At 67.2% G+C, this 115,343-nt stretch carries 100 protein-coding genes (2 of these 100 cut by a window edge); 77 read left to right on the top strand and 23 right to left on the bottom strand.

Annotated features, from left to right (window positions below; all coding sequences use genetic code 11):
• Positions 1–804, top strand: the end of a protein-coding gene (locus tag ACZK08_RS09365) for an EAL domain-containing protein (RefSeq protein ID WP_065182186.1). 972 nt of this gene lie to the left of the window's left edge; 804 of the gene's 1,776 nt are visible here — the last part of the coding sequence; its start codon lies off the left edge, out of view; its stop codon occupies positions 802–804.
• Between the two features lie 54 nt (positions 805–858).
• Here ACZK08_RS09365 and ACZK08_RS09360 read toward each other — a convergent pair whose 3' ends face one another.
• From ACZK08_RS09360 to flgA, 4 genes are all read right to left on the bottom strand, one after another.
• On the bottom strand, positions 859–2,076 hold the full coding sequence (locus ACZK08_RS09360) for an ATP-binding protein (protein ID WP_065182185.1): 1,218 nt from the start codon (positions 2,074–2,076) through the stop codon (positions 859–861).
• Positions 2,077–2,167: 91 nt separating this feature from the next.
• Entirely contained in the window at positions 2,168–2,506 is a 339-nt protein-coding gene (locus ACZK08_RS09355; RefSeq protein WP_053517922.1) for a flagella protein, read from the bottom strand.
• Complete coding sequence (flgM, locus tag ACZK08_RS09350) at positions 2,503–2,808, bottom strand: flagellar biosynthesis anti-sigma factor FlgM (protein ID WP_065182184.1); 306 nt, start codon at positions 2,806–2,808, stop codon at positions 2,503–2,505. Before flgM ends, ACZK08_RS09355 begins: the two co-directional genes overlap by 4 nt.
• A gap of 75 nt (positions 2,809–2,883) precedes the next feature.
• On the bottom strand, positions 2,884–3,540 hold the full coding sequence (flgA, locus tag ACZK08_RS09345) for a flagellar basal body P-ring formation chaperone FlgA (protein ID WP_065182183.1): 657 nt from the start codon (positions 3,538–3,540) through the stop codon (positions 2,884–2,886).
• A gap of 129 nt (positions 3,541–3,669) precedes the next feature.
• On the opposite strand from flgA, the gene ACZK08_RS09340 reads away from it, so the two are divergent.
• The 65 genes from ACZK08_RS09340 (at position 3,670) to ACZK08_RS09020 (ending at position 74,528) form a co-directional block, all read left to right on the top strand.
• Positions 3,670–4,614, top strand: a complete 945-nt coding sequence (locus ACZK08_RS09340) for a chemotaxis protein (RefSeq protein ID WP_065182182.1) — start codon at positions 3,670–3,672, stop codon at positions 4,612–4,614.
• 118 nt (positions 4,615–4,732) lie between these two features.
• Positions 4,733–5,128, top strand: coding sequence for a flagellar basal body rod protein FlgB (flgB, locus tag ACZK08_RS09335; protein WP_065182181.1), 396 nt, complete (start codon positions 4,733–4,735; stop codon positions 5,126–5,128).
• 3 nt (positions 5,129–5,131) lie between these two features.
• Positions 5,132–5,539: a flagellar basal body rod protein FlgC gene (gene flgC, locus ACZK08_RS09330; RefSeq protein ID WP_053517916.1), complete on the top strand. Its 408-nt coding sequence runs from the start codon at positions 5,132–5,134 to the stop codon at positions 5,537–5,539.
• 23 nt (positions 5,540–5,562) lie between these two features.
• A complete protein-coding gene (locus tag ACZK08_RS09325; protein ID WP_053517914.1) occupies positions 5,563–6,246 on the top strand; it encodes a flagellar hook assembly protein FlgD in 684 nt (227 codons plus the stop codon).
• 31 nt (positions 6,247–6,277) lie between these two features.
• Positions 6,278–7,501: a flagellar hook protein FlgE gene (flgE, locus tag ACZK08_RS09320; RefSeq protein ID WP_065182180.1), complete on the top strand. Its 1,224-nt coding sequence runs from the start codon at positions 6,278–6,280 to the stop codon at positions 7,499–7,501.
• Between the two features lie 32 nt (positions 7,502–7,533).
• Complete coding sequence (locus ACZK08_RS09315; RefSeq protein WP_065182179.1) at positions 7,534–8,283, top strand: flagellar basal body rod protein FlgF; 750 nt, start codon at positions 7,534–7,536, stop codon at positions 8,281–8,283.
• A gap of 102 nt (positions 8,284–8,385) precedes the next feature.
• A complete protein-coding gene (flgG, locus tag ACZK08_RS09310) occupies positions 8,386–9,171 on the top strand; it encodes a flagellar basal-body rod protein FlgG (protein WP_053517910.1) in 786 nt (261 codons plus the stop codon).
• A gap of 22 nt (positions 9,172–9,193) precedes the next feature.
• A complete protein-coding gene (gene flgH, locus ACZK08_RS09305; RefSeq protein WP_065182178.1) occupies positions 9,194–9,886 on the top strand; it encodes a flagellar basal body L-ring protein FlgH in 693 nt (230 codons plus the stop codon).
• A 7-nt stretch (positions 9,887–9,893) separates the two neighbouring features.
• The gene (locus tag ACZK08_RS09300; RefSeq protein ID WP_065182177.1) at positions 9,894–11,021 is read left to right on the top strand and encodes a flagellar basal body P-ring protein FlgI; all 1,128 of its coding nucleotides are present in this window, start codon (positions 9,894–9,896) and stop codon (positions 11,019–11,021) included.
• A gap of 1 nt (position 11,022) precedes the next feature.
• On the top strand, positions 11,023–12,219 hold the full coding sequence (flgJ, locus tag ACZK08_RS09295; protein ID WP_065182176.1) for a flagellar assembly peptidoglycan hydrolase FlgJ: 1,197 nt from the start codon (positions 11,023–11,025) through the stop codon (positions 12,217–12,219).
• Positions 12,220–12,227: 8 nt separating this feature from the next.
• Positions 12,228–14,108, top strand: coding sequence for a flagellar hook-associated protein FlgK (gene flgK / locus ACZK08_RS09290; protein WP_053517907.1), 1,881 nt, complete (start codon positions 12,228–12,230; stop codon positions 14,106–14,108).
• Positions 14,105–15,307 (top strand): flagellar hook-associated protein FlgL, encoded by a 1,203-nt coding sequence (flgL, locus tag ACZK08_RS09285; protein ID WP_460256542.1) that lies wholly within the window; start codon positions 14,105–14,107, stop codon positions 15,305–15,307. The genes flgK and flgL overlap by 4 nt, the downstream gene beginning before the upstream one ends.
• Positions 15,308–15,677: 370 nt before the next feature.
• Positions 15,678–16,895, top strand: coding sequence for a flagellin (locus tag ACZK08_RS09280; protein WP_053517904.1), 1,218 nt, complete (start codon positions 15,678–15,680; stop codon positions 16,893–16,895).
• Between the two features lie 72 nt (positions 16,896–16,967).
• On the top strand, positions 16,968–18,200 hold the full coding sequence (locus ACZK08_RS09275; protein WP_065183025.1) for a flagellin: 1,233 nt from the start codon (positions 16,968–16,970) through the stop codon (positions 18,198–18,200).
• Positions 18,201–18,286: 86 nt separating this feature from the next.
• Positions 18,287–19,465: a flagellin gene (locus ACZK08_RS09270; RefSeq protein WP_065183026.1), complete on the top strand. Its 1,179-nt coding sequence runs from the start codon at positions 18,287–18,289 to the stop codon at positions 19,463–19,465.
• 436 nt (positions 19,466–19,901) lie between these two features.
• On the top strand, positions 19,902–21,317 hold the full coding sequence (gene fliD / locus ACZK08_RS09265) for a flagellar filament capping protein FliD (protein ID WP_053519585.1): 1,416 nt from the start codon (positions 19,902–19,904) through the stop codon (positions 21,315–21,317).
• Positions 21,318–21,444: 127 nt separating this feature from the next.
• Positions 21,445–21,861 (top strand): flagellar export chaperone FliS, encoded by a 417-nt coding sequence (gene fliS, locus ACZK08_RS09260; protein WP_053519586.1) that lies wholly within the window; start codon positions 21,445–21,447, stop codon positions 21,859–21,861.
• Entirely contained in the window at positions 21,858–22,151 is a 294-nt protein-coding gene (locus tag ACZK08_RS09255) for a hypothetical protein (RefSeq protein WP_065183027.1), read from the top strand. Before fliS ends, ACZK08_RS09255 begins: the two co-directional genes overlap by 4 nt.
• On the top strand, positions 22,148–22,726 hold the full coding sequence (locus tag ACZK08_RS09250; protein WP_053519588.1) for a PilZ domain-containing protein: 579 nt from the start codon (positions 22,148–22,150) through the stop codon (positions 22,724–22,726). The genes ACZK08_RS09255 and ACZK08_RS09250 overlap by 4 nt, the downstream gene beginning before the upstream one ends.
• A gap of 91 nt (positions 22,727–22,817) precedes the next feature.
• Positions 22,818–23,450, top strand: a complete 633-nt coding sequence (locus ACZK08_RS09245) for a response regulator (protein ID WP_053519589.1) — start codon at positions 22,818–22,820, stop codon at positions 23,448–23,450.
• A gap of 269 nt (positions 23,451–23,719) precedes the next feature.
• Positions 23,720–25,129 (top strand): RNA polymerase factor sigma-54, encoded by a 1,410-nt coding sequence (gene rpoN, locus ACZK08_RS09240; protein WP_065183028.1) that lies wholly within the window; start codon positions 23,720–23,722, stop codon positions 25,127–25,129.
• 14 nt (positions 25,130–25,143) lie between these two features.
• Complete coding sequence (locus ACZK08_RS09235) at positions 25,144–25,521, top strand: response regulator (protein WP_053519591.1); 378 nt, start codon at positions 25,144–25,146, stop codon at positions 25,519–25,521.
• The gene (locus ACZK08_RS09230) at positions 25,518–27,023 is read left to right on the top strand and encodes a sigma-54 dependent transcriptional regulator (protein ID WP_065176167.1); all 1,506 of its coding nucleotides are present in this window, start codon (positions 25,518–25,520) and stop codon (positions 27,021–27,023) included. The genes ACZK08_RS09235 and ACZK08_RS09230 overlap by 4 nt, the downstream gene beginning before the upstream one ends.
• Positions 27,024–27,282: 259 nt before the next feature.
• Entirely contained in the window at positions 27,283–27,648 is a 366-nt protein-coding gene (fliE, locus tag ACZK08_RS09225) for a flagellar hook-basal body complex protein FliE (RefSeq protein WP_053519593.1), read from the top strand.
• A 12-nt stretch (positions 27,649–27,660) separates the two neighbouring features.
• Complete coding sequence (fliF, locus tag ACZK08_RS09220; RefSeq protein ID WP_065183029.1) at positions 27,661–29,307, top strand: flagellar basal-body MS-ring/collar protein FliF; 1,647 nt, start codon at positions 27,661–27,663, stop codon at positions 29,305–29,307.
• A gap of 7 nt (positions 29,308–29,314) precedes the next feature.
• Positions 29,315–30,301 carry a flagellar motor switch protein FliG gene (gene fliG, locus ACZK08_RS09215; protein ID WP_053519595.1) on the top strand — a complete coding sequence of 329 codons (987 nt, stop codon included), beginning with the start codon at positions 29,315–29,317 and terminating at the stop codon, positions 30,299–30,301.
• A complete protein-coding gene (locus ACZK08_RS09210; RefSeq protein ID WP_053519596.1) occupies positions 30,298–30,939 on the top strand; it encodes a FliH/SctL family protein in 642 nt (213 codons plus the stop codon). Before fliG ends, ACZK08_RS09210 begins: the two co-directional genes overlap by 4 nt.
• Positions 30,936–32,321: a FliI/YscN family ATPase gene (locus tag ACZK08_RS09205; RefSeq protein ID WP_053519597.1), complete on the top strand. Its 1,386-nt coding sequence runs from the start codon at positions 30,936–30,938 to the stop codon at positions 32,319–32,321. The genes ACZK08_RS09210 and ACZK08_RS09205 overlap by 4 nt, the downstream gene beginning before the upstream one ends.
• 3 nt (positions 32,322–32,324) lie before the next feature.
• Positions 32,325–32,792: a flagellar export protein FliJ gene (fliJ, locus tag ACZK08_RS09200; protein WP_065183030.1), complete on the top strand. Its 468-nt coding sequence runs from the start codon at positions 32,325–32,327 to the stop codon at positions 32,790–32,792.
• The gene (locus ACZK08_RS09195; protein ID WP_065183031.1) at positions 32,789–33,880 is read left to right on the top strand and encodes a flagellar hook-length control protein FliK; all 1,092 of its coding nucleotides are present in this window, start codon (positions 32,789–32,791) and stop codon (positions 33,878–33,880) included. The genes fliJ and ACZK08_RS09195 overlap by 4 nt, the downstream gene beginning before the upstream one ends.
• 111 nt (positions 33,881–33,991) lie before the next feature.
• The gene (locus ACZK08_RS09190; RefSeq protein WP_053519600.1) at positions 33,992–34,510 is read left to right on the top strand and encodes a flagellar basal body-associated FliL family protein; all 519 of its coding nucleotides are present in this window, start codon (positions 33,992–33,994) and stop codon (positions 34,508–34,510) included.
• A 10-nt stretch (positions 34,511–34,520) separates the two neighbouring features.
• A complete protein-coding gene (gene fliM / locus ACZK08_RS09185) occupies positions 34,521–35,525 on the top strand; it encodes a flagellar motor switch protein FliM (protein WP_065176161.1) in 1,005 nt (334 codons plus the stop codon).
• Positions 35,522–35,857, top strand: coding sequence for a flagellar motor switch protein FliN (fliN, locus tag ACZK08_RS09180; RefSeq protein WP_053519602.1), 336 nt, complete (start codon positions 35,522–35,524; stop codon positions 35,855–35,857). The genes fliM and fliN overlap by 4 nt, the downstream gene beginning before the upstream one ends.
• Entirely contained in the window at positions 35,854–36,261 is a 408-nt protein-coding gene (gene fliO, locus ACZK08_RS09175) for a flagellar biosynthetic protein FliO (RefSeq protein WP_053519603.1), read from the top strand. The genes fliN and fliO overlap by 4 nt, the downstream gene beginning before the upstream one ends.
• A 1-nt stretch (position 36,262) precedes the next feature.
• Positions 36,263–37,045 (top strand): flagellar type III secretion system pore protein FliP, encoded by a 783-nt coding sequence (gene fliP, locus ACZK08_RS09170; protein ID WP_053519604.1) that lies wholly within the window; start codon positions 36,263–36,265, stop codon positions 37,043–37,045.
• 93 nt (positions 37,046–37,138) lie between these two features.
• Positions 37,139–37,408 carry a flagellar biosynthetic protein FliQ gene (locus ACZK08_RS09165; RefSeq protein ID WP_053519605.1) on the top strand — a complete coding sequence of 90 codons (270 nt, stop codon included), beginning with the start codon at positions 37,139–37,141 and terminating at the stop codon, positions 37,406–37,408.
• Positions 37,409–37,421: 13 nt separating this feature from the next.
• A complete protein-coding gene (gene fliR / locus ACZK08_RS09160) occupies positions 37,422–38,213 on the top strand; it encodes a flagellar biosynthetic protein FliR (protein WP_065183032.1) in 792 nt (263 codons plus the stop codon).
• Between the two features lie 163 nt (positions 38,214–38,376).
• Positions 38,377–40,509: a putative bifunctional diguanylate cyclase/phosphodiesterase gene (locus tag ACZK08_RS09155; RefSeq protein ID WP_065176159.1), complete on the top strand. Its 2,133-nt coding sequence runs from the start codon at positions 38,377–38,379 to the stop codon at positions 40,507–40,509.
• A gap of 72 nt (positions 40,510–40,581) precedes the next feature.
• On the top strand, positions 40,582–42,816 hold the full coding sequence (locus ACZK08_RS09150) for a CocE/NonD family hydrolase (RefSeq protein ID WP_065183033.1): 2,235 nt from the start codon (positions 40,582–40,584) through the stop codon (positions 42,814–42,816).
• 84 nt (positions 42,817–42,900) lie between these two features.
• The gene (gene flhB, locus ACZK08_RS09145) at positions 42,901–44,031 is read left to right on the top strand and encodes a flagellar biosynthesis protein FlhB (protein WP_053520068.1); all 1,131 of its coding nucleotides are present in this window, start codon (positions 42,901–42,903) and stop codon (positions 44,029–44,031) included.
• Positions 44,028–46,133: a flagellar biosynthesis protein FlhA gene (gene flhA, locus ACZK08_RS09140; protein WP_065176156.1), complete on the top strand. Its 2,106-nt coding sequence runs from the start codon at positions 44,028–44,030 to the stop codon at positions 46,131–46,133. Before flhB ends, flhA begins: the two co-directional genes overlap by 4 nt.
• A 145-nt stretch (positions 46,134–46,278) precedes the next feature.
• Positions 46,279–47,931 (top strand): flagellar biosynthesis GTPase FlhF, encoded by a 1,653-nt coding sequence (gene flhF, locus ACZK08_RS09135; protein WP_065183039.1) that lies wholly within the window; start codon positions 46,279–46,281, stop codon positions 47,929–47,931.
• On the top strand, positions 47,918–48,805 hold the full coding sequence (locus ACZK08_RS09130; protein WP_053520065.1) for a MinD/ParA family ATP-binding protein: 888 nt from the start codon (positions 47,918–47,920) through the stop codon (positions 48,803–48,805). Before flhF ends, ACZK08_RS09130 begins: the two co-directional genes overlap by 14 nt.
• Complete coding sequence (locus ACZK08_RS09125; protein WP_053520064.1) at positions 48,802–49,545, top strand: RNA polymerase sigma factor FliA; 744 nt, start codon at positions 48,802–48,804, stop codon at positions 49,543–49,545. The genes ACZK08_RS09130 and ACZK08_RS09125 overlap by 4 nt, the downstream gene beginning before the upstream one ends.
• 57 nt (positions 49,546–49,602) lie before the next feature.
• Positions 49,603–49,995, top strand: a complete 393-nt coding sequence (cheY, locus tag ACZK08_RS09120; RefSeq protein ID WP_053520063.1) for a chemotaxis response regulator CheY — start codon at positions 49,603–49,605, stop codon at positions 49,993–49,995.
• A complete protein-coding gene (locus ACZK08_RS09115) occupies positions 49,995–50,600 on the top strand; it encodes a protein phosphatase CheZ (protein ID WP_053520062.1) in 606 nt (201 codons plus the stop codon). The genes cheY and ACZK08_RS09115 overlap by 1 nt, the downstream gene beginning before the upstream one ends.
• Before the next feature lie 2 nt (positions 50,601–50,602).
• Positions 50,603–52,435 carry a chemotaxis protein CheA gene (locus tag ACZK08_RS09110; protein WP_065183038.1) on the top strand — a complete coding sequence of 611 codons (1,833 nt, stop codon included), beginning with the start codon at positions 50,603–50,605 and terminating at the stop codon, positions 52,433–52,435.
• Positions 52,436–52,581: 146 nt separating this feature from the next.
• The gene (locus tag ACZK08_RS09105; RefSeq protein ID WP_053520060.1) at positions 52,582–53,322 is read left to right on the top strand and encodes a flagellar motor protein; all 741 of its coding nucleotides are present in this window, start codon (positions 52,582–52,584) and stop codon (positions 53,320–53,322) included.
• A 1-nt stretch (position 53,323) separates the two neighbouring features.
• Entirely contained in the window at positions 53,324–54,337 is a 1,014-nt protein-coding gene (gene motD / locus ACZK08_RS09100; protein ID WP_065183037.1) for a flagellar motor protein MotD, read from the top strand.
• Between the two features lie 4 nt (positions 54,338–54,341).
• A complete protein-coding gene (locus ACZK08_RS09095) occupies positions 54,342–55,124 on the top strand; it encodes a ParA family protein (RefSeq protein ID WP_065176153.1) in 783 nt (260 codons plus the stop codon).
• Positions 55,121–56,116, top strand: coding sequence for a chemotaxis protein CheW (locus ACZK08_RS09090; RefSeq protein ID WP_065176152.1), 996 nt, complete (start codon positions 55,121–55,123; stop codon positions 56,114–56,116). Before ACZK08_RS09095 ends, ACZK08_RS09090 begins: the two co-directional genes overlap by 4 nt.
• A gap of 117 nt (positions 56,117–56,233) precedes the next feature.
• Positions 56,234–56,542, top strand: a complete 309-nt coding sequence (locus ACZK08_RS09085) for an STAS domain-containing protein (protein WP_053520056.1) — start codon at positions 56,234–56,236, stop codon at positions 56,540–56,542.
• Positions 56,539–56,904, top strand: coding sequence for a response regulator (locus ACZK08_RS09080; RefSeq protein ID WP_005409521.1), 366 nt, complete (start codon positions 56,539–56,541; stop codon positions 56,902–56,904). The genes ACZK08_RS09085 and ACZK08_RS09080 overlap by 4 nt, the downstream gene beginning before the upstream one ends.
• 44 nt (positions 56,905–56,948) lie before the next feature.
• Complete coding sequence (locus ACZK08_RS09075) at positions 56,949–58,958, top strand: chemotaxis protein CheA (RefSeq protein ID WP_053520424.1); 2,010 nt, start codon at positions 56,949–56,951, stop codon at positions 58,956–58,958.
• Positions 58,959–59,303: 345 nt separating this feature from the next.
• On the top strand, positions 59,304–61,547 hold the full coding sequence (locus ACZK08_RS09070) for a methyl-accepting chemotaxis protein (protein WP_065183036.1): 2,244 nt from the start codon (positions 59,304–59,306) through the stop codon (positions 61,545–61,547).
• Positions 61,548–61,749: 202 nt separating this feature from the next.
• A complete protein-coding gene (locus ACZK08_RS09065) occupies positions 61,750–62,223 on the top strand; it encodes a hypothetical protein (RefSeq protein WP_128990761.1) in 474 nt (157 codons plus the stop codon).
• Between the two features lie 3 nt (positions 62,224–62,226).
• The gene (locus ACZK08_RS09060) at positions 62,227–64,419 is read left to right on the top strand and encodes a methyl-accepting chemotaxis protein (RefSeq protein ID WP_065183035.1); all 2,193 of its coding nucleotides are present in this window, start codon (positions 62,227–62,229) and stop codon (positions 64,417–64,419) included.
• A gap of 141 nt (positions 64,420–64,560) precedes the next feature.
• Entirely contained in the window at positions 64,561–65,334 is a 774-nt protein-coding gene (locus ACZK08_RS09055) for a flagellar brake protein (protein WP_053520423.1), read from the top strand.
• Between the two features lie 137 nt (positions 65,335–65,471).
• A complete protein-coding gene (locus ACZK08_RS09050) occupies positions 65,472–65,963 on the top strand; it encodes a chemotaxis protein CheW (protein WP_053520422.1) in 492 nt (163 codons plus the stop codon).
• Positions 65,964–66,099: 136 nt separating this feature from the next.
• On the top strand, positions 66,100–66,483 hold the full coding sequence (locus ACZK08_RS09045; RefSeq protein WP_053520421.1) for a hypothetical protein: 384 nt from the start codon (positions 66,100–66,102) through the stop codon (positions 66,481–66,483).
• 102 nt (positions 66,484–66,585) lie between these two features.
• Positions 66,586–68,961 carry a methyl-accepting chemotaxis protein gene (locus ACZK08_RS09040; RefSeq protein WP_164153061.1) on the top strand — a complete coding sequence of 792 codons (2,376 nt, stop codon included), beginning with the start codon at positions 66,586–66,588 and terminating at the stop codon, positions 68,959–68,961.
• Between the two features lie 741 nt (positions 68,962–69,702).
• Entirely contained in the window at positions 69,703–71,958 is a 2,256-nt protein-coding gene (locus ACZK08_RS09035; protein WP_478452698.1) for a methyl-accepting chemotaxis protein, read from the top strand.
• Between the two features lie 34 nt (positions 71,959–71,992).
• A complete protein-coding gene (locus tag ACZK08_RS09030) occupies positions 71,993–72,862 on the top strand; it encodes a CheR family methyltransferase (protein WP_065182661.1) in 870 nt (289 codons plus the stop codon).
• Positions 72,859–73,455, top strand: coding sequence for a chemoreceptor glutamine deamidase CheD (gene cheD, locus ACZK08_RS09025; RefSeq protein WP_053519995.1), 597 nt, complete (start codon positions 72,859–72,861; stop codon positions 73,453–73,455). Before ACZK08_RS09030 ends, cheD begins: the two co-directional genes overlap by 4 nt.
• A complete protein-coding gene (locus tag ACZK08_RS09020) occupies positions 73,452–74,528 on the top strand; it encodes a protein-glutamate methylesterase/protein-glutamine glutaminase (RefSeq protein WP_111186102.1) in 1,077 nt (358 codons plus the stop codon). Before cheD ends, ACZK08_RS09020 begins: the two co-directional genes overlap by 4 nt.
• Positions 74,529–74,597: 69 nt before the next feature.
• Here ACZK08_RS09020 and acnB read toward each other — a convergent pair whose 3' ends face one another.
• The 8 genes from acnB to ACZK08_RS08980 all read right to left on the bottom strand — a co-directional run bounded on the left by acnB (position 74,598) and on the right by ACZK08_RS08980 (position 83,405).
• A complete protein-coding gene (acnB, locus tag ACZK08_RS09015) occupies positions 74,598–77,189 on the bottom strand; it encodes a bifunctional aconitate hydratase 2/2-methylisocitrate dehydratase (protein WP_053519994.1) in 2,592 nt (863 codons plus the stop codon).
• Positions 77,190–77,240: 51 nt separating this feature from the next.
• Complete coding sequence (locus ACZK08_RS09010) at positions 77,241–77,639, bottom strand: type II toxin-antitoxin system VapC family toxin (protein WP_065182662.1); 399 nt, start codon at positions 77,637–77,639, stop codon at positions 77,241–77,243.
• 6 nt (positions 77,640–77,645) lie between these two features.
• On the bottom strand, positions 77,646–77,870 hold the full coding sequence (locus tag ACZK08_RS09005; RefSeq protein ID WP_053519992.1) for an AbrB/MazE/SpoVT family DNA-binding domain-containing protein: 225 nt from the start codon (positions 77,868–77,870) through the stop codon (positions 77,646–77,648).
• A 123-nt stretch (positions 77,871–77,993) separates the two neighbouring features.
• Entirely contained in the window at positions 77,994–79,430 is a 1,437-nt protein-coding gene (locus ACZK08_RS09000; RefSeq protein WP_065182663.1) for an OprO/OprP family phosphate-selective porin, read from the bottom strand.
• Positions 79,431–79,543: 113 nt separating this feature from the next.
• Positions 79,544–80,320 carry an ABC transporter permease gene (locus tag ACZK08_RS08995; protein ID WP_053519990.1) on the bottom strand — a complete coding sequence of 259 codons (777 nt, stop codon included), beginning with the start codon at positions 80,318–80,320 and terminating at the stop codon, positions 79,544–79,546.
• A complete protein-coding gene (locus ACZK08_RS08990) occupies positions 80,304–81,137 on the bottom strand; it encodes an ABC transporter ATP-binding protein (protein WP_053519989.1) in 834 nt (277 codons plus the stop codon). Before ACZK08_RS08990 ends, ACZK08_RS08995 begins: the two co-directional genes overlap by 17 nt.
• A gap of 13 nt (positions 81,138–81,150) precedes the next feature.
• Positions 81,151–82,206 carry an ABC transporter substrate-binding protein gene (locus ACZK08_RS08985; RefSeq protein WP_065182716.1) on the bottom strand — a complete coding sequence of 352 codons (1,056 nt, stop codon included), beginning with the start codon at positions 82,204–82,206 and terminating at the stop codon, positions 81,151–81,153.
• A 77-nt stretch (positions 82,207–82,283) separates the two neighbouring features.
• Positions 82,284–83,405: a 4-oxalomesaconate tautomerase gene (locus ACZK08_RS08980; RefSeq protein WP_065182664.1), complete on the bottom strand. Its 1,122-nt coding sequence runs from the start codon at positions 83,403–83,405 to the stop codon at positions 82,284–82,286.
• Positions 83,406–83,514: 109 nt separating this feature from the next.
• Here ACZK08_RS08980 and ACZK08_RS08975 point away from each other — a divergent pair, with 109 nt between their 5' ends.
• The 4 genes from ACZK08_RS08975 to ACZK08_RS08960 all read left to right on the top strand — a co-directional run bounded on the left by ACZK08_RS08975 (position 83,515) and on the right by ACZK08_RS08960 (position 88,657).
• Complete coding sequence (locus ACZK08_RS08975) at positions 83,515–84,417, top strand: LysR family transcriptional regulator (RefSeq protein ID WP_053519987.1); 903 nt, start codon at positions 83,515–83,517, stop codon at positions 84,415–84,417.
• A gap of 172 nt (positions 84,418–84,589) precedes the next feature.
• Complete coding sequence (gene acnA, locus ACZK08_RS08970; RefSeq protein WP_053519986.1) at positions 84,590–87,343, top strand: aconitate hydratase AcnA; 2,754 nt, start codon at positions 84,590–84,592, stop codon at positions 87,341–87,343.
• Positions 87,344–87,650: 307 nt separating this feature from the next.
• Entirely contained in the window at positions 87,651–88,025 is a 375-nt protein-coding gene (locus ACZK08_RS08965; RefSeq protein WP_053520391.1) for a type II toxin-antitoxin system Phd/YefM family antitoxin, read from the top strand.
• The gene (locus ACZK08_RS08960) at positions 88,025–88,657 is read left to right on the top strand and encodes an ATPase (protein WP_053520390.1); all 633 of its coding nucleotides are present in this window, start codon (positions 88,025–88,027) and stop codon (positions 88,655–88,657) included. The genes ACZK08_RS08965 and ACZK08_RS08960 overlap by 1 nt, the downstream gene beginning before the upstream one ends.
• 21 nt (positions 88,658–88,678) lie before the next feature.
• Here the strand turns inward: ACZK08_RS08960 and ACZK08_RS08955 are convergent, their stop codons facing one another.
• Positions 88,679–90,229: a BCCT family transporter gene (locus ACZK08_RS08955; RefSeq protein ID WP_065182665.1), complete on the bottom strand. Its 1,551-nt coding sequence runs from the start codon at positions 90,227–90,229 to the stop codon at positions 88,679–88,681.
• Between the two features lie 169 nt (positions 90,230–90,398).
• On the opposite strand from ACZK08_RS08955, the gene betI reads away from it, so the two are divergent.
• The 5 genes from betI to rpfF all read left to right on the top strand — a co-directional run bounded on the left by betI (position 90,399) and on the right by rpfF (position 97,238).
• Positions 90,399–90,989, top strand: a complete 591-nt coding sequence (gene betI / locus ACZK08_RS08950) for a transcriptional regulator BetI (RefSeq protein WP_053520388.1) — start codon at positions 90,399–90,401, stop codon at positions 90,987–90,989.
• Between the two features lie 40 nt (positions 90,990–91,029).
• On the top strand, positions 91,030–92,502 hold the full coding sequence (betB, locus tag ACZK08_RS08945) for a betaine-aldehyde dehydrogenase (RefSeq protein ID WP_478452695.1): 1,473 nt from the start codon (positions 91,030–91,032) through the stop codon (positions 92,500–92,502).
• A gap of 88 nt (positions 92,503–92,590) precedes the next feature.
• The gene (gene betA, locus ACZK08_RS08940) at positions 92,591–94,273 is read left to right on the top strand and encodes a choline dehydrogenase (RefSeq protein ID WP_053520386.1); all 1,683 of its coding nucleotides are present in this window, start codon (positions 92,591–92,593) and stop codon (positions 94,271–94,273) included.
• A 213-nt stretch (positions 94,274–94,486) separates the two neighbouring features.
• On the top strand, positions 94,487–96,163 hold the full coding sequence (locus ACZK08_RS08935; RefSeq protein ID WP_478452693.1) for a long-chain fatty acid--CoA ligase: 1,677 nt from the start codon (positions 94,487–94,489) through the stop codon (positions 96,161–96,163).
• A gap of 205 nt (positions 96,164–96,368) precedes the next feature.
• Positions 96,369–97,238, top strand: a complete 870-nt coding sequence (gene rpfF / locus ACZK08_RS08930; RefSeq protein ID WP_053520223.1) for a diffusible signal factor synthase RpfF — start codon at positions 96,369–96,371, stop codon at positions 97,236–97,238.
• A gap of 12 nt (positions 97,239–97,250) precedes the next feature.
• On the opposite strand, the gene ACZK08_RS08925 is transcribed toward rpfF, so the two are convergent.
• The 7 genes from ACZK08_RS08925 to prfB form a co-directional block, all read right to left on the bottom strand.
• Positions 97,251–99,965: a response regulator gene (locus tag ACZK08_RS08925; RefSeq protein ID WP_080375356.1), complete on the bottom strand. Its 2,715-nt coding sequence runs from the start codon at positions 99,963–99,965 to the stop codon at positions 97,251–97,253.
• A 1-nt stretch (position 99,966) separates the two neighbouring features.
• Complete coding sequence (gene rpfG, locus ACZK08_RS08920) at positions 99,967–101,106, bottom strand: cyclic di-GMP phosphodiesterase response regulator RpfG (RefSeq protein ID WP_053520222.1); 1,140 nt, start codon at positions 101,104–101,106, stop codon at positions 99,967–99,969.
• Between the two features lie 206 nt (positions 101,107–101,312).
• On the bottom strand, positions 101,313–102,824 hold the full coding sequence (gene lysS / locus ACZK08_RS08915; RefSeq protein WP_053520221.1) for a lysine--tRNA ligase: 1,512 nt from the start codon (positions 102,822–102,824) through the stop codon (positions 101,313–101,315).
• A gap of 201 nt (positions 102,825–103,025) precedes the next feature.
• A complete protein-coding gene (locus ACZK08_RS08910; protein ID WP_065182667.1) occupies positions 103,026–104,666 on the bottom strand; it encodes an acetolactate synthase large subunit in 1,641 nt (546 codons plus the stop codon).
• Between the two features lie 64 nt (positions 104,667–104,730).
• Positions 104,731–106,116 carry an NAD-dependent succinate-semialdehyde dehydrogenase gene (locus ACZK08_RS08905; protein ID WP_065182668.1) on the bottom strand — a complete coding sequence of 462 codons (1,386 nt, stop codon included), beginning with the start codon at positions 106,114–106,116 and terminating at the stop codon, positions 104,731–104,733.
• A gap of 569 nt (positions 106,117–106,685) precedes the next feature.
• Positions 106,686–107,468 carry a helix-turn-helix transcriptional regulator gene (locus ACZK08_RS08900; RefSeq protein WP_053519318.1) on the bottom strand — a complete coding sequence of 261 codons (783 nt, stop codon included), beginning with the start codon at positions 107,466–107,468 and terminating at the stop codon, positions 106,686–106,688.
• 45 nt (positions 107,469–107,513) lie between these two features.
• A protein-coding gene (gene prfB, locus ACZK08_RS08895; protein WP_111186457.1) for a peptide chain release factor 2 occupies positions 107,514–108,639 on the bottom strand; the annotation gives its coding sequence in 2 pieces (ribosomal slippage) (positions 107,514–108,563 and positions 108,565–108,639; 1,125 coding nt in all).
• A gap of 183 nt (positions 108,640–108,822) precedes the next feature.
• Between prfB and ACZK08_RS08890 the strand changes: the two genes are divergently transcribed.
• Positions 108,823–109,563 carry a M48 family metallopeptidase gene (locus ACZK08_RS08890; protein ID WP_053519322.1) on the top strand — a complete coding sequence of 247 codons (741 nt, stop codon included), beginning with the start codon at positions 108,823–108,825 and terminating at the stop codon, positions 109,561–109,563.
• 38 nt (positions 109,564–109,601) lie between these two features.
• Here the strand turns inward: ACZK08_RS08890 and ACZK08_RS08885 are convergent, their stop codons facing one another.
• Positions 109,602–110,462: a LytTR family DNA-binding domain-containing protein gene (locus tag ACZK08_RS08885; RefSeq protein WP_065182669.1), complete on the bottom strand. Its 861-nt coding sequence runs from the start codon at positions 110,460–110,462 to the stop codon at positions 109,602–109,604.
• A 175-nt stretch (positions 110,463–110,637) separates the two neighbouring features.
• On the opposite strand from ACZK08_RS08885, the gene ACZK08_RS08880 reads away from it, so the two are divergent.
• A complete protein-coding gene (locus ACZK08_RS08880) occupies positions 110,638–111,846 on the top strand; it encodes an acyltransferase family protein (protein WP_065182670.1) in 1,209 nt (402 codons plus the stop codon).
• A gap of 64 nt (positions 111,847–111,910) precedes the next feature.
• Here the strand turns inward: ACZK08_RS08880 and ACZK08_RS08875 are convergent, their stop codons facing one another.
• Positions 111,911–114,817, bottom strand: coding sequence for a VIT domain-containing protein (locus tag ACZK08_RS08875; RefSeq protein WP_065182671.1), 2,907 nt, complete (start codon positions 114,815–114,817; stop codon positions 111,911–111,913).
• Positions 114,818–114,979: 162 nt separating this feature from the next.
• Positions 114,980–115,343, bottom strand: the 3' portion of a protein-coding gene (locus ACZK08_RS08870; protein ID WP_196768760.1) for an SUKH-4 family immunity protein. 176 nt of this gene lie beyond the right edge of the window; only the last 364 of its 540 coding nucleotides appear in the window; the start codon falls outside the window, past its right edge — the gene reads right to left on this strand; its stop codon occupies positions 114,980–114,982.

The following is a 115,343-nucleotide window of genomic DNA, read 5'->3' as shown; positions in this document are numbered from 1 at the left end:
CTGCGCAACGAAGGCATCAGCCTGAGCCTGGACAACTTCGGCACCGGCGACTCCAGCCTGAGCGCGCTGGTGCGCTATCCGGTGGACAAGCTGAAGATCGACCGCAGCTTCATCAAAAGCGCACCCGCCGGCAACCGCGAGGCCGCCATCGCCCGTGCGATCATCGCCATGGGCCACCAGCTGGGCATGACGGTGATCGCCAACGGTGTGGAATCGCAGGCACAGCTGGGCTTCCTGCGCCGCAACGACTGCGATGTGTTCCAGGGCTATCTGTTCGGCGAACCGATGTCGGCCGATGCCGCGGGCATGACCCTGCGCCGGCGCTACCTGCGCCCGGAAGCATTCGCCGAGACCCGCCCGGACCGCACCCTGCTGCTGCTGGACGATGAAGAGAACGTGCTGCGCTCGCTGGTGCGGCTGTTCCGTCGCGACGGCTACCGCATCCTCGCCGCCGGCAACGTGCGCGACGCCTTCGATCTGCTGGCGATCAACGATGTGCAGGTGATCCTGTCCGACCAGCGCATGAGCGACATGAGCGGCACCGAGTTCCTGGGCCGGGTGAAAATGCTGTACCCCGACACCATCCGCCTCGTGCTGTCCGGCTACACCGATCTGAACACGGTGACCGACGCGATCAACCGCGGCGCGATCTACCGCTTCCTGACCAAGCCATGGAACGACGACGAGCTGCGCAAGCACATCCACCAGGCCTTCCGTACCTACGAGGAACAGCGCCGCAGCAACGCCGGCCCGGTGACGATGGACGCAGGTGACGGTGGCGAGGATCGCCCGCCGTTGCGGTGATGGAGGCCGCCGGGCATGGCCCGGCGCTACCGTGCACCTGTGCCGTGCGGCGGCTCAGCGCGGCTGCTTCACCGGCAGCACCACGCGGAAGCGCGAGCCGACGCCGGGGGTGCTGTCCAGATCGATGCGACCGTGATGCTTGTTGATGATGCTGTAGGAGATCGACAGGCCCAGGCCGGTTCCGCTGCCCACCGGCTTGGTGGTGAAGAACGGGTCGAAGATGCGCTGGCGCAGTTCGGGCGAGATGCCGCCACCGGTATCCTCGAACTCGACCCAGACATGGTCGCCATCCACGCCGGTACGCACGGTGATGGTGCCGCGCTCGGCGATGGCATGGCCGGCGTTGAGCAGCAGGTTCATGTAGACCTGGTTGAGCTCGGACGGCAGGCACTCGACCAGCGGCAGCTGGCCGAACTCACGCACCAGGGTGACCTTGTACTTGAGCTCGTTCCAGATGATGTTGATGGTGGACTCGAGGCCGGCGTGCAGGTCGACCAGCTTCCACGACTCATCGCGGCCGGAGTACGAGAAGTCCTTGAGGTCGCGCACGATGCGCGTCACCCGCTCAATGCCCTCGCGTGACTCGGCCATCAGCTGTGGCAGATCGCGGCTGATGAAGTCGATGTCCAGCCGGTCACGGATGTCGTCGATCTCCGGGATGAGCGCCTTCGGGTCGGGCGCACGCAGGGCGCGCTCGTAGGCCTCGATCACGGTGAACAGGCTGCGCAGGTACTCCTGCAGGCTGCCGAGATTGGAGTGCACGTAGCCGATCGGGTTGTTGATCTCGTGCGCGACGCCGGCGGCAAGCTGGCCGATGGACGCCATCTTCTCCGACTGCAGCAGCTTTTCCTGCGTGCCGTTCAATCGAAGGTAGGCCTGGCGCAGTTCGGCATGGCGCTGCTGCAGCTCGCGCTCGTAGTCTTCCTGGCCCTCGATGTGGCGGAACAGTGCCAGGTAGTGGCCCTGCCCGGGCGGACCGTGATGGTACAGATGCGCGATCACCACGCCCTCGCCCAGCGGCAGACTGCCGTTCCAGTGACCGTTCTGGCGGGCGTGCTCCAGCGCGTCCGGCGGCAGCAGCTGACGCAGGCGCTGTGGCGCCGGCAGAAGGCCTTCGTCGCTGGCCAGCAGGTTCTGCGCGGCCGGATTGGCCAAGGCGACCTGACCGTCTTCGGTGAACAGCAGCAGGCCCTCGCGCAGGCGTTCAAGCAACGCCTGCAGCACCGGCTGTGGTGGAAGGGGGGCGGTAACCAGGACGTTGGCAGCGGACACGGCGGCTCAGGGGCATTCGAACAGGCGCCCAATATACGCGGTCGTGCCGCAGGCGACAGCCTGCGAGCCGGGAGGTCCGCGCGAACTTGCGTCAGGCCACCGCCAGAGGACGGCCAGCGGTGACTGCGTGGGCCTGCCCCTTGGCATCGTAGGCCGAGGCCTCTTCGCTGCGGCCCAGCTGGCGCAGCGCCCAGTTCACTTCGCGGCGCCTGCGCGACAGCAGCACGCCGTTGGCGCGATTGCGCTCGGCCAGCTCCTGCAGCTGTTCGCCCTCGCCCACCGGCGGTGCGCCTTCCAGCGCACGCAGCGCCTCCAGCTTGGCGCCGGTGGCGCGGATCAATGCGTGCACGTCATGCTCGACCAGGGCCTGGCGTTCGACGTCCAGGGCCAGCGCCAGGCGCTGCAACGGCTCGCTCATCGCCGCGGTCATCCGTGCAGCTGCTGGTCCAGCTCAAGCATGCGCGAAGCGATCGCGTCCGGATTGATCGTATAGGTGCCGTTCTGCAGCGATTCGCGCACGGCGGCCACGCGCTGGGCGTCGATCGCCGGCGCCGTGGTCAGTTCGCGTTCGATGGCCTGCAGATTGGTGGCCTCGCCGGTCAGGCGCAGGCTGTCGGCCGCCTCCACAGGACGCGCCGGCGAGTCGCTGCTGACGCCGGGCTTGCTGGCCGGGTTCGTCACGCTGCGCAGTGCCTGGGGGGACTGCAGGTTGCCGTCGATTTTCTGGCTCATGGGGTGTCCTGGAGTTGCCGTTCACAAGGGATAACGGCCGCAGGGCCGTGATCTTTAGGGAAATCTTGCGGGAATTCAACGCGCCACGATTACGTCACCACGGGCATCCACCGTGCCCTGCACGATGCGCCGCGAGGACAGGTTCTCCACCGAGATGCGTTCGTTCTCGCCGGCATCGCCCATCGCCCGGCCCGCGATGCGCACCTCGACCGAGCCGCGCCGCGACACCAGCGCCACACTGTCTCCGCGCTTGATGAGACGCTGGGTGACCAGGTCGTTGCTCGACAGCAGCGTTCCAGCCTGCAGCGGACGCCGGGCAATGCGGCCGATCGCTGCATTGGGATCGGCCAGCACGGCCCCGGCAATGCGTGCAGCATCGCGTTGGGCGGTACTGATATCGGCAGCCGTCAGCGTTTCTCCAGCAGCGATGCCGCGTGCAAGCACCAGCACCGTCTGGTTGCGCCGCACCTTCACCGGTACGAACAGGCGCCAGCCGCCCGCATCGGGGCAGCTGACCTCGACCGTGGTGTTCGCTGTCGGCTGCACCTGCAGCGCTCCCCCGCACCGGGGAAGACGCAGCGCGTCAGCCACCTGGGCCTCGCCTTCGCTGCCGGCAGGCAGGCTCGACAACGCCGCCGCACGGATGCTGGCCACCGGCTGCCAGTCGGCGGCCACTGCCCAGGGCGAGGCAATGGCCAGTGCGACTGCCAGGATGGAGGAGATCGGGCGCATGGCGCCTCCTGTCGATGGGACCTGGCCCGGACGCGTGCAAGCGGCGTGCCAGTGCGACGCGCGGCACCACACTCGGCGCCGCTGGATCGGACCCTCAAGTTCCCGCCGCTGCACGCCGATACAGCAGCCATGTCCCATGACCTGCTCAACCGGATCGACCAGCGGACCCGCCTGGCCGGCCACAACCGACTGGCGCTGCTGCTGTTCCGCCTCGGCGGACGTCAGCTTTTTGGCGTCAATGTATTCAAGGTGCAGGAAGTGCTGCGGCGCCCGGAGCTGTTCCAGGTGCCCGGCCTGCCCGGGCAGTTCGCCGGCGTGGCCGATGTGCGCGGACGCTCGGTGCCGGTCCTGGACCTGGGCCTGGCGATCGGCCATCCCGAGCGCGAGCCGGATGCCGATACCTCGCCCGGCTACCTTGTCGTCACTGAATTCAACCGCTCGATCCAGGGCTTCCTGGTCAGCGGCGTGGAGCGCATCGTCAACATCGCGGTGGAGGACATCCATCCGCCACCGGAACTGGGCGCTGAATCGAGCTATCTGACGGCGGTCACCCGCTTCCAGGGCGAGCTGATCCAGGTGATCGACGTGGAAAGCGTACTGGCCGACATCGCGCAGATCCGGGGCGAGGCCGTGCTCGATCCAGAGATGGCCATGCCTGCCGACGGCCCGCAGCTGCAGGTGCTGGTGGTGGACGACTCGCGGGTGGCACGCCAGCAGATCCGCAGCGTACTGGACCAGCTGGGGGTCGGCGCCACCCTGCTCTCCGATGGCCGGCAGGCGCTGGACCACCTGCTGCAGATCCACGCCTCGGGCGAGAATCCCGCCGACCGCTACGCCATGGTCATCTCCGATATCGAGATGCCGGCGATGGACGGCTACACGCTGACGACGGAAATCCGGCGCCATCCGGGGCTGGCGGGGCTGTACGTGCTGCTGCACACCTCGCTGTCGGGCGTATTCAACAACGCGATGGTCGAGCGCGTGGGCGCCAATGCCTTCGTCGCCAAGTACTCCCCGCACGAGCTGGCCGATTTCGTGCTGGACCGCCTGCGCAAGGTGGCGATGGCGGCCTGAGGCCGCCGGGGTTCCCCGCCGGGCATGGCCCGGCGAGCGTAGCGGCGCCCCGCCCCGCCCACGACCTTTTGGCACACCGCTTGCAGCTTCCCGGGCAACGTTCCCGTGGGAGTGCATCGTGCGCAACCTGATTACCGACTACCTGGGCGTACATGCCCAGGCCATGCCGTTGCGCGAACAGCGGATGAAGCTGATCGCCAGCAATCTCGGCAATGCCGATACCCCCGGCTACAAGGCCCAGGACCTGGACTTCGACGCCGCCCTGCGCAGCGCACAGGGACAGGATGGCAACGGCCTGATGGCCATCACCCACGAGCAGCACTATGCGATCAACAACGGCCTGAATCCGTTCCAGATCGCGCGCGAGGGTGTCCAACCCAGCCTTGACGGCAATACCGTCGATCCGGATGCAGAGCGCGCCGCCTACGGTCGCGCCGCGCTGGAGTACCGCGCATCGCTCAGCTTCGTCGAGAGCAAGGTCCGTTCCATGCTGACCGCGATCACGGGGCAATAAGCCATGAGCAACCTGCCGATCTTCGACATCGCCGGCTCCGCGCTGCAGGCGCAGTCGGTGCGCATGAGCACCATCGCCTCCAACCTGTCCAACGCCGACACCGTTGCCGGCTCGGCCGAGGCCGTCTACAAGCCGCTGGAGCCGATCTTCCAGGCGGTCACGAGCAAGGACGACCCGAACATCACCTCGGTGCAGGTGAAGGAAATCACCCGCAGCGAGGCGGCGCCGATCAAGCGCTACGAGCCCGGCCACCCGCTTGCCGACGCCGACGGCTACATCTACCAGCCCGACGTCGATCCTGTCGCGCAGATGGTCAATCTGATCTCGACCTCGCGCAACTACCAGGCCGGCGTGGAGATGCTGACCACCGCCAAGGAACTGGCCCTGGCCACCCTGACCATGGGCCGCTGAGGCCCGCAGTACCGGATACCGCCATGACCACTGCCGTCAACAACCAGACCAGCCAGGACGTCTACTCCGCACTGGGCCTGAATGCTCCCAACAGCAACGCCACCAAGAAGAAGAACACCCTGGACCAGGCCGACTTCCTGCGCCTGATGACCGAGCAGCTGCAGCACCAGGACCCGCTCAAGCCCATGGACAACACGCAGATGGTCGCGCAGATGGCGCAGATGTCGACCGTGCAGGGCATCACCGATCTGAACACCACGGTGCAGGGCTTCCAGCAGTCGATGGCCAGCGACCAGGTGCTGCGTGGCGCCGCGCTGGTGGGACACCAGGTGCTGGTGCCGTCCGAGAAGCTGGTGCTGGAGAACGAAGGCAGCGTCGAGGGCACGGTGGCCGCGCCCGGCGCCGGCATCATCACCGTGGACATCACCGATGCCAACGGCGCCAAGGTCACCTCGATCAGCGTCGAGGCCAAGGCCGCGGGCGAAACCGCATTCCAGTGGGATGGCAAGGATGCCGCCGGCAACCGCATGGAGCCGGGCAAGTACAGCGTGGTCGCCAACCATGTCGATACCGCTGGCAAGAGCACCAAGCTGTCCACCTATGTGCAGGCACCGGTGGAAAGCGTGACCGTCGGTTCCGATGGCCTGTACCTGAACCTCAAGGGCCTGGGCACGGCCCCGATCGACTACGTGCTCCGCGTCAGCTGAGCCGCCTACCCGCATCTACCAGGAGCATCCCATGGGCTTCAATGTCTCGCTGTCCGGCATCAATGCCGCCAACTCCGACCTGAGCGTCACCGCCAACAACGTCGCCAACGTCAACACCACCGGCTTCAAGCAGTCGCGCGCCGAGTTCGCCGACCTGTTCGCCGCCACCAGCTACGGCCTGTCGAAGAACGCGGTCGGCTCGGGCGTGCGCGTCTCCAACGTGGCCCAGCAGTTCATCCAGGGCAACAACGAGCAGACCGGCCGCAGCCTGGACATGGCGATTTCCGGTGAGGGCTTCTTCACCATGAACATGAACGGCCAGCGGGTGTACTCGCGTGCCGGCAACTTCCAGACCGATGCCGCAGGCTACGTGACCAACCCGCAGGGCGCGCGCCTGCAGGTGTTCGCGCCCAACGCCGACGGCACCAACTTCGACGCCGGTCGCATGATCGACCTGCAGCTGCTGACCACCGACAGCCCGCCCCGGCAGACCAACGATGTAAAGGTTGGTTTCACCCTGCCGGCCAACGCCAAGGAACCGACGGTGCAGCCGTTCGATGCCACCAATTCCAACAGCTACAACCACTCCAGCGGCGGCATTACCGTGTATGACTCGCTGGGCGTGAGCCACATCCAGGTGTCGTACTTCGTCAAGGAAGCCGGCGTCAACCAGTGGACCGTGCACAACTTCGTGGACGGCGAACCCGCAGGTACCCCGACGCCGGTCACCTTCGACAACAGCGGCAAGCTGACCGCACCGGCCAACGGCAGGATCAGCCTCGGCACGTTCACCCCGACCACCGGGGCGGGCGAGTTGAACATGACCCTGGACGTGAGCGGCTCGACCCAGTACGGCGAGAAGTTCGCCCTGCGCAACACCCAGCAGGACGGTTACGCCGCGGGCAAGCTCAACGAAATCACGGTGTCGGACACCGGCGTGGTCTACGCACGCTACTCCAATGGCGACGACAAGCCGCTCGGCCAGGTTGCGCTGACCACCTTCAACAACCCGCAGGGCCTGGAGCAGAAGGGCAACAACGTGTGGGCGGAGACGTTCGATTCGGGTACGGCCCGTACCGGAATGCCCGATACCTCCAACCTCGGCAAGATCCAGGCCGGCTCGCTGGAGGCGTCCACTGTCGACCTGACCGAGCAGCTGGTCAACATGATCACCGCGCAGCGCAACTTCCAGGCCAACGCACAGATGATCACCACCCAGGACCAGATCACCCAGACCGTCATCAACATCCGTTGATGAGCCGCTGACCCTGTCACGGAACTCCCCGCATGGATAAAGCCCTCTACGTGGCGATGACCGGTGCCCGCGCCTCCCTGCAGGCGCAGGGAACGCTCAGCCACAACCTCGCCAACTCCGATACCCCCGGCTTCAAGGAAGCGCTGGCCAACACCGAGGCCTTCCCGATCCAGGGCCGGGGCTTTGCCTCGCGGGTCGATGCGCTGCACGTCGACGCCGGCTTCAACCGCCGGCCCGGTGCGCAGCACATCACCGGCAAGCCGCTGGACCTGGCGCTGCAGACCGGCACCTGGCTGGCCGTGCAGTCCACCGACGGCAGCGAAGCGTACACGCGCGGCGCGGCACTGTCGGTGACACCGAACGGTCAGCTGGTGACTTCCGGTGGGCGCCCGGTACTGGATGACAACAACAACCCGATCGCCATTCCGCCGCACCAGGCGATGGAGATCGGCAACGACGGCACGATCTCGATCATTCCGCAGGGTGAAGGCCCGCAGACCATGGCCATGATCGGCCGGATCAAGGTGGTGCAGGCACCGGACGAACGGCTCGAGCGCGGTCTTGATGGCCTGTTCCGCAACACCGATCCGCTGCGGCCGTTCGCCCAGGCCCTCGGGCCCACCGTGCACAGCGGCCAGCTGGAGGGCAGCAACGTCGATGCCGCCGGTGCACTGGTGCAGATGATCCAGCTGCAACGCCAGTACGAAATGCAGGTGCAGGTGATCAAGCACGGTGATGACAACGCACGCAGCGCCAACAGCCTGCTGCGACTGGGCAGCTGACGGAATTCCGCCGGCGCCGCGTAACGGCACTGGCACACCGCTTGCACGCCGTACCCCATGGGCCGCAGCACGCGGCCGGTTTCAGCAGACAGGACTCCGAAGATGAACCAGGCATTGTGGATCGCGAAAACCGGACTGGATGCGCAGCAGATGCGCATGTCGGTGGTTTCCAACAACCTCGCCAACACCAACACCACCGGCTTCAAGCAGGACCGCGCCAGCTTCGAGGATCTGTTGTACCAGCAGGTCCGCCAGCCGGGCGGCGCATCGTCGGCGCAGACCCAGCTGCCGACCGGCCTGCAGCTGGGCACGGGCGTGCGCGTGGTGGCCACCGCCAAGAACTTCGAGCAGGGCAGCCAGCAGCAGACCGGCCGCGCGCTGGACGTGATGGTCAATGGCCGGGGCTTCTTCGAGGTGCAGCTGCCCGATGGCAGCTCCGCCTACACCCGCGACGGCTCGTTCAAGATCAACCAGGACAGCGAACTGGTCACCAACAGCGGTTACCCGGTGCAGCCCGGCATCCAGATTCCCGAAGGCGCGCAGTCGGTAACCATCGGCAGCGACGGCACCATCAGCGTGAAGATGGCCGACGACGCCGCATCGGTGGAAATCGGTGCGCTGACCCTGACCGACTTCGTCAATCCCGCAGGCCTGCAGGCGCGCGGCGAGAACCTGTTCCTGGAAACCACCGCCTCGGGGCCGGCGCAGAACGGCAATCCGGGCCTGAACGGGCTCGGCAACGTGGTCCAGGGTGCGCTCGAGGGCAGCAACGTGAACGTGGTGGAGGAGCTGGTGTCGATGATCGAAACCCAGCGCGCCTACGAGATGAACGCCAAGGCGATCTCGACCACCGACTCAATGCTGGCCTACCTCAACAACAAGATCTGACCGGCCCAACCGGGATAACGCCATGTCGCCCATTTCCACCCTCGCCCGCACTGTCCTCGCCAGCACGATGGCCGCCCTGCTCGGCGGCTGCGTGATTGCCGGCGACGTGCGCCCCTACCCCGCGATGGCGCCGCTGCAGCCGATCATGCCGCCCCAGGCGGAGCCGACGGCCGGTGCGATCTATGCGGCAGGGCCAACCCTGCAGCTGTACTCGGACCGCCGCGCGCGTGATGTCGGCGACCTGCTGACCATCACGCTGCTGGAAAACACCACCGCGCAGACCAGCGCCAACACCGCCACCAACAAGGAATCGAATCTGAGCCTGGGGACGCCCTCGATCTTCGGTGCGCCGGTCACCCTGGGCGGCAAGGACATCCTCAGCGCCAGCGCCAAGGGCGCGCGCGACTTCACCGGCAAGGGCAACAGCGCACAGAGCAACCGCCTGCAGGGCAGCGTCACGGTCACCGTGATCCAGCGCCTGCCCAATGGCAACCTGGTCGTGCAGGGACAGAAGAATCTGCGCCTGAACCAGGGCGACGAGCTGGTGCAGGTGCAGGGCGTCGTGCGCCCGGGTGACATCAGTCCGGACAACACCCTTCCCTCCAGCCGTGTAGCCGAGGCCCGCATCGTCTACGGCGGCCGCGGTCCGGTCGCGCAATCCAACGCGATGGGCTGGCTGAGCCGCTTCTTCAACTCCGGCCTGACGCCGTTCTGAGCATGCCATGACGCTTACCTTCTTCTCTTCCTGGCACCGCCTGTCAGCGCTGTGCTGCCTGGTGCTGCTGGCAGTGGCTGCGCCCGCCAATGCCGAGCGCATCAAGGATCTGGCCCAGGTCGGCGGCGTGCGCGGCAACGCGCTGGTCGGCTACGGCCTGGTGGTCGGCCTGGATGGCAGTGGCGACCGCACCAGCCAGGCCCCCTTCACCGTGCAGAGCCTGAAGAACCTGCTGGGCGAGCTGGGCGTGAATGTGCCGGCCAACGTCAATCCGCAGCTGAAGAACGTCGCCGCCGTGGCGATCCACGCCGAACTGCCACCGTTCGCCAAGCCAGGGCAGCCCATCGACGTCACCGTGTCCTCGATCGGCAACGCGGTGTCGCTGCGTGGCGGCTCGCTGCTGATGGCGCCGCTGCGCGGTGCTGATGGCCAGGTCTACGCCATCGCACAGGGCAACCTGATCGTGGGCGGCTTCGGTGCCCAGGGCAAGGATGGCTCGCGGGTGTCGGTGAACGTGCCCAGCGTCGGCCGCATTCCCAACGGTGCCACGGTCGAACGCGCGTTGCCGGATGTGTTCGGTGCCAACGGCGAAATCACCCTGAACCTGCACAACAACGACTTCACCACCGTCTCGCGGATGGTCGCCGCGCTCAACAACGCCTTCGGCGAAGGCGCGGCACGCGCCGTCGACGGCGTGACTGTGGCGGTGGCCGCGCCGACCGACCCCGGTGCACGCATCGGCCTGCTTGCCCGCATCGAGAACCTGGAGCTGACCCCGGGCAGCGCCCCGGCCAAGGTCGTGGTCAACTCGCGTACGGGCACGGTGGTCATCGGCCAGCAGGTCCGCGTCGGCCCTGCGGCGATCTCGCACGGTTCGTTGACGGTGACCATCCAGGAGAACACCAACGTCAGCCAGCCCAACGCACTGGCCGGCGGCAGCACGGTGGTCAGCCCGCAGTCGACCATCACCGCCACCAACGATGGCAGCCGCATGTTCAAGTTCAATGGCGGGACCACACTGGATGAGATCGTGCACGCGGTGAACGCCGTCGGCGCCGCGCCGGGCGACCTCATCGCGATCCTGGAAGCACTGAAGCAGGCCGGCGCGCTGAGCGCCGAACTCGAGGTGATCTGACATGCGCATCGCCCCCGCCTTCGAGCTGAATCCGGCGCAGCAGAACGACCCGGCCAGGATCGACAAGGTCGCGCGGCAGCTGGAAGGCCAGTTCGCGCAGATGCTGGTCAAGAGCATGCGCGATGCCAGTTTCGGCGACTCGCTCTTTCCCGGTGAGAACAAGATGTTCCGGGAGATGTACGACCAGAAGATCGCCGAGGCGATGACCCGTGGCAAGGGACTCGGGCTGTCGGCCATGATCACCCGCCAGCTGTCCGGAGCGACCGCCGAAGGACCGGCGCTGGATACCGGCATCGGCGCTGCGAAGGCCAGCCGGGCCTATCAGCTCAACGCGCCCGCCAAGGCGGCGCCGTCGCTGCCGCTGGAGGACGCCGGCCAGGCCGTACGCATGCTGCAGCAGATGGCCGCAGGTGCACAGCAGGATGCATCGGCCGCCATCGCGCCGATGGAACAGGCCCTGGACCTGATCGCCGGCCGCGAAAGCAGCAGCGTCCACCGGTCGCTGGGCACCGATGATCCCTACATCGCCGGGCTTGACGGCCCCGACTGGGCAGCCCGCAACGACCAGTGGGCCGCCACTGCCAGCAACCGTGGCAGCGGCACTACGACCGATGCGCTGGCGACCCGCACCGCGGTTGCCCAGCTGGGTGCGCATACCCCGGAAGGCTTCGTCGCCAGCATCTGGCAGCACGCGCAGAGCGCAGCCCGGGAGCTGGGCGTGGACGCACGCGCGCTGGTTGCGCAGGCCGCACTGGAAACCGGCTGGGGCAAGCGCCAGATCAAGCACGCCGATGGCAGCACCTCGCACAACCTGTTCGGCATCAAGGCCAATGGCTGGAACGGGCAGCGTGCGGTGGCCGGCACCCATGAGTACGTCGATGGCGTGCGCCGTAATGAAACCGCAAGCTTCCGCGCCTACACCTCGCCGGCCGAGAGCTTCGCCGATTACGTGCGCCTGCTGAAGACCAGCCCGCGCTACCAGCAGGCCCTGCAGGCCGGCACCGATGTGCAGGGCTTCGCCCGGGGCCTGCAGCGGGCCGGCTATGCCACCGATCCGCGCTACGCGGCCAAGATCGCCGCGATCGCCGGCGGCCCGACCATCGAGCGTGCCGTCGCCGCCGTGACCGATGCCGGCAGTCGCCTTGGCCAGACCTTCGCCAGCACCGCAACAGCGGCGCTGGGTATCACCCGTCGTTGAGGAACCCCATGTCCAGCGTACTTTCCACCGGTACCGGTGCCCTGCTCGCCTTCCAGCGCGCCCTGGCAACCACCAGCCACAACGTGGCCAACCTCAACACGCCGGGTTACAGCCGGCAAAAGGTCAATTTCGCCACGGCCGATCCGCAGAACTTCGGCTACGGCACGGTGGGCAACGGCACGCGCATCACCGACATCCGGCGCACTGCCGACCAGCTGGCGATCTCGCGCCTGCTCGACAGCAGCGGTGAGCTGGCACGCCTGAAGCAGTTGTCCGGCATGGCCGACCGAGTCAACGCGCTGTTCTCCGACGCCGCCACCAACGTCGCAGGCGTCTGGTCCAGCTTCTTCGATTCGGTCAGCGGCCTGTCTTCCAATGCCTCCGGCACGGCCGACCGGCAGAGCATGCTGGACGGTGGCAAGGCCCTGGCCAACCGTTTCGTGCAGCTCAATACCCATCTGAACAACCTCAACAGCGAGGTCAACAACGGCCTGCTCGCCGGAGCGACCGAGGTCAACCGGCTGGCGCAGGAAATCGCCCAGATCAACGGCGCCATCGGCACCAACATCGCCAGCGCGGCCCCGGACCTGCTCGATCGCCGCGACCAGCTGATCTCGCAGCTGATCGGCTATACCGGTGGCACCGCGGTGATCCAGGACGGCGGCGTGATGAACGTCTACACCGCCGGCGGCAACGCACTGGTGGTCGGCACCACCGCCACCCGGGTCACCACCGTGGCCGATCCGTACCAGCCCGAGCGCCTGCAGCTGGCACTGGAAACGCAGGGCAACACCATCACCCTGGATCCCAAGGCCGTCGGCGGCCAGATCGGTGGGCTGATGGAGTTCCGCGACACCGTGCTGACCCCGGCGCAGGCGGAACTGGGCAAGCTGGCGATCGGCCTGGCCGACAGCTTCAACCAGGTCCACCACCAGGGCGTGGATCTCTACGGCCAGCTCGGCGGTGACTTCTTCAACATCGGCACGCCGCGGGTGACGGCCAACAGTGGCAACAGCGGGACGGCCAGCATCAGTGCCAGCTTCGGCGATCTCGGCAAGCTGGACGCGCAGAACGTCGTCCTGCAGTTCGATGGCACGCAGTGGAAGGCGAGCCGCGCCGACACCGGCGCCAGCATTCCGTTGACCGGCACCGGCACCGCCGCCGATCCGCTGGTGATCAACGGCGTCGAGCTGGTGGTCGGCGGCACGCCGGCAATCAACGACCGCTTCCTGCTGCAGCCCACTGCCGGCGTGGCCGGCAGCCTGGAGATCGCCATCACCGATCCCTCGCGCATCGCAGCCGCGGCTGCCGTGAAGGGCGCCGCCGCCACCGCCAATACCGGTACGGGCAAGCTCAGCGGCGTCTCCGTGACCGATGCCGGCCATGCTGACCTGCGCAATCCTGCGGCGATCGTCTTCACCTCCGCCACCACCTACACCATCGATGGTGGCCCACCGCAGACCTACACCCCGGGCCAGACCATCAGCGCCAACGGTTGGAGTTTCGTTCTCGACGGTGCACCGCGCACCGGCGACACCTTCAACATCACCCCGACCCCGGCCGGCTCTTCGGACAACAGCAACGCGGCAAGGCTGGCCAAGGTGGAGAGCGCCAAGGCGTTCAGCAGCGGCACCGTCACCCTGAACGGCGCACTGGGCGGGCTGACCACCCAGGTCGGCGCGGCAGCGCGCTCGGCCGAGTACTCGCTTGAAGCGCAGCTGGTGATCAACGAGAAGGCCCAGGACGCGCGCGACGAAATCTCCGGCGTCAACCTGGATGAGGAGGCGGCGAACATGCTCCGCCTGCAGCAGGCCTACCAGGCCGCCTCGCAGTTGATTTCCACAGCCGACAACATGTTCCAGACCATCCTGGGAGCCGTCCGCCGATGAGCAGCCGCATCTCCACCGGAATGATGTTCAACCAGTCGGTGACGCTGATGCTGGCCAAGCAGGCCAAGCTCAATCACCTGGAGCAGCAGATCGCCACCGGCAGCAAGATCGTCAGCGCCAAGGACGATCCCGTGGCCGCGGGCACCGCCGTGGGCCTGGACCGCAGCCTGGCGGCACTCGAGCGCATGGGCCTCAACGCCGGCAACGTGCAGAACCGGCTCGGCGTGCAGGAGAACACACTGGCCCAGGTCAACGATCTGATGGGCCGCGTCAGCGATCTGACGCTGCAGGCCAGCAATCCGGCGCTGAGCGCCGCGGACAAGAAGACCCTGATCACCGAGCTGAACCAGATCCGCGACGGCCTGCTGTCGCTGGCCAACAGCAGCGACGGTACCGGCCGCTATGTATTCGGCGGCACCCATGACGGCGATCCGCCGTTCGCCAAGATCGACGGCAAGGTGGTCTATCGTGGCGACCAGACCCAGCGCCAGGTGGAAGTGGGGCCGGACACCTACGTGCTCGACGCCCTGCCCGGCAGCGAGATCTTCATGCGCATTCCGACCGGCGATGGCTTCGTCGACGGCAGCGCCGCCACAGGCAACACCGGCAAGGGCGTGCTGACCAACATCACCCGCGACGGCAGCGACAGCTGGAACGGCCAAGCCTTCAGCGTGCGCTTCACCGCCAGCGACCAGTACGAGGTGCTGGACGCAACGGGCAACGTGACCAGTACCGGCTCCCTGAAGCCCGGCGACGAACTGGAAGTGAACGGCGTGCGCCTGCAGATCACCGGCGCTGCCGAGCCCGGCGATACCTTCAACGTGCAGCCGGCCGGAAGCCGCGACATCTTCGCGACGATGGACAAGCTGATCGCCGCACTCGACGCCGATACCGGCAGCACCGCGCAGCTGGCGGCGCAGCAGAACCAGCTGCAGAGTGCATTGCGCGACGTCGGCCGCGCGTCCGAGCGGATGATCGATTCGCGTGCTGCCGGCGGATCGCAGCTCAAGGCGCTGGACAATGCAGCGGACATGCGCGAAGCCAACAGCGTGACGTTGAAGACCACCCTGTCACAGATGCGCGACCTGGACTACGCCGATGCCCTGAGCCAGTACCAGTTGCAGAGCACCGCGCTGCAGGCTGCACAGACGATCTTCTCGCAGATGCAGTCGATGTCGCTGTTCAACAAGATCGGCTGATCCGTTTCCCGCACACGCCCATGAAGGCCGCGATGCCCTGCATCGCGGCCTTTTTCGTTTCCGCAGCGCGTTGCTGCTGCCTCGCCCGCGGGTGCGCCGCGCGCGTTCATTGACGACCCGCGCGCCCAGGTCCGCCCCACCCGGCGCCGCCAGCGGCGCCCGCCACCCCTGCCCGCCCCCCTTCCAGGCCGGTGAAACCCCGGAAAAACAGCGTCCCGCGGGCTTTTTCCGGTTCATCGGAATTCACGCCTAAAGGTTGTTGACAAAGCGCCGTTATTCATTTGGCAACGGCGAAGCACACAGCCAAACAAAAAACAGGCGGCGCTTCGTTCCATTCACCTACGGGTTCCAAATAAGAGGAGACGACCCCATGGCACAGGTAATCAACACCAATACGATGTCGCTCAACGCTCAGCGCAACCTGAGCACCAGCGGCAACTCGCTGGCCACCACCATCCAGCGCCTCTCGTCCGGCCTGCGCATCAACAGCGCGAAGGACGACGCCGCCGGCCTGGCGATCTCGGAGCGTTTCAGCACCCAGATCCGCGGCCTGGACGTGGCCATCCGCAACGCCAACGACGGCATCTCGCTGGCCCAGGTCGCCGAAGGTTCGCTGAGCGAAGTCGGCAACAACCTGCAGCGCATCCGCGAACTGGCCGTGCAGGCCTCCAATGCCACCAACTCCAGCAGCGACCGCAAGGCCCTGCAGGCTGAAGTGACCCAGCTGGTCAGCGAAATCGACCGCGTCGCCAAGCAGAGCGACTTCAACGGCACCAAGCTGCTCGACGGCAGCTTCACCAGCCAGCTGTTCCAGGTGGGTGCCAACGCCGGCCAGGCCATCGCCATCAACAGCGTGGTCGACGCCAAGGCCAACTCGCTGGGCGCGACGACCTTCGTCAACGCTGGCAGCGCCACCCTGGATGACGCAGCCGTCGATGCCGCCGCCGGCACGCTGGCCAACATCACGGTGGGCGACGTCAGCATCGGCGACGTCACGTTCGACTACACCACCCCGCCAGGCGCGCCGGCCACCGCGGCCGAGATCGCTGCGGTGCGCAAGGTCAACCAGGACAACGCGACCAAGGCGCTGGCTGCTGCCCTGAACGGCAAGATCGGCGAAACCGGCCTGCATGCCGCGCAGTCCACCACCGCGGGCGAAGTCACCCTGACCTCGGTCAAGGCCGACAACACCGTGGCCGGTGTGACCGTGAAGATGGGGCCGACCGCCACCGCAACCGACCTGAACGCTCCCGCCGCCGGCACTGCTGCTGCCCACGTCGCCGACATCCAGATCGATACCGTCGCCGGCGCCCAGCAGGCCCTGGAGATCGTCGACAAGGCCCTGGAATCGGTCAACAGCGTCCGCGCCGACCTGGGCGCGATCCAGAACCGCTTCACCTCGGTGGTCGCCAACCTGCAGACCTCTTCCGAAAACCTGTCGGCCTCGCGCAGCCGCATCCGCGATACCGACTTCGCCAAGGAAACCGCCGAACTGACCCGCACCCAGATCCTGCAGCAGGCCGGCACGGCCATGCTGGCCCAGGCCAACCAGGTGCCGCAGAACGTGCTCAGCCTGTTGCAGCGCTGACATGAGCCGCTCCCGGGGCACGTCGGGGGCGTCTGACCCAACTCACGTGCAACCGCTCAAGGACCTCTCCTCATGGCACAAGTCATCAACACCAACACGATGTCGTTGAATGCTCAGCGTAACCTGAGCACCAGCGGCAGCTCGCTGGCCACCACCATCCAGCGCCTGTCCTCCGGTTCGCGCATCAACAGCGCCAAGGACGACGCCGCTGGCCTGGCGATCTCCGAGCGCTTCGGCACCCAGATCCGCGGCACCGATGTGGCCATCCGCAATGCCAACGACGGCATCTCGCTGGCCCAGGTCGCCGAAGGCTCGTTGACCGAGATCGGCAACAACCTGCAGCGCGTCCGCGAGCTGTCGGTGCAGGCCGCCAATGCCACCAACTCGGCCAGTGACCGCAAGGCGCTGCAGGCCGAAGTGACCCAGCTGGTCAGCGAAATCGACCGCGTTGCCAAGCAGTCCGAGTTCAACGGCACCAAGCTGCTGGATGGTTCGTTCTCCAGCCAGCTGTTCCAGGTCGGCGCCAACGCCGGCCAGGCTATTGCCATCGACAAGGTGGTCGATGCCAAGGCCGACGCACTGGGCAATGCCGTCTTCGACTCCAACTCGATCACGATCGAAGAAGGTGGCTCATTGGCAGCCGATGCCGGCAAGGAAATCACCTATTCCGGCCTGACCATCGGTGGCGGCAGCCTGACCTCGGCGATCAAGATCGCCGACGTCAAGATCACCTCCACCGGCGACGCCGCCAAGGACCAGGCTGCCCTGGCCGCGGCGACCGTGACCGCGATCAACGCCAAGATCGGTGAAACCGGTGTCTATGCCGAACTCGACGGCACCACCGCCGGCCAGATCAACCTGACCTCGGTGAAGGAAAGCGTCGACAAGGACGGCAAGTTCGTCGCCATGTCGGCCACCGCAGGCACCAGCGCCGGCGTCACCGGCTTCGACAGCGCTGCCGCCACCGCCAGCACCGGTGCATCACCGGGCAAGCTGCTGAAGGACGTCGACATCAGCACCGTGAAGGGTGCCCAGCAGGCGCTGGAAGTGGTCGACAAGGCACTGGGTTCGATCAACAACACCCGCGCCGACCTGGGTGCGATCCAGAACCGCTTCACCTCGGTGGTCGCCAACCTGCAGACCTCGACGGAGAACCTGTCCGCCTCGCGCAGCCGCATCAAGGACACCGACTTCGCCAAGGAAACCGCTGAACTGACCCGTACCCAGATCCTGCAGCAGGCCGGTACGGCCATGCTGGCCCAGGCCAATCAGGTACCGCAGGGCGTGCTCAGCCTGCTGCGCTGATCCGCACCGCGATCGACTCCCGGGCGCCGGTCAGGCCGGCGCCCGGACCCTGAACCACGCACCACCTCCGCCAAAGGAAATGCACCATGGCACAAGTCATCAACACCAATACGATGTCGCTGAATGCTCAGCGCAATCTGAGCACCAGCGGCGCATCGCTGGCCACCACCATCCAGCGCCTGTCCTCGGGCTCGCGCATCAACAGCGCCAAGGACGACGCCGCCGGTCTGGCGATCTCCGAGCGCTTCGGCACCCAGATCCGCGGCACCGACGTGGCCATCCGCAATGCCAACGACGGCATCTCGCTGGCCCAGGTCGCCGAAGGCTCGTTGACCGAGATCGGCAACAACCTGCAGCGCATCCGTGAGCTGTCGGTGCAGTCGTCCAACGCCACCAACTCGGCCAGCGACCGCAAGGCGCTGCAGGCTGAAGTGACCCAGCTGGTCAGCGAAATCGACCGCGTCGCCAAGCAGTCCGAGTTCAACGGCACCAAGCTGCTGGACGGCTCGTTCTCCAGCCAGCTGTTCCAGGTCGGTGCCAATGCCGGGCAGGCCATCGCCATCGACAAGGTGGTGGACGCCAAGACCGAATCGCTGGGCACCGCGACCTTCGCCACCGGCACTACGGCTGCCCTGGCAGCGGGCGGCGACGGCGCACGCATCACCGGTACCGTGATGGACGTGGATATCGGCACCGTCGAGATCAAGGCCGGCGCGACCGCCGAAGAGGCCGCCAAGGCCGTGGCAACCGCCATCAATGCCAAGATCGGTGAAGCCGGCATCTATGCCGAAGCCAACAGCAACGGCACCCTGAAGCTGAGCTCGGTGAAGGAAGGCAAGGATGTCGTTGCCGCTGACATCGCGCTGGAGCGCAGCGACTTCGACGCCACGGCGGGCACATGGGACGCCAAGGCCGCCACGGCCACCTACACGGCTGGCACCGCCACCGATGCCAGCGTGCAGAAGCTGGACGTGAGCACCGTGCTCGGTGCCCAGCAGGCGCTGGAAGTGGTCGACAAGGCACTGGGTTCGATCAACAACACCCGCGCCGACCTGGGTGCGATCCAGAACCGCTTCACCTCGGTGGTTGCCAACCTGCAGACCTCGACGGAGAACCTGTCCGCCTCGCGCAGCCGCATCAAGGACACCGACTTCGCCAAGGAAACCGCTGAACTGACCCGTACCCAGATCCTGCAGCAGGCCGGTACGGCCATGCTGGCCCAGGCCAACCAGGTACCGCAGGGCGTGCTCAGCCTGCTGCGCTGATCCACGGCAAGAAGGTACCGCTGCCGCCGGTCGAACCGGCGGCAGCGGCAACCCGACAGCCACGGCGCACGCAGGCGCGGGCCATGCCCGGCCCGGGACGCTTCCCGAACCGGCTTGGCATCGCCCGCCCCTGCGGACCTCTGTTTCAGCGCTGTACCTTTGACTGTACGCACCGGGCGGCTTCGTCTCCCCCCGATTGTCAGTAGCCTGATCCCTCCCCTGCTTTGGGGGAGGGTTTTTTGCAGACTCCCGGCAGCCTGCGTCGTCCCGACCGCACCCTGCCCCGTCACTCCTGCAACCTGCATGCCAAACCTGCCGTCCGGCACTGGCACGGCGCATGCATCAACGAAGTCCTCAAGACCCAGCGGCGCAGGCCGCTATTTTCGTTGACGACGGGCGGCCGCAGCGCGGCGCCCGGATTACCAGGAGAAACGACGTGGCAGACTTTGGATACGGTGGCATCGGCTCGGGCCTGGACATCTCCAGCATCGTCAGCCAGCTGGTCGCGGCCGACCGCAAGCCCGCCGACAATGCGCTGAACCTGCAGCAGTCCAAGACCAAGATGCAGCTGTCGTCGATCGGCACCGTCACCGCGGCCTTCGACAAGCTGAAGACCGCACTCACTGCACTGAAGGCCACTACGGCCTTTGACACCCGCACGGTCACCGCCAGCAAGGGCGGCAGCGGCGGTACCGACGAGATCCTGACGGCCAGCGTGGCGCTGTATGACGTCGGCACCACCAAGGCGGCAGCGTCCAATGGCACGCACATCATCGACGTCAAGTCGCTGGCGACCGCACACAAGCTGATCGCCGACACCTCCGTGCCCAAGACCGATACGTTCGCCGCCGGAACCTTGACGTTGACCGTCGGCGTCGGCGACAAGGCCAAGACCATGAACGTGGAGGTCGAGGAAGGCGACACGCTGACCACGATCCGCAACAAGATCGACGCCGCCGGCCGCAAGGAAGGCGTGCAGGCCACCCTGATCAGCTCCGGCGACAACCAGTACCTGTCGATCGCACAGGAAAAGACCGGCGCGGCAAACGCGATCAAGCTCGAATACGCCGGCAGCGACCCGAAGTTGGGAGCGCTGGTCGGCAGCCTGAAGCAGAACACCGCGGCCGCCGATGCCAAACTGACCATCGATGGCGTTGAAGTGGTGAGCGCCAGCAACACCGTGGCCGACGCCGTGCCGGGCCTGACCCTGAACCTGAAGAAGGAAGGACAGAGCACGGTCACGATCAGCACCGACACGGCCGCGGCGACCAAGGTGATGCAGGATTTCGTGACCGCGTACAACGCGGCCATCGCCGCCATCAACACCGAAACCAAGTACGACGCCAAGACCAAGGAAGCGGCAGCCCTCACCGGCGACGCACAGATGCGCGGCGCCGCCAGCCAGCTGCGCTCGGTGATGTCGGGCGTGCTCAAGTCGTTGTCCGGCGATGGCCTGGACGCCAAGGCTATCGGCCTGCAGACCCGTGGCTACCCCAATGCCGATGGCAGCCTGGTGCTTGATACCACCAAGTTCGCTGCCGCGCTTGCCAGCCAGCCGGAGAAGATCCGCCAGGCAATCACCGGCGATGCCGGCGGTGCGGGCCAGCTGTACTCGCTGGTCGACGGCTACGTGAGCACGACGGTCGGCAAGGAGGGTGCGTTCGTTGCCCGCACCAAGGGCCTGAACAACACCCTGGACAGCATCGACAAGCGCCGCAAGGACCTGGATACACGCATGGTCGGCGTGGAGGCACGGTACAAGAAGCAGTTCCTCGCACTGGACAGCCTGATGGGCAAGCTGCAGCAGAGCAGTTCGGCGCTGCAGCAGCAGCTGGCGCAGTTGAACGGTTGACGGACGCGCGCGGCACTCAAGTTTGGTGCCGAACGCACCGATAACGGACGCAACAGCAATCATCGCGGTACTGCCGGCAGCGATCGTCACGATCCTGCTGCAGCACCCAGCGCAAGGAGAATCACGAATGTACGGTTCCAGCCGTCAGTACGCCGAGCAGTACCGCCAGGTGGGTGTGACCAGTGCGGTCACCGATGCCGATCCGCACAAGCTGGTGGCCCTGTTGCTGGCGGGCGCGCTGGAGCGCGTGCGGCGCGCACTGGCCAGCCTCGAGCGCGGCGACCATGCCGGCAAGGGCAAGGCGATCGGCGAGGTCTGCGCCATCGTCGGCCACCTCAACGGCTCGCTGGACCATGAGGCCGGCGGCGAAATTGCCGGCAATCTTTCGTCCCTCTACGACTACGTGCTGCAGCGCCTGACCGAGGCCAACCTGCACAACGACCGCGCCGCCCTGGACGAATCGCTGCAGCTGCTGGGCGAGATCGACAGCGCCTGGAACGCAATTCCGCACGAGCAGCGCCGTACGGCAGCGGTGGCACCATGAGCCTGCAGGCACTGCATGCGCAGCTGGATGCTTTCGAGAAGGCGCTGGGTGAAGATGCCTTCGACACCGCCGACAGCCTGCTCGAAGGCCATGACAGCAAGCTGCACACGCTGTTGAGCCAACCGCTGGCGGCCGCCGACCATGCGCCCCTGACCGCGCTGTTCGAACGCCAGCAGAGCCTGCTCACCCTGCTGCGCCATCGCCGCGACGCTGTGGCCGTGCAGCTGCACGATGGACGGCGCTCCCTTCGCGCCGCGCACGCGTACCTGCAGGCAGAATCGCTGGCATGACCCTCCTGCCGACCACGTCGCTGCATCACCCGGCCGAAAGCGAGCTGTTCGACGAGACGCTCAGCTGCGAACTGGCGCTGCCGGTCGAGTTCCAGGCCGGCAATGCGGCGGGACGTACCAGCAGCGCCGAAGGCCTGCTGCGCAGCCTGGCGCTGGTCGAGGACAGCCGTGTCGATGAACACGACGAACGCAGCGAGGCCAGCCTTCCGCTGCAGCGGCTGGAAGCCAAGCTGGATCTGGCCATGGTGCTGCTGGGCCGACTCGTGCGCCAGCAGGGCCCGGCATTGACCCTGCGCCCGGTGCGCTGGTCGCGGCGCGGCATCCGCCTGCAGCTTGGGCCCCGCAGTGGCGCGGCGCCGGGCCAGGCCGGCGTGGTCCGTGTGCAGCCCAGCGACTGGCTGCCCGACCATATCGATCTGCCGGTGGAAGTGGTTGCCGAGGCCGCCGACGGCAGCGGAGGCCACTATCTCTGGCTGCGTTTCCATCGCCTCGGCGACGGGCTGGAAATGGCCATGGAGCGGCATCTGTTCCGCCTGCACAGACGTCAGGTGGCCGAAGCAAGGCGGGCGCGCTGAACCCTGGCACGCCCGCCCGCAACGGACGACGCTTGGCTCGCCCGTTCAGCTAAGTTAAGGTGGACTCCCCTCCCGGACCTCCAGCGTGCCTGTGCGAGTTCTCATCGTCGACGATCACACCCTGGTCCGCGCCGGCCTGGCGCGGCTGCTGCAGGGGTTTGCCGACGTGCAGCTCGTGGCCGAGGCCAGCAACGCCGAGCAGGCGCTGCAACTGGCCCTGCAGCACGCGCCGGACGTGGTGCTGATGGATCTGTCCCTGCCCGGACGCACCGGCCTGGAAGCACTCAGCGACATCCGCATGCGCGCACCCGGCACCCGGGTGGTGATGATGACCATGCACGATGATGCCGCCCACGTGCGCGACGCACTGGATCGCGGTGCCGTCGGCTTCGTGGTCAAGGATGCCGCTCCGCAGGAACTGGAACTGGCGCTGCGCGCTGCACACGCAGGCCAGGTGTTCCTGAGCCCGCAGATCTCGGCGAAGATGCTGGCGCCCATGCTGGGCCGCGAGAAGCCCACCGGTATCGCCGCGCTGTCACCCCGCCAGCGCGAGATCCTGCGCCGCATCGGCAAAGGCGAAAGCAACAAGGAAATCGCCGCCGATCTCGGCATCAGCGTCAAGACCGTGGAAACCCACCGCGCGCGCATGATGGAGTCGCTGGGGTGCCGCCGCGCCAACGACCTGCTGCTGCTCGCCGCCCGCCACCAGCACGAGCTGGAGTGACCGCGCCATCCGGATGACGGGTTCCCGTCACCCCCACAGGCACTGACGGAATCCCGTACACGCCGGCACGACGCCCCGACCGCGTGCGCAACAGGAAATCAATGGCTTGCGACCGGGAAACGTCAACATCCCGCGCCGATGTCGGGAAAACCCCTACACGCTGTCGGGTAATTCACCAACCATCTCAGGAACCCCCTGATTCCGCACCTGCCGGATCAGAAGCAAGATGCGTTCCACAAGGCGTCGGGGAGCGGCGCCGGGGAACCACGATGAAGGCTGCACTCTCGGCCCAGCTGGGCCAACAACTTCACCTCACCCCGCAGTTGCTGCAGTCGATCCGGCTGCTGCAGCTGGACGGGCTGCATCTGGAACAGGAAATACAGCGCCTGCTCGACTCCAACCCGATGCTGGACATCGAGGATGCCGAAGCGCCTGCGCCCGAACCCGTCGACGCCGGCGCCACCACGCTGGAAACCGCGGCGTTCGACGAGCTGCCCGAATCCTCGATGTGGGACGTTGCCGGCGCCAGCTGGCAGGACGGCGACGACGACCGGATGGCACGCATCGCGGCGGGCGAATCGAGCGATCCGCAGCTGCGCGTGCTGCAGCGGCTGGCACTGGACCTGGACGACCGCGAGCTGGCGGTCGCCGCCTTCTGGCTCGAGCATTGCGATGACGCCGGCTATCTGCAGGCACCGCTGGCACAGCTGCAACTGCTGGCCAGCGCCCAGTTCGACATCGCCGCCGATGGTGTCGAAGCGGTCCGCCAGCGCCTGCTGCATGGCGAGCCCGCCGGCATGGCCGCGCGGGACCTTCGCGAAAGCCTGCAGGCCCAGCTGCGCAGCCTGGACGGCGTGGTTCCCGCGCGGCACCTGGCCACCCGCATCCTTGCGGGCGCGCTCGAGCCGCTGGCCGCGCACGACTACCCCGCCCTCGCCCGCCTGCATGACGCCGAGATCGGTGACGTGCGCGAAGCAGTGCGACTGATCCTCTCGCTGCAGCCCCGCCCGGGTGACAACCTGCTGCCGGAACGCAATGCCGTGGTGGTACCGGACGTGGTCGCCTGGCACGCCGACGGCCAGTGGAAAGTGGCCCTCAATCCGGCGACCAGCCGCCGCGTATCGATCAACACGCAGTACGAACAGGCGCTGGCCGACAGCAACGAGGCTGCACCGGCGCTGCGCGAGATGCTGCAGGAAGCGCGCTGGTTCAGCCGTGGCCTGTCGATGCGCTATGACACCCTGCTGCGTACCGCGCGGGTGATCGTCGAGCGCCAGGCCGCGTTCCTGGTCCGGGGCGAGGAAGCGATGGCGCCGCTGACGCTTAAGGAAGTGGCGGAGGAGATCGGCATGCACGAGTCCACCGTCTCGCGCATCACCACCGGCAAGTACCTGCAGACCCCGCGTGGCACCTTCGAGCTGAAGCACTTCTTCGCGGTGCGCCTGGAAGGCGCCAGCGTCTCCGGCCAGGCGGTGAAGGCCATGGTGCGCCGCCTGATCGATGCCGAGCCGGCCGGTCGGCCGCTGGCCGATGAGGCCATCGCCGCCCTGCTTTCGCGCCAGGGGGTGAACATTGCCCGCCGAACCGTCGCAAAATACCGAGAACAACTGGATATCGCCCCGGCCCGCGAACGGCGCCGGCTCAGCGCCAGGCAACCGCAGCTGGCCCGGGTGGGCTGAAAGGGATGTTGGACATGAACACGCTCACGGTCCTGCTGGTCGACGACCACGAAGGTTTCATCAACGCAGCGATGCGCCATTTCCGCAAGATCGACTGGCTGCAGATCGTCGGCAGTGCCGGCAACGGCCTGGAAGCGATCGAGCGCTCGGAGACCCTGCGCCCGCAGGTGGTGCTGATGGACCTGGCGATGCCGGAAATGGGTGGCCTGCAGGCGACCCGCCTGATCAAGTCGCAGGATGACGCCCCGTACATCGTCATCGCCAGCCACTTCGATGACGCCGAGCACCGCGAGCATGCACTGCGCGCCGGCGCCGACAATTTCGTCAGCAAGCTGTCCTACATCCAGGAAGTGATGCCGATCCTGGAAGGCCTCAGGGAGGATCGATCGTGAGCGAGTCGCGCATCCTGGTGCTGGACAACGACGCCGTGCGTGCCGAACGCACCGTTGCCCTGCTGGAATTCATGGACTTCAATCCGCGCTGGGTTTCCGACGCGGCAGACTTCGACCTGGGGCGGCAGCGTCAGAGCGACTGGATGGCGGTGATCGTCGGCAGCCTCGACGACAGCGCCGCCAGCACCGCCCTCTACGCATGGCTGGGCGGCAGCAGCCTGCCGCCGCCGGTGCTGCTGGCCGATGGCGAGGCCAGTGCCTTCGCCCACCGCCACGGCCTGCATGAAGCCAACATCTGGCCGCTGGAGACGCCGCTGCGCCATGCGCAGATGGAAGCCCTGCTGCGCCGTGCCAGCCTCAAGCGCCTGGATGCCGAGCACCAGGCAGGCGCCGTGCAGGAGCAGGGACCCACCGGCAATGGTGCCGCTGTGAGCGCGCTGCGCACGATGATCGACCAGGTCGCGGCATTTGATACCACCGTCCTGGTGCTGGGCGAGTCGGGCACCGGCAAGGAAGTGGTCTCGCGCGCCATCCACCAGCGCTCGCCGCGCCGCGACGGGCCATTCGTGGCGATCAACTGTGGCGCCATTCCAGCCGACCTGCTCGAGAGCGAACTGTTCGGCCACGAGAAGGGTGCCTTCACCGGCGCGCTGACCGCGCGCAAGGGCCGCTTCGAAATGGCGGAGGGCGGCACCCTGCTGCTGGATGAGATCGGCGACATGAGCCTGCCGATGCAGGTCAAGCTGCTGCGCGTGCTGCAGGAGCGCAGCTTCGAGCGTGTCGGCGGCAACCAGACCATCCGCTGCAACGTGCGGGTGATCGCAGCGACCCACCGCGATCTGGAGAGCCGGATCGCCGACGGCAAGTTCCGCGAAGACCTGTTCTACCGCCTCAATGTGTTCCCGATCGACGTGCCGGCCCTGCGCGAACGGCGCGAGGATCTGCCAGCACTGGTGGAAACCATTGCCGCGCAGCTGGCGCGCACCGGCCGCGGCGAAGTCCGTTTCACTGCCGAAGCCCTGCAGGCGCTGGCGGGCTACGAATGGCCAGGCAACGTACGCGAGCTGACCAATCTGGTCGAACGCCTGGCGGTGCTGCATCCGGGTGGTTCGGTCCGCGTGCAGGACCTTCCCGCGCGCTACCGGGGCGACGCCATGCTGGCCCCCGTCAGCACCCCGGCTGCGGTACCGGCAGCACCCAGCGAAGAGCGATTGGACCTGCGCAGCTTCTCCTTCCACACCCCCGGCAGCGGCGGCCAGCCGTCGCTGGAGCACGGCATCGCGGTCAACCGCGCTGCGGCTGCCACGGCCCTGCCCGACGACGGCCTGGACCTGCGCAACCACATGGCCAGCATCGAGCTGGGCCTGATCAATGAAGCGCTGGAGCGGACGCAGGGGGTGGTCGCCCACGCCGCGCAGCTGCTGGGCCTGCGCCGCACCACTTTGGTGGAAAAACTGCGCAAATACGGCATCGAACGCGAGCAGGCCGAACTGGCCAGCTGAGCGTGATCGCCAGCATGAAGGGGGCACGGACGCCTGGGCTTGCCCGGGCGTTCGTGTATCCGGCGGCCGCCGGCAAGGCCAAAAAACCGACGCCGGTTCACTGACACCGGCAGATGGCGACAGCGTATCGGCACGCCAGCTCGCCCGTCCTCCACCGAACGCAAACTTCCGTCACGTTTCTGAACCACTCAGGCGTTCCGGCACGGCACTTGCAGTGATCCCTGCAGATTCCCCATCCCTGTTCCTGGAACCGTTGCAGATGTCCCACTCCGTCACTTCGATCCTTTCGCAGATCCGCACCTACCAGTCCCAGATGGGACAGCCGGTGCTCAATCCGCTGGCTGAAGCGCCGCGCAGCAATGCCCTTCCTGGTGCGGTGCTGGATGCGCCGCAGGTGCAGCCGGCCAGCTTCACCGAGACCCTGCGCGGTGCGATTGCCGGCGTCAACAATGCGCAGCAGACGTCCGGCGCGCTGGCCAAGGCATTCGAGATGGGCGAACCCGGCGCCGACCTGGCCAAGGTGATGGTCGCCTCTCAGCAATCCCAGATCGCCTTCCGCGCCACCGTGGAAGTCCGCAACCGTCTCGTCCAGGCCTACCAGGACGTGATGAACATGCCGCTGTAAGGAACTTGACGCATGGCACTGACGCTTTCCAAGGACAGCCTGAACGCCGAGAAGGCGGGGCAATGGTTCGACCGCCTGCAGAGCCTGCAGATCACCCGTCGGCTGGGGCTGATGGCGATGATCACAGTGGCGGTGGCGGCGGGCCTGTTCGTGTTCTTCTGGTCGCAGAAGCCCGGCATGGTTCCGCTGTACACCGGCCTGGACCAGAAGGCCACCGCTGAAGCGACCGACCTGCTGCGTGCGGCGCAGATCCCGTTTGCCCTGGACCCGGCAACCGGTGGCATCACCGTGCCGGAGAAAAACCTGCATGACGCCCGCCTGAAGCTGGCCGGCTCCGGCCTGACCGACAGCGGCAAGCTGGGTTTCGAGCTGATGGAGCGCGACCCGGGCTTTGGTGTCAGCCAGTTCGTGGAGAGCGCGCGCTACCAGCACGCGCTGGAGACCGAACTGTCGCGCACCATCAACACGCTGCGACCGGTGCGTGATTCACGCGTACACCTGGCCATCCCCAAGCCCAGCGCCTTCACCCGCCAGCGCGACGTCGCCAGTGCTTCGGTAACCCTGGAACTGCGCGGTGGCCAGCAGCTGGAACGCAGCCAGGTGGATGCGATCGTGCACATGGTCGCCGCCAGCATTCCGGACCTGTCGCCGGAACGGGTGACCGTAGTCGACCAGAGCGGGCGCATGCTCAGCATCAGCGACCCGAACAGCGAAGCGGCGGTCAACGCCGCCCAGTTCGAGCAGGTCCGCCGCCAGGAGACCTCCTTCAACCAGCGCATCCGCGAGCTGCTGGAACCGATGACCGGCCCGGGCCGCGTCAATCCGGAAGTCAGCGTGGACATGGACTTCTCGGTCACCGAGGAAGCGCGTGAGCTGTACAACGGCGAGCCGGCCAAGCTGCGCAGCGAACAGATGAGCGAGAACACCACCAGCACGCCCGGACCGCAGGGCGTGCCTGGCGCAACCAGCAACACGCCGCCGGGCCAGGCTGCGCCGCCACAGACCGCGCAGACGCCGAGCGAAAGCAGCAAGAACGCCACGCGCAACTACGAGCTGGACCGCACGCTACAGCACACCCGCCAGCCGGCCGGCCGCATCAAGCGCGTGTCGGTGGCGGTGCTGGTGGACAACGTGCCGCGCCCCGGCGCCAATGGTGCACTTACCCCGCAGCCGCTGTCGGCTGCCGAACTGACCCGCGTGGAGGCACTGGTCAAGCAGGCCGTCGGCTTCAGCGCCGAACGCGGCGATACGGTCTCGGTGATGAATGCCCCGTTCGTACGCGAGACCACACCAGTGGAAGGCCCGGCCTGGTGGGAACTGCCGTGGGTGCACGATGCCGGCCGCATGCTGCTGGGGGCCATTGTGGTGCTGGCGCTGCTGTTCGGCGTACTGCGTCCGGCGCTGCGTGCCATCACCGGCCAGGCGAAGAAGCACGACCCGCTGGCACTGGAACCGCATACCGCTGACGTACAGCTGGTCGATGACGATGGCAGCCCGCTGCCGGCCCTGGGTGCCGAGCGCGCTGGCCTGGGTGGACCGGAGGCGCTGGCCCTGCCGGTGGACTCCTACGAGGAACGACTGCGGATGGCCCGTGAAGCCGTGAAGACCGACTCCAAGCGCGTGGCCCAGGTGGTCAAGGGTTGGGTGGCCAATGACTGAGGTACCGCTGACCGGAGTGCAGCGCGCCGCCGTGCTGCTGCTGTCGCTGGGTGAACTGGACGCGGCCGAAGTGCTGCGTCACATGGAACCCAAGGAAGTCCAGAAGATCGGCATCGCGATGGCCACCATGTCCGACATCACCCGCGAACAGGTGGAACGGGTGATGGACCAGTTCGGCCAGGAGCTGGGCTCCAAGACCTCGCTGGGCGTGGGGTCGGACGACTACATCCGCAACATGCTGGTGCAGGCACTGGGCAGCGAAAAGGCCGGCAACCTGATCGATCGCATCCTGCTGGGCCGCAACACCACCGGCCTGGATGCGCTGAAGTGGATGGATCCGCGTGCGGTCGCCGACCTGGTCCGCAACGAGCACCCGCAGATCATCGCCATCGTCATGGCCCACCTGGAAACCGACCAGGCCGCCGATGCGCTGAAACTGCTGCCCGACCGCACCCGCGTGGACGTGCTGCTGCGCATCGCCACCCTCGATGGCATTCCGCCGAACGCACTCAATGAACTCAACGAGATCATGGAGCGCCAGTTCGCCGGCAACCAGAACCTGAAGTCATCCAACATCGGCGGCGTGCAGTGCGCGGCCAACATCCTCAACTTCATGGACAGCGGCCAGGACCAGGCGATCCTGGGCGAGATCGCACGCATCGACGCGCCCTTGAGTGGCCGCATCCAGGACCTGATGTTCGTGTTCGACGACCTGGTGGATCTGGACGACCGCGAGATGCAGCTGGTGCTGCGCGAAGTCAGCGGCGAGCGGCTGGGACTGGCCCTGCGCGGCGCCGACATCAAGGTCCGCGACAAGATCACCCGCAACATGTCCCAGCGTGCCGCCGAGATCCTGCTGGAGGACATGGAGGCCCGTGGGCCGGTGCGTCTGTCCGACGTGGAAGGCGCGCAGCGCGAGATCCTGGCCATCGTCAAGCGCATGGCCGATGAAGGCACCATCACCATCGGCGGCAGCGCGGAGGCCATGCTGTGAGCACGGTCGTGCGCTGGCTCGCCCCTGACCTGCTGGCCCAGCCGGAACCCGTGCTGGAACAGGAGGACGCGTCCGGGCACGCCGGGCCGGATCCGGAGCACGAGCCGGAACCGCCGCTGCAGTTGCCGACGCTGGAAGAGATACAGGCCATCCAGGACAGTGCCGAGAAGGAAGGCTTCCAGCACGGCCATGCGGAGGGCTATGGCCAGGGCCAAGCCGAGGTGCGCCGGCTTGCCGCGCAGATCGAGGGCATCCTGGACAACTTCAGCCGCCCGCTGGTCCGCCTGGAGAACGAGGTGGTCGGTGCGCTGGGAGAGCTGGCGGTCCGCATCGCCGGTGCCCTGGTCGGTCGCGCCTACGAGGCCGAACCGGCGCTGCTGGCACAGCTGGTCGGCGAAGCCATCGATGCGGTCGGCGGCAGCACGCGCGAAGTGGAAGTGCGCCTGCACCCGGACGACATCGCTGCCCTCGCCCCCTTGCTCACCCTGCCACCGCAGCAGCGGCTGGTGGCCGACACCAGCCTCAGCCGCGGCGACCTGCGCGTGCATGCCGAGGCCGTGCGCATCGACGGCACTCTCGAAGCCCGCCTGCGTGGCGCGCTGGACGCAGTGATCCGCCAGACCGGAGCGAACGCATGACGGCCGAAACGCCACTGCCGCCGCCTGCGGCCGACTGGGCCCTGGCCCGCAATCTACGGTTGGCCCGTCGCCTGGACGGGCTGCGCGTGGACACCGCACACGGCCGTGGCCTGATCCGCGAAGGCGTGCTGCGCCGTGCGGTCGGGCTGACCCTGGAAGCGGTCGGCTGCGAAGCACCGCTGGGGGCCAGCTGCAAGGTCGAAGTGGTCGACGGTGGCTGGGTGGATGCCGAAGTGGTCGGCTTCGCCGGTGAGCGCACCTACCTGATGCCCAGCGCCGAACTGCATGGCCTGTTGCCCAACGCGCGGGTCGTGCCATCGGCACGGCGCGGCGGCGTGGAAGTGGGCGAAGGCCTGCTCGGCCGGGTGATCGACAGCGATGGCGTACCGCTGGACGGCAAGGGCCCGATCCGTGCCGAAGGCCACGTCGGCATGGCCGGTGTGTCGATCAATCCACTCGCGCGCGAGCCGATCACCCAGCCACTGGATGTGGGCGTGCGCGCCATCAACGCACTGCTGCCGATCGGCCGTGGCCAGCGTGTCGGCCTGTTCGCCGGCTCCGGCGTCGGCAAATCGACACTGCTGGGCATGATGACCCGCTACACCGCTGCCGACGTCATCGTGGTCGGGCTGATCGGCGAACGCGGCCGCGAAGTGCGCGATTTCGTCGAAACCACGCTGGGCGAGGAAGGCCTGCGCCGCGCGGTGGTGGTCGCCAGCCCGGCCGACCGGCCACCGCTGGCGCGCCTGCATGGCGCCTACCGTGCCACCGCCATTGCCGAATGGTTCCGCGACCAGGGCCTGAACGTCCTGCTGCTGATGGACTCGCTGACCCGCTTCGCGCAGGCACAGCGCGAGATCGGCCTGTCGGTGGGCGAACCGCCGACCACGCGCGGCTACCCGCCGTCGGTGTTCGCCAAGCTGCCCGCGCTGGTCGAACGCGCCGGCAACGGCGCCAAGGGGCGCGGCTCCATCACCGCGTTCTACACCGTGCTGACCGAAGGCGACGATCCGCAGGATCCGATCGCAGACGCCGCACGCGCGATCCTCGACGGCCACATCCTGCTGTCGCGCCGGGTCGCGGACAGCGGCCTGTACCCGGCCATCGACGTGGAATCGTCCGTCAGCCGCGTGGTCACGGAAATCGCCGACGAACCGTGGCGCCTGCGCATCCGCAAGCTCAAGCGGCTGGTGTCGGCCTACTCGGCCAACCGCGACCTGATCGCCATCGGCGCCTACCAGCGCGGCAACGACGCAGCCACCGACGAAGCCCTGGAACGCTGGCCGGAAATCATGGAATTCCTGGGACAGGACGTGGCCAAGGCCGCGGATCTCCCGCACAGCCAGGCGGCGCTGCAGCGCCTGGTGGAAAACGAGGTGTAAGCGATGAACCAGTCCAAGCGTATCGACCCTCTGCTGAGGCGGGCACAGGAACATGAAGATGCGGTCGCCCGCGACCTGGCCGAGCGCCAGCGCCTTCTCGACACTCACCTGTCGCGTCTGGACGAACTGCGACGTTATGCCGAGGAGTACGCCAACGCACAGATGGCCGCGACCAGTCCCGCCCAGCTGTTGAACCGGCGTGCGTTCCTTGACCGCCTCGACAGTGCGGTGGAGCAACAGCAGCGCACCGTCGACGGCAACCGCGAGAAGGTCGAAGCCGAACGCGCGCGCCTGATCCTGGCCAGCCGCGACAAGGCGGTACTGGAGCAGCTGGCCGCCAGCTATCGCGCACAGGAAAAGGTGGTGACAGACCGCCGCGACCAGCGCGAGATGGATGACATCGGCGCGCGCCGCTCCCGCCTGGCGCAGGCCGAGGACCAGGACGGCGCAGACACCGGAGGCCGTTCGTGACGCCCGCCGCGCTTTCCGGCAGCAGCACGACGGCCACTCCGCCCGGCGTGGGCAGCAGCCCGTCGCGCACGGCACGCAGCGAAGGCGGCAAGGACTTCGGTCAGCTGCTGCAGGGCGGTGCGCCCGTCCCGCCCGCGGACAGCCCCGCGCCGACCGGCGTTGCGGCCACCGGCAGCGATGACGCCGCCAGCGTGCGGCCCCCCGCCAGCGAGCAGGCTACGGGCGAGGCCGCTGCGCCACCGGCCGGCAAGGCTGCGACCGACCAGGACGCGACGACGGAAACCGACGAAGCGCCCTGGCCTCCATTTGGACTGGCCGGGCTGGTGCTGGCCACCCCACTGCCCGCCGACCCTGCGGCCAGCGTCCCACCGTCCGCAACGGGCACAGCGCCTCCGGCCCTGGCGGCGACCACCGCCCCCCCATCGCCGGTTGCCGCGTCGCCTGCCGCCGTGGTGCAGTCACCCGCCACGGGCGTCGATGGCGAGGACGGCGCACTGTCCCTGCCTGTCCTGCCGACGGGCGACGCCGCGCTGGAGCGCAGCGGTGACACCGACAGCACGTTGCAGGGTGATCGTGCCCCGCCTGCACCCCTGCAGGCGCCCCTGCCCGCCGCACTGCAGGATCTGAAGGCGGCGCTGTCCAGCAACGCGGTCTTCAACGGTGAACCGACGCCGAAGCCGGTGCTTGGCGACGATGGATTCGACCAGGCCATTGGCGCCCGCCTGGGCTGGCTGGCCGACCAGAAGATCGGCCACGCCCACATCCGACTGAGCCCGGACGATCTGGGGCCGGTGGACGTACGCCTGCAGCTCAACGGTGACAAGGTCCACGCCAGTTTCAGCAGCCCGCACGTGGATGTCCGCCAGGCGCTGGAAAGCAGCCTGCCACGCCTGCGAGAACTGCTGGGCGAACAAGGCTTCCAGCTGGCCCACGCCGATGTCGGCCATCAGCCGGGCGGCGGTGGCGCACCTGCCGGCCAGGCCGGGCAGGAGGCAGGTCGGGGTGACGGAGAACCGACGCGGGGTGATGCCAGCCTGCCGGCCACCCCGTTGATCCGCCAGCGTGGCCTGCTGGACGCCTACGCCTGACGTGCGCGACCGACGCAGGCCCTGCCGACGGATTTCCGTCGCACCCTGTTCCCGGTGCATCGGCACACCCCTTGCATATCCCGGTGAAGCAACCCTCAGGAGCTTCACCTCGTGGCCGCAGCCGCTGACAAAACCAAGAAGAACGTCGAAAAGGACAAGGCCCGCACGCCGCGCAGTCCGATCCTGATCACCGCGCTGGTGGCCGTACTGGCTGCCGCTGCCGCCGGTGGCGGCGTGTGGTTCTTCACCCAGTCCACGCAGGAAGAAAAGACCAGCCAGGCGCCGAAGAAGAAGAACGCCACGCCGGCACCGGCGCAGTACTTCGCGCTGGAGCCCGCGTTCGTGGTCAACCTCAATGGTCCCATCGACGGCCCGCGCTACCTGCAGCTGGAAGTGCAGCTGATGACCCGTGATCCGGCCGCGCTGGAGGCGATCAAGACCCACGCCCCGGCCCTGCGTGCACGACTGCTGATGCTGTTCTCGCAGGTCGAGCCGGCACAGATCGCCGATATCGCCGGCAAGAAGAAGCTGCAGGCCGATTCGCTGGCCGAGGTGCAGAAGGTGCTCAAGGCCGAGACCGGCAGCAATGGTGCCGACGATCTGCTGTTCACCAGCTTCGTGACCCAGTAAGGGCCCACCGATGAATGATCTGCTGTCCCAGGACGAGATCGATGCCCTGCTCCACGGCGTGGACAGCGGCGCGGTCGAGACCGACCCGGAGCCGCCCTCCGGCGAAGCCCGTTCATACGACTTCGCCAGCCAGGACCGCATCATCCGCGGCCGCATGCCGACGCTGGAAATGGTCCACGAGCGCTTTGCACGCCTGTGGCGCATCGGCCTGTTCAACCTGATCCGGCGCTCGGCCGAACTGTCGGTGCGCGGCATCGAGCTGATCAAGTTCAACGACTACATGCATTCGCTGTATGTGCCGACCAACCTGAACCTGATCCGTTTCAAGCCACTGCGCGGCACCGGCCTGATCGTGTTCGAGCCGACCCTGGTGTTCGCCATCGTCGACAACTTCTTCGGCGGCGACGGGCGCTACCCCACCCGGATCGAAGGCCGCGAGTTCACCGCCACCGAGATGCGCGTGATCCATCTGCTGCTGAAGCAGACCTTCGCCGACCTGCGCGAAGCGTGGGCACCGGTGATGGACGTGGAATTCGAGTACATCAACTCGGAGATCAACCCGCACTTCGCGAACATCGTGACCCCGCGCGAATACGTGGTGGTGTGCCGCCTGCATGTCGAGCTCGACGGCGGCGGCGGCGACATCCACGTCACCCTGCCGTACTCGATGCTCGAACCGATCCGGGAGCTGCTCGATGCCGGCATCCAGAGCGATCGCAACGACCGCGACGAAAGCTGGGGCCAGACCCTGCGCGAGCAGCTCAACATCGCCGAAGTGACCCTGTCCAGCGTGCTGGCCAGCAAGCGCATGACCCTGCGTGACCTGACCCGGTTGAAGGTCGGCGACATCCTGCCGATCGAGCTGAGCCCGCAGGTGCCGCTGTGCGTGGAGAACATCCCGGTGTTCACCGGCGAATTCGGCATCGCCAACGGCATGAATGCCGTGAAGATCACTGCTACCCATCCGCCGGGCACCCGCCCGCGCGTACCCGTCATCCAGGAAGACCCGCAATGAACGATACCGACGCCCTCGAACCGACTCCGGCCCAGTTCGGCACCCTGCACGCCGACGAGGCCTCCGGGGTCGATCTGAATCTGGACGTGATCCTCGACGTGCCGGTGACCCTGTCGCTGGAAGTCGGCCGCGCCCGCCTGCCGATCCGCAACCTGCTGCAGCTCAACCAGGGTTCGGTGGTGGAGCTGGAGCGTGGCGCCGGTGAATCGCTCGACGTATTCGTCAACGGCACCCTGATCGCGCATGGCGAGGTCGTGGTGATCAATGACCGCTTCGGCGTGCGCCTGACCGATGTGGTCAGCCCGAGCGAACGCATCCGGAGACTGCGTTGAGCCTGCTGGCGTCCACCCTGCTGGGCGTCGGCAAGGCCGCCGCCCCGGTCGGCCAGCACGCGGCCTCGGCACCGGGCCTGTTCGGCGCGGTGCTGGCGCTGCTGGCCGTGCTGGCCCTGGTGGTCGGCCTGGGCTGGCTGCTCAAGCGCCTGCCCGGCAGCGGCTTCCGCCCGGCCGACGGCATGAAGCTGGTGGCCAGCCTCAGCGTCGGCGCCAAGGAACGCGTCGTGGTGGTGGAGGTCAACGGCCAACAACTGCTGCTGGGCGTCACCGCCGGCAGCATCAACGCCCTGCACACCCTTTCCGAACCGCTGCCGCCGCCCGCGCCGGTGCGCGTGCCGGACCTGAAGAACCTGCCGAATTTCGCCCAGCTGCTGCAGCAGCGGCTGCGCAAGGACCCCTGACATGCGTGTCATCCGTACCCGTCCAGCTACCCTGATCGCGTGGCTGCTGCTGATTGCCCTGTGCCTGCTGCCCGCGCTCGCCTTTGCCGCGCCGGGCGCTGCTCCGACCACGCCACTGCCGGATGTCAACGTGGGCAGGATCGGTGGCCAGCCGGTCAGCCTGCCGCTGCAGACACTGCTGCTGATGACGGCGATCACCCTGATCCCGTCGATGCTGCTGGTGCTGACCTCGTTCACCCGCATCATCATCGTGCTGGGCCTGCTGCGGCAGGCACTGGGCACCGGCCAGACCCCGTCCAACCAGGTGCTGCTGGGCCTGGCCCTGTTCCTCACCGCGATGGTGATGATGCCGACCTGGGACAAGGCGTGGAGCAGCGGAATGGCGCCCTACCTCAACGGCCAGATCGACTTCCAGACCGCGTGGACACTGACCACCCAGCCGCTGCGCGGCTTCATGCTGGCGCAGATCCGCGAGACCGACCTGATGACCTTCGCCGGCATCGCCGGGCACGGCACCTACGCCAGCCCGGATGCGATCCCGTTCCCGGTCCTGGTCGCCTCGTTCGTGACCAGCGAACTGAAGACCGCCTTCGAGATCGGTTTCCTGATCTTCATCCCGTTCGTGATCATCGATCTGGTCGTGGCCAGCGTGCTGATGTCGATGGGCATGATGATGCTGTCGCCGATGCTGGTCTCGGCACCCTTCAAGATCCTGCTGTTCGTGCTCGTCGACGGCTGGGTGCTGACGGTGGGAACGCTGGCGGCCAGCTTCAATCCGGCGTGACCCGGACCGGCGTGATTGCAGGGGCCGCCAGCCATTGCCGGCGGCCGCATTGACCACCGCCGGGCAGGACCCGGCGCTACCGATGGAAAGACGATGTCTCCCGAACTTGCCCTGACCGAATTGCGTGGCGGCCTGATTGCCGTACTGTGGGTGGCTGGCCCGCTGCTGCTGACCGTACTGGTAGTAGGTGTGGTGGTCGGTGTCGTGCAGGCCGCGACCCAGCTCAATGAGCCCACCATCGCCTTCGTCGCCAAGGCGGCAGCGTTGACCGCCGTGCTGTTCGCCCTGGGCAGCCTGCTGATCGGCCATCTGGTCGAATACACCACGCTGCTGTTCCAGCGCATTCCGCACCTGATCGGCTAGGACGCGCACCGCGATGGATGCCGCCACCCAGATGGCTGCCGACGGCCTGCAGGCCTTCGGCATGATCGGCACCGTGCTGTGGACGATGCTGCGCATCGGCGCGGTAGCCATGGCCATGCCCATGGTCGGCACCCGTGCGGTGCCGGCGCGGATCCGCGTGGTACTGGCCGGTACCCTCGCCATCGCGCTCGCCCCGCTGCTGCCGCCCGTGCCGGAGTGGACCGGCTTCGATGCGGCCACCGTGCTGACCATCGCCCGTGAGCTGGCCATCGGCGTGGCCATCGGCTTCCTGCTGCGGCTGGTGTTCGAAGCTGGCGCGATGGCCGGCGAACTGGTGGCACAGGGCACCGGCCTGGCGTTCGCGCAGATGAGCGACCCCCTGCGCGGCGGCACCTCCGGCGTGATCGGGCAGTGGTTCTACCTGTTGTTCGGCCTGCTGTTCTTCACCGCGAACGGCCACCTCGCGCTGATCTCGCTGGTCGTGGACAGCTACCGGGCACTGCCGATCGGTGCGCCGCTGCCCGATCCGCACGCGTTCTTCAGCATCGCCCCGACGTTCCTGCTGACCGTGCTGCGCGGTGCGTTGACACTGGCCATTCCGTTGACGGTGGCGATGCTGGCGGTGAACCTGGCATTCGGCGTGCTCGCCCGTGCGGCACCTGCGCTCAATCCGATCCAGCTCGGCCTGCCGGTGTCGCTGCTGCTGGGCCTGCTCCTGCTGGTCCTGCTGGCCGGCGAAATGGGGCCCCCGGTGCAACGACTGTTCGATGCGGCGTTCCAGGCTGCGGACGCGGTCACACACTGACGCTTCCATCACGCTTTGCTGCTTGCCGTCCCCCCGGGGACGCGCGTTAGAGTGAATACGCGGCAACCGGGGGGATGCCGCACCTGGCGGCCGCTTCTGGCTGCCTGCCACATGCATGCCCCACCGTAGTTTCCGTCGACAGGCAGGTCCGGGAGACTGACGAATGCTGGTAGGCACGTACAACGCATGGCTGGTGGCAGTCTCGCTGTTGGTGGCCGTGATGGCTTCCTACACGGCATTGGCGATGGCCGGACGCACGGTCACGGCACCCGGCAGGGGCGCGACCTGGTGGTGGCGGCTCGGTGGCGGCTTCGCGATGGGCCTGGGCATCTGGTCGATGCACTTCATCGGCATGCTGGCCTTCGACCTGCCCATTCCGCTGGGCTACGACCTGCCGATCACCCTGCTGTCGCTCGCCCTGGCCATCGCCTCGTCGGTGTTCGCGCTCTGGCTGGTCTCGCTGCCCACCCTGCCACATCCCCGCCTGGCAGGTGGCGCCTTGCTGATGGGCACCGGCATCGCCGGCATGCATTACGTCGGCATGGCCGCGATGCGCATGCAACCCGGCATCGACTACCACACGGGCTGGCTGCTGCTGTCGCTGCTGGTTGCGGTCGCTGCATCCTGGACCGCCCTCTACGTCGCCTTCCGCCTGCGCGCGCAGCGCACCCGGGTCGGTGACCGGCTGGCCGCCGCCGGCCTGCTCGGTCTGGCCATCGTGGGCATGCACTACACCGGCATGGCCGCCGCACGCTTTCCACAGGGCAGCATCTGCGGCGCTGCAGTGGGCGATGGCCTGCAGAGCACCTGGCTGGCGATGCTGGTGGTGGTGCTGACCGTCGCGATCCTGGCGGTGGTGCTGGTGGTGTCCTGGCTGGACCAGCGGGTGGAAGCGCAGCTGCTGCGCCTTCGCAACGCGATGCTGAGCACCTCGCTGACGGATGCGCAGGAGGAATTGACCCAGGCCGCGCTGCACGACCCCTTGACCCGCCTTCCGAACCGGCTACTGCTGCAACGGCGCATCGTGCAGTCACTGGCCGAAGCCGAACAGGGCGGCAGCCGCTTCGCGGTGATGTTCATGGACCTGGATGGCTTCAAGCAGGTCAACGATGCCTATGGCCACCAGGCCGGCGATGCCCTGCTGGTGGCCGTCGCCGAGCGCACCCGCCAGCTGCTGCGGCCGAACGACCTGCTGGCGCGGCTGGGCGGCGACGAGTTCGTGCTGGTGGTGCGCATCGACCATGACGAGGACCTGCCGACCCTGGCCCGGCGCATCCTGCAGGCGGTGGGAAGCGGCCCGCTGCTGCCGGACAACGAACTGCAGGTGACTGCCAGCATCGGCATCGCCATCTGCCCCGACCACGCCGCCAGCGAACGCCAGCTGATGGCCTTCGCCGACGCTGCGATGTACCAGGCCAAGGAATCCGGCCGAAACTCCTTTGTCCTGTTCGCGGATTGGATGAACGACAGCGCCGAACAGCAGTTCCGCCTGCTGGCCGACCTGCGCCGGGCGATCGGCAGCGAACAGCTGTTCCTGCACTACCAGCCGAAGATCCGCGTGGCCACCCAGAAGGTCGCCGGCGCCGAGGCGCTGATCCGCTGGCGTCATCCGGAACAGGGCCTGATTCCACCGGATCGCTTCATCCGCCTGGCCGAGCGCAGCGGCGCGATCAACGAGATCGGCCGCTGGGCGCTGGACCAGGCGTGCCTGCAACTGCGGCACTGGCACGACGCCGGCCACGAGGGCTGGTCGATATCGGTCAACCTGTCGCCGGTCCAGTTCAGCTCGCCGCACCTGCTGCGCGATGTGCGCGACGTGATCGAGCGGCATCGCATCACGCCGCGCAACCTGGTGCTGGAGATCACCGAAAGCACCGTGATGCGCGACACCGACACCAGTTTGCGGCTGCTGCAGGCGTTGTCGGTGCTGGGGGTCGGCATCTCCATCGACGATTTCGGCACCGGCTATTCCAGTCTGCTGTACCTCAAGCGCCTGCCGGCCACCGAGATCAAGATCGACCACGCCTTCGTGCGCGATCTCGAACACAGCGCGGAGGACGTGGTGATCGTATCGGCGATCGTGGCGCTGGGCCATGCACTGGACATGGACATTGTTGCCGAGGGCGTGGAAACGGCTGCCCAGCGTGCCTACCTTGAGCGGCTGGGGTGCGATTACCTGCAGGGCTACCTGCTCGGCCGCCCGGTCGATGCGGGCCGTTTCATGCAACTGCACGACCTGCCGCGGCCACGGGTGGAGCTGGCGCAGACCCCGCCCCCACCGGCCCCGCCAGGGTAAGGTCGGACTCTCCGCGGCGGGCGGCCACCCACCGTATGATGGCCACGCGCCCGCCATTGCAAGGAACACCCCGTGACCTTACGCGCTCTTCTTGCTGGCCTGCTGCTGGCGCTCACCTGCACCGGCGTGGCCGCCAGCGATCTGCGGTGGTCGCTGCCCCGCGATGCGCCGCCAGCACAGGTGGATACGGCACTGCAGGCGCTGGGTACGAAGCTGTTGCAGTCGGCAACGCTGACCGATGCACAGCGCTGCCATGCGCTGCTGGCCACGGGTCGCTACGCCGAGGCACGCACCATGATCGAGAAGCTGCGCGCGACGCTGGCCGCTGCCGGCGATGGCGCGGCGGCCCAGCGCTGGATGCCGATGCTGCTGGCAAGCACTGGCGCGCGGGATGCGGAAGCGTATTCGCGCGCCTTCCATTCGGCCTTTGCTGGCCTGGATGATGTTGCCGCCGTGCAGGCCGATGCAGCGCTTGCCTTGCCTCCCGCTGCGGTACAGGCGCAGCTGACGCAGGCGCTTGCGGCACAGGCCGATGCCGCCACCGTGCCGCAGTCAGCCGCGCTGGAGCTGGTGCGTCTGCAGGCTGTGTTGCGCGCGCAGACCCTGGCTGCGGCACTCGCCCCTGCACTGCTTGACGCAGAACAGCAACGCCGCTTCGTGATCGACAGCGGATTGCGTATCCCCGTGGCCGAAGGGGTGGTGCTGTCCGCACAGCTGGCACGGCCCCGCAGCGCGTCCGCGCCGCTGCCGACGGCCATGCTGTTCACCATCTACACCGACCCACCCAAGAACCGTCTGAAGATGCTGCTGGCCGCAGCCCACGGCTACGCCGGCATCGTGGTCGACGCACGCGGAAAAGGTCAGGGTACCGGCACCATCGCCCCCTACGAACACGACGGGGTGGACGCCAATGCCGCGATCGACTGGGTCAGCCGCCAGCCCTGGAGCGACGGTCGGGTCGCCATGTATGGCGGCAGCTATGAAGGATTCACCGCATGGGCGGCAGCGCGCCATCACCATCCGGCACTGAAGACCATCGTGCCCTACGTGGCTGCCATTCCGGGCCAGGGCCTGCCGATGGAGAACAACGTATTCCTCAGCGCCAACTACGGCTGGGCCTTCTACGTGGCCAATGGCCCGATGCTGGATACCGACACCTATGGGCAGCAGGACCGGTGGTCACAGCTGCCCGGCCGCTGGTATGCCTCCGGCCGGCCGTACCGGCAGATCGACCAGATCGATGGCACCCCCAATCCCTGGCTGCAGCGCTGGCTCGCCCACCCGGCCTATGATGGTTACTGGCAGGCCATGGTGCCGTACGCCGAAGACTTCAGGGACATCCGCATTCCGGTGCTGACCATTACCGGCTACTACGACGACGGCCAGATTTCCGCGTTGCAGTACTTCACCGATCACATGCGCTACCGGCCGGACGCCGATCATGTCCTGCTGATCGGGCCGTATGACCACGGCGGTGCCCAGGCCGCCAGCAAGCCGATGCAGCTGCGCGGCTACACGGTGGACCCGGTCGCGCAGTTCGATACGCCTGCGCTGACCTTCCAGTGGCTGGACCACGTACTTCGCGGTGCCCCGCGCCCGGCGCTTCTGGCCGACCAGGTCAACTTCCAGCTGATGGGCAGCAACACCTGGGGGCATGCAGCCACCCTTGATGCCGCTGCGGGCGGCCACCGCACGTACTACCTGTCGGCAGCCGCTGAGGGCGACCATCACCCGTTGCAGGAACAGCGGCCAACGCCGGGAACACTGCGGCAGACGGTGGACCTCGCTGACCGCACGGAGGTCCGGCATGGCTACTATCCGTTCCCGATCGTGGCCGCCGGGGACGAGCCGGACACGGCACTGACCTTCCTCTCCGAGCCCTTCCCAGCACCGATGGACCTGATCGGACGCTTCTCGGGCGATCTGAAGGTCCGCATCAACAAGCGCGACATGGACTTCACGGTCACCCTGTACGAGCTGCTGCCCGATGGGCGCCGGATGCAGCTGTCCTACTACGTCGGCCGGGCCAGCCACGTACGCGACCCGACCACGCGGCAGCTGCTGGTGCCGGGGCGATGGACCGACCTGCCCTTCGATCGCACCCGCATGGTCGCCCGCCGTGTGGGCGCGGGCAGCCGGCTGCTGGTGAAGGTGGACGTGCTCAAGGACGCCATGCACCAGGTGAACCACGGCACCGGACGCGATGTCAGCGACGAGTCAGCCGCCGATGCCGGTGAGCCCCTGCAGGTGGACTGGCACAGCGACAGCGCGCTGAGCATCCCGCTGCGGCCGGCCCTGCCCGGCTAGCGTCGGGCGTTGCCCCGGCGGTGAACCACGCGCCGCGGAACAGTTCTTGCAGGCAGCCCGGCATCCCCTGCCGCAGTGCCCGTGATGTCCGAGAACGAATCCGCCGGCGAAAAGACCGAACAACCCACCGAAAAACGCCTGCGCGAGGCCCGGGAACAGGGCAACCTGCCGCGTTCCCGCGAACTGGGGACCGCCGCGGTGTTCGGTGGCGGCGTGCTGGCGGTGATGGCCATGGGCGGCTCGATCGGCCGTGGTGCCACGCAATGGATGAAACAGGCGTTGAGTCCCGAGCAGGGGCTGCGGCAGAACCCGAAGGAACTGTTCGGCCACTTTGGCGACCTGCTGCTGCAGTTCATGCTGGTGATCACCCCGCTGGTGCTGGTCTGCCTGCTGGCCAGCTTCGTCGCCCCGCTGGTGATGGGCGGATTGCGCTGGTCGGCCAAAGCGATGATGCCCGACATCAATCGGCTGAACCCGCTGACCGGCCTCAAACGTCTGTACGGGCCGGAAGCCATCGCTGAATTCACCAAGTCACTGCTGCGCGTGGCGTTCGTGGGCGTCGCCGCCGGACTGGTGGTGTGGAGCGGCTTCGACACCCTGCGCGGGTTGATCCACCACCCACTGGAAACCGCCATCACCGATGGCCTGGGCTTCACCCTGCGACTGCTGCTGGCCACCGCCGGGGCAATGCTGGTGCTTGCGGCGATCGACGCGCCGTACCAGCGCTGGAACTGGATGCGCAAGCTGAAGATGACCCGCGAGGAACTGCGGCGGGAAATGAAGGAAAGCGAAGGCAGCCCGGAGGTGAAGGGCCGCATCCGCCAGCTCCAGCAGCAGATGGCCAACCGCCGGATGATGGAAGCGGTGCCCACCGCGGACGTGGTGGTGGTCAACCCGACCCACTACGCCGTGGCCCTGAAGTACGAGGGCGGCGCCATGAACGCGCCCACCGTGGTGGCGCTGGGCGTGGACGAGACCGCCCTGCGCATCCGTGAAGTCGCCGATGGCAACAAGGTCGCCATCGTCTCCGCCCCGCCTTTGGCACGCGCCTTGTATCGGGAAGGCCAACTCGGAAAGGAAATCCCCGTGAGACTGTATTCGGCCGTGGCCCAGGTCCTGTCCTACGTCTACCAGCTGCGCGCCTGGCGCACCGGCCCGATGCCGGGCGCCCCGCACATCGAGGTGGATGAATTCGGCAAGGGAGGCCGGGCATGAGCGCGCAGGCCTCGTCCGGATTCAACACCCGCCGGCTGCTGGAGATGATCCGCCAAGGCCTCGGCGCACCGCTGATCGTGCTGGCGCTGCTGGCGATGGTGGTGGTGCCGCTGGCGGCGCCCGTGCTCGATGCGCTGTTCACCTTCAACATCGCCATCTCGCTGATGGTGCTGTTGGCGGTGGTGTACGTGAAGCGCCCGCTGGATTTCACCATCTTCCCGATCGTGCTGCTGGTCACCACCATGCTGCGGCTGGCACTGAACGTGGCCTCCACCCGCGTCATCCTGCTCAATGGCCAGAATGGCCACGACGCGGCCGGCAAGGTCATCGCGGCGTTCGGTGAATTCGTGATCGGCGGCAACTATGCGGTCGGCATCGTGGTGTTCGCCATCCTGACCATCATCAACTTCGTGGTCATCACCAAGGGCGCCGGCCGTGTCTCGGAAGTGACCGCGCGCTTCATCCTCGACGCCATGCCCGGCAAGCAGATGGCCATCGATGCCGATCTCAACGCCGGCCTGCTGACGCGCGAAGAAGCCAAGCTGCGCCGCGAGGAGGTCCGCGAGGAAGCCGACTTCTATGGCGCGATGGACGGCGCCAGCAAGTTCATCCGGGGTGATGCGATTGCCGGCATCCTGATCCTGTTCATCAACATGCTCGGTGGCCTCGCCGTGGGCGTGCTGCAGCATGGCATGCCGTTCGGCGATGCCGCTGCGACCTACACCCTGCTGTCCATCGGTGACGGTCTGGTGGCGCAGCTGCCGGCCCTGCTGGTTTCCAGCGCAGTGGCGATGCTGGTCACCCGTGCCTCGCGCTCGCAGGACATGGCACAGGCGATGACCGGCCAGGTGTTCGGCCAGTACCGTGCCCTGGCCATCACGGCCGGCATCATCGGCCTGGTCGGCCTGGTGCCCGGCATGCCCAACGTCGCTTTCCTGACGCTTGCCTCCATTCTCGGCTTCATCGCCTGGAAGCTGTACCGGAAGGGACAGGCCCCGGCCCCGAGCGACGCTGCCGGCAGCGACCCCGGCGCGGTCAGTGCGCTGGGCCGACCGGCGGCGCCGGCCCCCACCGCAGAACTGAGCTGGGACGAACTGCGCCCGGTCGACCCGCTGGGGCTGGAGGTCGGTTACCGGCTGATTCCGCTGGTGGACAGCAATCAGGGCGGCGAACTCATGGCACGCATCAAGGGCGTGCGGCGCAAGCTGACCCAGGACGTGGGATTCCTGATTCCATCCGTGCACATCCGCGACAACCTGGAACTGCCGGCCAACGGCTACCGCGTGCTGGTGCATGGCGTGCCGGTGGCAACCGCCGAGATCCATCCCGACCGCGAACTGGCGCTGGACCCCGGCAGTGCGCTCGGCCCGCTGGACGGCATCGCCGGCAAGGATCCCGCCTTCGGCCTGGACGCTACCTGGATCCAGCCGCACCAGCGCGCCCAGGCCGAAACCATGGGCTACACCGTGGTCGACCCGGCCACCGTGGTCGCCACCCATCTTTCCCACCTGATCCGCGAGCATGCGCCGGAGCTGCTGGGCCACGAAGAGGTGCAGCACCTGCTGGCCAACCTCGCCAAGAGCGCACCCAAGCTCGTCGAAGATCTGACGCCCAAGGCGCTGCCGTTGTCGGCCGTGGTGCGGGTGCTGCAGAACCTGCTGGTGGAACGCATTCCGATCCGCCAGCTGCGCAAGATCGCCGAAGCACTGGTGGAGCACGCGCCGTCCAGCCAGGACCCGGCCACGCTCACCGCCGCAGTGCGCACCGCGCTCGGCCGCTTCATCGTGCAGGAGATCGCCGGAATGTCGGCGGAGCTGCCGGTGTTCACCCTCAACCCGCAATTGGAACGCGTCTTGCAGGAGTCCACGCAGGGCAACGGCGCCGCGCTGGAACCCGGGCTTGCCGAGCGACTGCATCAGAGTCTGGCCGAATGTGTCAGCAAGCAGGAAGCCCGCAACGAGCCCGCGGTCGTGCTGGTTCCCGGCCCGGTACGTGCCGCGTTGGCACGCCTGGTCCGTCACAGCGTTCCGTCGCTGTCGGTACTGGCGTACAGCGAAGTGCCGGAGGACAAGCGCCTGAAGCTGGTCGGAACGATCAGCTGACGCCGCCCACCGATGCGTCAGAAAACAGACACCACCTTCGAACCACCGCAACAGACAGATGCCAAGGGGAACTCGTTCCGTGCAGACCACCGACCACCCGCGTTCTCCCACCCCCACCCCGCCGTCCCCGTCCCGTGACCACAGCATGAAAATCAAACGATTCGTCGCCGCCGACATGCGCTCGGCCATGAACCTGGTGCGCAAGGAACATGGTCCCGATGCTGTGATCCTGTCCAACCGCCGGATCGAGGAAGGCGTCGAGATCGTCGCCGCAGCCAACTATGACGAGAGCGCGGTGCAACGCGCGCTGGAAGCCTCGCGGCGCGACGTGGCTCCGCCGCCGCCGAAACCGCGCACCGCCGCGGATGCAGTGATCGCCGCGGTCACCCGTCGCCGCTCCGCGACACCAGCCCAGCAGCCGGTGACGGCCACCACATCGGCCGTGGCCGCCCTCGCCCGCGCGGCCGTCGGTGCCACCGGCCGCACCCTGGACAGTGCGGACGAGATCGTGCCCACCCGCGGCAGTTCCGGCTTCGCTGCCACCCTGGCGCGTGCCACCGTCAACGATCCGGCACTGCCGGAGCAGATCTTCGCGCCGTTCGCGAGCGCCGTCGTGGCTCCCGCACCGGCGCCCGCCAACCGCGCCCGTTTCCTGATCGACCCGCCGCAGGACGAGCATCACGAATCCCCCGCGCCGGCAGTGCTGCCGCCGCCGCTGCCGATCACCGCTGCGGCCACTGCGCAGGCCGAGTCCGTGCACCCCGAGCCGCCGTACGCGCAGGACGTTGCCGAGACCACGCCAGCCCCTGCCGCTGCCGCTGAAGCGGAGACCGCGCCGGCCCCGGCGCCGCTCCTTGCCCCGGCGCCGGTACTGACGGTGGTTGCACAGGACGATGCCGAGATCCGCCAGCTGCGCCACGAAGTGGCCGGCATGCGCCAGGTCATCGAGCGCGAGATGAACCGCTTCACCGACGAGCGCCTGCGCGGCTGCCCGGTGCGGGCGACCGCCCTGGACCTGATGGACGAGTACGGATTCGATGCCGGGCTGGCCCGCGATGTGGCCATGCAGATACCGCTGGAAACCGAAGCCCACCGGGGCCGCGGGCTGATGCTGGGCCTGATCTCGCGCAGGCTGCCGATCGCGCCGGTCGATCCGCTGGAAGAAGGCGGCGTGATCGCTCTGGTCGGTCCAACCGGGGCCGGCAAGACCACCACCATCGCCAAGCTCGCCTCGCGCTTCGCCGAGAAGCACGCGCCGCGCGATGTGGCCCTGGTCACCACCGACACGCTGCGCATCGGTGCCCGCGAGCAGCTGTACGGCTATGGCCGCCAGCTCGGCATCGCGGTGCATGAAGCCAACAGCGGTACCGACCTGGACCAGCTGCTGGAGCGCCTGAAGGACTACAAGCTGGTGCTGATCGATACCGCCGGCCTGGGCCCGCGCGACCGCGCCCTGGCCGCCCAGCTGCAGTGGCTGCGTGCCGCCCGCCAGGTCCGCACCCTGCTGGTGTTGCCGGCCAATACCAGCTTCGGCGACATGGACGAGGTGGTGCGCCGCTTCGGCGCGGCCAACCTGCAGGGCCTGGTGCTGAGCAAGCTGGATGAGACCGGCCGCTTCGGCAACGCCCTGTCGGTCGCGGTGGACCACGCGCTGCCGATCACCTGGGTGACCGATGGCCAGGACGTTCCGGACGACCTGCACCGGGCCAGCGCGGCCAATCTCGTACTTCGCCTTGAAGATTTGCGCCGAGCGGCCGATATGCCCTGCAACCCGGAGTTGAACCATGCCGTCGCGTGAGTACGCCAAGCTGACCAAGACCTTCCCGCTGTCGGCCACCCGCAGCGAGCCGCTCGGCCCTGTGCGCACCATCGCCGTGACCGGTGGCAAGGGCGGCGTCGGCAAGACCAACGTCTCGGCCAACCTGGCCGTGGCGCTGGCCGGCATGGGCAAGCGCACGCTGCTGCTCGACGCCGACCTGGGCCTGGCCAACATCGACGTGATCCTGGGCCTGAATCCCACCCACACCCTGGCGGATCTGGTCGCCGGCCGCTGCTCGCTGGAAGACGTGATCGTCGAAGGTCCGAACGGCGTGCTGGTGGTGCCGGCCGCGTCCGGTCGGCGGCACATGGCCGAGCTGGCCCCGGCCGAGCACATCGGCCTGGTGAACGTGTTCTCCGAACTGGAACGCGAGCTGGACATCATGGTGGTGGACACCGCCGCCGGCATCACCGACGGCGTACTGACCTTCTGCCAGGCCGCACAGGACACCGTTGTCGTGGTCTGCGACGAGCCGGCCTCGATCACCGACGCCTACGCACTGATCAAGGTGCTGTCGCGCGAGCGCGGCGTGGACCGCATCCAGGTGGTGGCCAACATGGTGCGCGACCCCAACGAGGGCCGCGTACTGTATGAAAAGCTGACCCGGGTCTGCGAGAAGTTCCTTGCCGATGTCTCGCTGAACTACCTGGGCTGCGTGCCGCAGGATGACTGGCTGCGCCTGTCGGTGCAGCGCCAGCAGCCGGTGGTGAAGGCCTATCCATCCAGCCCGGCGGCGCTGGCGATCACCGAGATCGCCCGTCGCACCGCCCGCTGGCAGGCCCCCACCGAGCCACGCGGTGGCGTTGAATTCTTCCTCGAGCGCATCCTCAAGCAACGCGGGGTGGCAGCATGAAAGGCGCGGCCCAGTACAGGGAAGTCCAGCGCTCGGCGGCGACCGAGGTCATCGCCCAGCACTCGGACCTGGTGCGGCGCATCGCCCATCACCTGGCCGCACGCCTGCCGGCCAGCGTCGAAGTGGACGACCTGATCCAGGCCGGCATGATGGGCCTGATCGAAGCCTCGCGCAGCTACGACGCCGACCAGGGTGCCTCGTTCGAGACCTATGCCTCGATCCGCATCCGCGGCTCGATGATCGACGAGATCCGCCGCGGCGACTGGGTACCGCGCTCGGTGCATCGGCGCGCCCGCGATGCGGCCGCCACCATCCGCCGCCTGGAGCAGACCACGGGCCGTGCAGCCAGTGCCACCGAGGTGGCGGCGGCCATGGACATGCCACTGCCCGAATACCTGCGGCTGATGGAGGACGCCTCGCGCGGCCAGGTGCTGAGCCTGGAATCGCGCATCGAAGACCAGGGCGAACTGGACACCGTCGCCCAGGGCGGACCGACACCGCAGCAGGTCCTGGAACGTGGCGAGTTCGGCCGCGAACTGGGCAAGGCCATCGGCCATCTGCCCGAGCGCGAACAGCTGGTGCTCTCGCTGTACTACGAGCAGGAGCTGAACCTGAAGGAGATCGGCGCGGTGCTCGGCGTGAGCGAATCGCGCGTCTGCCAGATCCACGGCCAGGCCGTGCTGCGCCTGCGCGGCCGGCTGAAGATCTTCGAGGCCGCGGATGCCGGGCTTGAAGAATGAACATGCCTGCGGCGGCCACGGCCACCGCGGGCGACTGAACAACAAAGGAACTCCGCTTTGAACAAGAACATGCGCATCCTGATCGTCGACGACTTCTCGACCATGCGCCGCATCGTCAAGAATCTGCTGGGCGATCTGGGCTTCACCAACACCGCCGAAGCCGAGGACGGGCATGCCGCACTGTCGATGCTGCAGAGCCAGCCGTTCGACTTCGTGGTCACCGACTGGAACATGCCGGTGATGACCGGCATCGAGCTGCTCAAGGCGATCCGCGCCGATGCCAAGCTCAAGACCCTGCCGGTCCTGATGGTCACCGCCGAGGCCAAGCGCGAGCAGATCATCGAAGCGGCGCAGAGCGGCGTGAACGGCTACATCATCAAGCCGTTCACCGCGCAGACGCTGGAAGAGAAACTGGGCAAGATCTTCGAACGCCTGGCGGCCAGCGCCTGATGGACGCCACGGTCGACAAGAACGCCCTCGCCCTGCGCCTGCAGGAAGCCCTCGACGCGCTCGAATCCGGCGACGAGAGCGCCTGGCGCCAGCGCATCGACGCCCTGGTGGCCGCACGCACGCAGCCGATGATGAGCGGCCTGTCACGGCTGGCCCGCGAACTGGGCCAGGCCCTGGGCGAACTGCCGACCGTCCCCAGCGAGGCGGGCGAGCTGGACGACGCCTGCGCGCGCCTGGACCATGTGGTGGCGATGACCGAACAGGCCACGCACCGCACCCTGGACCTGGCCGAAGAGTGCCGCAGCCTCACCGAACAGCTGCGCGCCGAAGGCCTGCAGCCGGGGCAGGATGCGCAGCTGGAACGCATCCGCCACAACCTGACCGAGATTGCCCTGACCCAGAGCTATCAGGACCTGACCGGACAGATCATCCGTCGCGTGGTCGGCATCGTCCGCCGCGTGCACGAAGGCTTTGGCGCGCTGGGCCTGCCACCGGAGCAGCATCGCACCGATCCGGCGCTGGCCGGACCGGCACTGAAGGGACTGGACCGCCACGCGGTCTCTCAGAACGACGCCGACGACCTGTTGTCGGACCTGGGACTGTAAGCATGAGCGCGGTATCCGACGACATCACCGCCGATTTCATCATCGAGGCACAGGAAATCCTGGATCGCCTCGGCGAACAGCTGGTGTCGCTGGAACAGGCGCCGCAGGACGCCGACCAGCTCAACGCCGTGTTCCGTGGCTATCACACGCTCAAGGGCGGCGCCGGCTTCCTCGGCATCACCGCCATGGTCGAGCTGTGCCATGCCGCCGAAGAGGCACTGGGCGCCGCCCGCGCTGGCCAGGCGGTGCTGCAGCCGCATCACTTCGATGCCGCACAGCAATCACTGGACTACCTGCAATCGATGCTGGATGCCGTGTCTTCCGGCAACGAACCCGGCTATGCCCCGCCGGACCTGATCGCCCAGTTCGACGTGCACGGCGCTGCTGCGCCGGCCGCCGCCGCTCCCGCAGCAGCCGCGCCCGCTGCCGGTGACCTGATCACCGACGACGAGTTCGAGGCCCTGCTCGATCAGCTGCACGGCAGCAACGCCCCCACCGCGGTGGCGACGCCGGCCAAGGCCGACGATGGCCTGATCAGCGAGGATGAGTTCGAAGCCCTGCTGGACCAGCTGCACGGCGGCGCCGCCCCCGGCGCCAAACCCGTGGCTGCTCCGCCGGCGCCTGCGCCTGCACTGCCCGCACCGCGCCCCGCGGCCGCCGCTGCCAAGCCCGCGGCCAACAAGCCGGTGGCCGAGGCCGAGCACACCGTGCGCGTGGATACCAAGCGGCTGGATGCGATCGTCAACCTGATCGGCGAGCTGGTGCTGTCGCGCAACCGGCTCAAGACCCTGCGTGCGCGCCTGCGCGACGAGGAACTGGACCGCGCCGTGTCGACCCTGGACATCGCCACCGCGCGCCTGCAGTCGGCAGTGATGCGCACGCGCATGCAACCGGTCGGCAAGGTGTTCTCGCGCTTCCCCAAGGTCGCCCGCGATGTCGCCCGCTCGCTGAAGAAGGAAGTGGACCTGGAGCTGGTCGGCGCCGAAACCGAGCTTGACCGCAACCTGGTCGAGGCCCTGGCCGACCCGCTGGTGCACCTGGTCCGCAACGCCATCGACCACGGTGTGGAGATGCCCGATCTGCGCGAAGCACAGGGCAAACCACGCATGGGCCACGTGCGTCTGTCGGCCCAGCAGGAAGGCGACTACGTCAGCATCGAGGTGCAGGACGATGGCGCCGGCATCGATCCGGAAAAACTGCGCGCGAAAGCACGCGAAAAGGGCTTGATCGACCCGGAGGCGGCGGCCCGGCTGAGCAGCGAGGAATGCCTGCACCTGGTGTTCCTGCCCGGCTTCTCCACCAAGCAGCAGGTGACCGACATCTCCGGCCGCGGCGTCGGCATGGATGTGGTGCAGTCGCGCATCCGCGAGCTCAGTGGGCAGATCCAGATCCAGTCGGAACTGGGCCGGGGCAGCCGCTTCCTGATCCGCGTGCCGCTGACCCTGGCGATCCTGCCAACCCTGCTGGTGCAGGCCGGCGAGGACGTCTATGCGCTGCCGCTGGCGCGCGTGATGGAAGTGCTGCATGCACCGCGCACCTCGCTGGGCTGGTTCGATGGCCGGGCGGTGCTGGATCGTCGCTCGCACACCCTGCCGCTGGTCGATCTGCGCCAGTGGCTGGATGTGACGCCCGCCGCCTCGGCGCTGCTCACCATCGTGGTGCTGCAGGCCGGCGAGGCGCGCTTCGGCCTGGTCGTGGACCAGGTCCGTGGGCGCGAGGAAGTGGTCATCAAGCCATTGCCGAAGGCCCTGCGCGGCCTGCGCGGCTACGCCGGTGCGACGCTGATCGGTGATGGCCGGATGGCCCTCATCCTCGACGTGGATGGCCTGCGATGACGCTCGCCGGGCATGGCCCGGCGCTACCGGAAACGGCCTCGCGCGATAGCGCCGGGCCATGCCCGGCGAACCAGAAACTGTGACTACCGTCTGTACGCGATCGACCGGTGTCTCAAGTCCCATTCACACACGCCGATACCGGACCCATGGATAGACTCAGCCTCATCGGACTCTTTCTCGCCCTGGCCTCGCTGGTCGGCGGCAGCATCCTCAAGGGCGCCGGACTGGCGTCCCTGTGGTCGCCTGCGGCGTTCGTGATCGTCATCGTCGGCACCATCGCCGCGATCCTGCTGCACACCGCACCCGCCGTATTCAGGCATGCCTTCCGGATCGTGCGCTGGGTCGTGCGCCCGCCGCACAGCGATCGTCGCGAGCTGATCCAGCAGATCGTCGAGTGGAGCAACATCGCCCGCCGCCAGGGCCTGCTGGGCCTGGAAGCGCAGGTGGAAGCGCAGCAGGATCCGTTCCTGCGCAAAGGCCTGCAGCTGCTGGTCGACGGCGTCGAGCCCGAATCGATCCGGCACATGCTGGAGATCGAGCTGGGCAGCCAGGAACACCGTGACCAGGCCGCTGCCAAGGTCTTCGAGGGCATGGGCATCTATGCGCCGACGCTGGGCATCATCGGTGCGGTGCTGGGCCTGATCGCCGTCATGAAGAACCTGGCCGACCCCAGCAAGCTGGGGCATGGCATCGCCGCCGCCTTCACCGCCACCATCTACGGCATCGCGTCGGCCAACCTGCTGTTCCTGCCGATCGCCGCCAAGCTGAAGGGGGTGATCGCCCACAACAGCCGCGACCGCGAGATGGTCATCGAAGGCCTGATCTCGATCGCGCAGGGCGAGAACCCGCGGAACATCGAAACCAACCTGTCCGGCTTCCTGCACTGACATGGCCCGCCGCAGACACCACGAAGAGCACGCCAACCATGAAGCATGGGCGATCCCCTATGCCGATCTGATGACGCTGCTGCTGGCCTTCTTCGTGGTGATGTATGCGATCTCCTCGATCAACGAAGGCAAGTACCGGATCATGGCCGATGCGCTCACCGATGCCTTTGGTGGCGCGCCGCGCACCATCAATCCGGTGCAGGTCGGCAACAAGCAGGTGCAGGGGGGCGGCTGGGACAGTCCTTCGGTGATCAAGTCCGGCACCAAGATCGGCCCGTCCGCACCGGCACCCTCGCACGACCCTACCCTGCTGCCGGCCATGGCCTCGCAGATGCGCATGCCGGTCTCGGTGCACGACCAGCAGCAGATCGCCCGTGCCGAGCGCCAGCTCAGCAGCATCGCCGACCGGTTGACCGCCGCGCTGTCGCCGCTGATCGAGCGCGGCATGATCAGCGTGCGCCGCACCGAGTTGTGGATCGAAGTGGAGATCAACAGCGACATCCTGTTCCCGACCGGCTCGGCGGCGCTGGACGTGCACGCGCGCGGGACGCTGTCCAGCCTGGCCGGTGTGCTGCGCGACGTACCCAACAGCGTGCGGGTGGAAGGCCACACCGACAATGTGCCGATCGCCACCGCCACCTTCCCCTCCAACTGGGAACTGTCGGCCGCGCGGGCCGCCAGCGTGGTCCACCTGTTCGCCAACCAGGGCCTGCAGCCTTCGCGTCTGGCCATGGTCGGCTACGGCCAGTTCCGCCCGCGCGAGGACAACGACAGTGCGCAGGGTCGCAACCGCAACCGCAGGGTGATGGTCATCATCCTGGCCGACACCTCGCACTCGGTCGACCCGCTGGGCCAGCGCCTGAACGCCGCCAACGGCGCGGCCGACCCGTCCGCCGGGCCTGCGGCAACGCCCGCCACAGTGCCCTCCCCGTCCCCCATCGCACCGGTGCAGTTGCCACCGGTGCCGGCTGGCAGCCGTGTCGGCGCCGCCGCTCCCCCGGCAATGAAGGAGTAAACCCATGCGCATCTGGGCAGTCGCCAACCAGAAGGGCGGAGTCGGCAAGACGACGACCACCCTGGCCCTCGGCCGCAACCTGGCCACGCAGGGCCATCGCGTGCTGCTGATCGATCTTGATCCCCACGCCTCGCTCAGCCGCGCCTTCGGCGTGCCGGTGGACCCGCCACCGACCGGCGTACTTGAGCTGTTCGGCGCACCTCCGGCCGAGCTGTCCAGCCTTTGCCACACCAGCAGCGTCAGCGGCCTGGACTACGTCTGTGCACAGCCGGCACTGGCCACGCTGGAGCGCCGCAGCGCCAACCAGCCGGGCCTTGGCCTGGCGCTGCAGAACGCGCTGGCACGGCACCAGGGCCAGCACGACTACATCCTGCTGGACTGCGCGCCCACACTCGGCCTGCTGATGATCAATGCGCTCGCGGCAGCGGACCGCCTGATCATTCCGACGCAGGCCGAGCCGCTGGCACTGCACGGGCTGGACGGCATGGTGCGCACCGGTGAGATGGTCGAGCGCTCGCGCCGGCGCCCGCTGCCGATCTCGATCCTGCCCACCCTGTTCGACCGCCGCACCCGCACCGGCAACGAATCACTGCGCAGCATGCAGGACCGTCACGGCGCACGCGTCTGGGAGGATGCGATTCCGATCGACACGCGGGTCAGCAACGCGGCCGGCCTGACCCTGCCGAGCGTCGGCGAGGACTATCCCGGCCGCGGGCTCGCGGCCTACCGTCGCGCGCTGAACTGGATCCTTGGCGAGGATGCGCGCGCGCTGGAGCAAGCCGCATGAACACCACCGGTGTGCTGGACGACTATCTGGACGAGCTGCTGGGCGAAGCGATCGCCCCGGTGGCGGCCAGCCCCGATGCAGGCAACACGGCGCTTCCGGCGGCGATCGCCGAACGCGAGCCGACCTGGGACGACCTGCCGGCAGAGGTCATCTACGAAACCGGCAGCAGCGACGTGGTGCCCGTGGATGACGCCGCTCTGGCGGCCGCCTTCGAGGCCGCCAGCCAGTCCTCTGCACCGGCATCTGCCGAACGCCAGCCGACCTGGGACGATCTGCCCGATGAGGTGATCTACGAGACCGACGGCGCGGAAAGCCCGTTGCTGGCCCACACCGACAGCCCCGCGCTGCAGGCTGCCTTCGAGGCCGCCGCCAGCGGCGAAGGGGTGGATCCGGTGGCGCCCGCGCGGATCGTGCCCCCGGCACCCGCCGCTGCGCCGCCGGTAGCGGCTGCACCGCCGCGTGTCGCCCTCGAAGCACCCGCCGCCAGCCGCCCTGCCAGCTGGCAGGAACTGCAGGCGCAGGCCCATCGACCCGCCAACAGCCCGCATCCGCAGCACCGCCGCGCGAACGAGCGCACCTCGCGCTGGCTGCGGATGCGCTGTGGCAGCCAGGCCTATGCACTGGAACTGCTGAAAGTGCAGGAAGTGGTACTGCCGGTACCCCTGCTGCCGCTGCGCGGCACTGCGCCGGCGATGCTGGGGATCATGAACCTGCGCGGCCAGGTGGTGCCCGTGATGGACCTTGGGCTGCACCTGGGCGCAGCGGCGGCCGAGGACGACGCACAGACCCGCATCGTGGTGCTGGAGGAAGACGGCGAGACCATCGGCCTGCGCGTCTCGGCCGTGGAAGACGTCGCCAATCTCACTGATTCGCAGATCGAGCCACCGGATACCGCCCGCATCTGCCAGATCTCCAACGACCTCTTCCGTGGTGTGGCCCGCGTCAGCCAACGGCCGATGATCCTGCTCGACGCCACCCGCCTGCTCAACTGAGGCGGGGTCCACGCGTTGCCCGGGCCCGTCGGAACGGGCACGCAGGGCCTCACCGCCCCCTAAAGAACCCCTGGCGGGTGCCGATATGGATGACGGAACCGTTTGTCCGGAGCAACGATGAGCACTGTCGAACTGGGTGAGGATCTCGGCATCGAGACCAGCACCGAGCTCAAGAACCGCCTCGCCCCGCTGGTAGCGCAGGTTGGCGAGCTGACCCTGGATGCAAGCCAGGTCGGCCGCGTCCACACCGCCGCCGTGCAGGTGCTGTGTGCATTCGTGCAGGCACGCCGCGAGGCGGGCCTGGACACCGGCTTCCACGGTTGCACTGCAACCTTCCGTGACGCCGCGCGCCTGCTGGGCGTCACCCAGGCCCTGGGCCTGGACGTACCCCATGACAACCTGAAATCTGTGGAGAACGCTGCATGAGCGCACGTATCTTGGTGGTGGACGATTCGGCGTCGATGCGCCAGATGGTGTCCTTCGCCCTCACCTCGGCCGGTTTTGCCGTCGAAGAAGCTGAAGACGGCGCGGTCGCGCTCGGCCGCGCGAAGGGACAGCGCTTCAACGCGGTGGTCACCGACGTCAACATGCCGAACATGGACGGCATCGCGCTGATCCGCGAGCTGCGCCAGCTGCCGGACTACAAGTTCACGCCGCTGCTGATGCTGACCACCGAGTCCGCCGCCGACAAGAAGTCCGAAGGCAAGGCCGCCGGCGCCACCGGCTGGCTGGTCAAGCCGTTCAACCCGGAACAGCTGGTCGCCACCGTGCAGAAAGTGCTGGGCTGATCGCCCCGCACCGTTCCCCTTCTTCGCTTCCGGATCACCACTGCATGAGCATGGACCTGCAACGCTTCCACGCCACCTTCTTCGAAGAGAGCCGCGAAGGCCTCGACGCGATGGAGGCCGGCCTGCTGGCCCTGGAGTCGGGGCAGCAGGACGCGGAGATCATCAACTCGGTGTTCCGCGCCGCCCACTCCATCAAGGGCGGTGCCGGTACGTTCGGCTTCGATGCCATCGCCGCGCTCACCCACGTACTGGAAACGCTGCTGGACGAGCTGCGCGCCGGCAAGCGCGCGCTGGAAGGCCACGCGGTCGATGCGATGCTGTCGTCCGTGGATGTGCTGCGCGCCCTGCTGCGCGAGGCCGAGCACGGCCAGGCGGCCGATCCGGCGGCCGTCGCCGCGGTGAAGGCGCGGCTGGAGGCAGTGCTGTCCGGCCAGCCGGCAGCCAGCGCCCCGGCCGCGGCTGCCGCCGCAGCACCGGTGGACGATACGCCCGAAGCCTGGCAGATCGGCTTCACCCCCGCGCCCTCACTGTTCATGAGCGGCAATGATCCGCTGCGCATCATCCGCGAACTGGAACATCTCGGCTCGCTGCAGGTCGCTGCGCGGCTCGAACGCCTGCCCGGCTTCGCCCAGCTTGACCCTCTCGAAGCCCATCTTGCGTGGGACCTCGGCCTGGTCGGCAAGGTGCCGCGCAGCAAGATCGAAGACACCTTTGCGTGGGTGCTGGACGACTGCGAACTGGACATCCGTCCGGCCGCGCCGCCGAGCCTGGCCACCCGCGCCCCCGATACAACAGCCAACGCCCCTTCCACGCCCGTTGCTGCAGTACCCCCCGTTGCCGCCGCCCCTGCCGCCAGTGGCACCCCTGGCACCAGCCAGGATGCGGAAACCTCGATCCGCGTCAGTGTCGACAAGGTGGACGCGCTGATCAATCTGGTCGGTGAACTGGTCATCACCCAGGCCATGCTCAAGCAGGTCTCGCATGCGCTGGATCCGGTGCTTGCCGAGAGCCTGTTCGCCGGCCTGGATCAGCTCGAACGCAACACCCGCGACCTGCAGGAAGCCGTCATCGGCGTGCGCATGCTGCCGGTCGACGCCGTGTTCCGCCGCTTCCCGCGCCTGGTCCGCGACCTCTCCACCCGCCTCGGCAAGCAGGTCCGCCTGCGCACCATCGGTGAAGGCACCGAACTGGACAAGGGCCTGATCGAGAAGATCGCCGATCCGCTCGTCCACCTGGTCCGCAACTCCATCGACCACGGGCTGGAAATGCCGGACGTGCGCAAGGGCGCAGGCAAGGACGAGACCGGCACCATCACCCTGGCGGCGTCGCACCAGGGAGGCCACATCGTCATCGAAGTCAGCGACGACGGACGCGGCCTGGATCGCGCCAGGATCCTCGCCAAGGCGGCCGAACGCGGCCTGAGCGTGCCCGACAATCCCACCGACTCGCAGGTCTGGGACCTGATCTTCCAGCCGGGCTTCTCCACCGCCGACGCCGTCACCGATCTCTCCGGGCGCGGCGTGGGCATGGACGTCGTCCGTCGCAACATCCAGGCGCTGGGCGGTGAAGTACAGATCGAAAGCAGCCTGGGCACTGGAACGCGTACCCTGATCCGGCTGCCGCTGACCCTGGCCATCCTCGACGGCATGACCGTGGCGGTGGCGGGCGAGACGTTGATCCTGCCGCTGGCCTATGTGCTGGAAGCCCTGCAGCCGCAGCCGGAGGACATCCGCAGCATGGCCGGCGAAGGGCGCGTGCTGCGCGTGCGTGGCGAGTACCTGCCGATCCTGTCCCTCAGCGAGTACTACGGGTACGGCGCCCGCATGCCCGGCAGCGAATCGCTGGTGGTGGTGGTGGAAGGCGACGGGCAGAAGATCGCACTGGAAGTGGACGAACTGGTCGGTCAGCAGCAGGTCGTGGTCAAGAACATCGAGAACAACTACCGGCGTATCGGCGGCGTGTCCGGCGCCACCATCCTCGGCGATGGCCGCGTTGCACTGATCGTCGACATCGGTGGGCTGGTGCGCTCGCTGCGCGTGCCGCAGGCCGCCTGAGTCCGAGCGCAGGTGATCCAGGGCCGCCGCCCCACACGGGCGGCGGCTTTCGTTTGTGTGCAGCCCGGTAGCAAGGCGAGTGTGCGCCTCCCGCTCCATTTCGTGAACTCCGTCGGCCCACGGCGCCGCAGGAAACCACCCGCGTGCAGGCCGGAACACGGCCCCTGCAACGCGTCCGCGCCGCCGTCCCTACGCATCCGGATGTGACGCCCATCCATAAAGTCCGCCGGCCGTGCGCCGCTATCTCGCAGTGACAGTCGTGACCGGACTCGCATCGGCTCCGATTCACGCTGCACTCCCCGGCCGGCACGCACGCCCGCCACTCTGCCCACCTGGAGCACCTGCATGAAGTGGTTCCACGATCTGCCCATCGCCCGCAAGCTGGCCGTGGGGTTCACCCTCACCACCCTGATGACCCTGCTGCTGGGTGCGTTCGCACTGTTGCGCCTGAGCCAGGCCAACGACCAGCTGGGGGCGATGGCCAGCAACGATATTCCGTCGGTGCAGCATCTGGGCGAAGCCCGCTCGCAGCTTGGTGAATTCCGCACCTACGAGCTGGCCCAGCTGACCATGCTGGACCAACCGGACAAGGTGGCCGACTACAACAAGCGCATGGACGCCACCGCCAAAGCCGTACGCGATGAACTGGCGGCCTATGCCGCCTTACCGGCCCAGGACAAGGAACGCGAACTGTATCGCGCCGCCTCGGCGCAGGTGGATCGCTACTTCGCCGCCAACAAGGCCATGCGTGACGCAGTGGCCGCCGGCGACGGCATCATGGCGCAGCAGATTTCCGACGAGCAGTCGCGCCCGGCACGGCGTGAACTGTTCGACGCCCTGAAGACACTGGGTGCCCACATCGCCGGCCTGATGGACGCGCGGATCGCCGATGCCAACGCCACGCATCGCGCCAGCATGATCGCCATCATCGGCTGCATCGTACTGCTGTCGTTGCTGGCCGCCGCGCTGGCCACGGTCATCTCGCGGGCCGTGACCGGTCCGCTCGGCAAGGCCGTGCAGGCCATCCAGGCAGTCGCCCGCGGTGACCTGAGCGTCAGCACCCGCGCCACCAGCAACGACGAGGCCGGCCAGATGCTGTCCGCCACCGCGGAAATGACCGCAATGCTGCGCCGTTTCTCCGAGCAGACACAGCTGATGGCGCAGATGCATGCCGGACCGGATATCAGCCATCGCATCCCGGAAGACTTCCCGGGTGTCTACGGCCAGCTCGCCAGCGGCATCAATACGGTCATTTTCGAGCACCTGGACGCGATCCGCGATGCGATCGACGTACTCAACCAGTATGCCGTCGGCAATCTCGCACCGGACGCGCGCCGCCTGCCCGGCAGCCGCGCCATCCTGCATGAGTCGATGGATGCGGCCAAGTCCAGCCTGCTGGCGATCAATACGCAGATCCAGCAGCTCGCGGCCGCAGCCGCCGCGGGCGACTTCAGCCAGCGCGGCGACGCACAGCGCTTCCAGCATGATTTCAAGGTGATGATCGATCACCTGAACACCATGATGGAAGTCGCCGACAGCAATCTCGGCCAGTTCTCGCAGCTGCTGCAGTCGATCGCTGCCGGGGACCTCACCGCGCGCATGGACGGGCAGTTCAACGGCGTGTTCGCACGGATGCGTGACGATGCCAATGCCACCGTCACCCAGCTGACCCGCATCGTTGGCCAGATCCAGGCCAGCGCCTCCAGCATCACCCTGGCCGCCGGCGAAATCGCCTCGGGCAACAACGACCTGTCGCGCCGTACCGAACAGCAGGCCGCCAACCTGGAAGAAACCGCCGCCTCGATGGAGGAGCTGACCTCCACCGTGCGCCAGAATGCCGAGCACGCCCGCCAGGCCAACCAGCTCGCCATCGGTGCCCATGGCGTCGCCTCCCAGGGCGGCGAAGTGGTCGGCCAAGTGGTCACCACCATGTCCGCCATCGAAGCCTCCTCGAAGAAGATCGCCGAGATCATCAGCGTCATCGACGGCATCGCCTTCCAGACCAACATCCTGGCCCTCAACGCCGCGGTCGAGGCCGCCCGTGCCGGTGAACAGGGCCGCGGCTTTGCGGTGGTCGCCAGCGAAGTACGCACCCTCGCCCAGCGTTCGGCCGCTGCCGCCAAGGAGATCAAGGGCCTGATCGATGACTCGGTGGGCAAGGTCGCCGATGGTTCTGCGCTGGTGCACAAGGCCGGCGCCACCATGGGCGAGATCGTTGCCTCGGTGCAGCGCGTAACCGACATCATGGCCGAGATTTCCGCGGCCTCGCAGGAACAGAGCGCCGGCATCGAGCAGGTCAACCAGACCGTGGTGCAGATGGACGAGACCACCCAGCAGAACGCCGCGCTGGTGGAGGAAGCCACCGCCGCTGCGCGGGCAATGGAGGAACAGGCTGTGCAGCTGGGTGAGGCCGTGGCCCGCTTCCGCCTGGAGTCACAGAACGAAGCACCGCTACCGGCGGTGGTCGTGGCGGCGCAGCGCAGAACGCCAGCGGCAGCTCCAGCGGCCAGGCCGGCCCCCCAGCGCGTCGCACGCGCCGCGGCGGCGCAGCCGGCGCTGGCACTCGACGGCGACTGGCAGGAGTTCTGACCGCATCGGAACTGGGACGCGTCGGATTCCTGCACACTGGCAGGGATCCGGCCCTCGACCGGCCCGGTCTGATCGCCGTGACTCCTCGCCGGTCGTCGCAACGCATCACAGTTCCAGCGTTGCCCCGGCCAACTGATTGAATTTTTCTTCAGGTTCAGCCGCCGCTCGCCGCTAACGGGACACGGTCCTACGCGAGCCAGCGATGCCAGCCAGCAACGACCCCGACCCGATACCGGTACAGCGTGGGCGAATGCTGGCCGGCGTGCTGCTGCTCGCTGCGTGGCTGGGATGGACCCTCGCCGCGCTCTGGGCGCAGGCCGATGCTTCACAGCCACCGGCCGGCCGCTGGCGCGCCGCGGACGTGCTGGCGCAGCTGTCGCCCGCCGTGCTTGCCGCCAGCCACCAGCATCCCCTGCTGCTGCGGCAGTCCATCGTGTGTGGCTGCGCCCCACCGGCGCGCACACCCGACGGCATCGACCTGCGGGAGGCCCGCACGCCGCTGCCCTTCGAATGGTTGGTGCTGTACCAGCAGCGCCTTGTCTATGCCGGGCCCTCCCTTCTCGACGCGGGCTGCGGCGGCCGTCCGCTCGCAGCCGCTCCACTGGTTGCGGGGCTGCTGCGCAATGCACAGGCGCCCGTGATCCTTTCCCATCATTGCCCATGCCACAAGGAGTAGCGCATGCATGCCTCCACCCGTAATACCGCCGCGCCGACCGGTCAGCCGACACCGCCTTACCTGCGCACGCTGGCCGCGGGTGCCGACCGCCTGTTCCTGCTGGTCAGTGCAGGGCTGGTCCTGGCCTCGCTGGCACTGGCCGTGCGCCATGGTCAATGGACACCGTGGCTGCTGGTCGCACTGCCTGCGCTGCTGGTCAGCGCGGTGCAGGTCCACCTGCAACCCGGCAGCCGCCTCAGCCGCTGCACGACAGCGCTGGCGTGGATGGTGCTGTCGGCCACCTTGATCCACCAGACGCACGGACAGCTGGAGACCCACTTCACGGTCATCGTGCTGATCGCACTGCTGCTGTACTACCGCGACTGGCTGCCGATCGTGGTGGCCGCCGTGGCGATCGCCGTGCATCACGTGCTGTTCTTCGCCCTGCAGACGCGCGGCCTGCCGTACCCGGTATTCGCCGCCGGCAGTGGTCTGGGCGTGCTGGTCCTGCACGCTCTGTACGTCACCATCGAGGCCGGCCTGCTGTCGGTGATGGCCGTCCAGATGCGCCGCCAGCTTCTGCTGCTCGGCCACGACCCGCAGCAACTGGCACACCTGGCACGCGGCCTGGCCGACGACCAGCCCCTGCCCGAGGCGCTGCATGCCAGCCAGTTCCCGCAGGACTCGCTGGCCGCCGCCCTGGTCCAGGCCAGCACCCGGCTGCTGCAGCGCCGCCAGCGCGAGCTGGCGGCCAGTGGCGAATCGCTGCGCATCCGCAGCGCGCTGGACGATGTCACCACCAACGTGATGATCGCCGACCGTGACCGCAACATCGTCTTCGTCAACCGTCCACTGCAGAAAATGCTGGCCGCCGCCGAAGCCGACCTGCGCCGTGACCTGCCGCAGTTCAGCGCCGCCGACCTGCTGGGCCGCAACATCGACATCTTCCACCGCAATCCGGCCCACCAGGCCACCCTGCTCGACCGCCTCACCGGCACCTACCGCACGCAGATCCGCGTCGGCGGCCGGGCCCTGCAGCTGATCGTCAATCCGATCATCGGCGACGACGAACAGCGCCAGGGATTCGTGGTGGAGTGGGCCGACCGCACAGCCGAGATCGAGGTCGAAGAAGAACTCGGCCATATCGTCGATGCCGCAGCGCAGGGCGACTTCAGCGGCCGCGTAGGAACCGCCGGCAAGGAAGGCTTCTTCCTGCAGCTGGCGGAACGCCTCAACGGCCTGCTGGATGCCAACGCACGCAGCATCGAGCAGATCTCGCAGCTGCTGTCCTCGCTCTCGCGCGGCGACCTCACCGTGCAGATGCAGGGCGACTTCCACGGCGTTTACGCCCGCATCCGCGACGATGCCAACACCACCATCGCCGAGCTGACCCGCATCGTCGGCAGCATCCAGGCAGCCTCCAGCCGCCTCACTGGCGCTGCCGCCGGACTGGCGCAGGGCAATGGCCACCTGGCCAGCCGTACCGAACAGCAGGCGGCCAGCCTGGAGGAAACCGCCGCCACCATGGAGGAGTTGACCGCGACCGTGCGCCAGAACGCGGGACATGCGCGGCAGGCCAACCAGCTGGCCACCGATGCGGCCGACATCGCCGGCGAAGGGCATACGGTCGTCGGCCAGGTGGTCACCACCATGTCCGCCATTGAAGCCTCCTCGAAGAAGATCGCCGAGATCATCAGCGTCATCGACGGCATCGCCTTCCAGACCAACATCCTGGCCCTCAATGCCGCGGTCGAAGCCGCCCGTGCCGGTGAGCAGGGCCGCGGCTTTGCCGTGGTCGCCAGCGAAGTGCGCACCCTCGCCCAACGCTCGGCGGGTGCTGCCAAGGAGATCAAGGGCCTGATCGACGCCTCTGTCGGCAAGGTCAGCGATGGCGCCGCACTGGTGCAACAGGCCGGCAGCACCATGCAGCGGGTCGTGGCCGCGGTGCAGCAGGTGAACCAGATCATGGGCGAGATCTCCTCCGCCTCGCAGGAACAGAGCATGGGCATCGAGCAGGTGAACCAGAGCATCGCGCAGATGGACGCCAGCACCCGCCAGAACGCCACGCTGGTGGAGGCGTCCACCGCGGCCACCCACGGCATGGCCGAACAGGCACAGCTGCTGGCGGCCGCGGTAGCGCGCTTCCACCTGCACGGAGGGGACGACAATCCGGCGGTGATGCAGCGTGTGCGGCAGATCGCCGGTATCGAGGAATGATGCCTTCGGCCCATTCCTTCGATCCCGGCCCGGCCGATGGAAGGTGATGAAACTCACACTTCATAATCCGGCGCGGTGGCCGATATCCCCATCGAGCCACGCGCCGGCGCGCGCAGGCGCCCGCCCCTGACCACAGATTCCATGTCCGACGGCAACGACACAGCAGTGCACGATGTCCATGCGGCCGACGCCGCGGATGAACGCTTCCTGGTCCGTAATCCGCGCCAGCTGCGGCAGCTGCTGCGCTCGCTGATCGAGCAGCGCTCCCTGATAAACGCGCATATCGACGGCCGCGATCGCTCGTTCCCGACCGCGCTGTTGGAACTGGACGAGGACGAGGACGTGCTGCTGATCGATGGCAGCCCGCAGGAGGCGTCCAACCGGGCAGCCGAGCAGGCCGATCATGTGCTGTGTTTCGCCCAGCTTGAGCGCGTGCTGGTGCGCTTCCGTCTGCAGGGGCTGCAGCGCGTGGACAACGACGGCCACGTCGCCTTCCGCGCTGCGCTGCCAGAGGAACTGATGCATCTGCAGCGGCGCGAACTGTACCGGCTGGAGACCCCCATCACCGACTCGCCCCAGCTGCTGCTGCCGGCTGCGGACGGACGCCCCGAGGCGTTGTCGATGCGCGTGGTGGACATCAGCGGCGGTGGCCTTGCCGTCGCGGTGCCCAGCGACTGCGCCGTGTTCGGCCTGCAGCAGCGCTACGCGGCGGTGCTGTCGCTGTCGGATGGGCCGGATCTGGATATCGAACTGGTGGTCTGCAACCTGCTGCCGCAGCGCCAGCCCAACGGAACCGAAATCAAGCGCGTGGGGATGCGCTTCGACAGTCTGCCTCGCGGTGGCGACAGCGCCATCCAGCGCTACATCTTCCGGATCGACCGCCAGCGCAAGGCACGCCGGAACGGAGAGATGTAACTGGCGCCGGCCGTGGCCTGGCGCCATCCGGTCCTCACCAGCCGGGGAGGTCCTGTCACGGCCCTGCCTAAAGTCCCCCCGCGCGGGGCCGATATCGAGCCTGACACCGGGACTTCCGGCAGAACCAGGACCCCTCGATGAACGACCAGACCCGCTCCGCCGCCAGCGCCGGCGGCGAATTCCTCAGCTTCACGCTCGGCGCCGAGCATTACGGCGTGGATATCCTCAAGGTGCAGGAAATCCGCGGCTACGATGCCGTCACCCGGGTGCCGGACGCACCGGATTACATCAAGGGCGTAATCAACCTGCGCGGAACCATCGTGCCGGTGATCGACCTGCGCCTGAAGCTGCGCCTGGAGAACGCGCGCTACGACGCCTTTACCGTGATGATCGTGCTCAATGTCGATGACCGTGTGGTCGGCATCGTGGTGGACAGCGTCTCGGACGTCATCCCGCTGTCGTCCGAACAGATCCGCCCGACCCCTGAATTCGGCGCTGCGGTCGATACCCGGTTCATCTCGGGCATCGGCACCCAGGACGACCGCATGCTGATCCTGCTGGACATCGAGACCCTGCTGGACAGCGCGGACATGGGCCAGCCGGCCCTGCTCGAGGACGCCGCCGCCTGAGTCTGCGTACCGCTTCACGTTGCTGTCACGAAACCCTTCAGTTCCCTGCGGCGGTGCCGATAGGGGGACAGAGGCCGGCCGCGCGGGAACGCGTACCACCGGCAAAAAACCATCACCCTCCCGGAGAACCACCCCGATGAAGTCCCTGCTCGCGCTCGTTTCGGCTGCCGCCCTGGCCACCACCGCGTCGTCCGCCCTCGCCCAGTCCTCGGACATGATCCCGCCGGAACTGGCCCCGCGCTCGGTGGGCAAGGACGGCATGGTCTGCGGCAAGGTCGAGAAGGCCCGCTTCGCCGAAGGTTCCGAAGGCCAGCCGACGTTCCTGTACATGGGCGGCGCCTTCCCGCGCCACACCTTCTCGGCGCGCATCGCCGGTGAAAACCGCAGCAAGTTCTCGTTCCCGCTGGAAACGCTGGAAGGCAAGACCGTGTGCGTGATCGGCAAGATCCAGCGTGATGCCTCGCGCGCCGAGATCGAAGTCAGCTCGCCGGCCGGCCTGAAGCTGGCCAACATCAAGTAATCCGCTGTCCGTCGCAGTCACGCCGGTCCTGGTGCCGGCGTGGCCGCCGCCGCAACCGGGCCCGATGCCCGTGCGCGTCTGCCTTAGGAGATCGCAACGCCCATGCCTTGGATCAACAACCTGAAACTGATGCCGAAGCTGATGGTGACCTTCGGCGTCATCCTGCTGGTGATGCTGCTGCAGGGCATCGTCGCCTATCGTGGCCTGCATTCGCTGAACAACGTCACCACCGAGTTGGCCGGTTCGCGCATGGAAAGCATCCGCCTGGCCGGCGAGATGCGCGGCATGCTCGGCGAGTACCGCAACAGTGCCTACCAGCAGCTGATCCGTGCCAGCGATGACGTCAAGGCCGACGCGCGCAAGCAGGCTGCCGCGCTGCGTACCAGCATGGACAGTTCCATCAAGGACTATCCGAAGCTGGTGGACAACGCCCAGCAGAAGAAGCTGTTCGACACCTTCGCCAAGGACTGGAAGGACGCCCTGGCCTCCTACGACAGCGTCACCGAGATGCTGGAACTGGACCTGCCGGACGACGCCATCGATACCTTCGTCGGCGAGACCCGCACCAAGCACCGCAAGGCCGCCGCGGCGCTGGAAGCCCTGATTGCCGAAGACAACCGCCTCGCACGCGCCTCGCGCGAACAGGCCGAATCCACCTATGCCGCTTCGTCCGTCCTGACCGTGATCGCCCTGCTGGGTGGCGCCGCACTCGGCCTGGTGCTGGTGTGGCTGTTCGCCCGCGCCCTCGTCGGCAGCGTGCGTGGTGCCGTATCGGTGGCCAATGATGTCGCCGGCGGCAAGCTCGACGGTCACATCGATGTCAGCCGCCAGGATGAAGTGGGCGAACTGATGCAGGCCATGCAGCGCATGCAGCGTGATCTGCGTGAGCGCATCGAGACCGACCAGGCCATAGCCCGCGAGAACCTGCGCATCCGGACCGCGCTGGATTACAGTTCGACCGGCGTCTACCTGACCGATGCCAACAACACCATCGTCTACAGCAACCGTGCCCTGCAGCAGACGTTGAGCCAGTACCAGGACGATGTGCGCCGCGACCTGCCTGACTTCGATGCGCAGGACTCGCTGATCGGCAAGCCGGTCACGGTGCTGGAACACCGTGGCGAGATGGACCCGTCCCTGCTGGCGAACCTCAAGCAGCACGGCGTGGCCCGCCGCCCGATGCAGTACGGCGATGCCCAGTTCGCCCAGGTCGTGTCGACCATCCGCAACGAGGACGGCGACACCGTCGGCTGCGTGGTGGAATGGCGTGACCGTACCCAGGAAGCGCAGGTCGAGGCCGAAGTGGCCCGGGTGATCGCCCGCGCCGCCGCCGGCGACCTGTCCGGCCGGATCGAAACCAGCGACAAGGAAGGCTTCTTCCTGCAGCTGGCCCAGCAGATCAACGGCCTGCTCGACGCCAACGCCGGCAGCATCGAACAGATTTCCGGCCTGCTCGCCGCGCTGTCGCAGGGTGACCTCACCGTGCGCATGCATGGCGACTACCAGGGCGTATTCGCTCGCATGCGTGACGATGCCAATGCCACTGCCGCGCAGCTGAGCGAGATCGTCACCCGCATCAAGCAGTCCAGCCGGGCAATCAGTACTGCCGCCGGCGAGATCGCCTCCGGCAACAACGACCTGTCGCGCCGTACCGAACAGCAGGCCGCCAACCTGGAAGAAACCGCCGCCTCGATGGAGGAACTGACCTCCACCGTGCGCCAGAACGCCGAGCACGCCCGCCAGGCCAACCAGCTCGCCATCGGTGCCCATGGCGTCGCCTCCCAGGGCGGCGAAGTCGTCGGCCAGGTGGTCACCACCATGTCCGCCATCGAAGCCTCCTCGAAGAAGATCGCCGAGATCATCAGCGTCATCGACGGCATCGCCTTCCAGACCAACATCCTGGCCCTCAACGCCGCGGTCGAGGCCGCCCGTGCCGGTGAACAGGGCCGCGGCTTTGCGGTGGTCGCCAGCGAAGTACGCACCCTCGCCCAGCGCTCGGCCGCCGCCGCCAAGGAGATCAAGGGCCTGATCGATGACTCGGTGGGCAAGGTCGCCGATGGTTCTGCGCTGGTGCACAAGGCCGGGGCCACCATGGGCGAGATCGTTGCCTCGGTGCAGCGCGTAACCGACATCATGGCCGAGATTTCCGCGGCCTCGCAGGAACAGAGCGCCGGCATCGAGCAGGTCAACCAGACCGTGGTGCAGATGGACGAGACCACCCAGCAGAATGCCGCGCTGGTGGAGGAAGCCACCGCCGCTGCGCGGGCCATGGAGGAACAGGCAGGCCATCTGAGTGAAGCGGTGTCCATCTTCGTGCTCGATGAAGCCGAAACCGTGGTCGCGCCCCGCGTCGCCGCCCCCGCCCCGCGCACCGCTGCACCCGCCGCCCCGGCGCCGGCTGCACCGCCGGCCCGCCGCAGCAGCGGCGGTCGCCCGATGGCCGCGGAACTGGCCGACGGAGACTGGCAGGAGTTCTGATTCCTGCCTGACCTGACGCACGACAACGCCCTGGCCCTGCGCCGGGGCGTTTTCGTTTACGGGGTATCTGATTGTCCAGCCAACGGCGAAGCCCCTCGGGGTGGCCGCGGAGAGCTGCGGATTTCCTTCGTTTGGGCCGGGAGGGTGGGTTGCGCAGGGCACGCCGTGAATACGTCCCTGTAGGCTCGGGCGCGCCATCCATGGCGCTTACGCCCCTGCGCAACCCACCCTCCCGGCCACAGACAGTTTCCGTGCGCGTCCACCCCGGATTGAAGAAAGAAGAGCAAGAGCAAGAGCAACAGCTGCATCGCTTCCGGGGTCAGATCTGTGTTCCGCGGGAAAACGGATCTGACCCCTCTTTCCACTTGGAAACCCAACGCCTTCGCCGTCCGTCGAAGTGAAGCCCTGGCGGGGTGGGTCGGGGTGGGCAGGCAGGACCGTTGGCGCCATGGATGGCGCCATCGAGCCCCCATGGATGGGTTCACGGCGTGTCCTGCCTGCCCACCCCGACCCGGCCAATCCATGACACCCCATCGCCATGACCTGCCGTTGCCGTTGCCGTTGCCGTCGCTTCAAAAGCCTGCCGCAGGCAGCGCCGCAGCCGCCGCTGCAAGGAAACCTGAATGCGTTCCGGCACTCCACCTCAATCCCGCGCGCCCGCGGCCGATAACGGGGGTGTCATGGTGTATTCCGCCGTGGCCGGCTCGGCGCCGCCCGCCTGCTTCAAACTGGTCCTGCTCGATGAACCTCATGCATCGCTGGCAACACTACTTCAGCAATCTCTCCGTCCGGCGCAAGCTCAATCTGCTCACGCTGCTCATCGCGCTGGGCGTGGTCGCGCTGTCGGTGATCGCCGCCCGCATGCAGTACCTGGACCTGACTGAAACGCGCAAGACCTCGCTGAAGACCCAGGTCGAACTGAGTTACGGCATTGTCCAGCACTACCACCGCCTGGCCGGTACCGGCGAGCTCAGCGAAGAGGCAGCCAAGGCCGCCGCCCTGCAGGCGCTGGAGAGGATGCGTGCCGAGAACGACACCTACTACTACAACGTCTACGACACCGGCTACCGGGTACTCATGCACCCGTTCCGCAAGGACCTGGTCGGCAAGGACATGAAGGATTTCCGCACCGATGAAGGGGTGCGCATCTATTACCAGCAGGTCGAGGCAGCCAAGGCCGGGGGCGGCTTCGTCGACTACCGCTGGGCCAAGCCCGGCAGCGAAGGCACGGTCGGCAAGATCGCCTATGCCGGGCTGTTCGCGCCGTGGAACTGGGTCATCAGCAGTGGCGTCTACACGGACGACGTGCAGAAGCAGGCCCTGGTGTTCACCACGATCATGGCGATCTCCGGTGGCGTGGTGGTTCTGATCGTGCTGGCCTTGAGCTGGCTGATCGGCAACCGCATCGCGGTACCGTTGAAGCAGGCTACGGCCGTGGCCGAAGGCATCGCCGCTGGCAGACTGGACAGCCATATCGGCCCGCAGCCGCATGACGAGCCCGGCCGCCTGCTGGATGCGATGTCCGCCATGCAGCGGCAGCTGCACGCCGTGATCGGCGGCCAACGCGAGATGGCACGTCGCCACGACGCCGGTGAACTCAGCTACCGCATCGATGCCAGCGCATTCCCCGGCGAGTATGGGCTGATGGTGCAGGAGACCAATGCGCTGGTCGGCGGCCACGTGCAGACCCTTCATGATGTGCTCGATGTCGTCCAGCAATACGCCGTCGGCGATCTGAGCCGTGATATCGCCCGCTACCCGGGCGAGAAGGCGGCGATGACCCATGCCGTCGATACCGTCAAGGACAACCTCGGCCGCATCAATGCCGAGATCAAGCAGCTGGCCGGCGCCGCCGCTGCCGGTGACTTCAGCCGTCGCGGCGACGCACAGCGCTTCGATCACGATTTCCGCACCATGCTGGAAAACCTCAACGCGATGATGGCAGTCAGCGATGAGAACCTCGGCAAGCTGTCACAGCTGCTGTCAGCCATCGCCGAAGGCGACCTGACCGCCCGCATGCAGGGCGACTACCAGGGCGTGTTCGCACGCATGCGTGACGATGCCAATGCCACCGTCACCCAGCTGACCCGCATCGTTGGCCAGATCCAGGCCAGCGCCTCCAGCATCACCCTGGCCGCCGGCGAAATCGCCTCGGGCAACAACGACCTGTCGCGCCGCACCGAACAGCAGGCCGCCAACTTGGAAGAAACTGCCGCCTCGATGGAGGAACTGACCTCCACCGTGCGCCAGAACGCCGAGCACGCCCGCCAGGCCAACCAGCTCGCCATCGGTGCCCATGGCGTCGCCTCCCAGGGCGGCGAAGTGGTCGGCCAGGTGGTCACCACCATGTCCGCCATCGAAGCCTCCTCGAAGAAGATCGCCGAGATCATCAGCGTCATCGACGGCATCGCCTTCCAGACCAACATCCTGGCCCTGAACGCCGCGGTCGAGGCCGCCCGTGCCGGTGAACAGGGCCGCGGCTTTGCGGTGGTCGCCAGCGAAGTACGCACCCTCGCCCAGCGCTCGGCCGCCGCCGCCAAGGAGATCAAGGGCCTGATCGACGACTCGGTGGGCAAGGTCGCCGATGGTTCTGCGCTGGTGCACAAGGCCGGCGCCACCATGGACGAGATCGTTGCCTCGGTGCAGCGCGTAACCGACATCATGGCCGAGATTTCCGCGGCCTCGCAGGAACAGAGCGCGGGCATCGAGCAGGTCAACCAGACCGTGGTGCAGATGGACGAGACCACCCAGCAGAACGCCGCGCTGGTGGAGGAAGCCACCGCCGCTGCACGGGCGATGGAGGAACAGGCCGCGCAGCTGGCCGATGCCGTGGCGATCTTCCGCCTCGACAACCAAGTGGCCGCCGCAGTGAAGGCGGCGGCCGCACGGGTGGAACCAACGGTGACCGCCAACACGGCACGCGCGCATGCGCCGGCCGCGCCGGTCCGCCGCGCCCACACTCCCCCCGTCGTCGCCAGCGACTGGCAGGAATTCTGAGAACCCGCGGTGGCTGCGGCCACCGCCCACGCCGATGGACACGTCCCCCGTGCATAGTCCCAGCCCCATCGTCACCGGTCCGCGCGAGTTCGAGTTCGCCGACCGCGATTTCCGCCGTGTCTGCGACCTGATCTACCAGCGGGTGGGCATCGCCCTCGCGCCCGCCAAGCGCGACATGGTCTATGGCCGCCTGTCGCGTCGCCTGCGCACACTCGGCATGCGCAGCTTCCAGCAGTACCTCGACCATCTGGAACAGGAGGGCGGTGACGAATGGCAGGCGTTCACCAACGCCCTGACCACCAACCTCACCTCCTTTTTCCGTGAGCCCCACCATTTCGACAAGCTGCGCGAGGAACTGCGGCAGCGCTCCGGCCACGCCCCGCTGCTGCTGTGGTCCTGCGCCGCGTCCACCGGCGAGGAACCCTACTCCATGGCGATCACCGCGTGCGAGGCGTTCGGCAGCCTGAAGCCACCGGTCCGCATCATCGCCACCGATGTCGACACACAGGTCCTGGCCACCGCAGGCCGTGGCGTGTACGCCATCGACCGCGTCGCCAGCCTCGATCCGGAGCTCCGCCGACGGTATTTCCAGCGTGGCAGTGGCCCCAACGAGGGCCAGTGCCGGGTGCTGCCCGCACTGCGCGACCTGATCGAGTTCCGCCCGCTGAATCTTCTTGCCCCGCGCTACGACGTTGGCGGCCCGTTCGATGCGCTGTTCTGCCGCAACGTGATGATCTATTTCGACAAGCCGACCCAACGCGCCATCCTTGGCCGGCTGGTGCAGCATCTCACCGATGACGGACTGCTCTACACCGGCCACTCGGAGAACTACCTGCACGCGGCCGATCTGATCCAGCCCTGTGGCCGCACCCTGTACCGACGCGCGCAGGGGGCCGGCGCATGAACGCCTCGCTGCGCACCGACGAGGTGATGCGCTACCAGGACGCGCGCTTCCAGACCCTCGCCGCCAAGCTGTTGCCGACCCAGTACCTGGTGGTCGACGACACCACTGCGCTGACCACCACGCTGGGCTCCTGCGTGGCTGCGTGTCTGCGCGATCCGGTGCTGAAGATAGGCGGCATGAACCATTTCCTGCTGCCGGAAGGCAATGCCGGTGACGGCGCGCCTGCACGCTACGGCAGCTATGCGATGGAGCTTCTCATCAACGACATGCTCAAGCGCGGTGCGCACCGCAAGCGCCTGGAAGCCAAGGTGTTCGGCGGCGCCAACGTGCTCAAGGGTTTCACCAGCAATCCCGTGGGCACCCGCAACGCCGAGTTCGTGCGCCAGTACCTGCAGGCCGAGCACATTCCGATCATCGCCGAAGATCTCTGCGGCATCCATCCACGCAAGATCTGGTTCTTTGCCGATACCGGGCGCGTGGTCGTGCAGCGCCTGCCACATGCCCACGAAGCGGAAGTGGCCGCCACCGAATCGGCAGTGCGTGCCCGTCTGTCCAGGGCCCCGGTCACCGGTGGCGTGGAGCTGTTCGAATGACCCTGACCGGCAACGCCCCCTGCCGGGTCCTGATCGTGGACGACTCCGCCGTCGTGCGGCAGATGCTGACCGAAATCCTTTCCAGCGATCCGGCCATCGACGTGGTCGGCACCGCCGCCGATCCGCTGCTGGCACGCGAGAAGATCAAGCGCCTCGCTCCGGACGTGATCACCCTGGACGTGGAGATGCCGCGCATGGACGGGCTGGCCTTCCTGGAAAACCTGATGCGCCTGCATCCCTTGCCGGTGGTGATGATCTCTTCGCTGACCGAGCGGGGGGCCGACACGACCCTGCAGGCGCTGGCACTGGGTGCCGTGGATTTCGTTTCCAAGCCGAAGCTCGATGTGGCGCGCGGACTGCAGGGCTATGCCGAAGAAATCATCGGCAAGGTGAAGATGGCCGCCCGCTCGCGGGTGCGTCCGCTGCTGCGGGCTGCGGCACCGAAACTCACCCTGGATGCGGCACCGGCATCGCGCCCGGTGGCACCACAGTTCCGCACCACCGACCGCCTGATCGCGATCGGTTCGTCGGCCGGTGGCACCGAAGCCCTGCGCGTGGTGCTGGAAGGCCTGCCCGCCGATGCACCGGCGGTGGTGATGACCCAGCACCTCCCGGCCAGCTTCAGCAGCGCCTTCGCCGAACGCCTGGACCGGCATTCGGCCATGGCCGTGCGCGAGGCCAGCGACGGCGAAGCCGTGCTGCCCGGCCATGCCTATCTGCCGCCGGGCGGCAGGCACCTGCGGATCATCCGCGATGGTGCGCGCTGGCGTTGCCGCGTCGATGACGGCCCAGCCGTGAACCGGCACAAGCCTGCGGTCGATGTGCTGTTCCGTTCGGTGGCCCAGAGTGCCGGCGGCAATGCCATCGGCGCCATTCTCACCGGCATGGGCGATGACGGCGCGCGCGGCCTGCTGGAAATGCGCCAGGCAGGCGCTCCGACGCTGGTGCAGGATGAAGCCACCAGTGTGGTCTGGGGCATGCCCGGCGCCGCGTTCAAGCTCGGCGCGGCCGAGGAACAGGTGCCGCTGGAACGGATCGCCGAGCGCCTGCTCGCCCTCGCCCGCGGGCAATAGCGACGAACGCACGCTCCACCCTGCAGTAAAAAACCCCCGGCTTTCGCCGGGGGTTTTCGTTTCAACGCATCAGGCGGCGACCGTATTGGCCACGTCCTGGTACTCCTCGATCTGGTCGAAGTTCATGTAGCGGTAGATCTCGCTGCCGCTGGCGGCGATCACGCCGACGTCGGCCATGTATTCTTCCTTGGTCGGGATGCGGCCCAGACGCGAGCAGATCGCGGCCAGCTCGGCCGAACCCAGGTACACGTTGGTGTTGCGGCCCAGACGGTTCGGGAAGTTGCGGGTCGAGGTCGACATCGCGGTGGAGCCTTCGCGGATCTGCGCCTGGTTGCCCATGCACAGCGAGCAGCCCGGCATTTCCATGCGCGCGCCGGTCGCACCGAAGGTGCCGTACACGCCTTCCTTGGTCAGCTCGGAAGCGTCCATCTTGGTCGGCGGGGCCACCCACAGACGGGTCGGCAGGTCGCGCTTGCCTTCCAGCAGCTTCGCGGCCGCACGGAAGTGGCCGATGTTGGTCATGCACGAACCGATGAACACTTCGTCGATCTTGGCGCCGGCCACTTCGGACAGGGTCTTCACGTCGTCCGGATCGTTCGGGCAGGCCACGATCGGCTCGTGGATGTCGGCCAGGTCGATCTCGATGACGGCAGCGTACTCGGCGTCGGCGTCCGGCTCCAGCAGCTGCGGGTTGGCCAGCCAGGCCTCCATCTTCTCGATGCGACGCTGCAGCGAACGCGGATCCTGGTAACCCTCGGCAATCATCCACTTCAGCAGGGTGATGTTGCTGGTCAGGTACTCGATGATCGGTTCCTTGTTCAGGCGGACCGAGCAACCGGCGGCGGAACGCTCGGCCGAGGCGTCGGAGAGCTCGAACGCCTGCTCGACCTTCAGCTCCGGCAGGCCTTCGATTTCCAGGATGCGGCCGGAGAAGATGTTCTTCTTGCCAGCCTTGGCAACCGTCAGCAGGCCCGACTTGATCGCGTACAGCGGAATCGCGTTGACCAGGTCACGCAGGGTCACGCCCGGCTGCATCTGGCCCTTGAAGCGCACCAGCACCGATTCCGGCATGTCCAGCGGCATCACGCCGGTGGCGGCGGCGAAGGCCACCAGGCCCGAGCCGGCCGGGAACGAAATGCCCACCGGGAAACGGGTGTGCGAGTCGCCGCCGGTGCCGACGGTGTCGGGCAGCAGCATGCGGTTGAGCCAGCTGTGGATCACGCCGTCGCCCGGACGCAGCGAGATGCCACCGCGGGTGGAGATGAACTCCGGCAGCGTGTGGTGGGTCTTCACGTCCACCGGCTTCGGATACGCGGCGGTGTGGCAGAACGACTGCATCACCAGGTCGGCCGAGAAGCCCAGGCAGGCCAGATCCTTCAGCTCGTCACGGGTCATCGGGCCGGTGGTGTCCTGCGAGCCCACCGAGGTCATCTTCGGTTCGCAGTAGGTACCCGGGCGCATGCCCTGGCCTTCCGGCAGACCGCAGGCGCGGCCGACCATCTTCTGCGCCAGCGAGAAACCCTTGCCGGTGTCGGCCGGCTGCACCGGCAGGCGGAACAGGGTGGTCGGGGCCAGGCCCAGCGCTTCGCGCGCCTTGCCGGTCAGGCCACGGCCGACGATCAGCGGAATGCGGCCGCCGGCACGCACTTCGTCGAACAGCACTTCGGACTTCACTTCGAACTCGGCGATCACTTCGCCGTTCTTCAGTGCCTTGCCGTCATACGGACGCAGCTCGACAACGTCGCCGTGCTCCATCTTCGAGACATCCAGCTCGATCGGCAGCGCGCCGGCATCTTCCATGGTGTTGTAGAAGATCGGGGCAATCTTGCCGCCCAGGCACACGCCACCGGCGCGCTTGTTGGGGATGTAGGGGATGTCGTCGCCGGTCCACCACAGCACGCTGTTGGTCGCCGACTTGCGCGAAGAGCCGGTGCCGACCACGTCGCCGACGTAGGCCACCAGGTGACCCTTTTCCTTCAGCGACAGGATCTGCTGGATCGGACCGCGCTTGCCGTCTTCTTCCGGAGTGAACGGCGCGTCATCGCGCTTGTTCTTCAGCATCGCCAGGGCGTGCATCGGAATGTCAGGACGGGTGGTGGCGTCCGGCGCCGGCGACAGGTCGTCGGTGTTGGTTTCGCCCGGCACCTTGAACACGGTGATGGTCAGGCTCTGCGGCACTTCCGGCTTGCTGGTGAACCACTCGGCGTCGGCCCAGCTCTGCAGCACGGCCTGGGCATTGGCATTGCCGGCCTTGGCCTTGTCCTGCACGTCGTGGAACGCATCGAACACCAGCAGGGTGTTCTTCAGGCCGTCGGCGGCGATGGTGCCGACGCTGGCGTCGTCCAGCAGCTGCACCAGCGGGGCCACGTTGTAACCGCCCAGCATGGTGCCCAGCAGCTCGGTGGCGCGCTCGCGGCTGATCAGCGGATTCTGCTCGCTGCCCAGCGCGATCGCGGCCAGGTACGAGGCCTTGACCTTGGCGGCGTCGTCCACGCCGGCCGGCACACGGTGGGTCAGCAGGTCGAGCAGGAACTCGGCCTCGCCCGCCGGCGGGTTCTTCAACAGTTCAATGACGTCTGCCGTCTGCTGGGCGGTCAGCGGCAGCGGCGGGATGCCAAGCGCGGCGCGCTCGGCTACGTGGTGGCGATAGGCTTCCAACATGACAACTCCCGGGTAATGCGGTTATGGAACAGTGAAAGGAATGCAACGGGCTCAGGCGTGCGGCACGATCAGCTTCAGGCCCTTGAAGTAGTCGCGGTAAAACGTGTCGTTCCAGGTGATGAGCCCATCGCACTGCAGCAGTGCATGGGCCCCCACCATGAAGTCGTCCAGGCTGCGGCGCCGGGTACCACGCTGGCGGTGGCGGCGATGCATCTCGCCGGCGCGCAATGCCGATTTGGCTTCCAGCGCGTTGAAGTGGACGCCCATCTCTTCCAGCGCTTCCAGCACCTCGGCCCCGCCACGCAGGCTGGCGCAGACTTCGGCCAGGGTCGCCCCGCACACCACCACCTTGCCGCCGACCAGGCTCTGCCGCAGGCAGGCTTCGACGGCGTCGGCCTGCGGGCCATTGCTCAGCAGTTCGACCAGCACAGGGGAATCGACGGCGATCATCACGGCTTAGTCCTCGTCGCGCACCGCGCGTACGGCGGCGTCGGCGGAATCAAAGCCGTCCAGCGCGAACTTGCCACGCGCCCGTGAAATCGCGTCGTCGACACTTTTGCGCAGAATGATGCGGCTGCCGTCCAGTTCGACCTTGAGCTGGGTGCCCTTGGTCAGGCCCAGGGCGTCACGCACAGCCTTGGGCAGGGTGATCTGACCGCGTTCGGCGACAGTGGCTTCCATGGGTAGGCCCTCTTCGGTATGTACGAATTATACATACTCAAGGCGTCATACCGCCAGCCGCCCCCCCCTTTACGGCAATGCCGGCACGTGGCCGGCATTGTCCGTTCAGCTTGATGCCTTCACTCAGAACGCAACCTGCAGCCGGGTATTGACCGTCGTGCCCTCGTCCTTGCCGCGCACCGCACCGGTGGGGTTGTCGGTCTGCCAGCGGATCACGTCGAGCATCACCCGGCTGTAGTCGTTGAGATACCAGTTGGCACCCACCGTCCACGCATGTCCGGTGCCGCCGGTCGGCAGTTCCGAGTAGTCCACGTCTTCATAGCGCGCACGCAGCTCCCATGCGCCCCGCCCGCCACGGGTCACCGGATCGGCCACCTTGACCCGGCCCCAGGTGCCGGTCTTGCCCGAGTACGCCGGGCTGGCCCCGCCAAGGAACCAGCCGGCGGAAATCGCCCAGGCCTGGTGATCGAGGTCGTAACGGCCGCTGGCATCGGCGCCGCGCAGGTTACGCGTGCCCCACTCGCCCGTGGCCCAGCCCTGGCCAAAGAAGCCCGCCGCTTCCACACCGTAGGCGGTGCTGCGATCGGTGCCGACCAGCGTGCCCGGTGTGATCTTGACCAGGTCGTTGAAGTGGCCGGCAATGGCGGAGCTGCGCAGCACGCCCGAGGAGCCTGCGGCGATCTCTTCGTGGAACGCCCACGCCCCCAGATGCACGGTCGCGGCCTTGCTGTCGATCGGGTTCCAGTGGACGCGGGTGGCCCAGGTCTGGCTGTCGTTGTTGTCGCCGGCATTGTTGAGGTCGTTGCCGGCCACTGACAGGCTGGCGTGCCAGCCCTTTCCGTACACGCGCTCGGTGAGGCCGACGCCGAACAGGCCCCGCTGCGGCAGCATCAGCGTGCCCACCACGTTGCGGTCCGGGAACGGCGTGTTGGAGGTGCTGCTGGAGCCATCGATGCCGCGGTCGTTGAGGCGGTTGCCCACGGTGAGGTCGGCAGGCAGGCCGAACAGCCTGTGGTCCACAGTGGCATACACCGACTTCCACGCCACCTCGTTGTCAGCGAAGTCGCCCTCCACCACCCAGCCGAGCGTGCCGTAGCGGCCCTCCGCGCCCAGGCGCACCGAACGGATCTCGGTACCGGAGATGTTGCGGTCGCTGCTGGACGAGCCGTCGGTGCTGGAGCCGTCCACGAACAGACGACCGCGCGGGCGGAAGATCATGTTGCCGTCAGCGCTGCTGAATTCCGGCGCGCCCTTCGACCACGACACCTTCGGCGCCTTGGACTGCTGGGTTTCCAGCGCCGCAACACGGGTTTCCAGGGCAGACGCAGGAGGGGCAGCCGCCGCGTTGCCGGCGGTCGTACCGACGCCTTCCAGCGCATCCAGTCGCGACTGCAGTTGCTGGATCTGCTGCGCCTGCTGCTGCACCAGCGCGGCGAGTTCGGCCTGGCTCAGCGGGGCCGGTGGGGCTGTGGCGGCCTGTGCTCCGGCATGGCCGCTGGCCAGCAGCAGGCCAAGGGCGACCGTCAGCGCTGCACGCGGCAGCACGGGATGGCTATGCATGGTGTTCTCTCCAGCCAGCCGGCCCCCTGGCCTGGCGCTGGCCCGTTGCGATGATGCGGGGGAATTACGGAAGGGCGCGCCGCCGGATCATTCCAGCGGCGCGCCAGGCAGGCTCAGCTGGTGGCCTGGGCCTGGGCGTTTGGACGCCAGGTGATGAGCTTGTTCTCGACCACGTCGAGCAGTGCATCGATGACCAGCACGAAGGCGGCCAGGATGATGATGCCGGCGAACACGCCCACGGCATTGAAGTTGCCTTCTGCCTGCGCGATCAGGTAACCCAGGCCCGCCGAGGCACCCAGATATTCGCCGATGATCGCGCCGACCACGGCAAAGCCCACCGAGGTGCGCAGCGAGGACAGGATCCAGCTCGCCGCCGCCGGGAAGTACACGTGACGCAGCAGGTCACTGCGGCTGGCACCGAGAATGCGGGCATTGGCCAGCACCACCGGGTTCACTTCGCGCACGCCCTGCATGGCATTGAAGAACGTGGTGAAGAACACCAGCGTCACCGCCAGTGCCACCTTCGACCACAGCCCCAGGCCCAGCCACAGCACGAAGATCGGCGCCAGCACCACGCGCGGGATGGCATTGAAGCCCTTGATGAAGGGATCGAGGATGCGCGCCGAGCGCCGGCTCAGGCCCAGCCACACACCGCCTGCAACGCCCAGCCCGGTACCGATGAGGTAGCCCAGCGCGGTTTCGGTCAGGGTGATGTACACGTGCTGGTAGAACGAGGTATCCGACAACCAGTTCCACGCCTGCTGGGCGATGGCCGTGGGCGCGGGGAAGAAGAACGGGTCGATCCAGCCCAGCGCGATGCCGCCCTCCCAGCCACCGAACACGGCGATGACCAGTGCGATCTGGATGAAGCGGTCAGTCCTGGCGTGCATAGCTCTTCTCCACTTCGCCGCGCAGGCAGGCCCAGATGTCGCGGTACAGGTCGGTAAAACGTTCGTCGAGCTTGATCTCGGCAACGTTGCGGGGGCGTTCCAGGTCCACATCGAAGCTGCGCACCACGCGGCTTGACGGACCCGAGGACAGCACCACCACGCGGTCGCCCAGCGCGATGGCCTCTTCCAGGTCGTGGGTGATCAGGATCACCGAGCGACGGTCTTCCTGCCACAGGCGCAGCAGTTCGTTCTGCATCAGATGGCGGGTGTGGATGTCCAATGCCGAGAACGGCTCGTCCATCAGGATCACCTTGGGCTCCACGATCAGTGCCTGTGCCATCTGCACGCGCTTGCGCTGGCCGCCGGAGAGCTGGTGCGGATAGCGGTGCTCGAAGCCGGTCAAGCCGACCTTGGCCAACCAGGTGGTGACCTTCTGCCGGCGCTCGGCTTCATCGACGCCGCGGAACTTCAGGCCCAGTTCCACGTTCTGGAAGGCGGTCTTCCACGGCAGCAGCGCGTCCTGCTGGAACAGGTAGCCGACGGACGCCTGCACGCCATTGACGGCGCGTCCGTCGATGCTCACGTCACCGGCGCTGGGCTTGAGCAGGCCCGCCACGGAATTGAGGATGGTGCTCTTGCCGCACCCGGTGGGACCGACGATGGCGAGGAACTCGCCATCACCGACCTGGATATCGACATCGCGCACGGCGGTGAAGTCACCGAAGGACATGGTCACCTTGTTGATGGCGACCATGGTCTGTGCGGGCTCCAGCTGCGGCGCGCCATTGAACTGGCGCACGGTGGCATTGAGGGCCATGGGTTATCTCCGCTTACGGTTGGGTTGCCTGCGTCGCGGCGCTGGCGCGCTCGACGAAGGCATTGGTGTAGGTCCGGGACAGGTCGATGTCCGCGTTGGCCACGTCCTTGTTGAACTCACGCAGCACCTTCAACGGCGTTTCCAGGTCCGCGGGCGTGAAGTGACCATCGGTGGTGAAGATGGCGCGGGCGTTCTCCACGGCGCGCGCGTAGGTGGCGCGGTCGCCGGAGACGTAGCTGTCCGGCAGCGCAGCGACGATGTCCTCGGCATTGTTGTCGGCGATGAACTTCAATGCCATCTGCTCGGCGCGGGCGATCTTCTCGGCTGCTTCGGGACGTGCTTCCAGGAAGCTGCGGTTGGCGTACATCACCGAGGTGGGATAGAGACCGCCGTACACCTGGCGTGCCCCCTCGTCGCTGCGCGCATCAATGATGATCCTGCCGACCTTGCGCTCGGTGATCAGGGTCGCGGCCGGATCGTAGTTGACCAGCAGGTCGATCTTGCCCTGCTCGAGCGCCGCCACCGCCGCCGCACCAGAACCCACGCCGATCAGCGAGATGCTGTCCACCGGGATGTCGTGCTGGGCCAGAAAGTGGCGCACGAAGAAGTCCGATGACGAACCCGGGGCGGTAATGCCGATCTTCTGGCCCTTGATGGTCTGCGGGCGCGCCGGATCGAAGCTGGCATCCTCGCGGCCGGCCATCACCAGGCCCGAATTGCGCGACAGCAGCACGAAGCCGACCACGTCCTTGTGCTTGGCCTGCATCTGGATGGTGTGGTCGTAGAAGCCGACCGCCACGTCGGTCGAGTTGGCGACCAGGGCCTGCAGCACCTTGGAGCCGCCCTGCGCGAAGTTCTCGGTCTTCACCTGCAGGCCGACGTCCTTGAAGTAGCCCTTGGCGTCGGCGATGAAGAACGGCAGGTTGTTGAGGTTGTAGGAACCGACGCTGATCCGCACCGGCGCATTGTCGCCGCCGGGCGCCGAGGCCCCGCTGGCATCGTCTTTGCCGCAACCGGACACGGCCAGGCTCGCCGCGCACAGCGCGGCCATGAAGAACTGCTTGTACATCATCCCTCCCAGGAGTGAAGCATCTGCGTTGTAGTGGCCTGGCCACGCGCTTCTGCGCGGCCCCGACCGGTTTCAGGTCATGCCGCTGAGGTCCATTGGCGGGCTTCGGTGGAATGGGTTTCGGCAGTGGCAGGCGAAGTCGCGAACACGCGCCCTTCGAACAGGCGGCGCGCGGTACGGACCACGCTGGCAACGACCGGCGCATCGTCCGAGCTGCGGCTCAGGCCCACTTCCAGCAGGCCGCTCGGATGTTCGAGGGTAATGCTGCCCGGCATCGGCAGGCATCCGACGAAAGTGTTGGCCAGGGTGCCGGGCGTGACTGCGGCGGTGGCCAGACCGACCGCGCCGGTGATGGCAAGCGCGGTGTGGCATTGGTGGGGCATGAAGTAGCGCACCTGCAGGTCGCCGCCCTGCTGCGGTGCGGAAAGCAGCACCGGCTTGGGAATCACCTTGCTGCCCGCGTCGGCGATGCCCATGTGCGTACCCGCCTCGATGCGCATCGCTTCCAACCGCGCCAGCAGCGCATGATCCGCGTTCAGTTCCGCCGGCGAGGCGTCACCACGGACACCCATATCGGCCGCGCGCACCATCATCATCGGCATCGCGCAATCCACCAGGCTGACGGCGATGCCGTCGATCATATCCTGCGGCCGCCCACTGGGCAGCAGCCGGCCGGTACGTGCACCGGCCGCATCGAGAAAGGCCAGGCGGACCGGCGCGGCAGCGCCAGGCGCGCCCGCGATACGCGTGTCGCCCCGGTAGGCCACCTGGCCGTTCGGGGTTTCCACCGTGGCCACGATCAGCTTGCCGGTGTTGACGTTGTGGATGCGCACTTCGGTGCGCGGGTGGCGCGCAGGAACCAGTCCGCGTTCGATCGCGAAGGGACCGACCGCCGCCAGCATGTTGCCGCAGTTGGGGGTGGTATCCACCACCCGCTGCTCGACCCGGACCTGCGCGAACAGATAGTCGACATCGGCATCGGCGCGGCTGGCGGGGCTGACGATCGCCACCTTGCTGGTCAGCGCATTGCCACCGCCGATGCCATCGATCTGCAGCGGATGGCCCGAGCCCATCACCTCCAGCAGCAGCTGGTCGCGCAGGCCGGCGTCGGCCGGCAGGTCCGAGGCCAGGAAGAACGGCCCCTTGGACGTGCCGCCACGCATGAGGACGCAGGGGATACTGAGCAGATCGTTCGACATACGTGTGCTAGATTGATGCGTATAGGGGATGAATGACCCCTCTGTGATTCGATACTGGCATGAGCCGGATTGATCTGTGAATTGCTGATTTTTGGATGATTGATACCGTATGAGCATCAATTGCGAAATCCTCGATCTGCGCGCGTTCCTGCTCGTCGCCGAGACGCGCAGCTTCCATCGCGCCGCTGAAACCCTGCACGTCTCGCAGCCCGCGCTCAGCCGCCGGATCCAGAAGCTGGAGCAGGCCGTCGGCTCACCGCTGCTCGAACGCACCACCCGCAGCGTCAGCACCACCGCGGTCGGCGAGAACCTGCTGCCGCTGGTACGGCGCATGCTGGAGGAATTCGATGGTTCGCTGTTCTCGCTGCGCGGGCACGACGACACGCGCGGCGCCACGGTCACCATCGCCTGCCTGCCCACCGCGGCGTTCTACTTCCTGCCCAGTGTCATGGCACGCTTCCACGACGCGCATCCGCACGTCCGCTTCCGCATCCTCGACATTCCCGCCACCGAGGGGTTGCAGGCAGTGGAACGCGGCGAAGTGGAGTTCGGCATCAATTTCATGGGTGCCAACGATCCCAACCTGGATTTCGATGTACTGGCCGAGGACCCGTTCGTGCTGGCCTGCCGCCGCGATCATCCGCTGGCCCGCAAGCGCCGCGTGGAATGGGCCGATCTTGCCCAGCACCAGCTGATCACCGTGCATCGCACCAGTGGCAACCGGACCCTGCTCGATGGCGCCCTCGCCCGTGAGAACCTGAAGCTGAGCTGGCATTACGAAGTGACCCACCTGTCCACCTCCCTGGGCATGGTCGAGGCCGGGATCGGCGTGTCGGTGCTGCCGAAGATGGCGACCCCGGACGGCGACCATCCCATCCTGGTGACCCGGCCGATCGGCAATCCGGTGGTCTCGCGCACCATCGGCATCGTGCGCCGCCGTGGTGCCCTGCTCTCGCCCACGGCCGAACGCTTCCTGCAGATGCTGATGAGCCAGTGGCGGGGCAAGCCGTGACATCGGCACTACATACAGCCATGTAACCTTGCGTCCTGCGCCGAGGACGTTCCCGGCCGCGCCGGCTCCGCCATACTGGCGGGGATCCGGTGGCGGAGAGCCCCGGCATACGCAAGCAGGTCCGTCCATGCACGGGCCACTGCAAGCCATCCGCAAGAAGGAGTCATCCCGCATGAGCGATTCGTTCTCCACCCGCAGCCAGCTGGACGTCGGCGGCAAGACCTACGACTACTTCAGCCTGCCCACACTGGGCCAGCGCTTCGACATCTCCCACCTTCCCTACTCGATGAAGATCCTGCTGGAGAATCTGCTCCGGCACGAAGACGGCGGCGTCACCGTCGGCAAGGAGCACATCGAGGCCGTTGCCCGCTGGAGCCCGGCGGCCGAGCCGGACACCGAAATCGCCTTCATGCCCGCGCGCGTGGTCCTGCAGGACTTCACCGGCGTACCGTGTGTCGTCGATCTGGCCGCCATGCGCGATGCGGTGGTCAAGCTGGGCGGCAAGCCGGAACAGATCAATCCGCAGATCCCTTCGGAACTGGTGATCGACCATTCGGTACAGGTCGATGTGTTCGGCAAGCCGGACGCGCTCGATCTCAATGGCAAGATCGAATTCCAGCGCAACCAGGAACGCTACGGGTTCCTGCGCTGGGGCCAGAAGGCGTTCGACAACTTCAAGGTGGTGCCGCCCAACACCGGCATCGTCCACCAGGTGAACCTGGAGAACCTGGCCCGCGTGGTGATGACCGCGGACAAGGATGGCAGGGCCGTGGCCTACCCGGACACCGTGTTCGGTACCGACAGCCACACCACGATGATCAACGGCATCGGCGTGCTTGGCTGGGGCGTGGGCGGCATCGAAGCCGAAGCGGCCATGCTGGGCCAGCCGTCGTCGATGCTGATCCCGCAGGTGGTCGGCTTCAAGCTCACCGGCCGGCTGCCTGAGGGCGCCACCGCCACCGACCTGGTGCTGACCGTCACCCAGATGCTGCGCAAGCTGGGCGTGGTCGGCAAGTTCGTCGAATTCTATGGCGATGGCCTGCAGCACCTGCCACTGGCCGACCGCGCCACGATCGGCAACATGGCACCGGAATACGGCGCCACCTGCGGCATCTTCCCGATCGACGCCGAATCACTGAACTACCTGCGCCTGTCCGGTCGCAGCGAAGAACAGATCGAACTGGTCGAGGCCTACGCCAAGGCGCAGGGCCTGTGGCACGAACCGGACAGCCCCCATGCCCAGTACAGCACCACGCTGGAGCTGGACATGGGCACGGTGAAGCCGTCACTGGCCGGACCGAAGCGCCCGCAGGACCGCGTGCTGCTGGAAGACGTGCAGAAGAACTACCGCGAAGCCCTGGTCGGCCTGACCAGCAACCGTGACAAGCGCAGCGACGATGTGGCCTCCTTCCTCAACGAGGGCGGCGGCACCGCGGTCGGCAACGAACAGCTGGCCAAGGGCTTCGCCGACATCGAGATCGAAGGCCGGAAGGTCCGCCTGAAGGATGGCGCGGTGGTCATCGCCGCGATCACCTCCTGTACCAACACGTCCAACCCGGCGGTGATGATCGGTGCCGGCCTGCTGGCGCGCAACGCGGCGGCCAAGGGCCTGGATCGCAAGCCCTGGGTGAAGACTTCGCTGGGCCCAGGCTCGCGCGTGGTCACCGACTATCTGGAAAAGGCCGGGGTGCTGAAGGAGCTGGAGAAGATCGGCTTCTACGTGGTCGGCTACGGCTGCACCACCTGCATCGGCAACTCCGGCCCGCTGCCGACCGAGGTCAGTGCCGGCATCGCCGCCGGTGACCTGGTGGTGACCTCCGTGCTGTCGGGCAACCGTAATTTCGAAGGCCGCGTGCATCCCGAAGTGAAAATGAACTACCTGGCCAGCCCGCCACTGGTGGTCGCCTACGCCATCGCCGGCACCACCGACATCGATCTGACCACCCAGCCGCTGGGCACCGGCAGCGACGGCCAGCCGGTCTACCTGCGCGACATCTGGCCGAGCAACAAGGAAATCGGCGATGTCATCGCCGCCACCATCGGCCCGGAGATGTTCAAGCAGAACTACGCCGACGTGTTCAAGGGCGATACGCGCTGGAACACCATCGCCTCGCCGGACGGCAATCTGTACGAGTGGAGCGATGACTCCACCTACATCAAGAACCCACCGTACTTCGATGGCATGACCATGCAGACCGGCAGCATCGACGACGTGCATGGCGCGCGTGTGATGGGTCTGTTCGGCGACTCGATCACCACCGACCATATCTCGCCGGCCGGCAACATCAAGAAGGATTCGCCCGCGGGGCGTTACCTGCAGGCCCGGGGCGTGCAGCCCGCCGACTTCAACAGCTACGGCAGCCGCCGCGGCAATGATGACGTGATGGTCCGCGGCACCTTCGCCAACATCCGCATCAAGAACCTGATGTTCGGCGGCGAGGAGGGTGGCAACACCCTGTACTACCCGGCCGGCGGTGGTCAGCCGGAGAAGCTGGCGATCTACGACGCGGCGATGAAGTACAAGGCCGACAAGGTGCCGCTGGTCGTGCTGGCCGGGAAGGAGTACGGCACCGGTTCGTCGCGCGACTGGGCCGCCAAGGGCACCCTGCTGCTGGGCGTGAAGGCGGTCATCGCCGAGAGCTTCGAGCGCATCCACCGCTCCAACCTGGTCGGCATGGGCGTGCTGCCGCTGCAGTTCCGCAATGGTGAGAACGCGCAGTCGCTGGGGCTGGATGGCTCGGAAGTCATCGACATCACCGGCCTGGAGGACGGTGCGAGCAAGCGCGCCACGGTCACCGCGACCCGGGCCGATGGCACGCAGAAGCGCTTCGAGGTGTCGGTGATGCTGCTGACACCGAAGGAAGTGGAATACTTCCGCCACGGTGGCCTGCTGCAGTACGTGCTGCGTCAGCTGGCTGCCCGCTGACCCGGCGCGCGGCATCCGGCGGGCGGAAGCCCGGCCCCGGCATCACCGCCGGGGCGCTGCGGAGGCGCGCGAACCGGTGGTTCGCAACCGCGCCTCCTCGCCCACCACGGCGGCCTGCTGCAGTACGTGCTGCGTCAGCTGGCTGCCCGCTGACCCGGCGCGCGGCATCCGGCGGGCGGAAGCCCGGCCCCGGCGTCACCGCCGGGGCCGAATCGCCCATGAATCATATTTTTGATATTTTTCACCATTCATGCAATTTGCATGAAACAGGCGTAAGGTGATCGCACAGGTCCCCTGGAGCACCGCCATGCTGCACGCCCCCGTCCGCTTCGACCCGATCAACGAGCTGACCCACACCACCGCCTCGTCGGTGAAGGAACATTGGCGCAAGGTCATGCAGGAAGTGCGCGACCAGCACATGGTCGTGGTCACCAATCACAACGAACCGCAGGCGGTGATCGTTTCCATCGAGCAGTACCGTGCGCTGCAGGCCAAGGTCGAAGCGCTGGAAAGCTCGCTGGAGGAACTGCGTGGGCAGGACCCGGCCCTGGCAGATCTGCGTGCCGGCTTCGACCAGCGCCTGGCGGTGCTGCAGCACGCCCAGGCCGGTGATGCTGCACGCGCGCTGCTGCGTCGCCCTGCCCGCCTGAAGGGCCAGGTCAAGGCGGGCACGGGCCACTGATGCCACGCCCGTTCCTGTATGTGCTTGCCGGCGTCAATGGCGCCGGCAAGAGTTCGGTGGGTGGCCACGTGCTGCGCGAAGCCGGCCTGGAATGGTTCAACCCCGATACGTTCGCCCGCGGGCTGCGCGAGCGGGCCGGCCTGGACCCCATGGAGGCCAATGCCGAAGCCTGGCAGGAGGGTGTCAACCGTATCCGCGACGCCCTGGATCACGCCCGCAACCATGCCTTCGAGACCACGCTGGGGGGCAACTCGATCACCGCCCTGCTGCGTGAGGCCAGCCGCACCCATGACGTGCTGATGTGGTTCTGTGGACTGTCCAGCCCGGAGCAGCACATCGCCCGGGTACGCGCACGGGTGCAGGCCGGTGGCCACCCCATTTCCGAAGTCGACATCCGCCGCCGCTGGCCGCTGGCGCAGCAGAACCTGATCGGGCTGATGCCGGTGCTGGCGCAGCTGCAGGTCTACGACAACAGCGCCGACGCCGCGCCGGGCGAGGCCGTGCCCGATCCACAGCTGCTGCTGCAGATGGAGGACGGCCACCTGCAATGGCCGGCCGCCGATGACCTGCAGCAGCTGCAGCGCACGCCCCCATGGGCGACAGCCCTGCTGGAAGCCGCCCTGCGCCTGTAATGCCAAGGGCCGGCAGTGCGCTCAGCGCCGCGGCGCGTCCGGATCGGTGCGCAATGCGCGCAGCAGGCCCAGCATGTAGAACGCCAGGGTGAACGAGAACGGTAGACCGCACAGGACCACGGCCGTCTGCATCGCGCTGAAGTTGCCCGCCAGCAGCAGGCCGATGCTGGCCACGGTGATGCCCACCGCCCAGAACACGCGCAGCCAGATCGGCGCATCGTGACCATCCTCCACCCCGTCGTCGACACGGCGGGTGCACAGGTTGGCGATCATCAGCGTGCCCGAATCGACCGGGGTCAGGAACAGTACGAAACCGATCACCACTGCGGCACCGGCTACATAGGGTGCGCCGGGCAGGTACTCCAGCAGCTTGAACAGGGTCATCGCTGCATCGTGCTGCGCCACCTGCCCCAGCACCGCCTGGCCATGGTTGAGCACCAGGTCGATGGCGGTGTTGCCGAAGATCGACAGCCACGCCAGCGTGAAGCCGAGCGGTATCAACAGCACGCCCATCACTACCTCGCGGATGGTGCGGCCGCGCGAGATGCGTGCCACGAACAGGCCCACGAACGGCGCCCAGGCGATCCACCACGCCCAGTAGAACAGCGTCCAGGAACCCATCCAGGCGCGGCCCTGCGGATCGTTGAGATACATGTCGAAGCTCTTGCGCACGAATGCGCCGAGATAGTCGCCCGTGTTCTGCACCAGGCCATCGAACAGATGCAGGGTCGGGCCGGTAACCAGCACGAACAGCAACAGCGCGCACAACAGGCGCACGTTGAGGTTGGACAGCCAGGCGATGCCCTTCTCGACCCCCGCCACCACGCCGATGGTGGCCACCACCATCATCACCAGCACGATCGCGACCAGCACCTGCGGTGTGTCCGGGATGTGGAACAGATAGACCAGGCCGGACTGCACCACCAGCGCACCGATGCCGAGATTGGTGACCATGGAGATCAGCGTGGCGAGAATGCCGAAGCCATCGACCATGTCGCCGATGCGGCCATGGATGCGCTCACCGAAGATCGGATACAGCGCCGAGCGCAATGCCAGCGGCAGGTTGCGGCGATAGGCGAAATAGCCCAGCGCCACCCCGACCAGCGCGTACAGCGCCCAACCATGCAGGCCCCAGTGCAGGAAGGTCAGCACCATCGCCTCGCGCCCGGCCGCCACCGTGCCGCCCGGCTGGCCCGGCGGGTTGAGGAAATGGTCCAGCGGCTCGTAGGCACCGTAGTACAGCAATGCGATACCGATACCCGCCGAGAACAGCATCGACACCCACGCGACGTAGCCGAAGGCCGGCGATTCCTCGTTTTGGCCCAGGCGGATACGGCCATAGGGCGAGAACGCCAGCCACAGTACGAATCCCAGGCACAGCACGACCAGCAGCATGTACCACGCGCCGAACGCAGCCGAGATCTCGGCCTGCGCCCATTGCAGCCAGTGCTCGCTGGCATCGGGATAGAGGACGGTGAGCAGCCCGAGAATGCCGATCGACACCGAGGAGCTGAGGAAGACAAAGCGGTTCAAGCGCAGGGGCGAACGCTTGGGATGAGCCTGGGAAGACATGGGATCGTCTCATCAGTCCGAAGGAGCACATGGGCGGGGCCGGACCGGGAAACCGGGCCCATGGCGTGGGGCGCGAGCGCATCCTAGGGTTTATTGATTGAACGTTCAATCAATAAAAAGCATAATGATGGCCAACCCGATGCCTCGGGTCGCAATCCGTGGAGAGACAATGCCGAAGAAGGGCGTGGAGCCGGTCCGTCGCGAACAGTTGATCCGGGCCACTTTCCAGACCATCGACGAAATGGGCATGGCCGATGCCACCGTCGCCACCATCGCCAGGAAGGCCGGGCTGTCCAGCGGCATCGTCGCCCATTACTTCGGCGACAAGGACGGCCTGCTCAACGCTGCGATGCGGCAGATCCTGCGTGAATTGCGGGACGCGGTCGCCCGCTGCCGGGCCGGGGTCGGCGACGATCCCCGCGACCAGCTGCGCGCCATCGTCGATGGCAACTTCGATGACAGCCAGATCAATGGCACCGCGATGCGTGTCTGGCTCACCTTCTGGGCCGCGAGCATGCACCAGCCGGAACTGGCGCGCCTGCAGCATGCCAACGACCAGCGCCTGTTCTCCAACCTGTGCCACCAGTTCAACCGCGTGCTGCCACGCCCACAGGCACGCCTCGCCGCCCGCGGCCTGGCCGCGATGATCGATGGCCTCTGGCTGCGCGGCAGCCTGGTCGGCGGCGCCTTCGATGCTGACAAGGCCCGACGCATCGCCTACGGCTACATCGACTTCCAGTTGCAGGCCGACGCGCTATAAGCGCTTTCAGCTTCCCGCCCCCTTTCGAGGAGTACGCCCCATGACCACCCTGCCCGTCCAACAGCTCTACTTCCATGGCCGCCGGGTCGATGCCACCAGCGGCAAGACCTTCGCCACGGTCAACCCCGCCACCGGTGAGGTCATCGCCGAGGTGCAGGTCGCCAGCCAGGCCGACGTCGAACGCGCCGTCGAAAGCGCCACCGAAGGCCAGAAGGCATGGGCGGCAATGACCGCCATGGAACGTTCGCGCATCCTGCGCCGCGCCGTGGAGATCCTGCGCGAGCGCAATGACGAACTGGCCCGCCTGGAAACGCTCGATACCGGCAAGGCGCTGGCGGAAACCACCACGGTGGACATCGTCACCGGCGCCGATGTGCTGGAGTATTACGCCGGCCTGGCGACCGCCATCGAAGGCATCCAGCTGCCGCTGCGCGAATCCAGCTTCTTCTACACCCGCCGTGAACCGCTGGGCGTGGTCGCCGGCATCGGTGCCTGGAACTACCCGATCCAGATCGCCCTGTGGAAGTCGGCGCCGGCGCTGGCCGCCGGCAATGCAATGGTGTTCAAGCCGTCCGAGGTCACGCCGCTGACCGCCATCCGGCTTGCCGAGATCTACACCGAAGCCGGCGTGCCGGCCGGCGTGTTCAATGTCGTGCAGGGCCCCGGTCGCGAAATCGGCAACTGGCTCACCGAACATCCGGTGATCGAGAAGATCTCCTTCACCGGCGGCGTGGCCACCGGCAAGAAGGTGATGGCTGCAGCCGCCTCCTCCTCGCTGAAGGAAGTGACCATGGAACTGGGCGGCAAATCGCCGCTGGTGATCTGCGATGACGCCGATCTCGACCGCGCCGCCGACATCGCGGTGATGGCCAATTTCTTCAGCTCCGGCCAGGTGTGCACCAATGGCACCCGCGTGTTTGTGCCGCGCGGCATGCTGGCCGCGTTCGAGGCCGCCGTGGTCGAGCGCGTCAAGCGCATCCGCATCGGCGATCCGATGGCTGCGGGCACCAACTTCGGCCCGCTGACCAGCTTCCCGCACATGGAGAACGTGCTGCGCTACATCGAAAGCGGCAAGACCGAAGGCGCGCGCCTGCTGATCGGCGGCGGCCGTGCCACCGACGGCACGCTGGCCCAGGGCGCCTATGTGCTGCCGACCGTGTTCTCCGACTGCCGCGACGACATGACCATCGTCAAGGAAGAGATCTTCGGGCCGGTCATGAGCATCCTTGCCTATGACAGCGAAGATGAAGTGGTCCGCCGCGCCAACGACACCACCTTCGGCCTCGCCGCCGGCGTGGTCAGCAAGGACATCAGCCGCGCCCACCGCATCATCCATCGCCTGGAAGCCGGCATCTGCTGGATCAACACCTGGGGCGAATCGCCAGCCGAAATGCCGGTGGGTGGCTACAAGGAGTCCGGTGTCGGCCGCGAGAACGGCCTCTCGACCCTGGGCCACTACACCCGCATCAAGTCGGTGCAGGTCGAACTGGGCGACTACGCCAGCGCGTTCTGAGCCGCGCCCCTCGTCCGGCCACCGCGCCGATCCGACATTCCGCCGGGACGCCTGTTTGCAGCGTGTCCCGGCCTGAAGGAGAACAACCATGAGCACCCATAACGAGTACGACTACATCATCATCGGCGCCGGTTCGGCCGGCAACGTGCTGGCCACCCGCCTGACCGAAGATGCCGATGTGAGCGTACTGCTGCTGGAAGCGGGTGGCCCGGACTACCGGCTCGACTTCCGCACCCAGATGCCGGCGGCGCTGGCGTTTCCGCTGCAGGGCAAGCGCTACAACTGGGCCTACAAGACCGATCCAGAGCCCTTCATGAACAACCGCCGCATGGACTGCGGCCGTGGCAAGGGCCTGGGCGGTTCGTCGCTGATCAACGGCATGTGCTACATCCGCGGCAACGCGATGGACTACGACAACTGGGCGAGCATGCCCGGCCTGGACGACTGGACCTATCTGGACTGCCTGCCCTACTTCCGCAAGGCCGAGACCCGCGACATCGGCCCCAACGATTACCACGGGGGCGATGGCCCGCTGCGGGTGACCACCCCCAAGGCCGGCAACAACGAACTGTTCGCAGCCATGGTTGAAGCCGGCGTGCAGGCAGGCTATCCGCGCACCGATGACCTCAACGGCTACCAGCAGGAAGGCTTCGGCCCGATGGACCGGACGGTCACGCCGAAGGGCCGCCGCTCCAGCACCGCCCGCGGCTATCTGGATCTGGCCAGGCCGCGCCCGAACCTGACCATCGTCACCCACGCGCTGACCGACCGCATCCTGTTCTCCGGCAAGCGCGCGGTGGGCGTGCAGTGGCTGCGCAACGACCAGCCGCAGCGTGCCACTGCCCGCCGCGAGGTGCTGTTGTGCGGCGGCGCCATCGCCTCGCCACAGATCCTGCAGCGCTCCGGCGTGGGCCCGGCCGATCTGCTGCGCAGCCTCGACATCGACCTGGTGCATCACCTGCCGGGCGTCGGCGCCAATCTGCAGGATCACCTGGAGATGTATCTCCAGTACGAATGCAAGAAGCCGGTCTCGCTGGCGCCGGCGCTGAAGCTGTACAACCAGCCGGCAATCGGCGCTGAATGGCTGTTCCTGGGCACTGGTATCGGCGCCAGCAACCAGTTCGAGGCCGGCGGCTTCATCCGCAGCGATGCCGAGTTCGACTGGCCCAACCTGCAGTATCACTTCCTGCCGGTGGCCATCAACTACAACGGGTCCAATCCGATCAAGGCACACAGCTTCCAGATGCATGTCGGCTCGATGCGCTCGCCCAGCCGTGGCCGCATCCATGTCCGCTCCAAGGATCCGCGCGAGCATCCAAGCATCCTGTTCAACTACATGTCGCACGACCAGGACTGGCGCGAGTTCCGCGCGGCGATCCGCATCACCCGCGAGATCTTCGCGCAGCCGGCACTGGCTCCATACAGCGGCCGCGAGATTTCGCCGGGCAGTGCACTGCAGACCGATGCACAGATCGACGCGTTCGTCCGTGAGCATGCTGAGACGGCATACCACCCGTCCTGCTCCAACAAGATGGGCCACGCCGATGATCCGATGGCGGTGGTGGACGGCCAGGGCCGTGTGCATGGTCTGGAGGCCCTGCGCATCGTCGACGCCTCGATCATGCCGCAGGTGGTGACCGGCAATCTCAACGCGCCGACCATCATGATCGCCGAAAAGCTCGCCGACGTGATCCGCGGCCGTGCGCCGCTGCCCCGCAGCACCGCGCCCTACTACAAGGCCAATGGTGCGCCGGTGCGCAGGCAGGGCTGAGCACCGCACGCACCCTGAAACACCCGCCGGGCATGGCCCAGCGCTGCCAGTTCGGTGGCGCGGGGCCATGCCCGGCGGCATTTGACGCGATCGCACAGGCCGTCGCGCGATGCCCTCTTCGCGTTTCCCCTACGGCGGGGTATGCTGCAATGACCGGCCGCTGTCAGTACGCTCAGGGTCGGACCCAACAATCACGATTCCTGGAGGGGGAATATGAGTCTGGATCGTCCCTGGCTGCAGAGCTATCCGAAAGGCGTTCCCGCCGAGATCGACGTCAACGAATTCCATTCGGTAGCCTCCGTCTTCGACGCCTCCGTCGCCAAGTACCGCGACCGCCCCGCCTACTCCAGTTTCGGCAAGGTCCTCACCTATGGCGAGACCGATGCGCTGGTTGACCAGTTCGCGGCCTACCTGCTGGGTGAGCTCAAGCTCAAGAAGGGCGACCGCGTCGCCCTGATGATGCCCAACTGCCTGCAGTACCCGGTCGCCACCTTCGGCGTGCTGCGTGCGGGCCTGACCGTGGTCAACGTCAACCCGCTGTATACCGCACGCGAACTCAAGCACCAGCTGGTCGACGCCGGCGCCTCGGTGCTGGTGGTGGTCGACAACTTCGGCGACACCGTCCAGCAGGTCATCGCCGACACGCCGGTCAGGCAGGTGGTCACCACCGGCCTGGGCGATCTGCTCGGCGCGAAGGGCGCGATCGTCAACTTCGTGCTGAAGTACGTCAAGAAGATGGTGCCCAACTATCACGTGAAGGGCGCCATCCGCTTCAAGCAGGCACTCAAGCTCGGCAGCCGCCACACCCTGCCCGAGGTCGAGATCGACCACGACGACGTGGCGTTCCTGCAGTACACCGGCGGCACCACCGGCGTGGCCAAGGGCGCGATGCTGACCAACCGCAACCTGATCGCCAACATGCAGCAGGCCTCGGCATGGCTGTCGACCTCCGGCATCGAGCCGGGCAAGGAAGTGATCATCACCGCGCTGCCGCTGTACCACATCTTCGCGTTGACCGCGAACGGTCTGGTCTTCATGAAGTTCGGCGGCTGCAATCATCTGATCACCAATCCGCGCGACATGAAGGGCTTCGTCAAGGAGCTCAAGGGCACGCGCTTCACCGCCATCACCGGCGTCAACACGCTGTTCAACGGTCTGCTCAATACGCCCGGTTTCGATGAGATCGATTTCTCGTCGGTGAAGTTCACCCTGGGCGGCGGCATGGCGGTGCAGCGCGCTGTGGCCGAGCGCTGGAAGAAGGTTACCGGGGTGACGTTGGTCGAGGCCTACGGCCTGACCGAAACCTCGCCGGCCGCCTGCATCAACCCGCTTACCCTGCCGGAGTACAACGGCTCCATCGGCCTGCCGATCCCGTCCACCGATGCGTGCATCAAGGACGACAACGGCAACATCCTGCCGCTGGGTGCAGTGGGCGAGCTGTGCATCAAGGGCCCGCAGGTGATGAAGGGCTACTGGCAGCGCCCCGAAGAGACCGCCCAGGCGATCGACAGCGACGGCTGGCTGCATACCGGCGACATGGCGAAGATGGATGAACGGGGTTTCTTCTACATCGTCGACCGCAAGAAGGACATGATCCTGGTGTCCGGCTTCAATGTGTATCCGAACGAGGTCGAAGACGTCATCGCGATGATGCCGGGCGTGCTGGAAGTGGCCGCGGTCGGCGTGCCGGACGAGAAGTCCGGCGAAGTGGTCAAGGTGGTGATCGTGAAGAAGGATCCGAACCTGACCGCCGAAATGGTCAAGGAGCATGCCCGGGCAAATCTGACCGGTTACAAGCACCCGCGCATCGTGGAGTTCCGCAAGGAACTGCCGAAGACCAATGTCGGCAAGATCCTCCGTCGCGAGCTGCGCGATACGCCCGCACAGTAAGGGTTTCCACGGTTCGACGCAGCTCAGGGCCCCGCCGGCGACGGCGGGGCCCTTTTCGTTGGCGGCCAGCACGGGCGGCGGCCGCTTGCAGGCGGTTCACGAGCGGTGCATAGAATCACTCGCCACCGCACGTTCCGCCCACTCCCTCACATTCCATCTCTCCGTCCGCTCTGCGGTTGGCCGGACGGTCACTCGGAGAACACCCATGTCTGCAGTACGCCCCATCATCACCCGTCCGTCGCAGCACCCGACCCTGCGCATCACCGAGGAAACCGAACGGGATGTCTACTGGATCCACATGCATGCCAACCTGGTCAACCAGCCGGGCCGCCCGTGCTTTGCCTCACGCCTGGTAGACGACATCGTCGACTATCAGCGTGAACTGGGAGACCGTCTCAGTGCCGCCCACGTTCTCTCGCCTCACGTGGTCCTGGCCTCCGATAGTGACGTATTCAACCTGGGCGGTGACCTCGAACTGTTCTGCCGGCTGATCCGCGAGGGCGACCGTGCCCGCCTGCTCGACTATGCGCAGCGCTGCGTGCGCGGCGTGCATGCGTTCCACGCCGGGCTGGGCGCACGCGCCCACAGCATCGCGCTGGTCCAGGGCAATGCACTGGGCGGCGGCTTCGAGGCCGCGCTGAGCTGCCATACCATCGTCGCCGAAGAAGGCGTGCTGATGGGACTGCCGGAGGTGCTGTTCGACCTGTTCCCGGGCATGGGCGCCTACTCCTTCCTGTGCCAGCGGGTCAGCCCGCGGCTGGCCGAGAAGATCATGCTGGAGGGCAACCTCTTCACCGCCCGGCAGTTGAAGGACATGGGCCTGGTGGATGTCGTCGTGCCGGTGGGCGAAGGCGTTGCGGCGGTCGAACAGGTGATCCGGGACAGCCGGCGCATTCCGCACGCCTGGGCGGCCATGCGCGAAGTGAACGAGATCGCCACCATGGTGCCGCTGCACGAAATGATGCGCATCACCGAGATCTGGGTCGACACCGCCATGCAGTTGGGCGAGAAGTCGCTGCGGACCATGGACCGGCTGGTCCGCGCCCAGGCCCGCCGCAATGGCGAGGCGGGCTGACAGACCTCGCGGTCAGGAGGGCGTGCGTTCCCCGTCGTCGCGTTGCTGGATGCCTGCGACGCGGGACGCCAGCGCTTTCCTGCCGATGCGCAGTGCACCTACCAGGCTGGACAGGCGCATTGTCCACTCGGCCTTCAATTGCCAGTCGGCCATGCGCATCATCTCGCCACTGGCGGCAGCAACCTGGACCAGGCCCAGGTTGCTCGCCACGCCACGCAGGGCGTGGGCGTGTTCGCGGAAGTCCTCCCAGTCCAGCCGCTCGCCACAGGCCTGCATCTGCGCCATGCTCGCGTCCACATCGACCAGGCACTGGTCGATGAACTTGCGTTCGAAGCCATCGCCCATGCCCAGTGACGCCAGCTCGTCCAGCACGGCGGTGTCGAGTACGCCGTCACCGACCTCCATGGCCGGTACCGACTGGATGCCCGGCTCGGTGCGCGTGTTGGCGGCCACATCGGCCAACACCTCCAGCAGACGCGTCGCGACGACCGGCTTGGCCAGGAATGCACGTGCACCTGCCTGCTCACAGCGCAGGATGGATTCCGGGGTGACATCGGCGCTGAGCACCATCACCGGCACATACGGCAGGCCACTGGCCTGCATCACCCGCAGCTGCTTGAGCAGGTCCAGGCCGCTCATGCCGGGCATGTGCAGATCAACGATGGCTGCGTCGTAATTGGCCTGCTCGAGAGCGTCGAGCACCTCGACCCCACCATTGACGCATGTGACCTTGTGGCCGGCCTTCTCGAGCAACCGCTGCAGCACCATGCGGTTGGCGGCATGGTCATCGGCAACCAGCACCCGCAGGCTGCGTACACGGGCCCGATGGCGCAGGAATGGATTGGAGAACGCAATGACGTTTCCGCCCTCCGGCAGCTCGCCCTGCACGTCCGGCGTCGGCGCCACGTCCAGCGCGATTTCCACCCAGAACACGCTGCCGCGCGGCGTGTTCGGCAGGTAACCGACCTGCCCGCCCATCGATTCGACCAGCCCCTTGGCGATCGCCGTACCCAGTCCGGTGCCTTCATGGCGGCGGGCCAGGCCGACGTCGGCCTGCTCGAAGGCGTTGAACAGGCGGCTGCGCAGGGCCACGGGTACGCCGATGCCGCTGTCGAGGATCTCGAAACGCAGCCGGGCACGCTCGCTGCCACGCTCGTCATGGCTGCTGACACGCAGATGGACGAAGCCACTGTCGGTGAACTTCACCGCGTTGCCCATCAGATTCAGCAGAATCTGCTGCAGATGGCCGGCGTCGCCGAACAACCGTGGCGGAACGTTGTCGTCCACGTCGACGCGATACTCCAATGACTTGGAACGCGTCTGCGGGGTGAGGATCAGGTTGATCGCCTGCAGCACGTCGGCCAGCGCGAACTCATGCCATTCCACCCGGACCTTGCCGGCCTCGATCGCCGAGATGTCCAGCACCTCCTCCACCAGCGCCAGCAGGCTGCGGGTGGACGCCTGGATGGTACTGAGGCACTCGCGCTGCTCCTCATCCAGCCGCGTGGTGGCCAGCACTTCGGTCATGCCGGCCAGGCCGTTGAGCGGCGTACGGAATTCGTGGCTCATGTTCGCCAGGAAACGGCTCTTGGCTTCGTTGGCCTGGCGCGCTTCGGCCACCGCACGGGTCAAGGCATGCAGCAGCGAATCGAAGTACAGCGGAATCGCGCCCAGGCCCAGCAGCAGGCCCCAGCCGAGGTAGTCGTGGCTGCGCCAGTAAGGCGACAGCATCACGGTGCACAGGAAAGCCAGGCACCCCATTGCGGTTGCCACCCGCAGGTAGGTGCTGCCGTAGCGCATGCCGTTGCCGATCGTGACCCACAGCATCACCGCGTACAGCGGAGCTGCCGGCTCACCCTGGATGGTCATGATCCAGGCCATGCAGGTGTAGTCGGTCAGCATGCCGATCACGCGGCGGACGTGTGACACCCCGGGATCGACCAGGATCGCCACCAGCAGGCCCGCCGAGATGGCCAGCTCGAAGGCGAGGATCAGCCACGTCGTGGTCAGCGTCTCGCCACCCGCGCTCAGGTAGCGCCAGCCGAGATAGCTGATGAACAGCGCGGTGATCACGATGCGGATCAGGTTCTGCGCGTGCTCGCTGTCCTCGCGTCCGGACAGCCGTTGCTTCACCCGGGCCAGCAGCGACCGGGCCGGGGAGGATTCAACGGCAGGAGTGTCCATGGGGGGATGTCGCATCCGTCGTCGCAACAGGGAGGAGCAGCACAGCGGAACCGCCACCAGGCCCAGCCACAGGGGCACGGCCAGGCTGGGGTTGTCACGCCAATACGGTGTCAACAGCACGGTGGTACCGAAGCTGACCAGGGCCATGGCGATCGCCACGCCCAGGTAGCGGTTGCCGAAGCGCAGGCCATTGCCCACCGTGACCCACATCACCACCGCATAGACCCAGGCCAGAGGCTCGCCCATCTGCACCATGCCGACCGTCATCAACCCATAGTCGGCGACCATGCCGACCACCCTGCGCGCATCGGAGCGCCCCGGCTTCCACAGCAACCAGGCGAACAGCAGCAGGGATATCGACAGCCCGGTCAGCACGGTCACGAGCACGCCCTGGTACTGCTCCAGGCGATGCATCCGGGCCCCGGACAGCAGTACGTAAACCAGGATCAGCGAGATCAGCGCGATCCGCACTATCACCTGCCCGTGCTCGGAGTCGGGCCGCTGCGACAGCCGGCGCTTCAGCCGTGCGAACAGGTCCTGCATCTCATCCACCCGGTCGCGTGGAGGCCGTCGAGTGCTGCGCGCAGATGTCCAGCAGTTGCTGGCGGCCCCGCAGCAGCGCATCCACGCAGCGGGGGTCGAACAGGCGGCCACGCTGGGCATACAGATAGGCCAGCGTTGCTTCCATCGTCCAGGCTTCCTTGTATGGACGCGGGGAAATCAGGGCGTCGAAGACATCGGCGACGGCAACGATGCGCGCTTCCAGTGGAATCGCTTCGCCTACCAGCCCATCGGGGTAACCACTGCCGTCGTAGCGTTCATGGTGGCGCAGCGCGATCAGCGCACCGACCTGGATGAAGCGGTTCTGGCTGCCGCTGAGCAGTTCATGGCCGATGCGCGGGTGACGGCGCATGATCGCCAGCTCCTCTTCATTGAGCTTGCCCTGCTTGAGCAGCACCGCATCCGGTATGGCGATCTTGCCCATGTCGTGCAGGGGCGCCGCCATCTCGATCAGCCGCACCTCGTCTTCCGGCAGGCCCAGCTGCTCGGCGATAAGCCCGGCCACGCGGGCCATCCGCTCCAGGTAGGCACTGGTGCCGGCGTCACGAAACTCGATCGCACGAGCCAATCGCGACAAGGTCTCGCGCTCCCGCTCCTCGACCTCGTGCATGCTGGCGAGCAGGCGCTGTTCCAGTGACAGCGCGCGCTGTTTCACGTTCTCGGTCTGCTGGCGCAGCTGCAGCAGGTTGTAGCAGCGCGCCCGCAGTTCGCGCGGGCGGATCGGCTTGACCAGGAAGTCGATTACGCCTGCCTCCAGCGCGGCCTGCCGGATCGGCTCGTCGCCCACCACGGTGATCAGGATCACGGGGATGTCGCGATGCTTGGGCAGGCGCCGGAAGCGGCGGGCGAATTCCAGCCCATCCATTTCCGGCATGCGGTAGTCGAGCAGCAGCAGGTCGACCGGATGCGATTCGCACCAGGCCAGCGCGGTCAGGGGATCGCCGAAGTCATGCACGCTCAGTTCCGGCGCGATGTCCTCGATGACGTGCCGCAGCATCGTCCGCGCGGAGGTCTGGTCATCGACGATGACGATGTTCAACGTGTACTCCGCCTGGTTTCTCGACCACGCTTGGTCATCAGCAGGCGTGGAAACGCTGCCGCTGCGCACGCTGGCACCCTGCATCGGACTGACTCCCGTGTCATGCGTCCCGGTTCATGATCGTGGTCACATTGTGAAGCGGGCTCTCCACATTGCGCTCTTCCCCGTCACCGATCAAGCCATAGCCGGCGTCAAGGTAGTGCAATTACGATACGCCGAGTGCCAGAGACGTCAATTGCGCCGTCCCGTTTCGGGACGGCGCGCACAAACGGGAGTCACAAAACCCCGGCTCAGTGCTCCGGACGCATGTACGGGAACAGCAGCACGTCGCGGATGGAGCTGCTGCCGGTCAGCAGCATCACCAGGCGGTCGACGCCGATGCCGAGGCCGCCGGTCGGCGCCATGCCGTACTCCAGCGCGCGGATGTAGTCGGCGTCGTAGTGCATGGCCTCGTCATCGCCCCCCTCCTTGGCGGCCACCTGGGCCTGGAAACGCTGGGCCTGATCCTCCGGGTCGTTCAGCTCGGAGAAGCCGTTGGCCAGCTCCTTGCCGTTCACGAACAGCTCGAAGCGATCGGTGTAGCCGGGGTCGTTGTCGTTGGCACGCGCCAGCGGCGAGACCTCCACCGGATGGTCGGTGATGAAGGTGGGCTGGATCAGGGTGTGCTCGACGGTGGCTTCGAAGATCTCCAGCAGCAGCTTGCCCCAGCCGTAGGACGGCTTGACCTTGATCTTCAGGCGCTCGCAGTGCCGCAGCAGCGCTTCGCGGTCGGTGCAGTCGGCAGCGGAGATCTCCGGATTGTGGTGCCGCACGGCCTCGTCCATCCGCCAGCGGCGGAACGCCGGGCCGAGATCGATCTTCGCGCCGTCCCACTCCACTTCGGTAGTGCCGTTCACCGTCCTGGCCACGTCCCGGATCACGCCTTCGGTCAGGTCCATGATCTCGTTGTACGTGGCGTAGGCCTCGTACAGCTCCATCATGGTGAACTCCGGGTTGTGCCGGGTGCTGACACCTTCATTGCGGAAATTGCGGTTGATTTCGTACACCCGCTCCAGGCCACCGACGGTCAGGCGCTTCAGGTACAACTCCGGCGCCACGCGCAGGTACAGGTCCAGGTCCAGCGCGTTGTGATGGGTGGTGAACGGCTTGGCCGCCGCACCGCCGGGGATGTAATGCATCATCGGCGTCTCGACTTCGAGGAAGTCGCGGTTGTCCAGCCACGCGCGCATGGCACGGATGATCTTCGAGCGCTTGATGAACACCGCGCGCGACTCCGGGGTCACGATCAGATCGACGTAACGCTGGCGGTAGCGCTGCTCGACGTCGGCCAGGCCATGCCACTTGTCCGGAAGCGGACGCAGCGACTTGGTCAGCAGTCGGATCGTTGCGGCCTTGACCGACAATTCGCCGGTACGGGTACGGGTCAGGCCGCCCTCGACGGCGATGATGTCACCCACGTCCCAGCCCTTGAAAGCAGCGTAGTCATCGCCCAGGGCCGCGCCCTGCAGGAACAGCTGGATGCGGCCGGACTCGTCCTGGATCTGGGCGAAGCTGGCCTTGCCCATGATGCGCTTGGCCATCAGGCGTCCGGCCATGCGCACCTGGCGGCCATTGGCTTCCAGGGCCTCGGCGGTCCAGGTTTCGGCGTCGCTGTACTCGTCCTGCAGCTGGCCGGCGAAGTCCTCGCGACGGAAGTCGTTCGGGTACGCGATCCCCTGCCCGCGCAGCGCTTTGAGTTTCTCGCGGCGCTCGGCGATCAACTTGTTTTCGTCGACGGAAGGGGTTTCGGTAGCTTCGCTCATGGATCTGCGGGAATCGTGTAGTTGGGGGAGTCTTGCGCCCGGCACGGCCGGCTGCACAGCATAGCAAAACCACCCTCCCCCGGCCTGGAGAGGGGTCAGATCCCTTTGCCCAGCAAAGGGATCTGACCCCGTTTGGCGGTAGCGCCGGGCCATGCCCGGCGGTCAGTCGGCAGGAATCCCCGGGCGTGGCCCGGCGCTACCTCAGGCATTCCCGGGGAACGCCTGCCGCAATTCATCCACCAGCACCCGCTCGTTCTCCGAATAGTCGATCGGCACCGACACCAGGTGCACCCCGCCTTCGTTGAACGCCGCCTCCAGCGTCGGGATGAACTGCTCGATGGCCGTCACTTCGTGGCCCTTGCAACCATAGGCCTCGGCGTACCTGACGAAGTCAGGATTGCCGAAGGTCATCCCATAGTCGGTGAAGCCATCCACCGCCTGCTTCCAGCGGATCATGCCGTAGGCACCATCGTTGAGGATCAGCACCACCAGGTTCAGCCCCAGCCGTCGCGCGGTTTCCAGCTCCTGGCTGTTCATCATGAAGCCGCCGTCGCCACACACCGCCAGCACCCGGCGCTGCGGGTACAGGATCGAGGCCATGATCGCCGAAGGCAGGCCCGCGCCCATCGTGGCAAGCGCATTGTCCAGAAGCAGCGTATTGGCTACCTGGGTGCGGTAATTGCGCGCGAACCATATCTTGTACATGCCATTGTCCAGCGCCACGATGCCGTCGGGCGGCATCACCCGGCGCACGTCGTGGACCAGCCGCTGCGGGGTGAAGCGGGCCTCTTCGGCACGGTCGGCGAGATGGTCGAGGATGGTGGCCCGCAGCGGCAGCAGCGCATCGGCGTGGGCCACCTGGCCTTCGATGCGATCGGCCAGCTGGGTCAGCGAGCGGCCGATATCGCCGATCACCTCCACCTGCGGGAAGTAGACCTGCTCGACCGCCGCCTGCGAATAGCCGATGTGGATGACGGTCGGTCCGCCGGGCCGCATCACGAAAGGCGGCTTCTCGGTCACTTCATGGCCGATGGTGACGATCACGTCGGCCTGGTCGATGGCCATATGCACATAGTCGCGTTCGGTCAGTGCGGCGGTCCCCATGTACAGGCCTGATCCGCCCGCCACCGCACCCTTGCCCATCTGCGTGGTGAAGAAGGGAATGCCGGCACGCAGTACGAAGGCTGACAGCGCGTCGCTGGACTGCGGCCGTGACGCCGCGGAGGCGATCATCAGCAGCGGACGCTTCGCATTGCGGATGGTCTGCGCGGCGCGATCGAGCGCCTCGGGACTGGCGATCGGTCGATCCACCGCATGCGTCGGGATCAAGGCCACATCCTCGACTTCAGTGGCCGCGATGTCCTCCGGCAGTTCCAGCAGGACCGGGCCCGGACGTTCTTCCTGCGCGACACGGAATGCCTCGCGGACGATGGTCGGGATGGTGCGCGCCGATACGATCTGCCGCGCCTGCTTGGTCAGCGGCTTCATCGTGCTGACGATGTCGACGATCTGGAAGCGCGCCTGCTTGCTGGCGACGATGCCCTTCTGCCCGGTGATCATGATCACCGGCCATGCGCCCAGCAGCGCGTAGGCCGCACCGGTGGTGAAGTTGAGGGCACCCGGGCCGAGCGTGGCCAGGCACACGCCCGGCTTGCCGGTCAGGCGTCCGTAGGTGGCCGCCATGAACACCGCCGCCTGCTCATGGCGGGTGATGACCAGCTCGATGCTGGAATGGCGCAGCGACTCGACGACATCGAGGTTCTCTTCGCCGGGAATACCGAAAATACGTTCGACGCCCTCGTTCTCGAGCGCCGCGACAAGCAGATCTGAACCCTTGGACATGGGAATGCCGTCCCTCTTCACTGGACTGGTGGTGGATCGTTACAGGAAGGATGCAAGCCGTGCGTCAACGACGGTCGAACCACACGGTCTGCGCGTTCACGAACTCGCGGATGCCGAAATGCGACAGCTCGCGGCCGAAGCCACTCTTCTTCACGCCACCGATCGGCACGCGCGGGTCGGACGCAGAGAAGCCGTTGACGAACACGCCCCCGGTCTGCAGCCTGCGTGCCAGCCGCATCGCGCGCTCGCGATCGCCGCTCCACAGGTTGCCGCTGAGGCCGAATTCGCTCTGGTTGGCCAGCTCCACCGCATGATCGGCATCGCGTGCGCGGCTGATCGAAGCCACTGGGCCGAAGGTCTCGGTATCGAACGCCTGCATGCCCGGCTCGACACCGGCCAACACCGTGGGGGCATAGAAGCTGCCCGGACGATCCAGCTGATGACCGCCGACCAGCAGCTGCGCACCGGCCTCTACCGATGCACGCACCTGCGCATCGAGCTGCTCGAGCAGGTCCTGCCGGGCCATGGGACCGATGCGGTTGCCGGGTTCACGGCCATCACCGACGGTCAGCGCCTGCACCTTCGCGCAGAACTGCGCCACGAAACGGTCGTACACGCTGTCCTCGACGATGATGCGCTTGCCGGCGATGCAGACCTGTCCGGTGTTCTGGAAGCGCGAGGCGAGTGCCGCATCCACCGCCGCGTCGAGGTCGGCATCGTCCAGCACGATGAAGGGGTCCGAGCCCCCCAGTTCCAGCACGACCTTCTTCAATGCCTGCCCGGCCTGCGCGGCAATGCTGCGGCCTGCGCCGACGCTGCCGGTCAGGGTGACGGCTGCGATGCGGTCATCGGCGATGGCACGGCTGGTGCCCTCACGGCTGATGTTGGCGGCGATGAAGGTGCCTTCCGGCAGGCCCGCGTCGCGCCAGGCGGCGTCGAGCAGATGGGCGGTACCGACGATGTTCTCGGCCGGCTTGAGCAGGAAACCATTGCCTCCCATCAGGATCGGCACCGCTGCGCGCATCACCTGCCAGTACGGGAAATTCCACGGCATGATGCCCAGCACCACGCCCAGTGGCAGGTAGGACACGTAGGCCTTGTCATCGGGAACCAGCGTCGGCTCGTCGCGCAGGTACTGTGCGCCGTTATCCGCATACCACTCGCAGAGCACCGCGCACTTCTCGATTTCGGCCAACGATTCGGCATGGACCTTGCCCATCTCGGCGGTGGCCAGCGCCGCAAGCGATTCGCGGTCGCGGCGCAGGACCGCGGCCATCGCACGCAGGGCATCGGCGCGCTGCTCCAGCGACTGCGCACTCCAGGCGGCAAAGCCGGCCTGGCCTCGATCGAGGATCACCTCCAGCTCGGCGTCGGTAACGAAGGGATGGCGGGCGATTTCCTGGCCGGTGGCCGGATCGAGGGAAATCGCAATGGCGGGGGCAGCGGACATGCAGGGCTCCTGTTGTCTCGGCAACGGGCCGATTGCCCGTCTCCTGTCGGAATGTGGACCCGAAGCTGCCGCGCAACAAGGCGTCTGCTTATCCTGTGACCTGCACTTACCTGCCTGAATGGGGTTGCTGGCAGGGCTGCGCCCTGCCCCCTAAGCCACAGCCCAGCAACAGCAGAAGCTGGATTCCTGCGGGATGGCGGGGTGGGGCCGATGGCGGGAGACGCCGTGAACCCCGCCATGGGGGCTTGGCAGCCGCATCCATGCCGCGGACACAGTTTCCCGCGATCTGTTGGAAGTACTCTCGGGGTCAGATCCGTTTTCCGCAGGAAAACGGATCTGACCCCGGAATTTCATTCGATATCTGACAGATGTGTCGACCAAGGTCGACACCCACCCACAGCCGCGGGAAATTGTCAGAGGCGGGGCGGCGTCGGAGTGCGGGGTGTCAGCCGCATGGATACGGCGTCCCCGCACTTCGACGCCACCCCGCCATCCCACGGAATGCACGCCGTTGCCGTTGCCGTGGCTTGAAGCCTCTGCGGGTGCAGGGCGCAGCCCTGCCGACCCACCTACTTTCGCGGCAGGTAGGTGACCAACGACAGGTCGTGCCGGCTCTCCGGCACCAGCGCCACGTACTGCAGGTCCAGCAACCCGCGCGTGGGGTGGTTCAGCTTCTTCGCCCCCTCGTCGAAGCGGCGCACATCATGCTCCGGCCACCACTGCCGGAACGTATCGCTGTGGGCAGCGATGTCCTCGGCCAGCGCCAGGAAAGGCGCCTTGTCCTGCGCCTGCGCCATCGCCGCGCGGAAGCCGGCCAGCAGGCCCCGGGCCATCTCCTCCCAGTTGAGGATCAACGTGCGATAGGGCGGATACAGGAACATCAGCCGCAGCGTGTTGCGCTCATGCGGCGCCAGCTGGCTGTAGTCGACGAACAGTTCGGCAATGGCCGGATTCCAGGCCAGGATGTCGAAACGGGTGTTGCGTACGTAGGCCGGGATCGGCTGCATCGCGTCCACCAGCTGGCGCAGGCCATCAGTCACGCTTTCATCTGGCGACTCCAGCGGAACGCCATAGCCGGACAGCGCGAACGCATATGCGCGCTCGTCATCGCTCATCCGCAACACCCGGGCCAGGCGCTCGAGCACTTCCGGCGACGCACGCACTTCACGTCCCTGCTCGATCCAGGTGTACCAGCTGACACTGACCCCCACCGCCAGCGCCACTTCCTCGCGCTTCAGGCCGGGGGTACGCCTGCGCCCGGCCGGCAGGCCCAGCGTGGCCGGGTCGACACGGGCGCGGCAGGCCTTGAGGAAACCGCCGAGCTCCCTGCGTTCACTCTCGCTGCGCATCATCGCCCTCCGTTGCGGAAGGCGATGATATCGGCGCAGGCGTGCGCATCAGGCATCGACGCGCTTGGACCCCACCGCCAGGCCGGCCTTCAGGCTGGCCTCGACGAACTCATCGAGGTCACCATCGAGCACCTTCTGCGTATCGGAACGCTCGATGCCCGTGCGCAGGTCCTTGATGCGGCTCTGATCGAGCACGTAATTGCGGATCTGGCTGCCCCAGCCGATGTCGGACTTGGTCGCTTCCACGGCATCCTTCTCCGCGTTGCGCTTCTGGATCTCGAGCTCGTAGAGCTTTGCGGCCAGCATCTTCATCGCGTTGTCGCGGTTCTGGTGCTGGCTGCGGCCGGTCTGGCACGCCACCACGATGTTGGTCGGAATGTGGGTGATACGCACCGCCGACTCGGTCTTGTTGACGTGCTGACCACCGGCGCCGGACGAACGGTAGACGTCGGTGCGCAGATCGGCCGGGTTGATGGTGATGTCGATGTTGTCGTCGATCTCCGGCGAAACGAACACCGAGGTGAAGCTGGTGTGGCGACGGTTGTCCGAGTCGAACGGCGACTTGCGCACCAGGCGGTGCACGCCGGTCTCGGTCTTCAGCCAGCCATAGGCATAGTCACCTTCCACGCGCAGGGTGGCCGACTTGATGCCCGCCACATCACCGCCGGAAACTTCCATCAGCTCGGTCTTCCAGCCACGCGATTCGCACCAGCGCAGGTACATGCGCAACAGGATCTCGGCCCAGTCCTGGGCTTCGGTACCACCGGCACCGGCCTGGATGTCGACGAACGCAGCGGCATTGTCCATCTCGCCGGAGAACATGCGCTGGAACTCCAGCTTCTCGACGTGCGACTGGTGCTTGTCCAGATCGGCAACCACGGCCAGCGCGGTGTCCTCGTCCTGCTCGGACTCGGCCAGCTCCAGCAGCTCGGTCGCATCCTTCAGGCCATCGAGCACCGAGGCGATGCCGCCCACGGTCTTTTCCAGGCTGGATCGCTCGCGCCCCAGGTTCTGGGCGTACTCGGCGTTGTTCCAGACGTCGGGGTTTTCAAGCTCCCGCGTTACTTCTTCAAGACGCTCTTTCTTGGCGTCGTAGTCAAAGATACCCCCGAAGCGACAGCACGCGATCGGTCAGATCGGTGATGCGCTGGCGGACAGGATTCAGTTCGATCATGTCGGCGGTCGTGCGTTCAAAAAATGACTGCCAATGATAACGCAGGCGCCCGGCAGGCGGCGAGGCACCCCCAGCGGCCCGGCCGGCGGCTGGACACGGGCCGGGCTGAAGCCGGTAGACTTCCCGGCCGCCGCGGCAACAGGGGGACGCGCGGCCCATCCCAATCCAAGGAGCACCATTTCAATGAAGATCATGCGTTCCACCCTGTGCCTGGCCGCCTGCCTGCTGGCCGCCAATGCCTCGGCCATCGACCTGAAGGGCCTGACCAGCACCGGCCTGAAGGCCGGCAAGGCGCTGACCCTGTCCGACGCAGAGGTCTCGGCGGCCGCCGACCAGGCCTGCGCCTACATGGACAAGGAGAACCAGCTGGCACCCGCCAACGATCCCTATGCCCAGCGCCTGGCCAAGATCACCCAGGGGCTCGCCAACGAGGACGGCCTGAACCTGAACTTCAAGGTCTACCGGACCGCCGATGTCAACGCCTGGGCGATGGCCAACGGCTGCGTCCGCGTCTACACCGGCCTGATGGACATGGCCAGTGATGACGAGGTGCGTGGCGTGATCGGCCACGAAATCGGCCACGTGAAGCTGGGCCACAGCAAGACCAAGATGCGCACTGCGCTGCTCGCATCGGCCGGCCGCGAAGGCCTGGCAGCGTCGGGCAACGGCAACCTGACCCAGCTCAGCCAGGGCCAGCTCGGCGACCTCGCCGAGGGTTTCGTCAACGCCCAGTTCTCGCAGAAGGAAGAGAGCGCGGCGGACGAGTACGGCTACCAGTTCATGAAGCGCCACAACTATGATCCGGCAGCCCTGGCCAGCATGTTCCGCAAGCTGTCCAGCGAAGGCGGCCTGATGTCGTCGCACCCCGGCTCGGAAGCCCGCGCCGCGCGCATCGACGCGATGATCAAGAAGGACAGGAAGTAGGCACGAAGGGGGCGGGCGCTCCGCAGGTCCGCCCGCCCCTATCCTCCCGCCAGCGCCTGCCGCAGCAGCGGCAGCTGGCGCCTGCTGCAGGGAATCTTGGCCCCATCGGCCATGTGCAGCAGGGCCTCGCCGCCATCCAACGGCTCGATGGAGCGCAGCTGGCCGCGGTTGATCAGCCAGCTGCGATGCGGCCGCAGGAACACCAGCGGATCCAGCCGCAGTTCCAGCACCGCCATGGTGATCCGCAGCGGATAGTCATGGCCGCGGACCCTCAGATTCACGTAGTTGCCAGCGGCCTGGGCGTACTCGACGTCCTCGGTGGCGACGAGGAATTCCTTGCCCAGCTTGCGCACCAGGAAGTGCTGCGGGCGCTCGACCGGCTCGACCGGCGGACCGACATCCGGCGCGGCCAGCAGGGATGCCTCACCCTGGCGGCGGCGGCCGAACCAGCCGGCAAGGTGCTCCAGCGCCACGAACAACGCGAACGTGCGGACATCCTTCAGGTACTCGTAGGCAAAGCGCTGCAACCAGCCGTCATCGTCCTGGTAGTGATGGCCCAGTGCGGCGTACGCGAGGTGGCGGATCACCATCATCCCCACCACGTGCAGCAGCGACCACCCCACGCTGGCCAGCAGGTACAGCGGCAGCAGGCGCCTCCAGGTGTCGGCATGCAACGGCCAGCGCTGGCACCCCCACCACAGCAGCGGCAGGGTCAGCAGCACCGCTCCGGCGCTGCTGAACTCCCAGACCAGGGGCTCCCACAGGGCCAGGGCGGTGCCGTGGCGCCCGGAATCCATCACTTCCACCAGCGCGTTCGTCACTGCGGTCGCCGACAGGATCGCGGCCCACACCAGCAGGCGACTTGACGTTCGCCAGCGCGGCAGTCTGCCCTGAGCCATTGCTGCATCCATCTCGTCGCGGTCCCTCAGCGTGCATCAAGGGAGCGAGCGTAGCCTCCCCGTTGATCCCGGCACGCCCGCCATTGGTCACTACCGCGGCACCGGTGGCCCCCTGCCGCTTACGCCGCCACCTTTGCGGACGCAGTCTGGCGTCACCTTCCTGCCGGTTGCGGCCATGACCCGACGCCATGACATCGACACGCTCCGCGTGCTCGCCTTCGCCCTGCTCATCCTTTACCACGCGGCCATGGCCTACGTGGATGGCTGGGGCTTCCATCTCAAGAGCGCCTACACGGCCGAGTGGCTGCAGTGGCCGATGATCGCTCTGAACCGCTGGCGCATGCCACTGCTGTTCGTGATCTCGGGTATCGCTCTGGGCCTCTCGCTGCCGCGGCACGGGCGGCACCGGTTCGCACTGAAACGCAGCGGACGCCTGCTGCTGCCGCTGTTGTTCGGCATCGTCGCTGTCGTCTCGCTGCAGGCTTACTGCGAAGCGGTGGACAAGGGCGATGTGACGCCAGGACTCGGCGCCTTCCTGTGGCGTTACTGGCAGTTCCGGCCGTGGCCGGGCGCGCATTTCGACGGCGCAGCCTACGGGTTCACCTGGAATCACCTGTGGTATCTGGCGTACCTGGTGCCCTACACCCTGCTGGCCATCGCGCTGGCCGGTCCGATGCAGGCCCTGTGGGCGCGGCTGCCGTCATGGCGGCCCGATGACCGCCTGATCGCGATCATCGGCCTGGTGCTGCCGGTGCTCTGGCTGGCCTGGGCCCTGCTGGTGGTGATGCCTGCGTGGCCGCCCACCCATGCGCTGCTGAACGACCTCTACGTGCATGCCGAATCCCTGCCCCTGTTCCTGGCCGGTTTCTGGGCCGCACGCTGGCAACGCGGCTGGGACCTGCTCGTGCGCGGCCGGCGCCTGACGTTGGCGCTGGCCGTGATCGGGCTGCTGGTCGAACTCGGCATCCGCGCCCTGGGCCGGATGCCGGACCTTGGCCAGCTCGATCCATGGGTGCTGTCGCTGCCATGGGCGCAGACCGAGCGCGTCGGCCGGGCCCTGTACACCTGGTGCGCACTGCTGGCGATGTTCGGCTGGGCCCGCGTGCTGGTCGACCGGCCGTGGCGTGGCCTCGACTACTGCCGAGAGGCGGTCTTCAGCTGGTACATCCTGCACCAGACCGTGCTGATCGTCCTGCTCTACTGGCTGCGGCCCCTTCAGCTCGGCCCCTGGCTGGAACCGGCTCTGCTGGTTGCCGGCACCGTCGCCGGCTGCCTGCTGATCCACGAGCTGCTGATCCGTCGTGTCCGCTGGCTGCGTCCCCTGTTCGGCCTGCGCGTCCATCCGCCATCGCCTTCGGTGGCAGGCGCAGCGACGGCACCGTGACACCATCGCGTGGAGCCGGGTCATGCCCGGCTCCGACTCAAGCCTGCCCGAACTGAGCTCGGCGCTATCTGACCTCGAACTCGCCCACCAGCACTGTTTCGGCACGATCCTTCAACCGCATCGTCACCCTCTGGTCCTTCTGCTTCGGCGTGCCCCAATGGGTGGTCAGGCGCAGCATCAGGGTCGTGGCACCGGTCACCAGCTGCTGGCGACTGCCGAAATAATTGGCCTCCACCTTGTACCTGCCCGGCTTGGCATCACGCAGTGAGAACTGCTCGGGTCCATAGCCTCCGGTGAAGTCCTGTGACATCTGTCCTCCCTGGTAGGTCAGACGATTGCCGTAGTACGCGCGCTCGCCGTTCGGGTCGGTCACCCACAGGTCCATGTCGCTGTTGTCCGCATCCCACGACAGCACTACCCGCAGGTCCAGCGGCATCGGCTGCAGCAGGCGCGGGTCGATGGCCGAGGTATCAAGCCCTGGCGTGCTGCGTGCAACCAGTTGGGTCAGCTCGTCCAGCGCGATCAGTGCAATGCCGTTGAACCGGCTGTCCCAGGGCCGCGTCACCACCTGGTACAGCGGCGCCAGCGCCTGCTGTGGCCGGCCCGCCGCCGCCAGGGCCAGGCCGAGATCACGGAAGCTCTGCGGCTCCTCCTCGCCCATCGCCAACACCTGCTCGAACACCGGCACCGCCAGCATCGGTTCGTCGGCCTGCATCAGGCGGTAGCCGAGCACGCGCAGCAGATGGCGGTTATCTAGGTCCATCTCGGCCAGGTTGGACAGCACGCGCAGGGCCAGGTCCCGCTGCCCCTGCTCCAGCAACAGATCGGCCACGTCGAGAAAGAACGCACTGCTGTCGGCATGCGCGGCGCGCTCGGCCAGGTAGCGGTCGTACAGCTGCGAGGACGGCCCCTGGCGCAGGCGCCGGGCAATGGCCGAATCTGGCTGCCATGCGGCCAGTTGGATGCCGAGCGCACCGCTGTTCGCTGCCGCCTCTGGCGCTGCGGCAGCGCCGCTCCCTGTGCTCGCATCGCGTGCGGCTTCCTGTGCAGGTGCCGAGCGACGGGCGCGTGCACGCGACACCTGGACGTCGCGTTCCGCGGCCGCAAGCATCGGTGCGGGCGCGGGAGGTGCGGCCGCCAGCATCGCTACCGGCGCGGCGGCCGAAGCAGAGACGGCAACCCTGTCCAACGCCTTTCCCTGCAACTGCGGCGGCGTGTCTTTCGGCCAGCTGCGGCGCCACCACTCCCGGCGCTCCTGCCACTGTGCGGCGATGTCGTCCAGGCGACGGCGCTCGGCGGCGCTGCGGTCAGCGACCACGCGTGCAAAGCGGGCATCGTACCCGGCCCGCAGCGCGCCGGCAGGCCGGATCGCGTAGCGCAGGTAATCGTCCAGCGTCTCCAGCACGATCAACGAGGTATCCGGACCGACCAGGCCGAACTGCTGCGACAGGCGCTGCATCGCCTCACGGTTGCCGCGACGGTCGGCGGCCAGCTGCTGCAGGCGCGCCTGCGCCCACAGGCCGGCCAGCAGTTCTCCATTGCCGCTCGTCTGTGTCGCGGGCAGCGCCAGCCATTGGCCGCCGACGCGGACCCGCATCGGCACGCCGTCCGCCGCCAGCCGCGAGTGCAGCCACAGCCAGCCCTGGGCTTCACTGCGACGATCGATCACCACGTCCTGTACACCGCGGCCCGCATCGACCTGCACGTCCAGCGGCGAAGACAGCAGTTCGCGTGCAGCGGCATCGACATCCGTCCCCAGGGCGATGAAGCGACCGCCATGTGATTCGCTCCAACCGCGCAGCCGAACGACATCGGTATGTGCGCCCGCACTGCTGACCGCGAACAGGCGCTGGTCGGCGGCGAGCGTCGGCAACACCTGCGGGCCGTAGGTCAACAGACCGTCGCTGACCAGCAGGTACTCCTTCACGGCTGCCTGCGGCTGCCACTGCGCCAGCGCGCTGGCGCCATCCGGGCGGACGGCCTGCAACGCCTGCCGCAATGCCGACCAGTCACCGCCGCGGATACGGAAGCGACGCACCGGCTCGGCCCGGTCACGCAGGACCGTCAACGCGACCGTGCCGTTTCCCAGCACAGCAAAGTAACGGTCCAGCAGTGCAAACTCCCGCGAACGGTCACGCCGGCCTGATGAGCCGGAGCCATCCCACAGCAGGCCGATATCGGTCGGCAGCGTACGCGGCGCGTTATCGACCGGCACCGGCAGCTGTGCCAGCAGATAGTGACCGTCCTGCCACGGTGCGACCTGTACCCGTGCCTGACGTGATGCCGGGAGCGTCCACTGCAGCTGCGCCGGCAACAGGGCGCCTCGGCCCTGCCAATGCAGTTGCCCCTCAGTGAAGCGGAACGGCCCTGCGCTCGTGGTCGCCGCATCCGGCGCCTGCAAGGTCAGCTCGACCGAGGCCGCGCCGGCGGCGAACTGCAACGGCAAGGTCCATTGCCAGCCGTGGACGGCAAACGCCAGCGGTTCGCGCAGCACCAGCTGCACACGGCGGCTGCCGCCGGCGGGCAACGGGTAGACACGCAGGCGGAACTGATTGCCGGCGGTCTGCTCCAGCAGGCCCGGATCGACGCCGCGACGCGCGATGTCCTCGAACACCTGACGCCCCCGGTCCTTGGGCACGGGCACCGCCTCGCGCAACTGGCCATCGATATCCAGGGCGAAGCCGGTGATCTGCTGGCCGTCAGCCAGCGGGAACTGCAGCTCGCCCTCCATGACCCGGCGGTTGGGGTTATGGAACTCCAACGTGACGCGGGTCTGGGCGATACCCGCCTGGACCTCCCCTTCGATGGAGGCCCGACGCAGCACGATGGGCTGCTCGGCGCCCGCGACCTGCAGCAACGGGACCGCACGAACCGGCCGGACGGCCGGACGGCCGTGGGTCTGGGCGGCCGTGGTGAAGGCACAGAGCAGCAGCGCCAGCAGGCACAGCACACGACGAAGGACGGGCGACATGGTACGTCTCCAGAGCGAGGACGAACTGTTCAACGCATGGCAGGCCGGATCGGGGTTGATCGGGTGATCGTCCGCGATGGCTCTGGAAGATATTGCTGCCGGACGCCACCCAGTGGTCGTCCGGATTCTGCTGCCCGAATGTCGCCTTACAGGACCGACATCTCAAACAAGGCCATCCTGGATCTGTTCCAGAACAATTGACCACCGTGACCCTTCCGTCAGTGCAGCGGCATCAAGCCTCCTCCACTCCGACACCAGCGTCCTGATCGCCCTACTGCGATCGAATCGCGGCTTTGCAGAGCGCTTGGGAATCTCACCCCGCTCGAATGCCTCCAGCCGGGCCTGCATCTCCGCCTGGGAGTAGACCATCGGACCGGAATCATCCGCCTTTGCCTGGGCCTGGAATGCCTCATACGCTTCGAGAAACCCAAGGAAGCTCGACAGGCGTCCATTCACGATCTGACGTCCGCCATCGCCCACGGCAAGTACCTCGCCACTCGCCGACAGGCACAGCAGCAGATCCTCG

This window comes from Stenotrophomonas sp. 112478_Sma, from assembly GCF_056479905.1.
Note: the sequence above shows the minus strand (reverse complement) of the source record. Positions and strands in the feature narration are given on the sequence as shown.

Bases quoted from the DNA above. Each gene is read 5' to 3' on its own strand.
- ACZK08_RS09355 (WP_053517922.1), bottom strand. From the start codon at position 2,506: ATGACCGCGGCGATGAGCGAGCCGTTGCAGCGCCTGGCGCTGGCCCTG.
- flgM (WP_065182184.1), bottom strand. From the start codon at position 2,808: ATGAGCCAGAAAATCGACGGCAACCTGCAGTCCCCCCAGGCACTGCGC.
- flgA (WP_065182183.1), bottom strand. From the start codon at position 3,540: ATGCGCCCGATCTCCTCCATCCTGGCAGTCGCACTGGCCATTGCCTCG.
- ACZK08_RS09340 (WP_065182182.1), top strand. From the start codon at position 3,670: ATGTCCCATGACCTGCTCAACCGGATCGACCAGCGGACCCGCCTGGCC.
- flgC (WP_053517916.1), top strand. From the start codon at position 5,132: ATGAGCAACCTGCCGATCTTCGACATCGCCGGCTCCGCGCTGCAGGCG.
- ACZK08_RS09325 (WP_053517914.1), top strand. From the start codon at position 5,563: ATGACCACTGCCGTCAACAACCAGACCAGCCAGGACGTCTACTCCGCA.
- flgE (WP_065182180.1), top strand. From the start codon at position 6,278: ATGGGCTTCAATGTCTCGCTGTCCGGCATCAATGCCGCCAACTCCGAC.
- ACZK08_RS09315 (WP_065182179.1), top strand. From the start codon at position 7,534: ATGGATAAAGCCCTCTACGTGGCGATGACCGGTGCCCGCGCCTCCCTG.
- flgG (WP_053517910.1), top strand. From the start codon at position 8,386: ATGAACCAGGCATTGTGGATCGCGAAAACCGGACTGGATGCGCAGCAG.
- flgH (WP_065182178.1), top strand. From the start codon at position 9,194: ATGTCGCCCATTTCCACCCTCGCCCGCACTGTCCTCGCCAGCACGATG.
- ACZK08_RS09300 (WP_065182177.1), top strand. From the start codon at position 9,894: ATGACGCTTACCTTCTTCTCTTCCTGGCACCGCCTGTCAGCGCTGTGC.
- flgJ (WP_065182176.1), top strand. From the start codon at position 11,023: ATGCGCATCGCCCCCGCCTTCGAGCTGAATCCGGCGCAGCAGAACGAC.
- flgK (WP_053517907.1), top strand. From the start codon at position 12,228: ATGTCCAGCGTACTTTCCACCGGTACCGGTGCCCTGCTCGCCTTCCAG.
- flgL (WP_460256542.1), top strand. From the start codon at position 14,105: ATGAGCAGCCGCATCTCCACCGGAATGATGTTCAACCAGTCGGTGACG.
- ACZK08_RS09280 (WP_053517904.1), top strand. From the start codon at position 15,678: ATGGCACAGGTAATCAACACCAATACGATGTCGCTCAACGCTCAGCGC.
- ACZK08_RS09275 (WP_065183025.1), top strand. From the start codon at position 16,968: ATGGCACAAGTCATCAACACCAACACGATGTCGTTGAATGCTCAGCGT.
- ACZK08_RS09270 (WP_065183026.1), top strand. From the start codon at position 18,287: ATGGCACAAGTCATCAACACCAATACGATGTCGCTGAATGCTCAGCGC.
- fliS (WP_053519586.1), top strand. From the start codon at position 21,445: ATGTACGGTTCCAGCCGTCAGTACGCCGAGCAGTACCGCCAGGTGGGT.
- ACZK08_RS09255 (WP_065183027.1), top strand. From the start codon at position 21,858: ATGAGCCTGCAGGCACTGCATGCGCAGCTGGATGCTTTCGAGAAGGCG.
- ACZK08_RS09250 (WP_053519588.1), top strand. From the start codon at position 22,148: ATGACCCTCCTGCCGACCACGTCGCTGCATCACCCGGCCGAAAGCGAG.
- rpoN (WP_065183028.1), top strand. From the start codon at position 23,720: ATGAAGGCTGCACTCTCGGCCCAGCTGGGCCAACAACTTCACCTCACC.
- ACZK08_RS09235 (WP_053519591.1), top strand. From the start codon at position 25,144: ATGAACACGCTCACGGTCCTGCTGGTCGACGACCACGAAGGTTTCATC.
- fliE (WP_053519593.1), top strand. From the start codon at position 27,283: ATGTCCCACTCCGTCACTTCGATCCTTTCGCAGATCCGCACCTACCAG.
- fliF (WP_065183029.1), top strand. From the start codon at position 27,661: ATGGCACTGACGCTTTCCAAGGACAGCCTGAACGCCGAGAAGGCGGGG.
- ACZK08_RS09205 (WP_053519597.1), top strand. From the start codon at position 30,936: ATGACGGCCGAAACGCCACTGCCGCCGCCTGCGGCCGACTGGGCCCTG.
- fliJ (WP_065183030.1), top strand. From the start codon at position 32,325: ATGAACCAGTCCAAGCGTATCGACCCTCTGCTGAGGCGGGCACAGGAA.
- fliM (WP_065176161.1), top strand. From the start codon at position 34,521: ATGAATGATCTGCTGTCCCAGGACGAGATCGATGCCCTGCTCCACGGC.
- fliN (WP_053519602.1), top strand. From the start codon at position 35,522: ATGAACGATACCGACGCCCTCGAACCGACTCCGGCCCAGTTCGGCACC.
- fliP (WP_053519604.1), top strand. From the start codon at position 36,263: ATGCGTGTCATCCGTACCCGTCCAGCTACCCTGATCGCGTGGCTGCTG.
- ACZK08_RS09165 (WP_053519605.1), top strand. From the start codon at position 37,139: ATGTCTCCCGAACTTGCCCTGACCGAATTGCGTGGCGGCCTGATTGCC.
- fliR (WP_065183032.1), top strand. From the start codon at position 37,422: ATGGATGCCGCCACCCAGATGGCTGCCGACGGCCTGCAGGCCTTCGGC.
- ACZK08_RS09155 (WP_065176159.1), top strand. From the start codon at position 38,377: ATGCTGGTAGGCACGTACAACGCATGGCTGGTGGCAGTCTCGCTGTTG.
- flhB (WP_053520068.1), top strand. From the start codon at position 42,901: ATGTCCGAGAACGAATCCGCCGGCGAAAAGACCGAACAACCCACCGAA.
- flhA (WP_065176156.1), top strand. From the start codon at position 44,028: ATGAGCGCGCAGGCCTCGTCCGGATTCAACACCCGCCGGCTGCTGGAG.
- flhF (WP_065183039.1), top strand. From the start codon at position 46,279: ATGAAAATCAAACGATTCGTCGCCGCCGACATGCGCTCGGCCATGAAC.
- ACZK08_RS09130 (WP_053520065.1), top strand. From the start codon at position 47,918: ATGCCGTCGCGTGAGTACGCCAAGCTGACCAAGACCTTCCCGCTGTCG.
- ACZK08_RS09125 (WP_053520064.1), top strand. From the start codon at position 48,802: ATGAAAGGCGCGGCCCAGTACAGGGAAGTCCAGCGCTCGGCGGCGACC.
- ACZK08_RS09115 (WP_053520062.1), top strand. From the start codon at position 49,995: ATGGACGCCACGGTCGACAAGAACGCCCTCGCCCTGCGCCTGCAGGAA.
- ACZK08_RS09110 (WP_065183038.1), top strand. From the start codon at position 50,603: ATGAGCGCGGTATCCGACGACATCACCGCCGATTTCATCATCGAGGCA.
- ACZK08_RS09105 (WP_053520060.1), top strand. From the start codon at position 52,582: ATGGATAGACTCAGCCTCATCGGACTCTTTCTCGCCCTGGCCTCGCTG.
- motD (WP_065183037.1), top strand. From the start codon at position 53,324: ATGGCCCGCCGCAGACACCACGAAGAGCACGCCAACCATGAAGCATGG.
- ACZK08_RS09095 (WP_065176153.1), top strand. From the start codon at position 54,342: ATGCGCATCTGGGCAGTCGCCAACCAGAAGGGCGGAGTCGGCAAGACG.
- ACZK08_RS09090 (WP_065176152.1), top strand. From the start codon at position 55,121: ATGAACACCACCGGTGTGCTGGACGACTATCTGGACGAGCTGCTGGGC.
- ACZK08_RS09085 (WP_053520056.1), top strand. From the start codon at position 56,234: ATGAGCACTGTCGAACTGGGTGAGGATCTCGGCATCGAGACCAGCACC.
- ACZK08_RS09080 (WP_005409521.1), top strand. From the start codon at position 56,539: ATGAGCGCACGTATCTTGGTGGTGGACGATTCGGCGTCGATGCGCCAG.
- ACZK08_RS09075 (WP_053520424.1), top strand. From the start codon at position 56,949: ATGAGCATGGACCTGCAACGCTTCCACGCCACCTTCTTCGAAGAGAGC.
- ACZK08_RS09070 (WP_065183036.1), top strand. From the start codon at position 59,304: ATGAAGTGGTTCCACGATCTGCCCATCGCCCGCAAGCTGGCCGTGGGG.
- ACZK08_RS09065 (WP_128990761.1), top strand. From the start codon at position 61,750: ATGCCAGCCAGCAACGACCCCGACCCGATACCGGTACAGCGTGGGCGA.
- ACZK08_RS09060 (WP_065183035.1), top strand. From the start codon at position 62,227: ATGCATGCCTCCACCCGTAATACCGCCGCGCCGACCGGTCAGCCGACA.
- ACZK08_RS09055 (WP_053520423.1), top strand. From the start codon at position 64,561: ATGTCCGACGGCAACGACACAGCAGTGCACGATGTCCATGCGGCCGAC.
- ACZK08_RS09050 (WP_053520422.1), top strand. From the start codon at position 65,472: ATGAACGACCAGACCCGCTCCGCCGCCAGCGCCGGCGGCGAATTCCTC.
- ACZK08_RS09045 (WP_053520421.1), top strand. From the start codon at position 66,100: ATGAAGTCCCTGCTCGCGCTCGTTTCGGCTGCCGCCCTGGCCACCACC.
- ACZK08_RS09040 (WP_164153061.1), top strand. From the start codon at position 66,586: ATGCCTTGGATCAACAACCTGAAACTGATGCCGAAGCTGATGGTGACC.
- ACZK08_RS09035 (WP_478452698.1), top strand. From the start codon at position 69,703: ATGAACCTCATGCATCGCTGGCAACACTACTTCAGCAATCTCTCCGTC.
- ACZK08_RS09030 (WP_065182661.1), top strand. From the start codon at position 71,993: ATGGACACGTCCCCCGTGCATAGTCCCAGCCCCATCGTCACCGGTCCG.
- cheD (WP_053519995.1), top strand. From the start codon at position 72,859: ATGAACGCCTCGCTGCGCACCGACGAGGTGATGCGCTACCAGGACGCG.
- ACZK08_RS09020 (WP_111186102.1), top strand. From the start codon at position 73,452: ATGACCCTGACCGGCAACGCCCCCTGCCGGGTCCTGATCGTGGACGAC.
- acnB (WP_053519994.1), bottom strand. From the start codon at position 77,189: ATGTTGGAAGCCTATCGCCACCACGTAGCCGAGCGCGCCGCGCTTGGC.
- ACZK08_RS09010 (WP_065182662.1), bottom strand. From the start codon at position 77,639: ATGATCGCCGTCGATTCCCCTGTGCTGGTCGAACTGCTGAGCAATGGC.
- ACZK08_RS09005 (WP_053519992.1), bottom strand. From the start codon at position 77,870: ATGGAAGCCACTGTCGCCGAACGCGGTCAGATCACCCTGCCCAAGGCT.
- ACZK08_RS09000 (WP_065182663.1), bottom strand. From the start codon at position 79,430: ATGCATAGCCATCCCGTGCTGCCGCGTGCAGCGCTGACGGTCGCCCTT.
- ACZK08_RS08995 (WP_053519990.1), bottom strand. From the start codon at position 80,320: ATGCACGCCAGGACTGACCGCTTCATCCAGATCGCACTGGTCATCGCC.
- ACZK08_RS08990 (WP_053519989.1), bottom strand. From the start codon at position 81,137: ATGGCCCTCAATGCCACCGTGCGCCAGTTCAATGGCGCGCCGCAGCTG.
- ACZK08_RS08985 (WP_065182716.1), bottom strand. From the start codon at position 82,206: ATGTACAAGCAGTTCTTCATGGCCGCGCTGTGCGCGGCGAGCCTGGCC.
- ACZK08_RS08980 (WP_065182664.1), bottom strand. From the start codon at position 83,405: ATGTCGAACGATCTGCTCAGTATCCCCTGCGTCCTCATGCGTGGCGGC.
- ACZK08_RS08975 (WP_053519987.1), top strand. From the start codon at position 83,515: ATGAGCATCAATTGCGAAATCCTCGATCTGCGCGCGTTCCTGCTCGTC.
- acnA (WP_053519986.1), top strand. From the start codon at position 84,590: ATGAGCGATTCGTTCTCCACCCGCAGCCAGCTGGACGTCGGCGGCAAG.
- ACZK08_RS08965 (WP_053520391.1), top strand. From the start codon at position 87,651: ATGCTGCACGCCCCCGTCCGCTTCGACCCGATCAACGAGCTGACCCAC.
- ACZK08_RS08960 (WP_053520390.1), top strand. From the start codon at position 88,025: ATGCCACGCCCGTTCCTGTATGTGCTTGCCGGCGTCAATGGCGCCGGC.
- ACZK08_RS08955 (WP_065182665.1), bottom strand. From the start codon at position 90,229: ATGTCTTCCCAGGCTCATCCCAAGCGTTCGCCCCTGCGCTTGAACCGC.
- betI (WP_053520388.1), top strand. From the start codon at position 90,399: ATGCCGAAGAAGGGCGTGGAGCCGGTCCGTCGCGAACAGTTGATCCGG.
- betB (WP_478452695.1), top strand. From the start codon at position 91,030: ATGACCACCCTGCCCGTCCAACAGCTCTACTTCCATGGCCGCCGGGTC.
- betA (WP_053520386.1), top strand. From the start codon at position 92,591: ATGAGCACCCATAACGAGTACGACTACATCATCATCGGCGCCGGTTCG.
- ACZK08_RS08935 (WP_478452693.1), top strand. From the start codon at position 94,487: ATGAGTCTGGATCGTCCCTGGCTGCAGAGCTATCCGAAAGGCGTTCCC.
- rpfF (WP_053520223.1), top strand. From the start codon at position 96,369: ATGTCTGCAGTACGCCCCATCATCACCCGTCCGTCGCAGCACCCGACC.
- ACZK08_RS08925 (WP_080375356.1), bottom strand. From the start codon at position 99,965: ATGCAGGACCTGTTCGCACGGCTGAAGCGCCGGCTGTCGCAGCGGCCC.
- rpfG (WP_053520222.1), bottom strand. From the start codon at position 101,106: ATGCAGGGTGCCAGCGTGCGCAGCGGCAGCGTTTCCACGCCTGCTGAT.
- lysS (WP_053520221.1), bottom strand. From the start codon at position 102,824: ATGAGCGAAGCTACCGAAACCCCTTCCGTCGACGAAAACAAGTTGATC.
- ACZK08_RS08910 (WP_065182667.1), bottom strand. From the start codon at position 104,666: ATGTCCAAGGGTTCAGATCTGCTTGTCGCGGCGCTCGAGAACGAGGGC.
- ACZK08_RS08905 (WP_065182668.1), bottom strand. From the start codon at position 106,116: ATGTCCGCTGCCCCCGCCATTGCGATTTCCCTCGATCCGGCCACCGGC.
- ACZK08_RS08900 (WP_053519318.1), bottom strand. From the start codon at position 107,468: ATGATGCGCAGCGAGAGTGAACGCAGGGAGCTCGGCGGTTTCCTCAAG.
- ACZK08_RS08890 (WP_053519322.1), top strand. From the start codon at position 108,823: ATGAAGATCATGCGTTCCACCCTGTGCCTGGCCGCCTGCCTGCTGGCC.
- ACZK08_RS08885 (WP_065182669.1), bottom strand. From the start codon at position 110,462: ATGGCTCAGGGCAGACTGCCGCGCTGGCGAACGTCAAGTCGCCTGCTG.
- ACZK08_RS08880 (WP_065182670.1), top strand. From the start codon at position 110,638: ATGACCCGACGCCATGACATCGACACGCTCCGCGTGCTCGCCTTCGCC.
- ACZK08_RS08875 (WP_065182671.1), bottom strand. From the start codon at position 114,817: ATGTCGCCCGTCCTTCGTCGTGTGCTGTGCCTGCTGGCGCTGCTGCTC.